Source organism: Streptomyces sp. NPDC059696 (assembly GCF_042733745.1).
Taxonomy (GTDB): Bacteria; Actinomycetota; Actinomycetes; order Streptomycetales; family Streptomycetaceae; genus Streptomyces.
Genome location: NZ_JBHWFG010000019.1, coordinates 1 through 114,385, shown reverse-complemented (window position 1 = coordinate 114,385; position 114,385 = coordinate 1). Strand labels below are relative to the sequence as shown.

General features: G+C 71.9%; 98 protein-coding genes and 1 tRNA gene (1 of these 99 cut by a window edge). 55 read left to right on the top strand and 44 right to left on the bottom strand.

Translation table 11 applies throughout. The annotated features are described in order from the left end of the window. The 7 genes from ACFV20_RS21805 to lgt all read left to right on the top strand — a co-directional run. A protein-coding gene (locus ACFV20_RS21805) for a DUF2752 domain-containing protein (protein WP_385658828.1) crosses the window boundary here: on the top strand, window positions 1-78 show its end. 357 nt of this gene lie to the left of the window's left edge; only the last 78 of its 435 coding nucleotides appear in the window; the start codon falls outside the window, past its left edge; it ends in the stop codon at window positions 76-78. 185 nt (window positions 79-263) lie between these two features. Next, window positions 264-1,073: an indole-3-glycerol phosphate synthase TrpC gene (gene trpC, locus ACFV20_RS21800; protein ID WP_385658827.1), complete on the top strand. Its 810-nt coding sequence runs from the start codon at window positions 264-266 to the stop codon at window positions 1,071-1,073. Window positions 1,074-1,094: 21 nt separating this feature from the next. Then, a complete protein-coding gene (gene trpM / locus ACFV20_RS21795; protein WP_385658825.1) occupies window positions 1,095-1,295 on the top strand; it encodes a tryptophan biosynthesis modulator TrpM in 201 nt (66 codons plus the stop codon). A 79-nt stretch (window positions 1,296-1,374) separates the two neighbouring features. Continuing rightward, the gene (trpB, locus tag ACFV20_RS21790; protein ID WP_385658823.1) at window positions 1,375-2,658 is read left to right on the top strand and encodes a tryptophan synthase subunit beta; all 1,284 of its coding nucleotides are present in this window, start codon (window positions 1,375-1,377) and stop codon (window positions 2,656-2,658) included. After that, window positions 2,655-3,473 carry a tryptophan synthase subunit alpha gene (trpA, locus tag ACFV20_RS21785; RefSeq protein ID WP_385658821.1) on the top strand — a complete coding sequence of 273 codons (819 nt, stop codon included), beginning with the start codon at window positions 2,655-2,657 and terminating at the stop codon, window positions 3,471-3,473. Before trpB ends, trpA begins: the two co-directional genes overlap by 4 nt. Window positions 3,474-3,559: 86 nt before the next feature. Beyond that, window positions 3,560-4,336: a DsbA family protein gene (locus tag ACFV20_RS21780; protein WP_385658819.1), complete on the top strand. Its 777-nt coding sequence runs from the start codon at window positions 3,560-3,562 to the stop codon at window positions 4,334-4,336. Window positions 4,337-4,421: 85 nt separating this feature from the next. Beyond that, window positions 4,422-5,402 carry a prolipoprotein diacylglyceryl transferase gene (lgt, locus tag ACFV20_RS21775; protein ID WP_385658817.1) on the top strand — a complete coding sequence of 327 codons (981 nt, stop codon included), beginning with the start codon at window positions 4,422-4,424 and terminating at the stop codon, window positions 5,400-5,402. Between the two features lie 77 nt (window positions 5,403-5,479). Here lgt and ACFV20_RS21770 read toward each other — a convergent pair whose 3' ends face one another. The 6 genes from ACFV20_RS21770 to ACFV20_RS21745 are packed head-to-tail and all read right to left on the bottom strand — an operon-like array spanning window position 5,480 to window position 12,247. Beyond that, complete coding sequence (locus ACFV20_RS21770) at window positions 5,480-6,295, bottom strand: HpcH/HpaI aldolase/citrate lyase family protein (protein WP_385658815.1); 816 nt, start codon at window positions 6,293-6,295, stop codon at window positions 5,480-5,482. Continuing rightward, window positions 6,292-7,503: a CaiB/BaiF CoA transferase family protein gene (locus ACFV20_RS21765; protein ID WP_385658814.1), complete on the bottom strand. Its 1,212-nt coding sequence runs from the start codon at window positions 7,501-7,503 to the stop codon at window positions 6,292-6,294. Before ACFV20_RS21765 ends, ACFV20_RS21770 begins: the two co-directional genes overlap by 4 nt. Next, window positions 7,500-8,861 carry an ADP-ribosylglycohydrolase family protein gene (locus ACFV20_RS21760; protein WP_385658813.1) on the bottom strand — a complete coding sequence of 454 codons (1,362 nt, stop codon included), beginning with the start codon at window positions 8,859-8,861 and terminating at the stop codon, window positions 7,500-7,502. Before ACFV20_RS21760 ends, ACFV20_RS21765 begins: the two co-directional genes overlap by 4 nt. Further along, the gene (locus ACFV20_RS21755; RefSeq protein WP_385658811.1) at window positions 8,849-10,036 is read right to left on the bottom strand and encodes an ADP-ribosylglycohydrolase family protein; all 1,188 of its coding nucleotides are present in this window, start codon (window positions 10,034-10,036) and stop codon (window positions 8,849-8,851) included. Before ACFV20_RS21755 ends, ACFV20_RS21760 begins: the two co-directional genes overlap by 13 nt. A gap of 7 nt (window positions 10,037-10,043) precedes the next feature. After that, window positions 10,044-11,282, bottom strand: a complete 1,239-nt coding sequence (locus ACFV20_RS21750) for an ADP-ribosylglycohydrolase family protein (RefSeq protein ID WP_385658809.1) — start codon at window positions 11,280-11,282, stop codon at window positions 10,044-10,046. After that, a complete protein-coding gene (locus ACFV20_RS21745; RefSeq protein ID WP_385658807.1) occupies window positions 11,279-12,247 on the bottom strand; it encodes an ADP-ribosylglycohydrolase family protein in 969 nt (322 codons plus the stop codon). Before ACFV20_RS21745 ends, ACFV20_RS21750 begins: the two co-directional genes overlap by 4 nt. A 229-nt stretch (window positions 12,248-12,476) precedes the next feature. Here ACFV20_RS21745 and ACFV20_RS21740 point away from each other — a divergent pair, with 229 nt between their 5' ends. The 5 genes from ACFV20_RS21740 (at window position 12,477) to ACFV20_RS21720 (ending at window position 22,447) form a co-directional block, all read left to right on the top strand. Continuing rightward, complete coding sequence (locus ACFV20_RS21740; RefSeq protein ID WP_385658806.1) at window positions 12,477-13,208, top strand: VIT1/CCC1 transporter family protein; 732 nt, start codon at window positions 12,477-12,479, stop codon at window positions 13,206-13,208. 382 nt (window positions 13,209-13,590) lie between these two features. Then, window positions 13,591-18,189, top strand: coding sequence for a glutamate synthase large subunit (gene gltB, locus ACFV20_RS21735; RefSeq protein WP_385658894.1), 4,599 nt, complete (start codon window positions 13,591-13,593; stop codon window positions 18,187-18,189). After that, the gene (locus tag ACFV20_RS21730) at window positions 18,182-19,645 is read left to right on the top strand and encodes a glutamate synthase subunit beta (protein WP_385658804.1); all 1,464 of its coding nucleotides are present in this window, start codon (window positions 18,182-18,184) and stop codon (window positions 19,643-19,645) included. Before gltB ends, ACFV20_RS21730 begins: the two co-directional genes overlap by 8 nt. A gap of 280 nt (window positions 19,646-19,925) precedes the next feature. Next, window positions 19,926-20,660, top strand: a complete 735-nt coding sequence (locus tag ACFV20_RS21725; RefSeq protein ID WP_385658802.1) for a vWA domain-containing protein — start codon at window positions 19,926-19,928, stop codon at window positions 20,658-20,660. Between the two features lie 110 nt (window positions 20,661-20,770). After that, a complete protein-coding gene (locus ACFV20_RS21720) occupies window positions 20,771-22,447 on the top strand; it encodes a cytochrome bc complex cytochrome b subunit (RefSeq protein ID WP_385658800.1) in 1,677 nt (558 codons plus the stop codon). Window positions 22,448-22,477: 30 nt separating this feature from the next. On the opposite strand, the gene ACFV20_RS21715 is transcribed toward ACFV20_RS21720, so the two are convergent. Next, the gene (locus ACFV20_RS21715; protein WP_385658798.1) at window positions 22,478-23,365 is read right to left on the bottom strand and encodes a hypothetical protein; all 888 of its coding nucleotides are present in this window, start codon (window positions 23,363-23,365) and stop codon (window positions 22,478-22,480) included. 124 nt (window positions 23,366-23,489) lie between these two features. On the opposite strand from ACFV20_RS21715, the gene ACFV20_RS21710 reads away from it, so the two are divergent. The 6 genes from ACFV20_RS21710 (at window position 23,490) to ACFV20_RS21685 (ending at window position 31,039) form a co-directional block, all read left to right on the top strand. Then, on the top strand, window positions 23,490-23,963 hold the full coding sequence (locus ACFV20_RS21710; protein ID WP_385658796.1) for a GNAT family N-acetyltransferase: 474 nt from the start codon (window positions 23,490-23,492) through the stop codon (window positions 23,961-23,963). 20 nt (window positions 23,964-23,983) lie between these two features. Then, window positions 23,984-24,334, top strand: a complete 351-nt coding sequence (locus ACFV20_RS21705) for a chorismate mutase (protein ID WP_385658794.1) — start codon at window positions 23,984-23,986, stop codon at window positions 24,332-24,334. A gap of 137 nt (window positions 24,335-24,471) precedes the next feature. After that, window positions 24,472-25,023, top strand: a complete 552-nt coding sequence (locus tag ACFV20_RS21700; RefSeq protein WP_385658793.1) for a two-component system response regulator — start codon at window positions 24,472-24,474, stop codon at window positions 25,021-25,023. 67 nt (window positions 25,024-25,090) lie between these two features. Next, window positions 25,091-27,583, top strand: coding sequence for an aminopeptidase N (gene pepN / locus ACFV20_RS21695; protein WP_385658791.1), 2,493 nt, complete (start codon window positions 25,091-25,093; stop codon window positions 27,581-27,583). A gap of 664 nt (window positions 27,584-28,247) precedes the next feature. Beyond that, window positions 28,248-29,630 (top strand): pyridoxal phosphate-dependent decarboxylase family protein, encoded by a 1,383-nt coding sequence (locus ACFV20_RS21690; RefSeq protein WP_385658789.1) that lies wholly within the window; start codon window positions 28,248-28,250, stop codon window positions 29,628-29,630. Beyond that, window positions 29,627-31,039 (top strand): lysine N(6)-hydroxylase/L-ornithine N(5)-oxygenase family protein, encoded by a 1,413-nt coding sequence (locus ACFV20_RS21685; protein WP_385658787.1) that lies wholly within the window; start codon window positions 29,627-29,629, stop codon window positions 31,037-31,039. Before ACFV20_RS21690 ends, ACFV20_RS21685 begins: the two co-directional genes overlap by 4 nt. Before the next feature lie 13 nt (window positions 31,040-31,052). Here the strand turns inward: ACFV20_RS21685 and ACFV20_RS21680 are convergent, their stop codons facing one another. Beyond that, window positions 31,053-32,855 carry a bifunctional metallophosphatase/5'-nucleotidase gene (locus ACFV20_RS21680; RefSeq protein WP_385658786.1) on the bottom strand — a complete coding sequence of 601 codons (1,803 nt, stop codon included), beginning with the start codon at window positions 32,853-32,855 and terminating at the stop codon, window positions 31,053-31,055. A gap of 163 nt (window positions 32,856-33,018) precedes the next feature. Here ACFV20_RS21680 and ACFV20_RS21675 point away from each other — a divergent pair, with 163 nt between their 5' ends. Beyond that, window positions 33,019-33,738, top strand: a complete 720-nt coding sequence (locus ACFV20_RS21675) for an SIMPL domain-containing protein (RefSeq protein ID WP_385658784.1) — start codon at window positions 33,019-33,021, stop codon at window positions 33,736-33,738. A 239-nt stretch (window positions 33,739-33,977) separates the two neighbouring features. After that, window positions 33,978-35,414, top strand: coding sequence for a pyruvate kinase (gene pyk, locus ACFV20_RS21670; protein ID WP_385658782.1), 1,437 nt, complete (start codon window positions 33,978-33,980; stop codon window positions 35,412-35,414). A gap of 5 nt (window positions 35,415-35,419) precedes the next feature. On the opposite strand, the gene ACFV20_RS21665 is transcribed toward pyk, so the two are convergent. Further along, window positions 35,420-36,208, bottom strand: a complete 789-nt coding sequence (locus ACFV20_RS21665; protein WP_385658781.1) for a helix-turn-helix domain-containing protein — start codon at window positions 36,206-36,208, stop codon at window positions 35,420-35,422. Between the two features lie 88 nt (window positions 36,209-36,296). After that, window positions 36,297-36,380, bottom strand: a tRNA-Leu gene (locus ACFV20_RS21660). A 102-nt stretch (window positions 36,381-36,482) separates the two neighbouring features. Here ACFV20_RS21660 and ACFV20_RS21655 point away from each other — a divergent pair. After that, window positions 36,483-37,139 carry an ANTAR domain-containing response regulator gene (locus tag ACFV20_RS21655; protein ID WP_385658780.1) on the top strand — a complete coding sequence of 219 codons (657 nt, stop codon included), beginning with the start codon at window positions 36,483-36,485 and terminating at the stop codon, window positions 37,137-37,139. A 73-nt stretch (window positions 37,140-37,212) separates the two neighbouring features. Here the strand turns inward: ACFV20_RS21655 and ACFV20_RS21650 are convergent, their stop codons facing one another. The 8 genes from ACFV20_RS21650 to ACFV20_RS21615 all read right to left on the bottom strand — a co-directional run bounded on the left by ACFV20_RS21650 (window position 37,213) and on the right by ACFV20_RS21615 (window position 47,438). Continuing rightward, window positions 37,213-37,929: an ABC transporter ATP-binding protein gene (locus ACFV20_RS21650; RefSeq protein WP_385658778.1), complete on the bottom strand. Its 717-nt coding sequence runs from the start codon at window positions 37,927-37,929 to the stop codon at window positions 37,213-37,215. Next, window positions 37,926-38,789: an ABC transporter ATP-binding protein gene (locus tag ACFV20_RS21645; RefSeq protein ID WP_385658776.1), complete on the bottom strand. Its 864-nt coding sequence runs from the start codon at window positions 38,787-38,789 to the stop codon at window positions 37,926-37,928. Before ACFV20_RS21645 ends, ACFV20_RS21650 begins: the two co-directional genes overlap by 4 nt. A 5-nt stretch (window positions 38,790-38,794) precedes the next feature. Next, a complete protein-coding gene (locus tag ACFV20_RS21640) occupies window positions 38,795-40,609 on the bottom strand; it encodes a branched-chain amino acid ABC transporter permease (protein ID WP_385658774.1) in 1,815 nt (604 codons plus the stop codon). Window positions 40,610-40,613: 4 nt separating this feature from the next. Continuing rightward, window positions 40,614-41,543, bottom strand: coding sequence for a branched-chain amino acid ABC transporter permease (locus ACFV20_RS21635; protein ID WP_190200413.1), 930 nt, complete (start codon window positions 41,541-41,543; stop codon window positions 40,614-40,616). Between the two features lie 137 nt (window positions 41,544-41,680). Continuing rightward, window positions 41,681-42,910: a branched-chain amino acid ABC transporter substrate-binding protein gene (locus tag ACFV20_RS21630; RefSeq protein ID WP_385658772.1), complete on the bottom strand. Its 1,230-nt coding sequence runs from the start codon at window positions 42,908-42,910 to the stop codon at window positions 41,681-41,683. A 712-nt stretch (window positions 42,911-43,622) separates the two neighbouring features. Continuing rightward, a complete protein-coding gene (locus ACFV20_RS21625) occupies window positions 43,623-44,495 on the bottom strand; it encodes a trypsin-like serine protease (protein WP_385658770.1) in 873 nt (290 codons plus the stop codon). Window positions 44,496-44,614: 119 nt separating this feature from the next. Next, entirely contained in the window at window positions 44,615-45,103 is a 489-nt protein-coding gene (locus ACFV20_RS21620; protein ID WP_385658769.1) for a PaaI family thioesterase, read from the bottom strand. Window positions 45,104-45,158: 55 nt separating this feature from the next. Next, on the bottom strand, window positions 45,159-47,438 hold the full coding sequence (locus ACFV20_RS21615; RefSeq protein ID WP_385658767.1) for an FdhF/YdeP family oxidoreductase: 2,280 nt from the start codon (window positions 47,436-47,438) through the stop codon (window positions 45,159-45,161). A gap of 190 nt (window positions 47,439-47,628) precedes the next feature. Here ACFV20_RS21615 and polA point away from each other — a divergent pair, with 190 nt between their 5' ends. Continuing rightward, complete coding sequence (gene polA, locus ACFV20_RS21610; RefSeq protein WP_385658765.1) at window positions 47,629-50,355, top strand: DNA polymerase I; 2,727 nt, start codon at window positions 47,629-47,631, stop codon at window positions 50,353-50,355. Window positions 50,356-50,879: 524 nt separating this feature from the next. Further along, window positions 50,880-51,611, top strand: a complete 732-nt coding sequence (locus ACFV20_RS21605) for a hypothetical protein (protein ID WP_385658764.1) — start codon at window positions 50,880-50,882, stop codon at window positions 51,609-51,611. Here ACFV20_RS21605 and ACFV20_RS21600 read toward each other — a convergent pair. Next, entirely contained in the window at window positions 51,529-52,386 is an 858-nt protein-coding gene (locus ACFV20_RS21600; protein WP_385658763.1) for a DUF4184 family protein, read from the bottom strand. The genes ACFV20_RS21605 and ACFV20_RS21600 overlap by 83 nt on opposite strands. A gap of 341 nt (window positions 52,387-52,727) precedes the next feature. Here ACFV20_RS21600 and ACFV20_RS21595 point away from each other — a divergent pair, with 341 nt between their 5' ends. The 3 genes from ACFV20_RS21595 (at window position 52,728) to ACFV20_RS21585 (ending at window position 55,806) form a co-directional block, all read left to right on the top strand. Further along, window positions 52,728-54,482 carry a lytic transglycosylase domain-containing protein gene (locus tag ACFV20_RS21595; protein WP_385658762.1) on the top strand — a complete coding sequence of 585 codons (1,755 nt, stop codon included), beginning with the start codon at window positions 52,728-52,730 and terminating at the stop codon, window positions 54,480-54,482. Between the two features lie 170 nt (window positions 54,483-54,652). Further along, window positions 54,653-54,787, top strand: a complete 135-nt coding sequence (locus ACFV20_RS21590; protein WP_010039541.1) for an SPW_0924 family protein — start codon at window positions 54,653-54,655, stop codon at window positions 54,785-54,787. A 26-nt stretch (window positions 54,788-54,813) separates the two neighbouring features. Then, on the top strand, window positions 54,814-55,806 hold the full coding sequence (locus ACFV20_RS21585) for a DUF3068 domain-containing protein (RefSeq protein WP_385658761.1): 993 nt from the start codon (window positions 54,814-54,816) through the stop codon (window positions 55,804-55,806). Between the two features lie 127 nt (window positions 55,807-55,933). Here the strand turns inward: ACFV20_RS21585 and hrpB are convergent, their stop codons facing one another. Both hrpB and ACFV20_RS21575 read right to left on the bottom strand, forming a co-directional pair. Further along, window positions 55,934-58,474: an ATP-dependent helicase HrpB gene (hrpB, locus tag ACFV20_RS21580; RefSeq protein WP_385658759.1), complete on the bottom strand. Its 2,541-nt coding sequence runs from the start codon at window positions 58,472-58,474 to the stop codon at window positions 55,934-55,936. 156 nt (window positions 58,475-58,630) lie between these two features. Further along, window positions 58,631-59,512, bottom strand: coding sequence for a class I SAM-dependent methyltransferase (locus ACFV20_RS21575; RefSeq protein WP_385658892.1), 882 nt, complete (start codon window positions 59,510-59,512; stop codon window positions 58,631-58,633). 335 nt (window positions 59,513-59,847) lie between these two features. On the opposite strand from ACFV20_RS21575, the gene rpsA reads away from it, so the two are divergent. The 4 genes from rpsA to ACFV20_RS21555 all read left to right on the top strand — a co-directional run bounded on the left by rpsA (window position 59,848) and on the right by ACFV20_RS21555 (window position 63,874). Then, window positions 59,848-61,344, top strand: a complete 1,497-nt coding sequence (rpsA, locus tag ACFV20_RS21570; protein ID WP_161368364.1) for a 30S ribosomal protein S1 — start codon at window positions 59,848-59,850, stop codon at window positions 61,342-61,344. 295 nt (window positions 61,345-61,639) lie between these two features. Next, window positions 61,640-62,578, top strand: a complete 939-nt coding sequence (locus ACFV20_RS21565) for a PAC2 family protein (protein ID WP_385658757.1) — start codon at window positions 61,640-61,642, stop codon at window positions 62,576-62,578. A gap of 244 nt (window positions 62,579-62,822) precedes the next feature. Then, window positions 62,823-63,443, top strand: a complete 621-nt coding sequence (gene coaE / locus ACFV20_RS21560; RefSeq protein ID WP_385658755.1) for a dephospho-CoA kinase — start codon at window positions 62,823-62,825, stop codon at window positions 63,441-63,443. 50 nt (window positions 63,444-63,493) lie between these two features. Then, window positions 63,494-63,874: a M48 family metallopeptidase gene (locus tag ACFV20_RS21555; RefSeq protein ID WP_104779441.1), complete on the top strand. Its 381-nt coding sequence runs from the start codon at window positions 63,494-63,496 to the stop codon at window positions 63,872-63,874. 126 nt (window positions 63,875-64,000) lie between these two features. Here the strand turns inward: ACFV20_RS21555 and ACFV20_RS21550 are convergent, their stop codons facing one another. Then, a complete protein-coding gene (locus ACFV20_RS21550; RefSeq protein ID WP_385658753.1) occupies window positions 64,001-64,306 on the bottom strand; it encodes a DUF6343 family protein in 306 nt (101 codons plus the stop codon). A 279-nt stretch (window positions 64,307-64,585) separates the two neighbouring features. On the opposite strand from ACFV20_RS21550, the gene ACFV20_RS21545 reads away from it, so the two are divergent. Then, complete coding sequence (locus tag ACFV20_RS21545) at window positions 64,586-65,311, top strand: class I SAM-dependent methyltransferase (RefSeq protein WP_385658751.1); 726 nt, start codon at window positions 64,586-64,588, stop codon at window positions 65,309-65,311. A gap of 146 nt (window positions 65,312-65,457) precedes the next feature. Further along, complete coding sequence (locus tag ACFV20_RS21540) at window positions 65,458-65,919, top strand: DoxX family protein (RefSeq protein ID WP_385658750.1); 462 nt, start codon at window positions 65,458-65,460, stop codon at window positions 65,917-65,919. 128 nt (window positions 65,920-66,047) lie between these two features. On the opposite strand, the gene ACFV20_RS21535 is transcribed toward ACFV20_RS21540, so the two are convergent. After that, a complete protein-coding gene (locus tag ACFV20_RS21535; RefSeq protein WP_385658749.1) occupies window positions 66,048-66,767 on the bottom strand; it encodes an RNA-binding S4 domain-containing protein in 720 nt (239 codons plus the stop codon). A 121-nt stretch (window positions 66,768-66,888) separates the two neighbouring features. Between ACFV20_RS21535 and ACFV20_RS21530 the strand changes: the two genes are divergently transcribed. From ACFV20_RS21530 to ACFV20_RS21520, 3 genes are read left to right on the top strand one after another with little or no spacing between them, the layout of a single operon-like run. Continuing rightward, window positions 66,889-67,506: an ArsR/SmtB family transcription factor gene (locus ACFV20_RS21530; RefSeq protein WP_385658748.1), complete on the top strand. Its 618-nt coding sequence runs from the start codon at window positions 66,889-66,891 to the stop codon at window positions 67,504-67,506. Continuing rightward, window positions 67,503-68,831: an MFS transporter gene (locus tag ACFV20_RS21525; protein WP_385658747.1), complete on the top strand. Its 1,329-nt coding sequence runs from the start codon at window positions 67,503-67,505 to the stop codon at window positions 68,829-68,831. Before ACFV20_RS21530 ends, ACFV20_RS21525 begins: the two co-directional genes overlap by 4 nt. A 53-nt stretch (window positions 68,832-68,884) precedes the next feature. After that, window positions 68,885-69,592: a uracil-DNA glycosylase gene (locus ACFV20_RS21520; RefSeq protein ID WP_385658745.1), complete on the top strand. Its 708-nt coding sequence runs from the start codon at window positions 68,885-68,887 to the stop codon at window positions 69,590-69,592. Between the two features lie 122 nt (window positions 69,593-69,714). Here the strand turns inward: ACFV20_RS21520 and ACFV20_RS21515 are convergent, their stop codons facing one another. Beyond that, on the bottom strand, window positions 69,715-70,116 hold the full coding sequence (locus ACFV20_RS21515) for a RidA family protein (RefSeq protein WP_385658743.1): 402 nt from the start codon (window positions 70,114-70,116) through the stop codon (window positions 69,715-69,717). 302 nt (window positions 70,117-70,418) lie between these two features. On the opposite strand from ACFV20_RS21515, the gene ACFV20_RS21510 reads away from it, so the two are divergent. Then, window positions 70,419-71,150 carry a nucleotidyltransferase domain-containing protein gene (locus ACFV20_RS21510; protein ID WP_385658890.1) on the top strand — a complete coding sequence of 244 codons (732 nt, stop codon included), beginning with the start codon at window positions 70,419-70,421 and terminating at the stop codon, window positions 71,148-71,150. Here ACFV20_RS21510 and ACFV20_RS21505 read toward each other — a convergent pair. Then, window positions 71,137-72,105: an expansin EXLX1 family cellulose-binding protein gene (locus ACFV20_RS21505; protein ID WP_385658741.1), complete on the bottom strand. Its 969-nt coding sequence runs from the start codon at window positions 72,103-72,105 to the stop codon at window positions 71,137-71,139. The genes ACFV20_RS21510 and ACFV20_RS21505 overlap by 14 nt on opposite strands. 288 nt (window positions 72,106-72,393) lie before the next feature. On the opposite strand from ACFV20_RS21505, the gene ACFV20_RS21500 reads away from it, so the two are divergent. Further along, complete coding sequence (locus tag ACFV20_RS21500) at window positions 72,394-74,514, top strand: FUSC family protein (protein ID WP_385658740.1); 2,121 nt, start codon at window positions 72,394-72,396, stop codon at window positions 74,512-74,514. Between the two features lie 104 nt (window positions 74,515-74,618). Here ACFV20_RS21500 and ACFV20_RS21495 read toward each other — a convergent pair whose 3' ends face one another. Beyond that, window positions 74,619-75,572: an endonuclease/exonuclease/phosphatase family protein gene (locus tag ACFV20_RS21495; RefSeq protein ID WP_385658738.1), complete on the bottom strand. Its 954-nt coding sequence runs from the start codon at window positions 75,570-75,572 to the stop codon at window positions 74,619-74,621. A 547-nt stretch (window positions 75,573-76,119) separates the two neighbouring features. On the opposite strand from ACFV20_RS21495, the gene ACFV20_RS21490 reads away from it, so the two are divergent. Continuing rightward, window positions 76,120-76,302: a hypothetical protein gene (locus ACFV20_RS21490; RefSeq protein WP_361116131.1), complete on the top strand. Its 183-nt coding sequence runs from the start codon at window positions 76,120-76,122 to the stop codon at window positions 76,300-76,302. Window positions 76,303-76,311: 9 nt separating this feature from the next. On the opposite strand, the gene ACFV20_RS21485 is transcribed toward ACFV20_RS21490, so the two are convergent. The 3 genes from ACFV20_RS21485 to ACFV20_RS21475 all read right to left on the bottom strand — a co-directional run bounded on the left by ACFV20_RS21485 (window position 76,312) and on the right by ACFV20_RS21475 (window position 79,636). Next, window positions 76,312-78,267 carry an ABC transporter ATP-binding protein gene (locus ACFV20_RS21485; RefSeq protein WP_385658737.1) on the bottom strand — a complete coding sequence of 652 codons (1,956 nt, stop codon included), beginning with the start codon at window positions 78,265-78,267 and terminating at the stop codon, window positions 76,312-76,314. Window positions 78,268-78,551: 284 nt separating this feature from the next. Next, window positions 78,552-78,986 carry a hypothetical protein gene (locus tag ACFV20_RS21480; protein ID WP_385658735.1) on the bottom strand — a complete coding sequence of 145 codons (435 nt, stop codon included), beginning with the start codon at window positions 78,984-78,986 and terminating at the stop codon, window positions 78,552-78,554. Then, the gene (locus ACFV20_RS21475; protein WP_385658733.1) at window positions 78,983-79,636 is read right to left on the bottom strand and encodes an ATP-binding protein; all 654 of its coding nucleotides are present in this window, start codon (window positions 79,634-79,636) and stop codon (window positions 78,983-78,985) included. The genes ACFV20_RS21480 and ACFV20_RS21475 overlap by 4 nt, the downstream gene beginning before the upstream one ends. A gap of 255 nt (window positions 79,637-79,891) precedes the next feature. Here ACFV20_RS21475 and ACFV20_RS21470 point away from each other — a divergent pair, with 255 nt between their 5' ends. The 3 genes from ACFV20_RS21470 (at window position 79,892) to ACFV20_RS21460 (ending at window position 81,931) form a co-directional block, all read left to right on the top strand. Continuing rightward, window positions 79,892-80,752, top strand: a complete 861-nt coding sequence (locus ACFV20_RS21470) for a helix-turn-helix transcriptional regulator (protein WP_385658732.1) — start codon at window positions 79,892-79,894, stop codon at window positions 80,750-80,752. Continuing rightward, complete coding sequence (locus ACFV20_RS21465) at window positions 80,753-81,007, top strand: DUF397 domain-containing protein (protein WP_234849799.1); 255 nt, start codon at window positions 80,753-80,755, stop codon at window positions 81,005-81,007. A 111-nt stretch (window positions 81,008-81,118) separates the two neighbouring features. Further along, the gene (locus ACFV20_RS21460) at window positions 81,119-81,931 is read left to right on the top strand and encodes an SAM-dependent methyltransferase (RefSeq protein ID WP_385658731.1); all 813 of its coding nucleotides are present in this window, start codon (window positions 81,119-81,121) and stop codon (window positions 81,929-81,931) included. A gap of 39 nt (window positions 81,932-81,970) precedes the next feature. Here ACFV20_RS21460 and ACFV20_RS21455 read toward each other — a convergent pair whose 3' ends face one another. Continuing rightward, window positions 81,971-83,383, bottom strand: coding sequence for a PLP-dependent aminotransferase family protein (locus ACFV20_RS21455; protein ID WP_385658729.1), 1,413 nt, complete (start codon window positions 83,381-83,383; stop codon window positions 81,971-81,973). A gap of 47 nt (window positions 83,384-83,430) precedes the next feature. Between ACFV20_RS21455 and ACFV20_RS21450 the strand changes: the two genes are divergently transcribed. Then, complete coding sequence (locus tag ACFV20_RS21450; protein ID WP_385658727.1) at window positions 83,431-83,916, top strand: carboxymuconolactone decarboxylase family protein; 486 nt, start codon at window positions 83,431-83,433, stop codon at window positions 83,914-83,916. Window positions 83,917-83,941: 25 nt separating this feature from the next. Here the strand turns inward: ACFV20_RS21450 and ACFV20_RS21445 are convergent, their stop codons facing one another. The 3 genes from ACFV20_RS21445 to ACFV20_RS21435 all read right to left on the bottom strand — a co-directional run bounded on the left by ACFV20_RS21445 (window position 83,942) and on the right by ACFV20_RS21435 (window position 86,995). Beyond that, the gene (locus ACFV20_RS21445) at window positions 83,942-85,432 is read right to left on the bottom strand and encodes a glutamate synthase subunit beta (protein WP_385658726.1); all 1,491 of its coding nucleotides are present in this window, start codon (window positions 85,430-85,432) and stop codon (window positions 83,942-83,944) included. Between the two features lie 102 nt (window positions 85,433-85,534). Continuing rightward, a complete protein-coding gene (locus tag ACFV20_RS21440) occupies window positions 85,535-86,014 on the bottom strand; it encodes a DUF1772 domain-containing protein (protein ID WP_385658724.1) in 480 nt (159 codons plus the stop codon). Between the two features lie 282 nt (window positions 86,015-86,296). Beyond that, complete coding sequence (locus ACFV20_RS21435; protein WP_385658722.1) at window positions 86,297-86,995, bottom strand: DUF2293 domain-containing protein; 699 nt, start codon at window positions 86,993-86,995, stop codon at window positions 86,297-86,299. A 282-nt stretch (window positions 86,996-87,277) separates the two neighbouring features. Between ACFV20_RS21435 and ACFV20_RS21430 the strand changes: the two genes are divergently transcribed. After that, entirely contained in the window at window positions 87,278-87,919 is a 642-nt protein-coding gene (locus tag ACFV20_RS21430) for a uridine kinase (RefSeq protein WP_385658721.1), read from the top strand. A gap of 138 nt (window positions 87,920-88,057) precedes the next feature. Next, a complete protein-coding gene (locus ACFV20_RS21425; RefSeq protein ID WP_385658720.1) occupies window positions 88,058-88,486 on the top strand; it encodes a CBS domain-containing protein in 429 nt (142 codons plus the stop codon). Between the two features lie 72 nt (window positions 88,487-88,558). Here the strand turns inward: ACFV20_RS21425 and ACFV20_RS21420 are convergent, their stop codons facing one another. Further along, window positions 88,559-89,686, bottom strand: coding sequence for a magnesium and cobalt transport protein CorA (locus ACFV20_RS21420; RefSeq protein ID WP_385658719.1), 1,128 nt, complete (start codon window positions 89,684-89,686; stop codon window positions 88,559-88,561). A 334-nt stretch (window positions 89,687-90,020) separates the two neighbouring features. Between ACFV20_RS21420 and ACFV20_RS21415 the strand changes: the two genes are divergently transcribed. Beyond that, on the top strand, window positions 90,021-90,812 hold the full coding sequence (locus tag ACFV20_RS21415) for a methyltransferase (protein ID WP_385658718.1): 792 nt from the start codon (window positions 90,021-90,023) through the stop codon (window positions 90,810-90,812). Between the two features lie 279 nt (window positions 90,813-91,091). On the opposite strand, the gene ACFV20_RS21410 is transcribed toward ACFV20_RS21415, so the two are convergent. Further along, the gene (locus ACFV20_RS21410; RefSeq protein ID WP_385658716.1) at window positions 91,092-92,045 is read right to left on the bottom strand and encodes a carbohydrate kinase family protein; all 954 of its coding nucleotides are present in this window, start codon (window positions 92,043-92,045) and stop codon (window positions 91,092-91,094) included. Further along, complete coding sequence (locus ACFV20_RS21405) at window positions 92,042-92,956, bottom strand: pseudouridine-5'-phosphate glycosidase (RefSeq protein WP_385658715.1); 915 nt, start codon at window positions 92,954-92,956, stop codon at window positions 92,042-92,044. Before ACFV20_RS21405 ends, ACFV20_RS21410 begins: the two co-directional genes overlap by 4 nt. A 105-nt stretch (window positions 92,957-93,061) precedes the next feature. On the opposite strand from ACFV20_RS21405, the gene ACFV20_RS21400 reads away from it, so the two are divergent. Beyond that, window positions 93,062-93,490 carry a VOC family protein gene (locus ACFV20_RS21400; RefSeq protein WP_385658713.1) on the top strand — a complete coding sequence of 143 codons (429 nt, stop codon included), beginning with the start codon at window positions 93,062-93,064 and terminating at the stop codon, window positions 93,488-93,490. A gap of 13 nt (window positions 93,491-93,503) precedes the next feature. Here the strand turns inward: ACFV20_RS21400 and ACFV20_RS21395 are convergent, their stop codons facing one another. Together ACFV20_RS21395 and ACFV20_RS21390 are read right to left on the bottom strand one after the other, a co-directional pair. Continuing rightward, window positions 93,504-94,058, bottom strand: coding sequence for a methylated-DNA--[protein]-cysteine S-methyltransferase (locus ACFV20_RS21395; RefSeq protein WP_385658712.1), 555 nt, complete (start codon window positions 94,056-94,058; stop codon window positions 93,504-93,506). Window positions 94,059-94,111: 53 nt separating this feature from the next. After that, window positions 94,112-94,984 carry a glycerophosphodiester phosphodiesterase gene (locus tag ACFV20_RS21390; RefSeq protein WP_385658710.1) on the bottom strand — a complete coding sequence of 291 codons (873 nt, stop codon included), beginning with the start codon at window positions 94,982-94,984 and terminating at the stop codon, window positions 94,112-94,114. 289 nt (window positions 94,985-95,273) lie between these two features. Here ACFV20_RS21390 and ACFV20_RS21385 point away from each other — a divergent pair, with 289 nt between their 5' ends. The 7 genes from ACFV20_RS21385 (at window position 95,274) to ACFV20_RS21355 (ending at window position 103,995) form a co-directional block, all read left to right on the top strand. Further along, window positions 95,274-96,140 carry an MHYT domain-containing protein gene (locus ACFV20_RS21385; protein WP_385658709.1) on the top strand — a complete coding sequence of 289 codons (867 nt, stop codon included), beginning with the start codon at window positions 95,274-95,276 and terminating at the stop codon, window positions 96,138-96,140. Between the two features lie 40 nt (window positions 96,141-96,180). Further along, window positions 96,181-98,325, top strand: coding sequence for an excinuclease ABC subunit UvrB (gene uvrB, locus ACFV20_RS21380; protein ID WP_385658707.1), 2,145 nt, complete (start codon window positions 96,181-96,183; stop codon window positions 98,323-98,325). 138 nt (window positions 98,326-98,463) lie between these two features. Further along, on the top strand, window positions 98,464-99,042 hold the full coding sequence (locus ACFV20_RS21375) for a TerD family protein (protein WP_234849816.1): 579 nt from the start codon (window positions 98,464-98,466) through the stop codon (window positions 99,040-99,042). Between the two features lie 76 nt (window positions 99,043-99,118). Next, window positions 99,119-101,158, top strand: a complete 2,040-nt coding sequence (locus tag ACFV20_RS21370; protein ID WP_385658706.1) for a TerD family protein — start codon at window positions 99,119-99,121, stop codon at window positions 101,156-101,158. Window positions 101,159-101,380: 222 nt separating this feature from the next. Next, window positions 101,381-102,382: a TerC family protein gene (locus ACFV20_RS21365; protein WP_385658704.1), complete on the top strand. Its 1,002-nt coding sequence runs from the start codon at window positions 101,381-101,383 to the stop codon at window positions 102,380-102,382. 130 nt (window positions 102,383-102,512) lie between these two features. Beyond that, complete coding sequence (locus ACFV20_RS21360) at window positions 102,513-102,815, top strand: hypothetical protein (protein ID WP_385658702.1); 303 nt, start codon at window positions 102,513-102,515, stop codon at window positions 102,813-102,815. Between the two features lie 79 nt (window positions 102,816-102,894). Continuing rightward, the gene (locus tag ACFV20_RS21355; protein ID WP_385658700.1) at window positions 102,895-103,995 is read left to right on the top strand and encodes a calcium:proton antiporter; all 1,101 of its coding nucleotides are present in this window, start codon (window positions 102,895-102,897) and stop codon (window positions 103,993-103,995) included. Between the two features lie 50 nt (window positions 103,996-104,045). Here the strand turns inward: ACFV20_RS21355 and ACFV20_RS21350 are convergent, their stop codons facing one another. Together ACFV20_RS21350 and ACFV20_RS21345 are read right to left on the bottom strand one after the other, a co-directional pair. Continuing rightward, window positions 104,046-105,320 carry an MFS transporter gene (locus tag ACFV20_RS21350; protein WP_385658698.1) on the bottom strand — a complete coding sequence of 425 codons (1,275 nt, stop codon included), beginning with the start codon at window positions 105,318-105,320 and terminating at the stop codon, window positions 104,046-104,048. A gap of 94 nt (window positions 105,321-105,414) precedes the next feature. Continuing rightward, window positions 105,415-106,461, bottom strand: a complete 1,047-nt coding sequence (locus tag ACFV20_RS21345; RefSeq protein WP_385658888.1) for a S66 peptidase family protein — start codon at window positions 106,459-106,461, stop codon at window positions 105,415-105,417. Between the two features lie 228 nt (window positions 106,462-106,689). Here ACFV20_RS21345 and aroQ point away from each other — a divergent pair, with 228 nt between their 5' ends. After that, window positions 106,690-107,163 carry a type II 3-dehydroquinate dehydratase gene (aroQ, locus tag ACFV20_RS21340; RefSeq protein ID WP_385658697.1) on the top strand — a complete coding sequence of 158 codons (474 nt, stop codon included), beginning with the start codon at window positions 106,690-106,692 and terminating at the stop codon, window positions 107,161-107,163. A 470-nt stretch (window positions 107,164-107,633) separates the two neighbouring features. Here aroQ and ACFV20_RS21335 read toward each other — a convergent pair whose 3' ends face one another. The 4 genes from ACFV20_RS21335 to ACFV20_RS21320 all read right to left on the bottom strand — a co-directional run bounded on the left by ACFV20_RS21335 (window position 107,634) and on the right by ACFV20_RS21320 (window position 111,055). Continuing rightward, window positions 107,634-108,470, bottom strand: a complete 837-nt coding sequence (locus ACFV20_RS21335) for an oxidoreductase (protein WP_385658696.1) — start codon at window positions 108,468-108,470, stop codon at window positions 107,634-107,636. A 27-nt stretch (window positions 108,471-108,497) separates the two neighbouring features. Continuing rightward, window positions 108,498-109,070 (bottom strand): TetR/AcrR family transcriptional regulator, encoded by a 573-nt coding sequence (locus ACFV20_RS21330; protein WP_385658695.1) that lies wholly within the window; start codon window positions 109,068-109,070, stop codon window positions 108,498-108,500. A 592-nt stretch (window positions 109,071-109,662) separates the two neighbouring features. After that, window positions 109,663-110,316 carry an MBL fold metallo-hydrolase gene (locus ACFV20_RS21325; protein ID WP_385658693.1) on the bottom strand — a complete coding sequence of 218 codons (654 nt, stop codon included), beginning with the start codon at window positions 110,314-110,316 and terminating at the stop codon, window positions 109,663-109,665. Window positions 110,317-110,362: 46 nt separating this feature from the next. Next, window positions 110,363-111,055 carry a maleylpyruvate isomerase family mycothiol-dependent enzyme gene (locus tag ACFV20_RS21320; RefSeq protein ID WP_385658692.1) on the bottom strand — a complete coding sequence of 231 codons (693 nt, stop codon included), beginning with the start codon at window positions 111,053-111,055 and terminating at the stop codon, window positions 110,363-110,365. Window positions 111,056-111,277: 222 nt separating this feature from the next. Here ACFV20_RS21320 and uvrA point away from each other — a divergent pair, with 222 nt between their 5' ends. Beyond that, the gene (gene uvrA, locus ACFV20_RS21315) at window positions 111,278-114,313 is read left to right on the top strand and encodes an excinuclease ABC subunit UvrA (protein ID WP_385658690.1); all 3,036 of its coding nucleotides are present in this window, start codon (window positions 111,278-111,280) and stop codon (window positions 114,311-114,313) included. The last annotated feature ends 72 nt before the right edge of the window (window positions 114,314-114,385 follow it).

Below are 114,385 nucleotides of genomic sequence, written 5' to 3'. Positions count from 1 at the left end.
GTGTGGAGCCTCGGGGCGTTGCTGCTGGTCTTCTCGGTTGTCCGGAACCTGCCCTTCGGTGGCTGGCTCCATCCTTGATCGTCGCAGGGAGGTCCCGTATGGGGGCAGCTCCCGCCCGAGCATGCGAAGCTGGTCCGAGGGTGGGGGAGGGACCGTCGTCAACCGGATGCGAGGCCTACGCCCCGCTGCGGATACCATCGCTATGACCATCGGTTTCCGATCGGTCGCTGGAACTGTCAAGAGTCTGGAAGGGGGCCGCTCGCGTGAGTGTGCTCGACGAGATCATCGACGGAGTCCGTGCCGACCTCGCGGAGCGGCAGGCGCGCGTCAGCCTCGACGAGCTCAAGGAGCGGGCGGCGAAGGCTCCCGCGGTGAAGGACGGCGCGGCCGCCCTGCGCGGCGACGGCGTCAAGGTCATCTGTGAGGTCAAGCGCTCCAGCCCCTCCAAGGGCGCGCTGGCCGCGATCGCCGACCCGGCCGGTCTCGCCGCGGACTACGAGGCGGGCGGCGCGGCCGTCATCTCCGTCCTGACCGAGGAGCGGCGCTTCGGCGGCTCGCTCGCCGACCTGGAGGCGGTCCGCGCCCGCGTGGACATCCCGGTCCTCCGCAAGGACTTCGTCGTCACCTCGTACCAGCTGTGGGAGGCCCGCGCCTACGGCGCCGACGTCGTGCTGCTGATCGTCGCCGCCCTCGAACAGCCCGCCCTGGAGTCCCTCATCGAGCGCGCCGAGTCCATCGGGCTCACCCCGCTCGTCGAGGTGCACGACGAGGACGAGGTCGAGCGCGCGGTCGACGCCGGTGCCCGTGTGATCGGCGTCAACGCGCGCAACCTGAAGACCCTGGAGGTCGACCGCGGCACCTTCGAGCGGGTGGCGCCGGAGATCCCCGACCACATCATCAAGATCGCCGAGTCGGGCGTCCGCGGCCCGCACGACCTCATCGCCTACGCCAACGCCGGCGCCGACGCGGTGCTGGTCGGCGAGTCCCTCGTCACCGGCAAGGACCCCAGAACGGCGGTCTCGGATCTGGTGGCGGCCGGCGAGCACCCCGCACTCCGGCACGGCCGGAGCTGATCTCCCGCTAGGCTTGCCCCGATGACTCCCACCATGACGACCGTGGACCGGTACGCCCGCCTCGCGCGCGGCTGCCGCCCCCGCGGCTGCCGCGCACCGGCCCGCCGGATCCACGGCCGCCGCGTGCGCTACGTCATCGGTGACGAACCCGGGCAGGTCAACGGCATGCGATGGCAGCAGCGCCCCGTAAGGGGCGCGGGGAACTGCGCGCCAAGCCACTGACGGCCCGCAGCCGACCATGGATCCCCGCCCCCACGGCGATTAGTGCATTCGACACACAACTCACCGTGAAGGTATCCGCATGCCCAGTCAGTTCTTCATCCCCGACCCCGAGGGTCAGACCCCCAGCCCCGAAGGCTACTTCGGGGCCTTCGGCGGCAAGTTCATCCCCGAGGCCCTCGTCGCCGCCGTCGACGAGGTCGCCGTCGAGTACGACAAGGCCAAGCACGACCCCGAGTTCGCCAGGGAGCTCGACGACCTGCTGGCCGACTACACCGGCCGCCCCTCGGCGCTGACCGAGGTCCCCCGCTTCGCCGCGGAAGCGGGCGGCGCCCGGATCTTCCTGAAGCGGGAAGACCTGAACCACACCGGCTCCCACAAGATCAACAACGTCCTCGGCCAGGCCCTGCTCACCAAGCGCATGGGCAAGACCCGCGTCATCGCCGAGACGGGCGCCGGCCAGCACGGCGTGGCCACCGCCACCGCCTGCGCGCTGTTCGGCCTCGACTGCACCATCTACATGGGCGAGATCGACACCCGGCGCCAGGCGCTCAACGTCGCCCGCATGCGCATGCTCGGCGCCGAGGTCATCGCCGTGAAGTCGGGGTCGCGCACCCTCAAGGACGCCATCAACGAGGCGTTCCGCGACTGGGTCGCCAACGTCGACCACACCCACTACCTCTTCGGCACCGTCGCCGGACCGCACCCCTTCCCCGCCATGGTCCGCGACTTCCACCGCGTCATCGGCGTCGAGGCCCGCCGCCAGCTGCTGGAACGCGCCGGACGCCTGCCCGACGCGGCCGTCGCCTGCGTCGGCGGCGGCTCCAACGCCATCGGCCTGTTCCACGCGTTCATCCCGGACGCCGGCGTCCGCCTCATCGGCTGCGAACCGGCCGGGCACGGCGTCGACACCGGTGAACACGCGGCCACCCTGACGGCGGGCGAGCCCGGCATCCTGCACGGCTCGCGCTCCTACGTCCTCCAGGACGACGAGGGACAGATCACCGAGCCGTACTCGATCTCGGCCGGTCTGGACTACCCGGGCATCGGCCCGGAGCACTCCTACCTGAAGGACTCCGGCCGCGGCGAGTACCGCGCGGTCACCGACGACGCGGCCATGCAGGCCCTGCGCCTGCTGTCGCGCACCGAGGGCATCATCCCGGCCATCGAGAGCGCCCACGCCCTCGCCGGAGCCCTGGAGGTCGGCAAGGAGCTCGGCAAGGACGGGCTGATCGTGGTCAACCTGTCCGGCCGCGGCGACAAGGACATGGACACCGCCGCCCGCTACTTCGGCCTGTACGACACCGACGCCGAGGTCGCCGAGGACGCCTCCGGCACCGCCGAGATCGAGGGGGACGCCAAGTGAGCGGGAACATGCAGCTGCTGTCCGACACCCTCGCCGCCGCCAAGGCGGAGGGCCGCTCCGCCCTCATCGCCTACCTCCCGGCCGGGTTCCCGACCGTGGACGGCGGCATCGAGGCGATCAAGGCCGTCATCGACGGCGGCGCCGACGTCGTCGAGGTGGGCCTGCCGCACAGCGACCCCGTCCTCGACGGCCCCGTCATCCAGACCGCCGACGACATCGCCCTGCGCGGCGGCGTGAAGATCGCCGACGTGATGCGCACGGTCCGCGAGGCCCACACCGCCACGGGCAAGCCGATCCTCGTCATGACGTACTGGAACCCCATCGACCGCTACGGCGTCGAGCGGTTCACCGCCGAGCTCGCCGAGGCGGGCGGCGCCGGGTGCATCCTGCCCGACCTGCCCGTCCAGGAGTCGGCGCTGTGGCGGGAGCACGCCGAGAAGCACGGTCTCGCCACCGTCTTCGTCGTCGCCCCCAGCAGCAAGGACCAGCGGCTCGCACAGATCACCGCGGCGGGCAGCGGCTTCGTCTACGCCGCCTCCCTCATGGGCGTCACCGGCACCCGCGCCAGCGTCAGCTCGCAGGCCGAGGGCCTCGTGGAACGCACCCGGGCCACGCGCGCCGACCTGCCCGTCTGCGTCGGGCTCGGCGTCTCCAACGCCGGCCAGGCCGCCGAGGTCGCGGCCTTCGCCGACGGGGTGATCGTCGGCTCGGCCTTCGTCAAGGCGATGCTGGACGCGCCGGACGAGGCGGCCGGACTGGAGGCCGTGCGGGCGCTCGCCGGTGACCTCGCCAAGGGCGTGCGCCGGCAGGTGTGACAAGCCGAAACGTCATACGGGTCCCTCGTACGGGTGGACCTGGGACCGGGGAGGCGCGGTGCGCCTCCCCGGTTCGTTTCCGGGGTGTGAGCGAGAAGAACCGTGAGGGAAAGCGCACCGCCCGGGAGAAGCTGGCGGTCGAGCGCGAGAAGCAGAAGTCCGCGGACAAGCGCCGGCGCGCGCTGATCGTCGGCGGCGCCGTCGTCGCCGTCCTGGGACTCGCGGCGGTGATCGGCGTCGTGGCGGCCAACGCCGGGAAGGACGACGGCAGCGAGGCCTCGGGCCCGGTCGTCGCGCCCTCCGGCGCCCAGGGCAAGGACAGCCTCGCGATCCCCGTCGGCAAGGACGGCGCCAAGTCCACGCTCACGGTCTGGGAGGACTTCCGCTGCCCCGCCTGCAAATCCTTCGAGACGGTCTACCGGCCCGTGATCCACGAGCTGACGGACGCCGGTGAGCTCAAGGTCGAGTACCACCTGGTCACCCTCATCGACGGCAACATGCGCGGCACCGGCTCCCGCAACGCGGCCAACGCGGCGGCCTGCGCCCAGGACGCCGGGAAGTTCCCCGCGTACCACGACGTGCTCTTCGACAACCAGCCCCCGGAGGTCGACGACGCCTACGCGGACAACGCCAAGCTGATCGAGCTGGCCGGCAAGGTCGACGGCCTGGACACCCCGGCGTTCCGCGCCTGCGTCGAGAAGGGCACGCACAACGGCTGGGTCGCCAAGTCCCACCAGGCCTTCGACAAGGGCGACTTCTCGGGCACGCCCACCGTGCTGTTCGACGGCAAGAACATCTACCAGGACCGGACGATGACCCCGGCCAAGCTGAAGCAGATGGTGCAGGAGGCGAACCAGGGGTGAACGAAAATTCTCACGCCCCCGTTATGGACCCGTAGCCGGGCCGCCCGTCGCGGCCCCCGTGCGGCACGGTAGCGTCGACCTTGCCATGGAACTTGCCTTCATTCCCAGCCCGTCGCGCGGGGTGCTGTACCTCGGTCCCATTCCGCTGCGAGGCTACGCGTTCTGCATCATCATCGGCGTCTTCGTTGCCGTCTGGCTCGGCAACAAGCGGTGGATCGCCCGGGGCGGGCGGGCCGGCACGGTGGCCGACATCGCTGTCTGGGCCGTGCCGTTCGGCCTGGTCGGCGGCCGGCTCTACCACGTGATCACGGACTACGAGCTGTACTTCAGCGAGGGCCGCGACTGGGTGGACGCCTTCAAGATCTGGGAGGGCGGCCTCGGCATCTGGGGCGCGATCGCACTCGGCGCGGTGGGCGCGTGGATCGGCTGCCGCCGCCGTGGCATCCCGATGCCCGCCTACGCCGACGCCGTCGCGCCGGGCATCGCCTTCGCCCAGGCGATCGGCCGCTGGGGCAACTGGTTCAACCAGGAGCTGTACGGCAAGCCCACCGATTTGCCCTGGGCCCTGGAGATCACCTCCTCGTCGGACGGGCGGGTGCCGGGCACGTACCACCCGACGTTCCTGTACGAGTCGCTGTGGTGCATCGGCGTGGCGTTCCTCGTCATCTGGGCGGACCGCCGCTTCCGGCTCGGGCACGGCCGGGCGTTCGCCCTGTACGTCGCCGCGTACTGCACGGGCCGGGCGTGGATCGAGTACATGCGCGTCGACGACGCCCACCACATCCTGGGCCTTCGGCTGAACGTCTGGACCGCGATCCTCGTGTTCCTGCTCGCCGTGACGTACCTGGTGGTGTCGTCGAAGAAGCGGCCCGGGCGGGAGGAGATCGTGGAGCCCGGCGCCGCGGCCTCCGGCGACGACTCCGAAGGCGCCGGGAAGTCCGAGGACACGGGCACGGCCGACAAGGTCACCGACAAGGACGAGAACGCCGGGACCGGGACCGAGGCCGAGTCGGACGACGCCGGGAACGCCGCCAAGAACGAGGCCGGGTCGGGGAAGAAGAGCTGACGGCCCGCCCTGCGTGACGAACCGAGAGCGCCCGGAGACCTGTCCCCGGGCGCTCTCGGCGTGTCAGCGGCGGCATGTCAGCGCCGCCGTGCCAGTGACAAGGTGCGCCGGGCGGCCGTCACCACCGCCGCGTCGATGAAACGGCCGCCGGGGAGGGCCTGCGCGCCCTGCTCCGCGGCAGCCGCCTTGAGGACCGTCTCCGCCTGTTCGATCTCCGCGTCGGTGGGCAGGTAGGCGCGCTCGATCACCGGGAGCTGGCGGGGGTGGATCGCGGCGCGGCCGAGGAACCCCAGGGCACGGCCGTGCGCGCAGGACGTGGCCAGCCCGTCCAGGTCGCGGATGTCCGGGTGGATGGACTGCGGCGGCGGAGGCAGACCGGCGGCCCGGGCCGCCACGATCACCCGGGAGCGCGACCAGTCGAGGCCGCTGTCGTCGCGAACGCCGAGGTCGGTCCGCAAGTCGACCTCTCCGAGCGCGATGCCGCGCAGGTCGGGGTGGGCGCCGGCGATGGCGTACGCCTGCTCCACGGCCAGGGCCGTCTCCAGGAGGGCGTACAGGCCGGCCCCGGCCGCTCGGCGGGCCACGCGGGTGACGTCGGCGGGTGAGGTGATCTTGGAGAGGCGGAGCCCCGACAGCCCGGGAGCCGGGGCCAGGGCCGCGATGTCGTTCTCGCCCCAGGGGCTGTCCGGGGCGTTGACGCGCACGTGGACCGGAACGGCCGGCGGGTCCGCCAGCAGGTCGGCGGTGGCGGCGCGGGCGTAGGCCTTGCGGTCCGGGGAGACCGCGTCCTCCAGGTCGACGACCACGACGTCGGCCCCGCGGGTGAGGGCCTTCGCGACCACCTCGGGGCGGTCACCGGGGGCGTAGAGCCAGGTGAGCGGGTACGCCGTCACAGGGCCCCCTCCGCGCGCAGCGCCGTGAGGTCGTCCGGGGTCAGGCCCAGTTCGGTGAGGACCTCCTCGGTGTCGGCGCCGTGCGGGCGGCCGGCCCAGCGGATCGCGCCGGGCGTGGCGGAGAGCCGGAAGAGGACGTTCTGCATGCGCAGCGGGCCGAGTTCGGGATCGTCGACGGTGGTGAGGGTGTCCAGGGCCTGGTACTGCGGGTCCGCCATCACGTCGCGGACGTCCTGGACCGGGGCCACCGCCGCCTCGGCCTTCTCGAAGGCGGCCAGGACGTCGTCGCGGGTGCGTGCGGCGATCCAGCCGCCGACCGCCTCGTCCAGGACGTCGGCGTGGCGGGCGCGGTCGGCGCCCGAGCCGAACCAGGGCTCGTCGATCAGTTCCGGGCGGCCGACCAGGTGCATCACGCGTTCCGCGACCGACTGGGCCGAGGTGGACACGGCGACCCAGGTGCCGTCCGCGGTGCGGTAGACACCGCGCGGGGCATTGTTCGGGGAGCGGTTGCCGGTGCGGGGCTGGACGTGGCCGAGCTGGTCGTACCAGAGGGGCTGGGGGCCGAGGGCGGCCAGGATCGGTTCGATCAGGGCCAGGTCGACGACCTGGCCCTCGCCGGTGCGTTCGCGGGCGGCGAGCGCCGTCATCACCGCGTACGCCGTCGTGAGGCCCGCGATGGAGTCGGCGAGGCCGAACGGCGGGAGGGTCGGGGGCGAGTCGGGTTCGCCGGTGATCGCGGCGAAGCCGCTCATCGCCTCGGCCAGGGTGCCGAAGCCGGGCCGGTGGGCGTAGGGGCCGAACTGGCCGAAGCCGGTGACGCGGGCCAGCACCAGACGGGGGTTGACCGCCGACAGCTCCGGCCAGCCGAGGTCCCACTTCTCCAGGGTGCCGGGGCGGAAGTTCTCGATGATCACGTCGGTGCGGGCGGCCAGACGCAGGAGGGTGGCGCGGCCGCCGGGCTTGGACAGATCGAGGGTCATGGTCCGCTTGTTGCGGCCGAGCATCTTCCACCACAGGCCCACGCCGTCCTTCGACGGGCCGTGGCCGCGGGACGGGTCCGGCTTCGCCGGATGCTCGATCTTGACGACGTCGGCGCCGAAGTCGCCGAGCAGGGTGGCGGCCATCGGGCCGGCGAAGAGAGTGGCGAGGTCGAGGACGCGCAGGCCGCTGAGGGGCGCGGACGTCGACGCGGTCGTGGGCGTGGTCATGGGCGGCGGGTCTCCCGGTGTGTGAGGTGGGCGAGGGCGTCGAAGCCGATGCCGTTGAAGTCGCCGATGGAGGTGGCCAGCCGGTTCTTCAGGGGGGCCGTCCAGCGGTCGGGGAGCGCCGCGGGGTGCCCGGCGAGCAGTCCGGCGAGGGAGCCGGCCGTGGCGCCGTTGGAGTCGGTGTCCCAACCGCCGCTGACGGCACGGCGGATCGAGCCCGTGAAGTCGCCGTCGGCGTGGGTGAGGGCGGCGGCGAGCAGAGCGGTGTTGGGGACGGCGTGCACCCAGTGGTGGGTGCTGCCGTGGGCGCGGTGGAGGGCGTCGACCACCGTGTCGAAGTCCTGGTGCCGGTGGGCGAGCCCGACGGCCTCGCGGACGGCCCGGGCGAGGCGGGAGCGGGGCGGCACGACGGTCAGGCCGGTGCGCAGGCAGGCGTGGACGTCGTGGTCGCCGGTCGCGGCCGTCGCGATGGCGGCCGCCGCGAACATCGCGGCGTACACGCCGTTGGCGGTGTGCGTGAGGGTGGCGTCCCGGTGGGCCTGCTCGGCCGCCGCGGCCGGGTCGCCGGGGTTGGTCCAGCCGTGCACGTCGGCGCGGATCAGGGCACCGATCCACTCGCGGAACGGGTTGCGGTGACGGGCGGTGCGCGGGGGCTCCACGCCGGTCAGCAGGTTGCGGTACGCGATCCGTTCGGCGGTGAACGTCCGCCCGGCGGGGAGTTCGTCGAGCCAGGTCCGGGCCAGGTCGGTGGGGGTGAAGGACCTGCCGTGCCGCTGGAGGAGCACGAGGTTGAGCAGGGGGTAGTCGAGGTCGTCGTCCTCGGGCATGCCGTCGATGTTCTCGGCGAGGGAGGTGGCTGCCGAGCGGCGGTTCCAGGGGTGCTGCCGCAGGAGGTCCTCGGGGACGCCCCGGGCGGTGAAGTAGGTGGTGAGGGGCCAGTTGCCGGTGGACCGGGCCAGTCGGCGGATCGCGTCGAGGGGGAGCTTCTCGACCGGTTTGCCGAGGAGGCATCCGGCGGCGCGGCCGAGCCAGGCGGCCTCCAGGGCATGGGGGGTGGTGGCCCTGCTGCCCCCCGGCTCCGGCCAGTCGGGGCAGGAAGCCCGGATCCTGCCCAGGTCCGTGGGTTCGTCGTCCGCCAACGCGCTCGGCAGGTCGGCCAGTTCGTCCAGGAGGTCTTCCGCCAGTTGACGGAGGTAGCGGGACGCCGGGGTGGGGGAGGCGCCCCCGGCGGCCGGGGCGTCGGGGCCGCCCGCCGCTCGCCAGCGGGCCGCGATCGCCTTCGGCTCGCGGCCGTCCAGGACCGCCTGGCGGATCTCGTGGCCGATCAGGTCCTCCGGCTGGACCCAGGTCAGTCGGAGCATTCCGCGCCTCCGAGGGACGCGAAGGCCTGCTCGTGGGCGCGGCGGCGGGACACGTCCCGGCCGAAGATCTCCCGGGCGACGGCGGTGAGGGTGGCTGCAGGCTCCCAGAGGTCCAGGCGGCTCGCCTCCGCGACCGTCTTGGCCCAGTCCTCCGGGGCCGGTGAGCCCAGGGCACCCGCCAGGGCGCCGGCCATCGTGGCGATGGAGTCGCAGTCGCGGCCGTAGTTCACCGCCCCGAGCACCGCGTGCCGGTAGTCGCCCCGTGCCACCACCACCATGCCCAGCGCGACGGGCAGTTCCTCGATCGCGTGCAGACGGGAAGGGCGGCGGGCGCCGAGTGAGGGGGAGCGGTAGTCGGGGCCCACCGTGTCGTAGGGGGCCACGGCCTCGCGCAGCGGGCGCAGGGCCGACTCGAAGTCCGTGTGGCGGGACGCCTCCTCGCAGACCCGCTCGATCGCGGCCCGGGTGCCGTCCTTCGCGAGGGAGAGGCACCGGGCGACGACCGAGTCCGGGGTGGCACCGGGGGTGCACGCCGCCGCCACGGCCGCGGCCAGGACGCCCGCCGCCTCACGGCCGTACGACGACTGGTGCGCGCCGGCGATGTCGAGTGCCTCGGCGTAGGCGGCGCGCGGGTCGGCCGCGTTGACCAGTCCGACGGGGGCCATGTACATCGCCGCCCCGCAGTTGACGATGTTGCCGGTGCCGGCCTCACGCGGGTCGGCGTGGCCGTAGTGGATCCGCGTCACCAGCCATTTCTCCGCCAGGAAGATCCGCTGGAGGGGGAGTGCCTCGGTCTCCAGTTCCGGGATCCAGCGGGGCTCGGTCATCAGGTCCGGGACCAGGTGGTCGGCGATGGCGTAGGCGTCGAGGTGGTCGCGGACCCGGGCGTAGACCCGGACCAGGGCGTGGGTCATCAGGGTGTCGTCGGTGACGTGACCGTCGCCCTTGTGGTAGGGGGCGAGGGGCCGGGCGGTGCGCCAGTCGTCGCCGTGCCAGGGGCCGACGACGCCGTGGACACGGCCGCCGTGGCGTTCGAGGATCTGCTCGGGCGAGTAGCCCTCGACGGGTCCGCCGAGCGCGTCGCCGACCGCGGCTCCGACCAGGGCACCGGTGATCCGCTCGTCCAGCGGGGTGTTTTGGTGGGCTTTGAGTTGCATGGGGGCTTTGGGCTGCATGGCCGCATCATCCACCCGGGCGGGCCGGTTGGACGGCTTCCAGGAGTCCGGCGAGTTCCACGAGGTCCGTGCCGGTCAGGCGGGGCAGGACGCAGCCGGAGAGGGTGCGGCAGGTCTCCCGCCAGGGCCCGGGGATCGACGCGCCGCCGCCCAGGGCGCCGGTGAGGGCGCCGGCCAGGGCCGGGGCGGAGTCCGCGACGCGGGACAGGCAGGCCGCCGCGGGGACGGCCTCCGCGATGCGGCCGCGGGCGGCGGTGGCCAGGGCGAGGGCGACCGGGACCGTCTCGGCGGCGGCGATGCCGTAGCTGTAGACGTGGTCGACGATCTGGTGCTCCAGGGGCGGGACCAGGGCGAACGCGCTGTCCGCGGCGGCGGCGAGCAGCAGGGCCTGCCGGGCGTTGCGGCCGATCTCCGTCTCCTCGGGGAGTTCGGCGAGGGCCGCGGTGACACAGGCGTCCACGGGGGCGCCGGCCAGAGCGAGGGCCAGGGCCGCCGCCATGGCGCGGGCGCCGTGGACGCCGTCGCCGTCCTGGGTGTAGCGGGCGTCGAACTCGGCGAGGTCGGCGGCGCCGCGGGGGTCGCCGGGGTGGGCCACGGCCAGGACGCAGGCGCGTACGCAGGCCGCGTCGTCGAAGTAGTGCGGGTTGTCGTGGCCGGTGGCGGGCGGGCGCAGGCCGGTGGCGAGGTTGCCGAGGCCGGCGCGGACGGAGATGCGGGCGCGCAGGGGGAGGACGGCGGACTCGATCTCGGGGGCGCGGTTCGCCGCGGCGGCGACCTCGGCGGCCAGGGCGTTCCAGGTGAGGTCGATGGCGGCCCGGGTGCGGCGTTCGCGGCTGAGGTCGTCCCGGACGGTGTCGTCGCCGGCGCGCAGGAGGGCTTCGGCGGCGAAGGCCGCCCACTCGGCGTCGTCGGAGGGGCCGAGGCGGAGGGGTTCGGGGGGCTGGTTGAGGGCGATGGGGACGGGGAGGGTGGTGGTGGCGTTCTGTTCGGCGAAGGTGTCGAGTTCGCGGGTGAGGCGGCGGGTCCAGTCGGGCATGCGGGCGGCTCTGTGGCGGGCGGCGGGCCAGCCGGCGGCGTCGCCGGCGGCGAGCCCGAGCAGAAGGCCTTCGGCGCGTCTTGGGGCCTCGGCTTCGTCTTCGGCCCTTTTGTCTCCCGCCCGCGCACGGCCCGTGATAGTCACCCGAGGGGGCCTGGTCTCCCGTGGGGCGGCTTCACCGTCGGCGACTTCCGCTTCGTACGTCGTCATGAGGGAACCTCCGCCGGTGTCAGCAGGTCCGCCACGTCCAGGACGTGGTGGCCGGCCATCGCCGGGAGGCACCTGCCGAGGACCGGGCCGATGGGGGCCGCCCAGGCCCGCGGGATCGCCGACTCGCCGCGGGTCGCACCCGCCAGGGCCCCCGCCACCGCCGCCGTCGTGTCCGCGTCGCGGCCCATGTTCACCGCCGTCAGGACCGACTGCTCGAAGTCGCCGTCGGCCGCCGCGTACGCGCCGAAGGCCAGGGCGACCGCCTCGGGGGCCAGGTCCGTCCAGGGGTAGCCGCCGATGACGACCGCGGTGCGGACCGCGCGTTCGCCGCGGTGGGCGACGGTCACCGCGCGGCGCAGGCTGCGGGCCGTCCAGGAGTCGTCGGGGACCACCGCGAGAGCCGCCGCCACGACCGCGTCCGGCGGCGCGCCGGCCATCGCCGCCGCGACGCCCGCGGCGACGGCCTGGCCGCCGTAGATGCCCTCCCCGTCGTGGCTCACCGAGCCGTCGATCGCGACCAGCCGGGCCGCCTCCGCCGGGCGGCCCGCCGCGAACACCCCGAAGGGTGCCGCCCGCATGGCCAGGCCGTCGCTCCAGGCGTGCCGGTGCTGGGCGGAGATCGGGGCTGCCAGGCCACGGCGGAGGTTCTCCAGGGTGCCGCGTTCGCTGAAACCGGCGCCGCGGAAGGGGCCCTCGTCGCGGTCGGCGATCCACTCGTGCCAGGCCGCTTCCACATGGGCGGGGGTGAGTGCGCCGCCGTGCCGGGCCAGCAGCAGGCCGGAGAAGATCGCGTACTCGGTGTCGTCCGTGCCCGCCGGCCTCTCGGCGACGTACCCCGTGATCCGGCCCCACCGCGCGCGGATCTCGGAGGGCTTCATGTTCTCGGCGGGGGCCCCGAGCGCGTCACCGACGGCCAGGCCCAGCAGTGCGCCCCGTGCCCGTGTGCGGAGCCCGATCGATGCCATGGGGCATGTGTCCCACTCCGGTGACTCCGCCGAGCCTCATGAGCCCCAGCATCACCCGGTCGACATCTGTGCGGGCTCATGATCAAGTGAGCGGAAGAGGGTAAACCCGCAGGTTAGCGCAGCCTTTCCTTGCTGGCGGCGAAGGAATCAAGAGCGTAGTTTCGGCGTTGTAAAACTCTGGAACTTGTCCAAGAGGGCATCCGGGACTGCGGGGAGTGGGGTTCTTTCCATGGCCATCATCGAGACCGAGGCGACGCTGCACGAGGCGCACCGGGACAATCACACGCACCGGGACGTGAACGGCGGCTGGCTGCGTCCCGCGGTGTTCGGCGCGATGGACGGCCTCGTCTCCAACCTCGCTCTGATGACCGGTGTCGCGGGCGGTGCGGTCAGTCAGCACACCGTGATCCTCAGCGGACTCGCGGGCCTGGCCGCCGGTGCCTTCTCCATGGCCGCCGGTGAGTACACCTCCGTCGCCTCCCAGCGCGAACTCGTCGAGGCCGAGCTGGACGTGGAGCGGCGCCAGCTGCGCAAGCACCCGAAGGACGAGGAGGCCGAGCTGGCCGCGCTCTACGAGTCGAGGGGCGTCGAGCCGGGGCTGGCCCGCGAGGTCGCCCGGCAGCTGTCGAAGGACCCCGAGCAGGCGCTGGAGATCCATGCCCGCGAGGAGCTGGGGATCGACCCCGGCGACCTGCCCTCGCCGACCGTGGCCGCGGTGTCGAGCTTCGGTTCCTTCGCGCTGGGCGCGCTGATTCCCGTCGCGCCCTATCTGCTGGGGGCGAGCAGCATGTGGCCGGCCGTGCTGCTGGCGCTGCTGGGGCTCTTCCTGTGCGGCGCGGTCGTGGCCAAGGTGACGGCCCGCAGCTGGTGGTACAGCGGGCTGCGGCAGCTCCTCCTGGGAGGTGCGGCGGCCGGTGTGACGTACGCCCTGGGCACCTTGTTCGGAACGGCCGTAGGATAGCGCGACTCGGACTTATGCAAGGGGCCGCATAAGTAGTCGTTACTCGTTGGTTTCGGGCGTGCGACGACCGGGCATGAGCCGTAAGCGCTGCGGGCAACGACGCCCGTCGCGCACCGCAGCGGGTCGGGCGAAGACGCCTGTCCCGCTCCCCGGGCCGGCGGAAGGCGATCTGACCCGATCGTTTCGTGCGGCCCCTCCATAGCTTCCACTGCTGGTCCGGTACCCCCGCCGTGAACCCGCAGTGTCCGCATGCTGGAACGGATTATCCCGGTTCCCGAGAACCGCTCCATCATGTAACCTGCACGAAATTTTGCGATCACGCGAGGGCCAACGTCGTCCCTCGGCACTTTGCATATGCCACATGACGACGACGGGAGAGCCGATGCGTACGCCGCGCCAGCCGTCCCAGCATTCCGCGAATGGCCAGAACTGGTCGTTCATGGATGCTCGCCCTGCTGCGCAGGGTATGTACGACCCCCGCAACGAGCACGACGCCTGTGGCGTCGGCTTCGTCGCCACCCTCACCGGCGAGGCGTCCCACACCCTGGTCGAGCAGGCTCTGACCGTCCTGCGCAACCTGGAACACCGCGGCGCCACCGGCTCCGAGCCCGACTCCGGTGACGGTGCCGGCATCCTGTCGCAGGTGCCGGACGCCTTCTTCCGCGAGGTGGCCGGATTCGAACTGCCCGGCGCCGGTTCCTACGCCGTCGGCATCGCCTTCCTGCCGGAGGACGCCACCGCCGACGCCGTCTCGCAGATCGAGACGATCGCCGCCGACGAGGGCCTCACCGTCCTCGGCTGGCGCGAGGTGCCGGTCGCTCCCCAGCTGCTGGGTGCCACCGCCCGGTCGACCATGCCGGTCTTCCGCCAGATCTTCGTCGGCGACGGCGTCTCGGAGGGCATCGCCCTCGACCGCAAGGCCTTCGTCCTGCGCAAGCGCGCCGAGCGCGAGGCCGGCGTCTACTTCCCGTCGCTGTCCGCGCGGACCATCGTCTACAAGGGCATGCTGACCACCGGCCAGCTGGAGCCCTTCTTCCCGGACCTGTCCGACCGCCGCTTCGCCTCCGCGATCGCGCTCGTGCACTCCCGGTTCTCGACGAACACGTTCCCGTCGTGGCCGCTGGCCCACCCCTACCGCTTCGTCGCGCACAACGGTGAGATCAACACCGTCAAGGGCAACCGCAACTGGATGGTGGCCCGCGAGTCGCAGCTCGTCTCGGACCTGTTCGGCGGCGACGACAAGGCCATCGACCGGATCTTCCCGGTCTGTACGCCCGACGCCTCCGACTCCGCCTCCTTCGACGAGGTCCTGGAGCTCCTGCACCTGGGCGGCCGCTCCCTGCCCCACTCGGTGCTGATGATGATCCCGGAGGCGTGGGAGAACCACGACTCCATGGACCCGGCCCGGCGTGCCTTCTACCAGTTCCACTCCACGATGATGGAGCCCTGGGACGGCCCGGCCTGCGTCACCTTCACCGACGGCACCCAGGTCGGCGCGGTCCTCGACCGCAACGGCCTGCGCCCCGGCCGCTACTGGGTCACCGACGACGGTCTCGTCGTCCTCGGCTCCGAGGTCGGCGTCCTGGACATCGACCCCTCCAAGGTCGTCCGCAAGGGCCGCCTCCAGCCCGGCCGCATGTTCCTCGTCGACACCGCCGAGCACCGCATCATCGAGGACGACGAGATCAAGGCCCAGCTCGCCGCCGAGAACCCCTACGCGGAGTGGCTCGAAGCCGGCGAGATCGAGCTCGAGGACCTGCCCGAGCGCGAGCACATCGTGCACACGCACGCCTCCGTCACCCGCCGCCAGCAGACCTTCGGCTACACCGAGGAGGAACTGCGCGTCATCCTCGCGCCGATGGCCAAGGCCGGTGCCGAGCCGATCGGTTCGATGGGCACCGACTCGCCGATCGCCGCCCTGTCGGACCGGCCGCGGCTGCTCTTCGACTACTTCACCCAGCTGTTCGCGCAGGTCACCAACCCGCCGCTGGACGCCATCCGCGAGGAACTGGTCACCTCCCTGCGCTCGTCGCTGGGCCCCCAGGGCAACCTCCTCGACCCGAACGCGGCCTCCTGCCGCAGCGTCCTGCTGCCCTTCCCGGTGATCGACAACGACGAGCTGGCCAAGCTCATCCACATCAACGCCGACGGCGACATGCCCGGCTTCAAGGCCGCGACGCTGTCCGGCCTGTACCGGGTGCACGGCGGCGGTGACGCCCTGGCCGCCCGGATCGAGGAGATCTGCGCCGAGGCCGACGCCGCCATCGACAACGGCGCCCGCCTGATCGTCCTGTCGGACCGCCACTCCGACGCCGAGCACGCGCCGATCCCGTCGCTGCTGCTCACCGCTGCCGTCCACCACCACCTCATCCGCACCAAGCAGCGCACCCAGGTGGGCCTGCTGGTCGAGGCCGGTGACGTCCGCGAGGTCCACCACGTCGCCCTGCTCATCGGCTACGGCGCCGCCGCCGTCAACCCGTACCTGGCGATGGAGTCCGTCGAGGACCTGGTCCGCGCCGGCACCTTCCTGCCCGGCATCGAGCCCGAGCAGGCCATCCGCAACCTCATCTACGCCCTCGGCAAGGGCGTGCTGAAGGTCATGTCGAAGATGGGCATCTCGACCGTCGCCTCCTACCGCGGCGCCCAGGTCTTCGAGGCCGTCGGTCTCGACGAGGCCTTCGTCGAGAAGTACTTCAACGGCACGGCCACCAAGATCGGCGGTGTCGGCATCGACGTCGTCGCCAAGGAGGTCGCCGCCCGGCACGCCAAGGCCTACCCGGCCTCCGGCATCGCCCCGGCGCACCGCGCGCTGGAGATAGGCGGCGAGTACCAGTGGCGCCGCGAGGGCGAGCCGCACCTGTTCGACCCCGAGACGGTCTTCCGCCTCCAGCACTCCACGCGCTCCGGCAAGTACGACATCTTCAAGAAGTACACCGAGCGGGTGAACGAGCAGTCCGAGCGGCTGATGACGCTGCGCGGCCTGTTCGGCTTCAAGTCGGACCGGCAGCCGATCTCCATCGACGAGGTCGAGCCCGTCTCCGAGATCGTCAAGCGCTTCTCCACGGGCGCCATGTCGTACGGCTCCATCTCCCAGGAGGCGCACGAGACCCTCGCCATCGCCATGAACCAGCTGGGCGGCAAGTCCAACACCGGTGAGGGCGGCGAGGACCCGGAGCGCCTGTACGACCCGGCGCGCCGGTCGTCCATCAAGCAGGTCGCCTCCGGCCGCTTCGGTGTGACCTCCGAGTACCTGGTCAACTCCGACGACATCCAGATCAAGATGGCCCAGGGCGCCAAGCCCGGCGAGGGCGGCCAGCTGCCCGGCCACAAGGTCTACCCGTGGGTCGCCAAGACGCGGCACTCGACGCCCGGCGTCGGCCTCATCTCGCCGCCCCCGCACCACGACATCTACTCCATCGAGGACCTCGCCCAGCTGATCCACGACCTGAAGAACGCGAACCCGCAGGCGCGGATTCACGTGAAGCTGGTCTCCGAGGTCGGCGTCGGCACCGTCGCCGCGGGTGTGTCCAAGGCCCACGCGGACGTCGTGCTCATCTCCGGCCACGACGGCGGCACGGGCGCCTCGCCGCTCACCTCGCTGAAGCACGCCGGTGGTCCCTGGGAGCTCGGCCTCGCCGAGACCCAGCAGACCCTGCTGCTCAACGGCCTGCGCGACCGCATCGTCGTCCAGACCGACGGCCAGCTGAAGACCGGCCGCGACGTGGTCATCGCCGCGCTGCTCGGCGCCGAGGAGTTCGGCTTCGCGACCGCTCCGCTCGTCGTCTCCGGCTGCGTCATGATGCGCGTCTGCCACCTGGACACCTGCCCGGTCGGCATCGCCACACAGAACCCGGTGCTGCGCGAGCGCTACTCCGGCAAGGCCGAGTACGTCGTGAACTTCTTCCAGTTCATCGCCGAAGAGGTCCGCGAGATCCTCGCCGAGCTGGGCTTCCGCTCCATCGAGGAGGCCGTCGGCCACGCCGAGACCCTCGACGTCACGCGGGCCGTCGACCACTGGAAGGCGCAGGGCCTGGACCTGGAGCCGCTGTTCCACGTGCCCGAGCTGCCCGAGGGCGCGGTCCGCCACCAGCTGATCGCCCAGGACCACGGCCTGGAGAAGGCGCTCGACAACCAGCTGATCAAGCTGGCCTCCGACGCGCTCTCCGCGGCCGGTGCCGCCGACGCCCAGCCGGTGCGCGCCCAGGTGGAGATCCGCAACATCAACCGCACGGTCGGCACCATGCTCGGCCACGAGGTGACGAAGAAGTTCGGCGGTGCGGGCCTGCCCGACGACACCATCGACATCACCTTCACCGGCTCCGCCGGCCAGTCCTTCGGCGCCTTCGTGCCGAGCGGTGTCACGCTCCGCCTGGAGGGCGACGCCAACGACTACGTCGGCAAGGGCCTGTCCGGCGGCCGGATCGTCGTCCGCCCGGACCGCGCGGCCGACCACCTCGCCGAGTACAGCGTCATCGCCGGCAACACCATCGGCTACGGCGCCACCGGCGGCGAGATGTTCCTGCGCGGCAAGGTCGGCGAGCGGTTCTGCGTCCGCAACTCCGGTGCCACGGTCGTCTCCGAGGGCGTGGGCGACCACGGCTGCGAGTACATGACCGGCGGTCACGCGGTGGTCCTCGGCGAGACGGGCCGCAACTTCGCGGCCGGCATGTCCGGCGGTATCGCGTACGTCATCGACCTGGACCGCGACAACGTCAACGTCGGCAACCTGGACGCCGTCGAGCCGCTGGACGACACCGACAAGCAGTGGCTGCACGACGTGGTCCGCCGCCACCAGGAGGAGACCGGCTCCACCGTCGCCGAGAAGCTCCTGGCCGAGTGGGACACCGCCGTCGAGCGGTTCAGCAGGATCATCCCCAGCACCTACAAGGCAGTGCTCGCCGCCAAGGACGCCGCCGAGCGAGCCGGTCTCTCCGAGACCGAGACCCACGAGAAGATGATGGAGGCGGCGATCAATGGCTGACCCGAAGGGCTTCCTGAACCACGGGCGCGAGCTCGCCAAGTCCCGCCCCGTCGAGGAGCGCGTCAAGGACTGGAACGAGGTCTACGTCCCCGGCTCGCTGCTGCCCATCATCAGCAAGCAGGCCAGCCGGTGCATGGACTGCGGCATCCCGTTCTGCCACAACGGCTGCCCGCTCGGGAACCTGATCCCCGAGTGGAACGACTACGCCTACCGCGAGGACTGGGCGGCGGCCTCGGAGCGTCTGCACGCGACGAACAACTTCCCGGAGTTCACCGGCCGCCTGTGCCCCGCTCCCTGTGAGTCGGCGTGTGTGCTCGGCATCAACCAGCCGCCGGTCACCATCAAGAACGTCGAGGTCTCGATCATCGACAAGGCGTGGGAGACCGGGGACGTCGCCCCGCAGATCCCCGAGCGCCTGTCCGGCAAGACCGTCGCCGTCGTCGGCTCGGGCCCGGCGGGTCTCGCCGCCGCCCAGCAGCTGACCCGCGCCGGCCACACCGTCGCCGTCTACGAGCGCGCGGACCGCATCGGAGGCCTCCTCCGCTACGGCATCCCCGAGTTCAAGATGGAGAAGCGGCACATCAACCGCCGCATCGAGCAGATGCGCGCGGAGGGCACCCGCTTCCGCACGGGCATCGAGATCGGCCGCGACCTGAAGGCCACGGACCTGAAGAAGCGCTACGACGCGGTCGTCCTGGCCGTCGGCGCCACCACGGCCCGCGACCTGCCGGTGCCCGGCCGCGAACTCAAGGGCATCTACCAGGCCATGGAGTACCTGCCGCTGGCCAACAAGGTGCAGGAGGGCGACTTCGTGGCGCCCCCCATCTCGGCCGAGGGCAAGCACGTCGTGGTCATCGGCGGCGGCGACACCGGCGCGGACTGCGTGGGCACCGCCCACCGCCAGGGCGCGGCCTCCGTCACGCAGCTGGAGATCATGCCCCGCCCGGGCGAGGAGCGGCACCCGGTCAACCAGCCCTGGCCGACCTTCCCCATGCTGTACAAGGTCACCTCGGCCCACGAGGAGGGCGGCGAGCGGGTCTACTCCGTCTCCACGACCCACTTCGAGGGCGACGAGGACGGCAACGTCCAGTGGCTGCACCTCACCGAGGTGGAGTTCATCGACGGCAAGCTGACCCCGAAGCCGGGCTCCGAGCGCAAGATCCCCGCCCAGCTGGTCACCCTCGCCATGGGCTTCACCGGCACCGACCGGGACAACGGCCTGGTCGAGCAGTTCGGCCTGGAGCTCGACGAGCGCGGCAACATCGCCCGCGACGCCGACTTCCGGACCAACGTGCCGGGCGTCTTCGTCGCCGGTGACGCCGGCCGCGGCCAGTCGCTCATCGTGTGGGCCATCGCCGAGGGCCGCTCGGCGGCGCGCGGAGTCGACCGTGCTCTCGCGGGCACGAGCGACCTGCCGGCACCGATCCGTCCGACGGACCGCGCGCTGATGGTCTGACGGTTCATCCCGAAAACGTCCCGTACAAAGGCGTACGGAACACTGACGGCGCCTGCCCCCCAGTCCCCGACCGGACGCCCGGGCAGGCGCCGTCGCACATCCTCGGCCGGTCCCGTCGCCGTGCGCGTCCGGCCCACCCCTGGATGCCGCGGGCCGTGGTCGGCGGCGAGGGCGTCGCGGCCCTGGCCGCCCTCCCACGATCCCCAACTGCTCGGCCCGGCCGACCTGGTGCGCGAACCGAGCGGCACAGGGGGCGTCGAGGAGTGAGATGATTCCGGCCATGGCCGCGATCAGTCTGAGCAAGGTCCAGGAGACCGCCCCCGCGCTGGTGAACCTCTACAAGCACGCCGGGGTGTCCCTCGCGAAGCACGGGCTGGACGGGCTGCGGGCCGCGGTCTACCTCGTCATCGACTACTCCGGGTCGATGAAGCCGTACTACAAGGACGGCAGTGTGCAGGCGCTGGCCGACCGGGTGCTCGGGCTGTCGGCGCACCTCGACGACGACGGCAGCGTGCCCGTGGTGTTCTTCTCCACCGACGTCGACGCCGAGACCGAGATCGCCCTGGCCGGGCACGAGGGGCGCGTCGAGCGGATCGCGGCCGGCCTCGGGCACATGGGGAAGACCAGCTACCACCTGGCGATGGACGCCGTGATCGACCACTACCTCGACAGCGGCGCCACGGCACCCGCCCTGGTGGTGTTCCAGACCGACGGCGGGCCGATCAACAAGCTCGCCGCCGAACGCTATCTGTGCAAGGCGGCCGGGCTGCCGCTGTTCTGGCAGTTCATCGGGTTCGGCGACCCCCACAGCAAGCAGTTCGACTTCCTGCGCAAGCTGGACGAACTGGCCGTGCCCGCCAAGCGGGTCGTCGACAACGCCGGGTTCTTCCACGCCGGGCAGGACCCGCGGAAGGTGCCGGACGCCGAGCTGTACGACCAGCTGGTGGGCGAGTTCCCGAAATGGCTCGTGGCCGCCCGGGCGCAGGGCATCGTCAGGGACCCCGGCCGCCGCTGACCGGCCTTCGCCCCCCTGGCCCAACCGGCCCGCCCCTTGGCCCACCCCCCGTTTGCAGGGCCGCGCCGCCGTGCCACGCTGGGAAGGATCCGACGGGGAGGCGACGACGTATGGGCGACGACGGCGCACGACGGGTGGACGGCGGCGCACGACGGGCCTACGGGACGGACTCCGCCCGGCGGAGGCCTCCCGCCGGCACGGGGGAGAAGCTCGCCGACTGGGCGGACGGGCGGCTCGGGCTCCTCACCCTGGCCAAGGCCAACATGCGCAAGGTCTTCCCGGACCACTGGTCCTTCATGCTGGGCGAGGTCACCCTCTACAGCTTCGTCGTGCTGATCCTCACCGGCGTCTACCTCACCCTGTTCTTCGAACCCAGCATGCAGGAGGTCGTCTACCACGGCTCCTACACGGACCTCAACGGCGTCCTCATGAGCAGGGCGTTCGAGTCCACGCTGGACATCAGCTTCGACGTGCGCGGCGGGCTGCTCATCCGGCAGATCCACCACTGGGCGGCGCTGGTCTTCATCACCGGCATGCTGGTGCACATGATGCGGGTGTTCTTCACCGGCGCCTTCCGCAAGCCCCGCGAGCTGAACTGGCTCTTCGGCTGGACCCTGCTGATGCTCGGCATCATCACCGGCCTCACCGGCTACTCCCTCCCCGACGACCTGCTGTCCGGCACCGGCATCCGCTTCGCCCAGGGCGCCATCCTGTCCATCCCGATCGTCGGGACGTACCTGTCGTTCTTCCTGTTCGGCGGTCAGTTCCCGGGCGACGACATCATCTCGCGGCTCTATCCCGTCCACATCCTGCTGCTGCCCGGGATCATGCTGGGCCTGGTCACCGCCCATCTGATCCTGGTCTTCTACCACAAACACACCCAGTTCCCGGGCCCCGGACGCGAGGAGCGGTCGGTCGTCGGCATGCCGTTCCTGCCGGTCTACATGGCCAAGGCCGGCGGCTTCTTCTTCCTCGTCTTCGGCGTGCTGGCGGTGATGGGCGCGGTCGCCCAGATCAACCCCGTGTGGGCCTTCGGCCCCTACCGCCCGGACCTGGTCACCACCGGCGCCCAGCCCGACTGGTACCTCGGCTTCTCCGAAGGCCTGATCCGGGTGATGCCGGGATGGGAGATCAACCTCTGGGGGCACACGCTCGTCCTCGGCGTGTTCATCCCCTTCTCGCTCTTCCCGCTGATCCTGCTCGCCCTCGGCCTCTACCCCTTCCTCGAAGCGTGGGTCACCGGCGACCGACGCGAGCACCACATCCTGGACCGGCCGCGCAACGCCCCCGTGCGCACCGGCCTCGGCGTGGCCTGGCTGACCCTGTACGCGGTGCTGCTGATCGGCGGCGGCAACGACATCGTCGCCACCCATCTGCACCTGTCCATCAACGTCATCACCTGGTTCGTGCGGATCGGCGTCTTCGTGCTGCCGGTCGCCGCATTCATCGTCACCAAGAAGATCTGCATGGGCCTGCAGCGCCGCGACCGCGCCAAAGTGCTGCACGGCAGGGAGACCGGCACCATCAAACGGCTGCCCACCGGCGAGTACGTCGAGGTCCACGAGCCCCTCACCCAGGCCGAACTGTTCACCCTCACCCAGCACGAACAGCTGCCGCCCCACGAGACCGGGCCCGAGGTCGACGCGGCGGGCGTCCGCCGCAGGATCAAACGGTCCGAACGGCTGCGCGCCCGGCTCGCGAAGGCCATGTACGGACCCGACGCCCGCATCGAGAAGCCGACCGTGGAGCAGTACCGGGAGATCACCAGCGGCGACCACCCCCACTGACAGCCGGGACCCGGCACGCGCCCCACAACGCTACGTGTCGCACTCCAGCACGCTCCGGCACAGCGCACACCGCGCCCGGACCCGCCCCCGCACCGGCACCCTGATCCGCTGGTGGCACGTGGGGCAGGGGAACGACACCCGCAGCCGCCCGCCCCCGTCGGGGGAGAACACGTACCGCACCCCCGGCTGCGGCGGATCCCCCGGCGCGTGCCGCCGGTCCCGGGCGTACCGCCGCCGCCCCGCCCACCCCGCCGCCGTCAGCGGAGGCTCCTGCCCGTCACGGCGGGCCAGCTCCCTGCCCTTCACATACGCCGAGTACGCCTGCGCGCTGGTGAACCACACCGAGGGATCCTCACCGAACAGCAGCGCCCGCTTGGCCAGCACGTACCCGAACTCCTCCGGCGTGAGATACCCCAGCTTCTGCGAGGACGCCCCGTCCTCCCGGAACGCGTCCAGCAGCAGCCACCCCGCCCCCAGATACGTCGTCGCGGTGTCCGTCAGGATCTCGTTGTCCCGCACACCCGGGAACGACAGGCCGAGCCGATGCAGGTACACGTGCGTCACCTCGTGCGCCAGGGCCGCGCCGATGTCCCGGCGGTGCGTACGGAACCGGTCGTTCAGCTCCACGAAGTACTCCGGCCCGGCCGTCAGCTCCACGTTCGCCGCGTACCGCATCTCCCGGAAGCTCACGATCAGCCGGGCGTCCGGCAGCCGGTAGTGCCGCACCAGCTCGTGCGCCACCCGCTGCGCCCCCAGATACAGGTCGTCGGTGTCGCAGAACGCCACGTCGACGGGGAGCACACTGGTCTCGAACGTCCGGACGGTGTCGTACGACAGACGCCTGTACAACGCCGTGATGGCCGCCCGCACCGTCTCCAGATGCGGGTACCCGTGCTCGACCGGCCCGTCGTTCGCCACGCCTCACCCCCAAGACGCCCCTGAACCCGGTTCCACTGTACGAGGACCCACCCCGTCGCGGACGGGCCCCGGCACCGCGAAAACCGGTCGCCGCCGCCCCCGCCGCTCCGGCACACTCCGGGCCGTGACCAGCGAACAGCACACCCCCGCCGGCACGCTCCGGGTCGGCGGCCGGGACGACGACCTCGAACAGCGGCTCGACGAGGAACTGACCGCCTTCAACACCGCCGCCGGCGGGGCCGCCACCGAGCCCCTCTCCGTCTCCGTCACCGACGACAACGGCGACCTGGTCGGCGGGCTCACCGCCTGGACCTGGGGCACCCTGTGCTCCGTGGACCTGCTGTGGGTGCGCGAGGACCGGCGGCACCGCGGCTGGGGCGGCCGCATCATGCGCGCGGCGCAGGACGAGGCCGCCCGGCGCGGCTGCACCGACATGATCGTCTCCACGTACAGCTTCCAGGCGCCCGGCTTCTACCCCCGGCTCGGCTTCCGCGAACGAGCCCGTATCGGGGGCGTCCCCGGCGGCCACCAGGACGTCTGCTTCCACCGGCAGCTCACCCCGCCGAAGGATGAGACGGCCCTCGGCGGCCCGGCGTGATCCCCGTAGGCTGACGCCCCATGACCACCAGCAACACCGGTTCCCCCGACGTCGACCCCGCCGTCCGCGCAGAGCTCAGCCGGCTGCGCGACAGCATCGACAACATCGACGCGGCCGTCGTCCACATGCTCGCCGAGCGCTTCAAGTGCACCCAGCAGGTCGGACACCTCAAGGCCCAGCACCAGCTGCCGCCCGCCGACCCGGCCCGCGAGGCCCGCCAGATCGCCCGGCTGCGCGCCCTCGCCGAGAACGCCAAACTCGACCCGGCCTTCGCCGAGAAGTTCCTGAACTTCATCGTCGCCGAAGTCATCCGCCACCACGAGCGCATCGCGGACGAGGCGCTCAACGGCGCCGCCCCAGGCGGCAACTGACCTCGCGCGCGCCCCGGGGGAGTGACACGGCGGCCCGCTCGGGGCATGCTGCGCTGTACACAGCATGTCAGCTGACGAGCACTGCGCGTCAGTGTCCCGGACTACTCTGGACCTCCACGAGGGAGGGGCGTCGGGCCATGCCGTCGGATACCAGGATCCTCATCGTCGACGACCACGAGGACACGCTGTACGCGCTCGAAAGCGCCCTGGCCCCGCTGGGCTACCTGCTCGGCCGGGCCACCAGCGGCGACGAGGCACTCAAACAGGTGCTGCGCGGCCAGGTCGGCCTGCTGCTGCTCGACGTGCGCATGCCCGGCGTCAGCGGCCTCGAGGTCGTGCGCTACATGCGGCGCGTGGAGCAGACCCAGCACATCCCCGTGATCCTGCTCACCGGCTTCGGAGCCGACCACGAACTGACCACCGCCGCCTTCCGGCTCGGCGTCGCCGACCTGGTCCTGAAACCCGTCGACCCCTGGGCCCTGCGCACCAAGGTCCGCTACCTCTACGACGCCCACCGGCGCCGGCTCGCCCTGGAGCGGGAGGTGCACCGCCTGCGCGCCCTCGTGGGAGAGCACACCGGGACCGCCGCACCCCCCGCGCGCCCCGCACTGCCGCACCCCGACGCGCGCGTGCCGACGCAGCGGCCCATGGGGGCGCACGCCGGGGAGCTCGAAAAGGACCGCACCTAGACCGGACATCGGGGACGTACCGATCCGCCTCTGTGCCTGCCCGACGGCATCAGGCAGCATGTCACGCATGTCCGTACTGACGCGCGACGAAGCGCAGACCCGAGCAGAGCTCCTCGACGTCCACCGCTACACGATCGAACTCGACCTGACCGGCGGAGACGAGACCTTCGACTCCCGCACCCTGATCAGGTTCGCTGCCCGCGTGGACGGGGACACCTTCGTCGAGCTCAAGCCCGCCGAGCTGCGCTCCGTCACCCTGGACGGACACCCCCTCGACCCCGAGGCCCTGGACGGCAACCGGCTCGCCCTGCCGCACCTGACCGCCGGCGAGCACGAACTGCGCGTGGACGCCCGGATGCGCTACTCCCGCACCGGTGAGGGCATGCACCGCTTCACCGACCCCACCGACGGCGAGACCTACGTCTACACCCAGCTGTTCATGGAGGACGTCCAGCGCGTCTTCGCCGCCTTCGACCAGCCCGACCTGAAGGCCGTCTTCGACCTGTCGGTGAAGGCCCCGCAGCACTGGACCGTCCTCGCCAACGGCATCACCGAACAGACCGACGGCGTATGGACGGCGGCCCCCACCCCGCTCATCTCCACCTACCTGGTCGCCGTCGCCGCGGGCCCCTGGCACTCCGTGCGCACCGAGCACCGCGGCCTGCCCTTCGGCCTGCACTGCCGCCGCTCCCTCGCCCCCTACCTGGACGCAGACGCCGACGAACTCCTCGACATCACCCGCGCCTGCTTCGACCGCTACCACGAGAAGTTCGACGAGCCCTACCCGTTCGACTCCTACGACCAGGCCTTCGTCCCCGAGTTCAACGCCGGCGCCATGGAGAACCCGGGCCTGGTCACGTTCCGCGACGAGTTCGTCTACCGCTCGGCCGTCACCGACACCGAACGCCAGACCCGCGCGATGGTCATCGCCCACGAGATGGCGCACATGTGGTTCGGCGACCTCGTCACCCTCAAGTGGTGGGACGACATCTGGCTGAACGAGTCCTTCGCCGAGTACATGGGCTACCAGACCCTCACCGAAGCCACCCGCTTCTCCGACACCTGGACCGACTTCGGCGTCACCCGCAAGTCCTGGGGCTACGACGCCGACCAGCGCCCCTCCACCCACCCCGTCGCCCCCGAGGCCGTCGACGACACCGCCTCCGCGCTGCTCAACTTCGACGGCATCTCCTACGCCAAGGGCGCCAGCGCGCTGCGCCAACTCGTCGCCTGGCTCGGCGAGAAGGACTTCCTCGCCGGCATCAACACCCACTTCGCCCGGCACAAGTTCTCCAACGCCACCCTCGCCGACTTCATCGACAACCTCGCCGACGCCACCGACCGGGACGTCCACGCCTGGGCCGACGCCTGGCTGCGCACCACCGGCGTCGACACCCTCACCCCGCGCGTCGCCCCCGGCGAGCACGGCACCTGCGCCCTCACCGTCGACCGCACCGGCAGCCGCCCCCACCGCATCGCGGTCGGCCTCTACGACCGGGACCTCGGCGACGACGGCGGCCAGCTCGTCCTGCGCGAACGCCGCCACCTCGACCTCCCGCAGAGCGACGCCCACCCCATCGGCAAGCGGCCCGCCCTGCTCCTCCTCAACGACGGCGACCTCACCTACGCCAAGGTCCGCTTCGACCCCGAGTCCTTCGAGACCGTCCGCAAGGACCTGTCCGGCCTGCCCGAGCCGCTGACCCGCGCCGTCGTCTGGAACGCCCTCCGGGACGCCGTCCGCGACGGCGAACTCGCCCCCCACGCCTACCTCGAGACCGCCCGCGCCCACCTCCCGCTGGAGACGGACCTCGCCATCGTCCAAGGCGTGCTCGCCTTCGCCACCACGTACGTCGCCGACCGCTACCTCGCCCCCGAGGAACGGCCCGCCGCCCTCGCGACCCTCTCCGACCTGTGCCGCGACCTCATCCGCCGCACCGAGGACGGCGACAACCCCGGGCTGCGCCTGATCGCCGTACGCCACCGCATCGACGTGGCCGCCCACCCCGACACCATCGCCGCCTGGCTCGCCGACGGCACCGTCCCCGGCGGCCCCGAACTCGACCCCGAGCTGCGCTGGCGCGTGCTCGCCCGGCTCGCCGCCCTCGGCGCGACCGACGAGACCGCCATCGCCGCCGAACTGGAACGCGACCCGAGCGCCACCGGCCAGGAGGGCGCCGCCCGCTGCCGGGCCGCGCTGCCCGACCCGGACGCCAAGACCCGCGCCTGGGAGGCCATGTTCGGCTCCGACGAGCTGTCCAACTACCTCTTCACCGCCACCGCACGCGGCTTCTGGCAGCCCGAGCAGGCCGACCTGGTGCGCGAGTACGTCGCCCGCTACTTCGCCGACGCGGTCGCCGTCGCCGACCGCCGCGGCCCGGCCATCGCCGACGCCGCGGGCCGCTGGGCCTTCCCCGCCCACGCCGTCGACGCCGACACCCTCCGCCTCGGCGAGGAATGCCTGCGCGACGCCGCCCCGATCCCGGCGCTGCGCCGCAAACTGGTGGACCAACTGGACGACCTCGCGAGGGCGTTGCGGGTACAGCGGGGTGACGCCGACTAGCCCCGGCGGGAAACCGGCCGACGCCGCCCTGGGATACCCGACCGGCGACTGACCGCCCCGTCCGGTCCCGTCCCGTCCCGTCCCGTCCGGTCCCGTCCTGTCCGGTCCCGTCCCGTCCCGTCCCGTCCGGTCCCGTCCTGTCCGGTCCCGTCCTGTCCGGTCCCGTCCTGTCCGGTCCCGCCCCGCCCCGTCCGGTCCCGTCCTGTCCGGTCCCGCCCCGCCCCGTCCCGCCCCGTCCGGTCCGGTCCGGTCCCGTCCGTTCCACCGCGCCCCGGCCCGAGCCGCACCGCCGACTCCGGCACCCGCGCGGCCGGGCCGGTCTCCGAATGGGCGGACGGGTAGATCGGCTCCGGCCGTTTCCGGGGCAGCGGTGCGGCGGGCGGGCGGATTCGGTCCGGCCGTTTCCGGGGTGGCGGACCGTGCGGGTCCGCCCCCTCTCCTGGGCAGCGGTGCGGCGGACATGCAGGCTCGCCTCTGTGGGGCAGCGGTGCGGCGGACGTGCGGGGCCGTCCCGGTTCCTGGTCGGCAGGCCTCCGGGTCGGCCCGTTCGGCGTGTCGTCGGCCCCCCTGGCGTCGGCCGGTTTCCCCGGGTGGAGATACCTCCAGCCGGGTCGGGTCGTTGAGCCGTGCGGGCGTATCGCCCCGCGCCCCGGAGGTCAGCCCCATGAGCACGCCGCCCCTCGCCTCAGGCCCCGAAGGGCCCCACGCCCTGCGGCCGTTGCTCGGCACCGTCCTCGACGCGCTGGACACCGGCACCCGGGCGCGCGGTGGGCCGCTGCCCGCGGGCGGGCCCGAGACAGTCGCCAGGCGCCTGCGGGAAGCGGTGGGGGAGATCCTCCCCGAGCAGGGCGACCCGCAGGCCCTGCACACCCTGGTCCGGGCCCTCGCGGAAGGCGCCGCCGACCCCGCCCACCCCCTGTGCGCGGCCCACCTGCACTGCCCACCCCTCGCCGTCGCCACCGCCGCCGACCTCGCCGCCTCGGCCCTCAACCCGTCCCTGGACTCCTGGGACCAGGCCCCGGCCGCCACCGAACTCGAGACGCTCGTCACCCGGACGCTCGCCCAGCAGGTTGGCGCCACCGACGCCCTCGTCACCACCGGCGGCACCGAATCCAACCAACTCGCCCTGCTCCTCGCCCGGGAGAGACACGGCGGATCCGTCCGGCTCGTGCACGGGGCCAACGCCCACCACTCGCTGCCCCGCGCCGCCTGGCTGCTCGGGCTGCCCGAACCCGTCGTCGTACCCGCCCCGGGCGGCACACTCAACCCCCAGGCCCTCGACGAGGCCCTCACCGGCCTACCCGGCCCGCTGCTCGTCGCCGCCACCGCCGGCACCACCGACGCCGGACGCATCGACCCGCTGCCCGAGATCGCCGCCCGCTGCGCCGCCCACGGCGCCCGGCTGCACGTGGACGCCGCCTACGGCGGAGGCCTCCTCTTCAGCGACCGGCACCGCGCCCGCCTCACCGGACTCGACGCCGCCGACACCGTCACCCTCGACCTGCACAAACTCGGCTGGCAACCGGTCGCCGCCGGACTCCTCACCGTCAGGGACGCCCGCGACCTCACCGCCCTGCGGCAGCACGCCGACTACCTCAACGCCCCCGACGACACCGAGGCCGGACTGCCCGACCTGCTCGGCCGCTCCCTGCGCACCACCCGCCGCCCCGACGTCCTCAAGATCGCCGTCACCCTCAAGACCCTGGGCCGCGGCGGCCTCGGCGCCCTCGTCGACCAGGTCTGCGACCACGCCCGGCAGTTCGCCGCCCTCGTCGACCGGCACCCCGACTTCGAGCTGCACGCCCCGCCCGTCATCAGCACGGTGCTGTTCCGGCCCACCGGCGCCCGCGACACCACCGTCGCCGCCGTGCGCCGCACCCTGCTCGGCGACGGCACCGCCGTCCTCGGCCGGGCCCGCCTCGACGGCCGGCTCTGGCTCAAAGCCACCCTCCTCAACCCCGCCACCGGGCCCGACGACCTGGCCGCCCTGCTGCACCTCGCGGCAGCGAGCCGAGCCACCCTCGTGGAAGGACACACCCCCCGATGAACCCCGCCCCGACCCCCGAACCCGACGCCCCCCGCGACCTCGTCGGCATCGGCATCGGCCCCGCCAACCTCTCCCTCGCCGCGCTCGCCCAGCCCCTCGCCGGCCTCGACACCGTCTTCTACGACCAGAACCCCGCCTTCGCCTGGCACCCCGGCCTGCTCATCGACGGCGCCACCATCCAGGTCCCCTTCCTCGCCGACCTGGTGTCCCTCGCCGACCCCACCAGCCCCTGGACCTTCCTCAACCACCTCAGGTCCCGCGAGCGGCTCTTCCCCTTCTACTTCGCCGAGCGCTTCCACATCCAGCGCGCCGAGTACGACGCCTACTGCCGCTGGGTCAGCGAGAACCTCCCCGGGCTCCACTTCGGGCACCAGGTCGACGCCGTCCGCTGGAACCCCGAACGCGACCTCTTCGAAGTCGACTTCACCCAGCTCGACGCGGACGGGGAAGCGGAAGCCCTCGGCCGGACCTACACCCGCGACGTCGTCCTCGGCATCGGCACCGAGCCCTACGTCCCCGACCCGCTCAAGCCCCTCGTCGACGCCCCCGGCGTGCCCGTGCTGCACGCCGCCGACTACCTCGACCACCGCGCCGCACTCCTCGCCGCCGAGCACGTCACCGTCGTGGGCATCGGACAGTCCGGCGCCGAGATCTTCCTCGACCTGCTCCGCAACAGGCCCGCCGGACGCGAGAGACTGCACTGGCTGGGCCGCACCGAGGCCTTCGCCCCCATGGAGTACTCCAAGCTCGGCCTGGAACACTTCACCCCCGACCACACCCGCTACTTCCACGCCCTGCCCGAATCCACCCGCGACCGGCTCGTCGAAGGCCAGTGGCAGCTGCACAAGGGCATCGACGCCGCCACCATCGCCGCCGTCCACGACGAGCTGTACCGCCGCACCCTGCACGGCGGCTGGCCCGACGCCGTCCTCACCCCCGGGGTACGCGTGCGCACCGCCGGCCGCGTCGCCACGACCAAGGTGGAACTCCACCTCGAACACGGCCCGCAGGACAGCCGCTCCCGCCTCACCACCGACGCCGTCGTCCTCGCCACCGGCTACCGCGAGCGCCCCCTCGACCGGATCCTCGCCGGCCTCGACCCCTACATGCGCCGCGACAACCGCGAACGCCCCCGCGTCGACGAGGACCACCGGCTCGTCCTCGACCCGTCCGTCACCGGCACGGTGTACGTCCAGAACGCCGAGACCCACACCCACGGCGTCGGCGCCCCCGACCTCGGCCTCGCCGCCTGGCGCAGCGCGATCATCCTCAACTCCGTGACGGGCGGGGAGGCCTACGCACTCCCCGCCCGCACCGCCTTCACCACCTTCGGCCTCACGCAGCGGACCCACGTCCCGCCGCCCCGCGAGGCGCCGGCCCTGACCCCGCTGGTCGACGACCGGAGGTGACGAGACCCGCGGCTCAGAACACGGGCGTGCCGTTACGGGTGAGCTTCCAGTCCACCCCCGCGAACGCGGCCGGGTCGATCGACCCCTTCGCCTTCACCCAGGCGATCATGGTGTTGCGGATCTCCTCCGAGTTCGACCACAGCACCGGGGCCGCGGCGACGTGCGGGAAGTTGCCGCCGCCGTTGGCCCGGTAGTTGTTCACCGCGAACACGAACGTCGCGTCGTCCGCGAGCGGCTGACCCCCGAAACGCACGTTCGTCACCCGCGACCCGGCCGGCTTCGCGATGTCGATCTCGTACGACAGACCGCTCACCACGTCGTAGTTGTAGTCCGGCGTGCCGTTCGCGTTCGTCAGCTTCGCCGGATCCACCGGGGCGTCCGCGCCGGTCTGCACGTAGTAGTTCGCCGAGAACTCCAGGTACGCCTTCATCTGCGCACCCGTCATCAGACGCGCCTCCAGCGTGTTCTCGAAGACGTACAGGCCCGCCACGTCCCGGATCGTCACCCGGCCCGCCGGGATCCGGGCGCTGCGCGAGAAGCACGCCGCCTGCGACAGCACCGGCAGCGCGGCGTGCTCCGTGCCCGCCAGCGCCTGCTTCACCGTGTCCGCCTGGATGTGGTTGATCAGGTCGATGATCGGCACGTCCTTGTACGGCGCCTCGGCCGACGTCATCTCCGCCGCGTTCGTGCCGATGACCTGGTTGACGTACGCCACGACCTTCTCGTGCTCGTCCGCCAGCAGCTTCGTGATCCTCGGGTCCTCCTCCACGGTGTTGGAGTTGAGGACCTTCGCACCGACCTTCTCGACCTTCCAGCAGCCCTTCTCCCAGACCAGCTCGAAGTCGAACAGGGTCAGCCGCTGGCCCCACTTCAGCGGCTCCGACAGCACGACCTTCTTGCCGGTCTTCTTGTTCGCGACGAAGTACTCCGGGATCTCCGTGTGCGCGTGCCCGACCAGGATCGCGTCGATGCCGGGCACCTGCTCGGCCACCAGGGCGGCCGCGTTCTCGATGTACGGCAGCTGGTCACCGTAGGACGACGTGCCCGACGAGCCGCTGTGCGCCGACACGATGACGACGTCCGCGCCCATCGACCGCAGCTTCGGCACCCACTTCGCCGCCTGCTCCTCCAGACCCGGGAACGTCATCCTGCCCTGCACGTTCGCCTTGTCCCAGATCGCGATGCCCGGGTTGGTCAGCCCCAGCACCGCCACCTTCACGTCCCGCCCGTGCGGCGTGCGCAGCCGGTGCATGCTGTACGGCGCGAACGCCGGCCGCAGCGTCTTCGCGTCCAGCGCGTTCGCACCCAGCAGCGGGAAGTCGCACTGCTGCTCGAACTTGCGCAGCACCGGAATGCCGTAGTTGAACTCGTGGTTGCCGAGCGCCGCGGCGTCGTAGTCCATCGCGTTCATCGCCTGCGCCATCGGGTGCACCGGTCCGCCCTCGGCGGTGATCGGGTCCACCTTGGCGTAGTAGTACGACAGCTGCGTGCCCTGGATGGTGTCGCCCGCGTCGATCAGCAGCGTGTTGCGGCGGCCCTTCTCCGCACGGACCCGGTTCACGAGCGTGGAGACCTTCGCCAGGCCCACGTCGTTGTGGTCCTTGTCGTCGAACTCCTTGTCCGTGAAGTAGTCCCAGTTGAAGACGTTGCCGTGCAGGTCCGTCGTGCCCATCACGGTGAACGCGTACCGCTTCGCGGGCCGTCCGCCACGCGCCTCGGCGGCCTGGGCGCCCGGCGCCGAGACCGCACCGGCCAGCGCCACCCCCGCTCCGGTCACAGCGGACTTCCCCAGGAACTTCCGGCGGTTCAACGGCATGTCTGGCTCCCCTAGCGGAATCTCTGAACGACGCGCGTAGATAACGCGCGTAGATTCTGACCCGCCCGCACCGGCCGCAACAGACCCGGCAGGTTGCGATCTGGTGACTCGGCCCTCCCCATCCCCGGCCGCCAACCGGCCCAGACATGACAGAGTGGGGCGTATGACCGCGGCCTCCACCCCAGACGCCTCCCAGCCCGCCGTCCCCTACGGCACGCCCGAGGCCCCCCGCATCGCCGTCCGCGGCGAAGCCCGCCTCGAAGTCGACCCCGAGATCGCCCGCATCGGCATCACCGTCGCCGCCCGCGGCCGCGACCGCCGCTCCGCCCTCGACGACCTCACCCGCCGCAACACCGGAGTCCTCGACCTCGTCAAGTCCTACGGCGACGCCGTCGAACGCCTGGAGACCGGCGCCTTCTCCATCACACCCGAACTCGCCCGGCACGGCCGCGGCGAACGCGTCCGCACCTACCACGGCAGCGTCCGCGTCACCGCCGAACTCACCGACTTCACCGCCCTCGGCGAACTCACCACCCGCCTCGCCGACCTCGACCTCACCCGCGTTGACGGCCCTTGGTGGGCCCTGCGTCCCGACTCGCCCGCCCACCGCGAAGCCCGCAAGAAGGCAGTGCGCGAAGCGGTCCAGCGCGCCCGTGAATACGCCGACGCCCTCGGCACCAGCCTCTCCGCCCTGGTCGAACTCGCCGATATCGGCGCCGAGAGCGCCCCGCCGGCCTACCCCCAGGCCCCCGGCCGCATGCGCTCGGCGGCCTTCGCCGGTGCCGCCGAGGACACCCCGGCCCCCCTCGACCTCGAACCCCAGCGCCAGCGCGTCCACGCCGCGATCAACGCCCGTTTCACCATGGTGCCGCCACGCCTGTGATCCCCGCGCCTGTGATCACCGCGCCTGCGATCCCCGCGCTTGTGATACCCGGCGGGGCAATCCCCGGCGGGGCAATCCCTTGCGGGGCAATCCTCGAAAACGCGACCGAATTCTTTCACGTGCTCATCAGAGCACCCGGCCGCACAATTCAACACTTGTCAATAACGCTTCACTGAAAGTCTGTTGAGTCGTCATGCCCGGCCAATTCACTACCAGTCGGTAACTCATAGGCTCGTTTCATGCGCCGAGCAAAAATCGTCTGCACCCTGGGACCCGCCACCGACTCGTACGACCGGATCAAAGACCTGGTCGACGCCGGAATGGACGTAGCCCGATTCAACCTCAGCCACGGCGGCCACGCCGAACACGAGGAGCGCTACCACCGGGTGCGGAAAGCAGCCGACGAGACCGGCCGCAGCGTCGGCCTCCTCGCCGACCTTCAAGGCCCGAAGATCAGGCTCGGCCGCTTCACCGAAGGCCCCGTACTCCTCGAACGCGGCGACACCTTCACCATCACCGTCGAGGACGGCGTCGAAGGCGACGGGCACATGTGCGGCACCACCTACGCCGGCCTCGCCGCCGACGTCACCACCGGCGAACGCATCCTCGTCGACGACGGCAAGGTCTGCCTCAAAGTGACCGCCGTCGACGGCCCCCGCGTCCACACCACCGTCCTCGAAGGCGGCGTGATCAGCGACCACAAGGGACTCAACCTCCCCGGCGTCGCCGTCTCGGTCCCCGCCCTCTCCAAGAAGGACGAGGACGACCTCCGCTGGGCCCTGCGCACCGGCTTCGACGTCATCGCCCTGTCCTTCGTCCGCTCCGGGCGCGACATCCAGGACGTCCACCGCATCATGGACGAGGAAGGCCGCCGCCTCCCCGTCATCGCCAAGGTCGAAAAGCCGCAGGCCGTCGAGAGCATCGACGACATCGTCGCCGCCTTCGACGGCATCATGGTGGCCCGCGGGGACCTCGGCGTCGAAATGCCACTGGAACAGGTCCCGATCGTCCAGAAGCGCGCCATCCAACTGGCCAAGCGCAACGCCAAGCCGGTCATCGTCGCCACCCAGATGCTCGACTCGATGATCGACAACGCCCGCCCGACCCGGGCCGAGGCCTCCGACGTCGCCAACGCGGTCATCGACGGCACCGACGCGGTGATGCTCTCCGGCGAGACGAGCGTCGGCAAGCACCCCGTCGAGACGGTCCGCACGATGGCGCGCATCGTCGAGGCGGCGGAGGAGGACATCCTGGCGAAGGGGCTCCCGCCCCTGACCGAACGCAACAAGCCCCGCACCCAGGGCGGTGCGGTCGCCCGAGCGGCGGCGGAGACGGGCGACTTCCTGGGCGCTCGCTTCCTGGTCGCCTTCACCCAGTCCGGCGACACCGCCCGCCGCCTCTCCCGCTACCGCTCGCCGATCCCCCTCCTGGCCTTCACCCCCGACCAGGCGACCCGCTCCCAGCTCAGCCTGACCTGGGGCGTCGAGACCTTCCTCGGCCCCTGCGTCGACTCCACGGACGCGATGGTCGACCAGGTCGACGAACTCCTCCTCCGCTACGGCCGCTGCCGCCGGGGCGACACGGTCATCATCACGTCCGGCTCCCCGCCCGGCGTCCCGGGCTCGACGAACATGCTCCGCGTCCACCACATCGGCGAGGACGACACCCCTCACTAGCACCGTCAGTACTTGGGCCCGACGTGGGCGTCCATGAGAGCCACGGAGGCTTTGCGGGCGACGGAGATGCTGAACGGGTCGCCGTCACGGGTGCAGAGCGTCCATTCGACGCCGAGCCTGTCCAGTGTGTCGGTGCAGAGCCGCCGGATGTCATCGGAGGCGTTCGTGAAGAAGTACCGGGGGTATTCGTAGCGCTTCCGCTCACCGGCGACCATGCGGGTCGTCCAGTTGGTGATCCGACACCCGTCGGAATGGATGAGGCCGCGGACGAACTGCCAGGGGTGGGCGTTGACGATTGCCTGTTGCCAGGGTTCGAGGGCGATGCGGCGTTCGTGCTTCTTGCCGGGTCCGTGCTGTGGGAAAAGGCAGTGCAGGTGCTTCGAGTAGACCTTCACGTTGCGGCAGCCCGTCTTGCGGACCCGGCAGACGGCATTGTCGGGGAAGACCGCACGCATGGCCTGCTCGCAGTCGTCCATGAGCCCTGGCCATGACTCCGTGCACGTGATCATGAGGTTGGGCACGCGGTGCTCTGAATAGTGGCTGATGTGGCCGTCACCGAGATACAGGCCCAGCAGGTAGGAGTAGGCGGGCTCGTCCAGATCCCGCCCGTCGCACCGGGGGCACTTCGGATCGTGGCGGCCGGGACACTCGCCGCCCTTCGCCCGGTCGAGGTGCTTCCAGTAGCCGACCGTCCCCAGGGGCACGTTGAGCGCACGGGCCACCTCCGCGTTCCTCGCGCCCCCGCGCAGGAGAGTGACGGCTTGCTGTCGCACGTCAGTGCCATGGAGGTTCATGCGTCCCACTGTGCGTCACTGACGGTGACGGTGGGCAGCAAAAAGCGGAGAACCACGCGAACGTGATCCTCCGCTTTTGATCTTGCGGTGCCCGGTGTGGGATTCGAACCCACATGCCCAAAGGGCACGGCATTTTGAGTGCCGCGAGTCTGACCAGTTCCTCCAACCGGGCATGTCAGGGGACCGATCAGCAGTGTACCGGTTCACCGTGGGCCCTTGCTGCTAGGTACGCTGCTGGGGAGCAGTACCGGCCTGCCCCTACCAAGGAGCCCACGTGAGTGCCCCCGAGTCGCCCCAGCCTGTTGACGTGCCTGAAGAGGACAAGTCGCACGTGCCCCCGATGACGACGCGGGTCGTCATCGCCGAGGACGAGGCGCTGATCCGGCTCGATCTCAAAGAGATGTTGGAGGAGGAGGGGTACACCGTCGTCGGTGAGGCCGGGGACGGGGAGCAGGCGGTGGAGCTGGCTCGTGAGCACCGGCCCGATCTCGTCATCCTCGATGTGAAGATGCCGAAGCTGGACGGTATCTCCGCGGCGGAGAAGATCGCGGAGGAGAGCATCGCGCCGGTGCTGATGCTGACCGCGTTCTCGCAGCGCGACCTGGTGGAGCGGGCCCGGGACGCCGGTGCGATGGCGTACCTCGTGAAGCCGTTCAGCAAGACCGACGTCGTGCCGGCGATCGAGATGGCCGTCTCGCGGTTCACGGAGCTGAAGGAGCTGGAGAAGGAGGTCGCCGACCTCACGCTCCGGCTGGAGACGCGCAAGCTGGTGGACCGGGCGAAGTCGATCCTGCAGACGGAGTACGGCCTGTCGGAGCCGGCCGCCTTCCGGTGGATCCAGAAGACGTCGATGGACCGGCGGATGTCGATGCAGCAGGTCGCGGAGGCGGTCATCCAGGACGCCGACGAGAAGAAGGCCAACAAGGCCTGACGGCCCGACGCGAGAGGCCCGTCCCCCTTCCGGTGCAGAAGGGGGACGGGCCTCTCGGCGTACGGGCGGGGCCTCAGTCCTCGCCCAGGTACGCCTTGCGCACCGACTCGTCGTGCAGCAGGTCCTGGCCCGTTCCGGACAGGACGATGTTGCCGACCTCCATGACGTGTCCCTGGTCGGCCAGGGACAGGGCCGCCTGGGCGTTCTGCTCGACGAGGAGGATCGTCGTGCCCTGGGACTTCAGCTCGGAGATGGTCGCCATGATCTTCTGCATCATGATCGGGGAGAGGCCCATGGAGGGCTCGTCGAGCATGAGCAGCTTCGGCTGGGACATCAGGGCGCGTCCCATGGCGAGCATCTGCTGCTCACCGCCCGAGAGGGTTCCGGCGGCCTGCTTGCGGCGTTCCCCGAGGATGGGGAAGAGGTCGTAGGCGCGCTGGATGTCCTTCTCGATGCCGTCCTTGTCCTTGCGGAGGAACGCTCCGAGCTGGAGGTTCTCGGCGATGGTGAGGCGGGGGAAGATGTGCCGGCCCTCGGGGGAGTGGGCGAGGCCGAGGGCGACGATCTTGTGGGCGGCGACGCCGCTCAGCGGCTTGCCGTCGAAGAGGATCTTCCCGGCGGTGGGCTTCAGCAGGCCCGACAGGGTGCGCAGGGTGGTCGTCTTGCCGGCGCCGTTGGTGCCGATGAGGGTGACGACCTGGCCGGCCTCGACGCTGAAGGAGATGCCTTTGACGGCTTCGATCTTGCCGTAGGAGACCCGGAGGTCCTCGACCTCGAGGAGTGCGGTCACTGGGCTTCTCCCTTGGTGCTGCTGGTGGTGCTGGTCGCGTCGGCGGCGGCTTCGGCGGCCGTGACCTCGGCGGCTTCGGCCTCGCCGGGGTCGCCTTCGAAGGGTTCGCCCAGGTAGGCGGCGACGACGCGCTCGTCGGCCTGGACGACTTCGGCGGTTCCCTCGACGAGCTTCTCGCCCTGGACGAGGACGGCGACGCGGTCGGAGAGGTTGAAGACGAAGCGCATGTCGTGCTCGATGAGGAGGACGGCGATGCCCTTGTCGCGGATGGCGAAGACGAGTTCCTCGGTGGCTCTGGTCTCCTGGGGGTTCATGCCGGCGGTGGGCTCGTCGAGGAGCAGCAGGCCGGGCTCGGAGGCCATGGCGCGGGCGATCTCGAGCTTGCGCTGTTCGCCGTAGGGGAGGTTGCGGGCGAGGTGGTCGCGCTTGTGGGCGAGGCCGATGAACTCCAGGAGTTCCATGGCGCGTTCCTCGCTGGCGCGTTCGGCCTTCTTGAAGCCGGGGCCGCGCAGGAGGGCCGACCAGAGGCCTTCCTTGGTGCGGGTGTGGCGTCCGACGAGCACGTTCTCCAGGACCGTCATGTTGGCGAACAGACGGATGTTCTGGAAGGTGCGGGCGATGCCGGCCTGGGTGACCAGGTGGGGCTTCGGGGGGAGGACGGTGCCCTTGTAGGAGACGGTGCCCTCGGTGGGGACGTACAGGCCGGTCAGGCAGTTGAAGAAGGTGGTCTTTCCGGCGCCGTTGGGGCCGATGAGTCCGACGATCTCGCCGGCGTTGACCGTGAAGTCGACGGAGCGTACGGCGGTGAGGCCGCCGAAGCGCATCGTGACGTCGCGTGCTTCGAGTACAGGTGTCGTCATGTTCGTTACGCCCCCGCCTTGGTGACGGCCGGTTCGTCGGTCAGCGTGGTCTGTTTGGGTACGTCGAGTTGGCCGGTCTCGTGGAATTCGAGCTGGCGCCGGCGGTTGGCGATGATGCCTTCGGGGCGGAAGCGCATCAGGAGGATGAGCGCGATGCCGAAGGCGAGGAGCGACTTGTCCTGGAGGAAGACCAGCTTCTCGGGGAGCAGGTAGAGCAGGGCCGCGCCGAGGAGCGGTCCGGCCACGGTGCCCATGCCGCCGAGGACGACCGCGGCCAGGAGGAACGCGGAGTTGGGCGGGGTGGAGCCGGCGAACTGGTACGGCGTGGGGACGACGCTGTAGGTGACGTGGGCGCTGACGGTGCCGGCGAGGCCGGCGAGGGAGGCGCCGAGGGCGAAGGCGACGAGCTTGACGCGGAAGCCGTTGATGCCCATGGCGGTGGCGGCGGTCTCGTCCTCGCGGATGGCGATCCAGGAGCGGCCGATGCGGGAGTCCGCGGCGCGTGTGTAGACCAGGACCACGATGGCCATGATGAGGACCATCAGCAGGTAGTAGTTGGCGAAGCGGCCGAGGGTGAATCCGCCGATGTCGTGGGCCTGGCCGAAGTTGAACCCGAAGAAGTTGAGGTCGGGGATGTTGGCGATGCCGTTCGGGCCGTTGGTGACGTCGGGTCCGGAGTCGCCGTCCATGTTGTTGACGGCGATGCGGAAGATCTCTCCGAAGCCGAGGGTGACGATGGCGAGGTAGTCGCCGCGCAGTCGCAGGGTCGGGGCGCCGATGAGGACGCCGAAGACGAGGGAGGCGGCGGCGCCGGCCAGGGCGGAGGCCCAGAAGGGCAGGTGGACGCCGGAGATCGTGGAGAACTCGGAGCCGGAGACGAGGGCGGCGGTGTAGGCGCCGACGCCGAGGAAGGCGACGTATCCGAGGTCGAGGAGTCCGGCGAGGCCGACGACGATGTTGAGGCCGAGGGCCACGGTCCCGAAGATCAGGATGTTGACGCCGATGTTGGCGTAGTGGTCGTCGGTCTGGGTGAAGGGGAAGGCGATGGCCGCGGCGAAGCCCATGGCGAGGGTGAAGCTGCGGTTGGCGGCGACGAGGGCCGAGAAGCGGTCCATGAGGCCGGCGGTGTGCAGGGCCCACATGGCGAAGGTGACGACGAAGAGGTAGCCGATGAAGAGTTCGCCGTACTCGGTGTCGATGCCGTAGGTGAAGACGCCGAGGCCGATGATGGTGACCACGGTGATGACGGCCCGCTGGATCCAGGGCGCGACGGCCTGGGCTGCGGGGATGTGGTCGGGCTTGGCGATGTAGGCCTTGATGGCTTCCTTGGTGCCGTCGGTGCCGGTGCGTTCCTGGGGGAGGGCGAAGGCGCCGATGACGGGCAGCAGGGAGGCGACGGCCGCGATCCAGCCACCGGGTTCGAGGTTGACGACACCGCCGAGCTTGGCGCTGATGGCGATGACGGTGAACCAGGTGACGGCGAAGCCGCCGAGCGCGTTGAGCACGAGGGGTGCGTTGTTGCGGGCGGGCAGCAGCCAGCCGAGGCCGCGGACGCCGTAGGAGGCGAGCGCGAACAGAGCGGTGAGGACGCCGGCGGTGAAGGTCAGCCACTGCAGGCCACCGGGGTAGCCGTTGTAGGTGAGGTCGCCGGGGAATTCGGCGGTCCAGGTCCAGGCGAGGTACGCGGAGGCGGCGGTGGCGATGCCGCCGCCGAGCAGCAGGGCGCGGGCGGCCGCTGCGGGCAGGGGGATGAGTCCACGCGGTGCGGGCGTCGGGGTGGGGACGGCGTCCGGCACTTCGGTCTTGGTCGTCTCGGTCATGTGATCACGCCCTGTCCGCGACGCGCTCGCCGAGCAGGCCCTGTGGCCTGAAGAGGAGCACGAGGATGAGGAGGCAGAAGGCCCAGACGTTGGCCCAGCTCTGACCGCCGAGCTGCTGCATGCCGGGGATCTCGTCGATGTAGGCGGAGGCGAGGGTTTCGGCGATGCCGAGCACGACACCGCCGAGCATGGCGCCGTAGATGTTGCCGATGCCGCCGAGGACGGCCGCGGTGAAGGCCTTGAGGCCCATCAGGAAGCCCATGCGGTAGTCGACGTTGCCGTACTTGAGTCCGTAGGCGACGGCGGCGACGGCCGCGAAGAAACCGCCGATGGCGAAGGCGATGACGATGATGCGGTTGGTGTCGATGCCCATCAGCTGCGCGGTGTCGGGGTCCTGCGCGGTGGCCTGCATGGCGCGGCCGGTGCGGCTGCGGCGCACGAAGAGGGCGAGGGCGGCCATGCAGATGACGGCGGCCAGGATGAGGAAGATGTCGGCGTCCTTGATGGTGACGGAGCCGATGTCGTGGGTGGCGTCGAGACCGGGGAAGGCGCGGGCGCGGTCGGCGCCGGGGTAGAAGTTGCGCACGACCTCCTGGAGGGCCAGGGACAGTCCGATGGCGGTGATGAGCGGTGCCAGGCGTGGTGCTCCGCGCAGTGGTCGGTAGGCGAACCGTTCCGCCCCTACGGCTATGAGGATGGCCACGAGGGCGCCGCCGAGGAGCATGAGCGGTACGGCGAGGGCCATCGAGGTGCCGTCGGGCAGGATGTAGAAGTAGACCGTGAGGGCGCCGAAGGCCCCGGTCATGAAGATCTCGCCGTGCGCGAAGTTGATGAGCTGGACGATGCCGTACACCATCGTGTAGCCGATGGCGATCAGCCCGTACATCGAGCCTAGAAGCAGCCCGTTGGCCAGCTGCTGCGGCAGGGTGTTCACCGCATGGCCTCCATGTCGCTGGTGGTCGTGTGCACTGGATGTGTGCGTGGTCGTGTGCTGTGTGGGGGTGTGGAAACGGGCCGCGCGGTCGGGGTCCCCTTCCGCGCGGCCCGTGGTGCGGCGTTGTGGCGGGCCGACTACTTCAGGTCGGCGGTGCCGGTCTCCACGTCCTTCCAGGCACCCTTCTCGACCTGGTAGACCGTCAGTTGCTTGTTGGTGGTGTCGCCGTACTGGTCGAAGGAGATCTTGCCGGTGAGGCCTTCGAAGTCGGACTTCTGGACACCGTCGACGACCTTGGAGCGCAGGTCGTTGATGTCGCTGGGCACCTTGCCGCCGTTGGCGTCGGCGGCGGCCTTGACGGCCTTGATGATGGCGGTGGTGGCGTCGTAGGCGTAGGCACCGTACGCGCCGTAGTCGCCCTTGTAACCCTTGTCCTTGTACGTCTGGATGAACGTCTTGGCCGCGGGCAGGGTGTCGGCGGGGACACCGATGGCGGTGGCGAGGTCGCCCTCGGAGGACTTGCCGGCGGCCTCGATGTAGGTCGAGGCGAACATGCCGTCGCCGCCGAACAGCGGGATCTTGACGCCGGCGTCCTTGAGCTGCTTGGTGATCAGCGCGGACTCGTCGTACTGGCCGCCGTAGTAGAGCAGGTCGGCGCCGGAGTTCTTGATCTTCGTGACGAGGGAGCCGAAGTCCTTGTCGCCGGTGTTGACGTGGTCGGTGCCGACGACCTTGCCGCCGAGCTTCTTGTACTGCTCGTTGAAGATCTTCGCGAGGCCGGCGCCGTAGGTCTGCTTGTCGTCGACGACGAAGGCCTTCTTCTTCTTGAGGCCGTTGTACGCGTAGCCGGCGGCGAAGCTGCCCTGCAGCTCGTCGGTGGTGGCGGTGCGGAAGTAGGTCTTGAACGGGCGCTTCTTGTCCGTCTGCCAGTTCTTGCCCTGGGTCAGCTCGGGCGCCGTGTTCGCGGGGGAGATCTGCACCATGTTCGCCGAGGCGAAGACCTGCTGCATCGTCTGGGCGACGCCGGAGTTCAGCGGGCCGACGGCGCCGACGGCGGTCTTGTCGCCGACGATGCTGGTGGCGTTGGACTGGCCGGTGGCGGGCTGCGCCTTGTCGTCCAGGGCCGTGAGCTTGAACTTCACGCCCGGGACCCAGTTGTTCTTGTTGGCGTCGTCGACGGCGATCTGGGCGCCGTACTGGATGCCGAGGCCGGTGGTGGAGTTCTCACCGGAGAGGGGGGCGTCGACGCCGATGGTCAGCGTCGTGCCGCTCCCGTTGTCTCCGCCCTTGTCACCGCTGTCGTCTCGGGAGCCGCAGGCGGTGAGAGTCAGAGCTCCGGTCGTGAGAACGGAGGTAAGAATCACCAAGGAACGCTGTCGCACAATCAGTCCTTTCACAGGCAGGCCCCGCCCTGGTCGGGGGGTGAGTGCCGCGCTGGTACCGAACTCCCGATGGAGGCGGTGACTGGCCGTGACTCTAAGCCCGGGGTAAGGGCATGGTCAGTGGTGCGGGCTCGCTTGTGACTTTCTTGTTATGACGGCGTGGATGACCGGTCTCGGCGGCGGGCCGTCTCGACGGGTTTGGTCGATTTTCGCCGAGGTCCGCATTCTGAGAACCCGCACTTCCGGTTGGCCCTGGCTGAGATCGTGTGCTGCTCCGGCCGCATGCGGCCCCGAAAGAGATCGAAAAGGCCCCGGGGCGTGGGCGCGACCGATGAGGAAACGGCGGTGCTGTATTGCGCGCGCGTTACGGAGCGTTACGCCGAGGAAAGGCGGGGGCGCGGTCCGGGGAATGCGCGGGCATTCGAAAACCGTGATCTTCGCGGTGTCGCGGCGGGTCCGGTCGGGCCCGTGGGGGAGCGACGCGGTGCGGCCCGGTGTGCGTCAACTTCCCTGCGTGGGTGTCGAGTTGACGGGCAGGGCGTGTGACGTCGCGGCGGGGGGCTGCCAGGTTGCGGTCAACGGACACTCAACTCCCTTATCGGTGAGCGGAGTTAATGGGTCGAGCGGGAAGAGGAGAAAGGCCCCGCCGCCTCGCGGGGGAGCGCGGGCGGCGGGGCGGGTGCTGCGGTGCTGAGGGCTACGGAAGCTTCACGAACGGCGCGAGGAAGGCCCGCGCGCCGGGGGTGTCCAGTCGGTAGGTGACGTTGGTCGCGTAGCAGGGTGTGTCGCCGGTGATGGTGGTGGCGGCGAGCACACGCCGGCCGCCGATCATGGCGAAGTTGGGGCCGCCGGAGTCGCCGTAGCAGGCGCCGCCGTTGCCCTGGGGGGCGGTCATGCCGAGCCGGGCCCAGGAGTCGTTGAGGGCGTTGAAGGTGACGGGTGCCTTCATCCGGACGCCCCCGCCGGGGTGGGTCTGGCCGCCGGGGCCGTTGACGGCCTCCTGGGTACCGTATCCGGCGACGACCCAGTCGGTGTCGTTCAGGCCCTGCGGGCCGAGTCTCCCCAGCTCGTTCGCGGTGGGCAGGGCGGCCGGGGTGAAGCTCCAGCGGGCCTTGACCTGGGCGGCCGGCAGCTGGATCACCGCGATGTCGTGGGTGTCGGAGGCGGGCCCGGGGTACGCGGGGTGCGTGTGCGCCGTGCCCGGGACGGCGACCGCGGCGGCCTGCGCGGCCGGGTCGCCCGGGTGCCTCTTCGCCGCCGCGTCCAGCCCGGACTGCACGTCCTGGTCGAGGGAGACGTGGAAGCGGACGTTGTCCGGCCAGTCCGAGGTGCAGTGCGCGGCGGTCAGGAAGGTGTCCGCGTCGACCATGGTGCCGGAGCAGACCCAGTCCACACGGTCGGGAGTCGCGGGGTCGCCGTCGTCGTCCCAGGTGGCCACGAGTGCGCCGACCTCGGTGCGCTCGGGGGCGGGCGTGGCGTTGTAGGAGTTGATGGCGGAGGACGGCAGCGCGGTGGCGAGCACGGCGGCGCACGCCGCCGCGGTCACGGTGAGGGCGCGTACGGAGGTCAAGAGAAACCCTTCTACGGGTGGGACGGGTCTTCTCCTGTGGGGGTGGAGCGCCAGTGAAAGGCCCGGGAGGCGGCCGCGACAAGACCGCGTCCGCCTCTCCAGGGTTTTCCCTACGTCCGTCAGCCCGCGGCCCGTATGTGCTCCTCGTCGCCCGGCCGCACGTCGCGCAGCATGCAGGTCAGCCGGGCGGTGCACACCCGCTTGTCGTTCTCGTCCGTGACGACGATCTCGTAGGTGGCGGTGGAGCGGCCCCGGTGCACGGGCGTGGCCACACCGGTGACCTGCCCGGAGCGCACTCCGCGGTGGTGGGTGCAGTTCAGGTCGACTCCCACGGCGATCTTGGAGCTGCCGCCGTGCAGCATCGACCCGATCGAGCCCAGGGTCTCGGCCAGGACCGCGGAGGCCCCGCCGTGGAGCAGTCCGTAGGGCTGGGTGTTGCCCTCGACCGGCATGGTGCCGACGACCCTCTCCGCCGACGCCTCGGAGATCTGGACGCCCATCCGGTTCCCCAGGTGGCCCGCGGAGAACAGGGCCAGCAGGTCCACGCCGAGCGCGGCGTACTCGTCGATGACCTCTTGCGGGAACTTCACATGCTGCTGCTCACCCATCGGGCCCGGCTCCGTTCGTCCTCGTCACTCGGCTGCTCTGCCACTGAGCGAACGCTCAGTCGGTCGCCGATTGTTCCAGACGCACCACGACGGACTTGCTGGCCGGGGTGTTACTGGTGTCCGCCGTGGCGTCCAGCGGCACCAGGACGTTGGTCTCCGGGTAGTACGCGGCCGCGCAGCCCCGGGCCGTCGGGTAGTGCACGACGCGGAAACCGGGGGCCCGGCGCTCCACACCGTCCTTCCACTCGCCGACCAGATCCACGTACGCACCGTCCGCCAGGTTCAGGGCCCGGGCGTCCTCGGGGTGGACCAGCACCACCCGGCGTCCGTTGCGGATGCCGCGGTAACGGTCGTCGAGGCCGTAGATCGTGGTGTTGTACTGGTCGTGCGAGCGCAGCGTCTGCAGCAGCAGGCGGCCCTCGGGAAGCCGCGGGTACTCCACGGGTGCCGCGGTGAAGTTGGCCTTGCCGGTGGCGGTGGGGAAGCGGCGCTCGTCGCGTGGTGCGTGCGGGAGGGCGAAGCCTCCGGGACGGGCCACCCGGGCGTTGAAGTCCTCGAAGCCCGGGACCACGCGCGCGATGCGGTCCCGGATCGTGGCGTAGTCCTTCTCGAACTCCTCCCACGGCGTACGGCTGTTCGCCCCGAGCACGCGGCGGGCGAGCCGGCTGACGATGGCCGGCTCCGACAGCAGGTGCCGGCTCGCGGGCTCCAGCCGGCCCCGGGAGGCGTGCACCATGCCCATCGAGTCCTCGACCGTCACGAACTGCTCACCGCCGCCCTGCAGATCGCGCTCGGTGCGGCCGAGCGTCGGGAGGATCAGCGCACGCGCGCCCGTGACCGTGTGCGAGCGGTTCAGCTTCGTCGACACGTGCACCGTCAGGCGGGCCCGCCGCATGGCCGCCTCGGTCACGTCCGTGTCGGGGGAGGCCGCCACGAAGTTGCCGCCCATCGCGAAGAAGACCTTCGCCTCGCCGTCGCGCAGGGCGCGGATGGCGCGCACGACGTCCATGCCGTGCTCGCGCGGGGGCGCGAAGCCGAACTCCTTCTCCAAGGCGTCCAGGAACGCCGGCGCGGGCCGCTCGAAGATGCCCATGGTGCGGTCGCCCTGCACGTTCGAATGCCCGCGCACCGGGCACACGCCGGCGCCCGGGCGGCCGATGTTGCCCCGCAGCAGGAGGAAGTTGACGATCTCCCGGATCGTGGGGACGGAGTGCTTGTGCTGGGTGAGGCCCATCGCCCAGCACACGATGGTGCGTTCGGAGGCCAGGACCATCCGCAGGGCCTTCTCGACGTCCTCCCGGGTCAGGCCGGTCGCGGTGAGCGTCTCGTCCCAGTCGGCGGCCCGGGCGGCCTCGGTGAACTCCTCGAAGCCGTGCGTGTGCTCCCGGACGAACGCCTCGTCGACCGCGCCGTCCGTCTCCAGGATGAGCTTGTTCAGCAGGCGGAACAGCGCCTGGTCGCCGCCGATGCGGATCTGCAGGAACAGATCGGTGAGGGCCGCGCCCTTGACCATGCCCTGCGGCGTCTGCGGGTTCTTGAAGCGCTCCAGGCCCGCTTCCGGCAGCGGGTTCACGCTGATGATCTTCGCGCCGTTGTCCTTGGCCTTCTCCAGCGCGGACAGCATGCGCGGGTGGTTCGTCCCCGGGTTCTGCCCCGCGACGATGATCAGGTCGGCCCGGTGGAGATCCTCCAGCAGGACGCTGCCCTTGCCGACGCCGATCGTCTCCGACAGGGCCGAACCGGACGACTCGTGGCACATGTTCGAGCAGTCGGGCAGGTTGTTCGTGCCGAGTTCACGCGCGAACAGCTGGTAGAGGAAGGCGGCCTCGTTGCTGGTGCGGCCAGAGGTGTAGAAGACGGCCTCGTCGGGGGAGGAGAGCGCGCCGATCTCCTCGCCGATGATGTCGAAGGCGCGCTCCCAGGTGACCGGCTCGTAGTGCGTGCCCCCCTCGGGGAGGTACATGGGGTGGGTGAGCCGGCCCTGCTGTCCCAGCCAGTAGCCGCTGCGGCCGGCCAGGTCGGCGACCGGGTGCGTGGCGAAGAACTCGGGAGTGACCCGGCGCAGGGTGGCCTCCTCGGCCACGGCCTTCGCGCCGTTCTCACAGAACTCCGCCTTGTGCCGCTGCTCCGGCTCGGGCCAGGCGCAGCCGGGGCAGTCGAAGCCGTCCTTCTGGTTCACGCTCAGCAGCGTCAGCGCGGTGCGCTTCACGCCCATCTGCCGCTGTGCGACCCGCAGCGTGTGCCCGATCGCCGGGAGCCCCGCAGCCGCGTGCTTCGGCCCGGCGACCTGCGGCGCGTCCTGGACCGGATCGCTCTTGGGCGGCTTCGACGCCATCGCACACTCCCCTTTGACTGTGCTGTGAGGTGGGTCTCTCAATCCTCGCACGCGGAGGTGACAGCGGTGGCGGCCGGGCCGGGAGGCGCCGGCGGCGGGGAGAGCGGGGTTCCCGAGGGCGTGCGCGATCCTGCACGGCACCCGCCGGGGGCGGGGCCGGGTGTCAGTGGGGCGTGGCAGGATCGGGGGCGTGGCAGAGACAGCATCGAAGACGACCGACCAGACCTCCGGCGGCAGCCGGCCGCGACTGATGCTCATGGACGGGCACTCGCTGGCCTACCGCGCGTTCTTCGCGCTGCCCGCGGAGAACTTCACCACCGCGACGGGCCAGCCGACGAACGCGATCTACGGCTTCGCGTCGATGCTGGCCAACACGCTGCGCGACGAGGCGCCCACGCACTTCGCGGTCGCCTTCGACGTCTCCCGCAAGACCTGGCGGTCCCAGGAGTTCACGGAGTACAAGGCGAACCGCTCCAAGACCCCGGACGAGTTCAAGGGCCAGGTCGAGCTGATCGGCGAGCTCCTGGACGCGATGGGCGCCCAGCGCTTCGCGGTGGACGGCTTCGAGGCCGACGACGTCATCGCCACGCTCGCCACCCAGGCCGAGGCCGAGGGTTTCGAGGTGCTGATCGTCACCGGCGACCGGGACTCCTTCCAGCTGGTCAGCGAGGACACCACGGTGCTGTACCCGACCAAGGGCGTCTCCGAGCTGACCCGCTTCACCCCGGAGAAGGTATTCGAGAAGTACGGGTTGACGCCCGCGCAGTACCCCGACTTCGCGGCCCTGCGCGGCGACCCCTCCGACAACCTCCCCGGCATCCCCGGCGTCGGTGAGAAGACCGCCGCGAAGTGGATCAATCAGTTCGGCTCGTTCGCGGAGCTCGTCGAGCGCGTCGAGGAGGTCAAGGGCAAGGCCGGCCAGAACCTGCGCGACCACCTGGAGTCCGTCAAGCTCAACCGCCGGCTCACCGAGCTGGAGCGCCGGGTGGAGCTGCCCAAGGGGGTCGCCGACCTGGAGCGCGCGGCCTACGACCGCAAGGCCGTCGCGATGATCCTGGACACCCTGGAGATCCGTAACCCGTCGCTGCGCGAGCGGCTCTTCGCCGTCGACCCCGGCGCCGAGGAAGCCGAGACCACCCCGATCAGCGCCGAGGGCGTGGAGCTGGACGGCACCGTGCTCGGCACCGGCGAGCTGCCCGCCTGGCTCACCGAGCACGGCACGCAGCCCCTCGGCATCGCCACGGTCGACACCTGGGCCCTCGGCACCGGCTCGGTCGCCGAGGTCGCCCTCGCCGCCCCCGAGGGCCCCGCCGCCTGGTTCGACCCCTCCCAGCTGGACGAGGCCGACGAGCAGGCCTTCGCGGCCTGGCTCGCCGACGCCGGGCGGCCCAAGATCCTCCACAACGCCAAGGGCGCCATGCGCGTCTTCGCCGAGCACGGCTGGAGCATCGAGGGCGTCACCATGGACACGGCTCTCGCCGCGTACCTGGTCAAGCCCGGCCGCCGCTCCTTCGACCTGGACGCGCTGTCCCTGGAGTACCTGCACCGCGAGCTGACCCCCGCCGCCGCGGCCGACGGCCAGCTCGCCTTCGGCGCGGACGAGGGCGCCGAGGCCGAGGCCCTGATGATCCAGGCCCGGGCCGTCCTCGACCTGGGCCAGGCCTTCGAGAGCCGGCTGGAGGAGGTCGGCGCCGCCGACCTGCTGCGCGACATGGAGCTGCCCACGTCCGCCCTGCTCGCCCGCATGGAGCGGCACGGCATCGCCGCCGACCGGTCCCACCTGGAGGCCATGGAGCAGATGTTCGCCGGGGCCGTCCAGCAGGCGGTCAAGGAGGCCCACGCCGCGGCCGGGCACGAGTTCAACCTGGGCTCGCCCAAGCAGCTCCAGGAGGTCCTCTTCGGCGAGCTGGCCCTGCCCAAGACCAAGCGCACCAAGACCGGCTACACCACGGACGCCGACGCCCTCGCCTGGCTCGCCACGCAGACGGACAACGAACTGCCGGTGATCATGCTCCGGCACCGCGAGCAGGCCAAGCTGCGCGTCACCGTCGAAGGCCTGATCAAGACGATCGCCGCGGACGGCCGCATCCACACCACGTTCAACCAGACCGTCGCCGCCACCGGCCGCCTCTCCTCGACCGACCCCAACCTGCAGAACATCCCGGTCCGCACCGACGAGGGCCGCGCCATCCGCCGTGGCTTCGTCGTCGGCGAGGGCTTCGAGTCCCTCATGACGGCCGACTACAGCCAGATCGAGCTGCGTGTGATGGCGCACCTCTCCGAGGACGAGGGCCTCATCGAGGCGTTCACCTCCGGCGAGGACCTGCACACCACGGCCGCCTCCCAGGTCTTCGCCGTCGAGCCGGACGCGGTGGACGCCGAGATGCGCCGCAAGATCAAGGCGATGTCGTACGGCCTGGCCTACGGGCTGTCCGCGTTCGGCCTCTCCCAGCAGCTGAACATCGAGGCGGCGGAGGCCCGCGCCCTGATGGACGCGTACTTCGAGCGGTTCGGCGGCGTACGGGACTATCTGCGCCGGGCGGTCGACGAGGCCCGGGCGACGGGCTACACGGCGACGCTCTTCGGCCGCCGCCGCTACCTCCCCGACCTCAACAGCGACAACCGCCAGCGCCGCGAGGCCGCCGAGCGGATGGCCCTTAACGCGCCGATCCAGGGCACGGCGGCCGACATCGTCAAGATCGCCATGCTGAAGGTCGACGCCGCCCTGAAGGACGCCGGCCTCGCCTCCCGCATGCTCCTCCAGGTCCACGACGAAATCGTGCTGGAGATCGCCCCCGGGGAGCGGTCCGCCGCCGAGGAACTGGTCCGCAGGGAGATGGCGAACGCCGTCGACCTCCGCGTCCCGCTGGGCGTCTCGGTGGGCTCGGGCCCGGACTGGGAGTCGGCAGCGCACTAGCGGAATCGCCCCACGGGGCGCATCGGGCGCGGTGACCCGGGCGGCTGCGCGCCGCCGGGCGCATCGGGGGCGGTGACCCGGGCGGCTGGGGGAGTTTCCCCTGACCCGGGTCCCGGCCCGTGGCCCGGGTCCCGGCCCGGCGAGGCGACGGGGGTCTTGGCGGGGTCGAGCCAAGGGATCACGCTTCAGTGACCGCACCGCACCGCACCGCACCGCCCGACCTGGCTACACCCGCGCTGCCTGGCTACACCCGCGCTGCCTCGGACACCGGGCCGGCTTCAGAAACCGAGCCGCTCCGGTCGCCCGCCCCGCCGCGTCGCCCGACCTGGCTACACCCGCCCCGCCGCGCCGCCCGACCTGGCTACACCCGCGCTGCCTCGGTCACCCGGCCGGCCTCAGGCACCCAGCCGCCCCGATCACTCGCCCCCGTCCCGGTAGCCGGCCCGCCCCGGCCCGACCGATCCGTCACTCGCGTGGCCCCCGAGAAGGCGCCTCCGCTCACGGTGCTCGCAAGGATGCGGGGCATGGGTATACGCACGTTCCTCAGCCGCACGGGCACCGGCATGGCACTGCCGCCGGTCCCGGCGTTCGAGGCCGCCGCGAGTACGGTTCGCGTCCCCGTCACCCTCACGTCGGCCCTGCGCCACGCGACGGTGGACCTCCGGCGGCGCCTGGCCCGCGGAGGGCGAGCCACCGGCTCCGCCGGCACCGGCGCCCCGGCCGCCGCGGCCCGTCCGAACGCGGGCGACCTGACCGCAGCTCCCGCCCTCACCGGCACCGAAGCCCTGGCTGCCCTGACCGCTCTCACCGGCACCGAAGCCCTGTCCGCCCTGACCGCTCTCGCGGACACCGAAGCCCTGGCTGCCCTCACCGGCCTCGCCGAAAATGAAGCTCTGGCCGCGCTCGCCGGCCTCACCGGCACCGACGCTCTGGCCGTCCTCGCCGGTGTCATCGACGCCGACAGCATGCTGACCGTTGCCGATCTGACCGCCGTCACCGGCGACGCCCCCGCCGGGGCCCGGCGTCCGCGCACGCCCGCACCCCCGGGCAAGCCCTGCCGCCCCTGGGCCCGGCTCGCCCGTGACTACCTGGCCTTCGTCCTCACCCTGCTCCCACGCCCCCGCCCCGCCCGCACCACCATCACCGTGTACATCACGACGAGCGACGGCTTCGTCAGCGAGCGGCCGGACGACTCGGCTCCGCATCGGTGGCCGGGGCAGGACCGATGGGGGCCGGAACCGGACGCCGCACCCTGACCACCACGGCGTAGAGCAGCAGCGCCGGGACGAGACCCGCGCCCGCGCCGAAGCACACCGTCGGAATGATCTCCCAGGGTTTCGCGGCCGAGCCCCAGTACGCCCACCACCGCGACGCCCGCTGCACCGCCCCCACCAGCGCGAAGCCGCAGATCACGGCAGCGGCCGCCCACCGGTCCCGTACCGCCAGCACCGGGACCCCCACCGGCTCGACCCGGGGCGCCCGCCGCAGCGCACGCGCCACGAACACGGCGATCACGACCCCGGCCACCGCCGAACCGCCGTACTGCAGGTACCAATACAGCGGCGAGCCCGCCACCTCCCGGCCCAGCACCGGAAACAGCCGCATCCCCCACCGGTCGAGATGCGTGAACGCGTCCCACACCACATGGGTCACCGCACCGAGCACGGCGGACACGTACCACCGCGCCACCAGCGCGGGCCGCACCCGCGCGCGGGGCGCACCGCACCGCAGCAGGGCCGCGGGCCGCCCCTGCCGGGCCCGCGGCAGCAACGCGACGAGCGGTTCACGCATCAGCAGCCACAGCCCCACCAGCGCCCAGGCGATGAGCACGTCGACCGTGAACACACCCGGGAACCCGTGCGTGACATCGCCGAACTCCATCGCCCCTGACAGGACACTCGCCGCGTAGTAGGTCATGTCGGGTGCGAAGGAACCCGCCACGAGCACGGCGGGGACCAGGGCGCCCCGGCCGGTGCCGTCGGTGCGGACGGCGGGCAGTACGGCTGCCGCATGGCTCAGCGTGAAGGGCAACTCGGCTCCTCGCGACGGTCGTTGCACCAGGCTGGAGTGCCCGGCGGCCAGGGGCCCAGTATGCGGGACGCCGCCCGGCCGGCCGTTTCAACGGCGCAGATGGCCAACTGGTGAAAAACGGTCACGAACGGGTGCCCGGGCAAAAGAAGTTGTCGTAGGGTCGCCAGAGTCGTCGCGCGGGGAACGCGTCGACCGTGTCAGCGCGGTGAAGAGCAGAGCACACACAAGAACAGAGTCGTGGCCGTCGGAGGGCAACCCCTCGGGCGGTTGGATCGTCACAACAGGGCGAACACTGCAGACGTAGACCGGGCGCTCGGGCGTCCACGGGAGGGGTTCACTCTATGGCGGCGCAATTCGGCAGGAGGCTGCGCAAGGGGGCGGCGACGACCGCCGTGGCCGCGGTGGCGGTCGCGGCCCTGTCCGCCTCCCAGGCTCCGGGCGTGAACGACCACGGAAGACAGACCGCCGCCGACGCCACGCCCTCACCCGAAACGAGTGCCTCCGACGGCAGCGCCACCGGCAACTCGCCCTACTACACGGACCTGCCGCCGCTGAAGAGCCCGAACCCGTCGCCGTCCACGGGTCCTGGCCCCGGCGGCACGGGCGCCACGGAATCCGGCATTCCCGCGACCGTCCTCGACGCCTACAAGAAGGCCGAGGCTTCGCTGCGCGAGTCCAAGCCCGGCTGCAACCTGCCCTGGCAACTCCTCGCGGCCATCGGCCGGGTCGAGTCCGGGCAGGCCCGCGGTGGCCGCGTCAACGCCGAGGGCACCACCCTCAAGCCGATCCTCGGCCCCCAGCTCGACGGCAACGGCTTCGCGCTCATCAAGGACACCGACGACGGCGCGTACGACGGCAACAGCTCCTACGACCAGGCCGTCGGCCCCATGCAGTTCATCCCCTCGACCTGGGCCTGGGCCGGCCGCGACGGCAACGGCGACGGCAAGAAGGACCCCAACAACATCTACGACGCCGCGCTCGCCGCCGGCCACTACCTGTGCCGCAACAACTGGGACCTGTCCCAGCAGAGCGAGCTCGACCGGGCGATCCTCAGCTACAACAACTCGCGGGACTACCTGAACCTCGTCATGAGGTGGCTGGACTACTACCGCAAGGGCGCGCACGAGGTCCCGGACGGCACCGGCACGCTGCCCGACAACCGCAGCGACGACGGCGCGGGCGCGAGCCCGACCCCCGTCGTCCCGGGCGCGACGCCCCCGGCCGGCTCGAGGCCCGGGTCCACGCCCGAGCCCAGGCCCGAGAAGCCCGGGACGCCGCAGAAGCCCGGCGGTGGCGGCGCGACGCCCTCGAAGCCGCCCGCCACACCGCCCGGCACGCCGTCCACGCCGCCCACCACACCTCCCACCCCCACCGACACGGTGGACCACCTGGAGGACGCCGGCACCGCGAAGCTCACCGCCATGGCCGGCGACGCGTTCGACCGGCGGATCAGCACCCGCGCCGAGACGGAGGCCGGTAAGTCCGTCGCCAAGGTCAGGGTCCGCTTCACGATCGTCGGCGACACGGACACCACCTTCACCGGCGGCGAGGACGTGGCCACGGTCGCCACCAACAGCTCCGGCGTGGCCGTGGCGCCCGCCCTGCAGGCGGGGGAGAAGACCGGGACCGTCACCGTCCGCGCCACGGTGGTGGGCCGCGCCGTCCCGGGCCTCGACTACAAGGCCACGGTCACCGAGCGGGCCGCCGACGCACTCGCCCGCACCGGTGACGCCGCGCTGACCTGTGTTCCGGGCGGCACGTTCGCGAACCAGGTCGAGGTGAAGGCCACGTACAAGGGCGCCGTCGCCGACGGTGTCGCGGCCACCGCCACGCTGATCAAGTCGGCGGACGACCCGGCCGTCACCGACAAGGGTCCCTACTTCAAGGACGCCGACGGCAAGACCGTCCGCACCCTCACGGGCCTGAAGACGGACGCCAAGGGCCTGCTGAAGCTGCCCGAGCTGTACGCGGACGACACGACCGGCACCTTCCTGCTCCGCATCACCACCGCGGGCGGGGCGACGCTCACGGTCGAACTGACCGTGGCCGCGGCCGAGACGTCCTCGCCGAGCCCGTCGACCGAACCGAGCGCGTAGCTCTCAGGTACGACAGACGACGCCCCTCTTGTACGGATCTTGTACGGATCTCGTACGGGGGGCGTCGTTGTGTGTGCAACGTGTTCTCATCTCCGCCGCGCGTTGCTACGGTGCCGAGAAAGCTGACGGTGTATCAGTTCTGGCTGTCACGCCCCATGGGGAGGCTCCGTATGCGCGCCCTCGTCGCCGCCGCCACCGGTCTCGCCGTCGCGTTCGCCGTGGTCCTGACGCTGACCGCCCTCGGCTCCCCCTCGGGCGGGACATCTCCGAAGCCGCTGCTGACGACCGTGCCCGCACACCCCTGACCGTCCCGCCCGGGAGGGAGGCCGAGATGCGCCGCAAGGCCGGCCTGGTCCTGCTCGCCCTCGCCGTGTTCTTCGCGGCCCTGTCCCCGCTCCTGCGCTGGTACGCCTTCCCGCGCCTCGCCAAGGTCCCCGCGAACCAGTACCAGGACATGGTCCTGGAGGCCAAGGACGCCACCCTCCTCGACTACGCCACCATGAAGGCCGAGAAGGTCTCCAAGGTCACCATCGTCCAGACCCTCAAGGGCAACGTGGAGGCCTCCGAGCGGATCGAGGAGTCGGCGGGCCGGGACGTGGTCGTCTGGGACGGCCTGTCCTACGTCGTCGGCCCCGACGGCGCGATGGTCTCCAGGATCCCGGAGCGCTACATCTTCGACGCCCACACCCAGGAGCCCGTCCACGCCACCGGCGAGATGGTCGACGGCGACCCGGTCCGCCGCCGGGGCATCGAGTTCAAGTGGCCCTTCCTGACCGAGAAACGGGACTACGAGTACTTCGACGCCCAGGCCCGCCTCACCGCGCCCATCACCTACGAGGGCACGCGTGACTTCCGAGGCCTGGAGGTCTACTACTTCGAGCAGACCATCCCCTGGACCAAGGTGAAGATCCCCAAGACCCTGCCCGTCAAGGGCCTCACAGCCGAGGCGGTGACGCGGACCGGCACGTCCCGCTGGTACACCACGGTCCGCAAGTTCTGGGTCGAACCCCTCACCGGCGCCCCCGTGTACGGCGAGGAGATCCACAAGGAGGAACTGCGCGGCGGCACCCTCCTCGGCGACCGCGACAAGGTGACCGCGTTCGCCGGCCACGTGAAGATGCGCGAGGACTACATCACGCACACGGTCGACCTGGTGAAGTCCCAGCGGCTGCTCGTCCTGCTGATGACGTCCTACCTGCCCTGGGGTCTCCCGGCCCTCGGCGTCCTCCTGCTGGCCCTCGCGCTGTACCTGGAGGCCCGGGCCCGCCGCTCCTCGGGGCCGTCCCGCACGGCGGCCGAGGAACCGTCGTCGGTCAGCGCCTGAGCCCGGCGTCGGTCGGCGCCTGAGCCTGGCGTCGGTCGGCGCCTGAGCCGGGCGTCGGTCGGCTCCGCAGCCCCGCGTCGGTCAGCGCTTGCGCCGGGCGTCGGTCAGCGCTCGGGTCGCGCGTCGGTCAGCGCTTGAGCCCGGCGTTGGTGTGCCGGGTCGGTTCGGCACCTGCCGGGTCCTCGGGCCAGGGGTGCTTCGGATACCGCCCCCGCAGCTCCGCCCGCACCCCCTTGTAGCCGTCCCGCCAGAACGAGGCCAGATCGGCGGTGACGGCGGCAGGCCGCCCGGCCGGGGACAGCAGATGCACGAGCAGCGGCACCCCGGCGACCCGGGGCGACTCCTGGAGCCCGAACATCTCCTGCAACTTCACCGCCAGCACGGGCTGTTCGGGGCGGGAGTAGTCGATCCGGACTCGCGACCCACTCGGCACCGTCCACCGCTCCGGGGCGAGCTCGTCCAGCCGCCCCGCCTGACCGGAGGCCCAGGGCAGCAGCCGGGCGAGCGCCTCCCCGGCGTCGATCCGCGCCAGATCGGCCCGCCGCCGTGCCCGGCCGAGCTCTGGCTCCAGCCACTCCTCCACGCGCGCGTGCAGCGCCTCGTCGGACACGTCCGGCCAGGGCTCCCCCAGATGCAGACGCAGGAACGCGAGCCGCTGCCGCAGCACACCGGCCTCGGCCGGCCACCGCAGCAGACCGAACCCCTCCCGCCGCAGCCCGTCGAGCAGCGCGGCGCGCACCAGGCCCGGATCGGCGTCCTTGAGCGCCCGCACCGTGAGCTCCACGGCCCCCAGCCGCTCCACCCGCCGCGCCACGACGTCCCCGCCGTCCCAGCGGACCTCGTCCCGCTCCTCCAGCAGGGCTCCCGCGGCGAACCGGGCCACGTCCTCGTCCACGACCGCCCCCGACTGCACGCGCGCGTGCCCCCGGCCGACGGGCCGGTCCGCCACGGCGACGGCCACCCACTCCGCACCCCGCAGCGCACTCCCCGCGCCGACCTCCGCCCGCGTCCCCGACACCATCAGGTGCGACCCGCCATCGGCCTTGGCCACCCGCTCGGGAAAAGCGAGAGCGGCGACGAGGCCCACTCGGCGATCCTCGGAGAGCTTCCCGAGAACCTCCGCCCCGGCCCCCGGGTGCCGGTCACCGACGGGTGGGCGCACGATCTCCTCCACGGCGGCCCGCAGCCGCCGCACCTCCCTCTGCCATCGCGAGGAGTAGGCGTCACCCCCACGCCGAGCACGACGCAACGCACCCGCGAGATCGTCGCCGTACTCCCGCGGAGCCTCCTCGCTCAACAGGGCGACGACCTCCGCGGCCCGCTCGGCCCCCACCAGCGGCACGGAGTCCACCAGGGCCCGCCCCAGACGGGGATGCACACCCACCCGCCCCAGGACGGCTCCCCGCTCCGTGGCCCGCCCGGCGGAGTCGACCGCCCCCACCGCCGCCAGGACCTCCCGAGCCGCCGCCATCGCCCCGCCCGGCGGCGCGTCCAGCAGCGCCAGTCCCGACGCGTCCGGATCCCCCCAGCACGCCACCTGCAGCGCGAACGCCGTCAGGTCGGCCACCTTGATCTCCGGCGAGGGATACCGCGGCAGACGCGCGTCCTCGGCCTCCGCCCAGCAGCGGTACACCGCCCCCGGAGCCTCACGCCCGGCACGCCCCGCCCGCTGCCGCCCGGCGGCCTGCGATGCCCGAACGGTCGTCAGCGCGCTCAACCCCCGCGCGTGGTCCACCCGCGGCTCGCGCGCCAGCCCCGCGTCCACGACCACCCGCACCCCGGGCACCGTCAGCGACGACTCCGCGACGGACGTGGCCAGCACCACCCGCCGCCGCTCCCCGGGCGCCAGCACCGCGTCCTGCACGGCCGCGGGCGCCCTCCCGTGCACCTGGAGCACCTCGACGTCCCCGAGCCCCCCGAGCTGCCCGGCGACCCGGGCGATCTCGCCCACGCCCGGCAGGAAACACAGCACGTCCCCGTCCCGCTCCGCCAGCGCACGCCGCACCACGGACGCCACGTGCGTCAGCAGCGCCGGGTCGACGCGCATCCCGTGCGGCGGGCGCACGGGCCGCGCCGGAGGCGCCCACACGGTCTCCACCGGGTGCGCGGTCCCCCGTGCCTCGACCACCGGCGCCCCGCCCAGCAGCTCCGCCCACCCCTGCGCGTCGGTCGTCGCCGAGGCGGCCACCAGCCGCAGGTCCGGCCGCAGCGTCTGCCGTACGTCCCACAGGAACGCCGCCGCCGTGTCCGCGTCCAGGTGCCGCTCGTGGCACTCGTCGAGCAGCACCACGTCCACACCGGCCAGCTCCTGGTCCCGTTGCAGACGCTGCACCAGCACACCGGTCGTGACGACCTCCACGCGCGTGTGCCGCCCGACGACCCGTTCCCCGCGCACGGTGTGGCCGACGCTCTCGCCGGGCTTCTCACCCAGCAGCCACGCCATGCGCCGGGCCGCGGCCCGGGCCGCGATCCGCCGCGGCTCGGCCACGACCACGCGCCGCGCGGGACCCTCCCCGAGCAGCCCCGCCAGCGCGAGCGGCACCAGGGTCGTCTTGCCGGTGCCGGGCGGCGCCACGAGGACGGCGGTGCCGTGCCCCTCCAGCGCCTCGGTCAGGGCGGGCAGGGCATCGCGGACGGGCAGGGACTCCAGGGCGTCGTAACGGATCACGCCCTCAGTGTCGTACGACAGGGAAGAGGTCCGACGCGCGCGTGCTACGACAAGGACGAGGTCCGACGCGCGCGTGCTACGACAAGGACGAGGTCCCACGCGCGCGCTACAACAGGGACGAGTCCCCCTGGCGCGTGCCCGGTCGGACCCGCGGCCTCAGGCCGGGGGCGCTGCCGTCTCGCTCCGCTCGCAGACGAAGATCGCCGTACCGGGGATCAGGTTCCCGCGCAGCGGCGACCAGCCGCCCCACTCCGAGGTGTTCCAGGCGGGCCACTCCGGCTCCACCAGGTCGACCAGCCGGAAGCCCGACGCGACGACGTCCCGGACCCGGTCGCCGAGCGTGCGGTGGTGCTCGACGTAGACCGCCCGGCCCTCGTCGTCCTGCTCGACATAAGGAGTGCGGTCGAAGTAGGAGCCCGACACCGACAGACCCTCCGGACCCGGCTCGTCCGGGAAGGCCCAGCGGATCGGGTGCGTCACCGAGAAGACGAGCCGTCCGCCGGGCCGGAGCACCCGGCGCACCTCGCGCAGGACCTGGCGCGGGTCGGCGACGAAGGGCAGCGCCCCGTACGCCGAGCAGGCCAGGTCGAACGAGCCGTCGGCGAAGGGCAGCGCACCCGCGTCGGCGCACACCAGCGGGAAGGAACCGCCGATGCGCAGCGCGTGCTGGAGCTGTCGGTGCGAGATGTCCAGGGCGACCGGGCGCGCGCCCTGCGCGGTCAGCCAGCGCGAGCACTGGGCGGCGCCGGCGCCGATCTCCAGGACGTCCCGGCCCTTCAGCTCCTCCGGCGGACCGAGCAGCTCCGCCTCCACCTCGTCCAGACCCTCGGGGCCCCACACGAAGCGGTCGTCGCCCAGGAACGTGCCGTGCTCGATCTGGTACTCGTCCGCGTTGCGGTCCCACCAGCCACGATTGGCCCGGGAACTCTCCGTGGCACCGGCATCGCGCCGGGTGGCCTCGGGCTCGGACGCTTCGAACTCTTGGATGATCGGCTCCCTCGTACTAGTCTGCGGCTCTTCCGTCAGGTCTTCCGTCAGGCCGGTCCGGGCGGGATCGCAAAGGGGGCGTCGCGCGCCACGCGTGGCCTCGGGCGACAGAATTTGTGCCGGGTATGCGGCGTTCGCCCCGCGTGGGCGGCTTCGCGCATTGACCCTGCCCGGCTGCCCCCGTATGCTACAAGTTGCGCTGCGGGCCTGCGCACCTCAGACGTAGCAGGCTGCGCTCGCATCTGTATGTATGTCCCCTCGGTTGTCGAGGCGCCACCGTTCTTGAGAGTGGCGCTTCCTTGGCTGTCCGGCTTCTGCAGAGCGAAACGGGCTCCCGGCGTAGCAGTACCTACGACTTCAATGTCCGTACCGGAGCCCTTTCCCACATGACGAGCAGCACCGAGACCACCGCCACCACCCCGCAGGTAGCGGTCAACGACATCGGTAACGAGGAAGCCTTCCTCGCCGCGATCGACGAGACGATCAAGTACTTCAACGACGGCGACATCGTCGACGGCGTCATCGTGAAGGTCGACCGGGACGAGGTCCTGCTCGACATCGGTTACAAGACCGAAGGTGTGATCCCGAGCCGCGAGCTCTCGATCAAGCACGACGTCGACCCCAACGAGGTCGTCGCCGTCGGTGACGAGATCGAGGCCCTCGTCCTCCAGAAGGAGGACAAGGAAGGCCGCCTGATCCTCTCGAAGAAGCGCGCCCAGTACGAGCGTGCCTGGGGCACCATCGAGAAGATCAAGGAAGAGGACGGGATCGTCACCGGTACCGTCATCGAGGTCGTCAAGGGTGGTCTCATCCTCGACATCGGCCTCCGTGGCTTCCTCCCGGCCTCCCTGGTCGAGATGCGCCGCGTCCGCGACCTCCAGCCCTACGTGGGCAAGGAGCTCGAGGCCAAGATCATCGAGCTGGACAAGAACCGCAACAACGTGGTCCTGTCCCGCCGTGCCTGGCTGGAGCAGACCCAGTCCGAGGTCCGCCAGACGTTCCTCACCACCCTCCAGAAGGGTCAGGTCCGTTCCGGCGTCGTCTCCTCGATCGTCAACTTCGGTGCCTTCGTGGACCTGGGTGGCGTCGACGGTCTGGTCCACGTCTCCGAGCTCTCCTGGAAGCACATCGACCACCCCTCCGAGGTTGTCGAGGTCGGCCAGGAAGTCACCGTCGAGGTCCTCGACGTCGACATGGACCGCGAGCGTGTCTCCCTGTCGCTGAAGGCGACCCAGGAAGACCCGTGGCAGCAGTTCGCCCGCACCCACCAGATCGGCCAGGTCGTGCCCGGCAAGGTCACGAAGCTGGTTCCGTTCGGTGCGTTCGTCCGCGTGGACGAGGGCATCGAGGGTCTGGTCCACATCTCCGAGCTGGCCGAGCGCCACGTGGAGATCCCGGAGCAGGTCGTCCAGGTCAACGACGAGATCTTCGTCAAGGTCATCGACATCGACCTCGAGCGTCGTCGCATCAGCCTCTCGCTGAAGCAGGCCAACGAGTCCTTCGGTGCCGACCCGGCCTCGGTCGAGTTCGACCCGACCCTGTACGGCATGGCCGCGTCCTACGACGACCAGGGCAACTACATCTACCCCGAGGGCTTCGACCCCGAGACCAACGACTGGCTCGAGGGCTACGAGACCCAGCGCGAGGCGTGGGAGACCCAGTACGCCGAGGCGCAGCAGCGCTTCGAGCAGCACCAGGCGCAGGTCATCAAGTCCCGCGAGGCGGACGAGAAGGCCGCTGCCGAGGGTGGCGAGGCTGCCGCTCCGGCCGCGTCCGGTGGTGGCGGTTCGTACTCCTCCGAGGGCCCGGACAACTCCGGTGCGCTGGCTTCGGACGAGGCGCTCGCCGCGCTGCGCGAGAAGCTGGCCGGCGGCCAGAGCTGAACGCTCGCCGCTGAGGCATAGCCGATAGCTGAGGGGCCGCACCTTTCGAGGTGCGGCCCTTTGGCGTGCCTGGACCTTGCTGTCGTGGTCATGGGCCGGCTGCGCGGTGTTCTTCGGCGCGCGCCGGGGATCACGGCCGTGACGCCGGGCTGCCCGGGCGGTGGGCTTTCTCGCTCGGTTCCCCGCGCCCCTGGAGGGGCGCTGCATCCTCGCCAAGATCATGAATCTCCTCCCGCGGGAATGCCCGTGCCCGCAACGGCGTTGTGGAGTGTGAACACGAGGAGGAGCGGTCACTGTGCTTGATCCGCAGGATTTGTACGCCTGGGAGCCGAAGGGACTGGCGGTCGTCGACATGGCGCTCGCCCAGGAGTCGGCCGGACTTGTCATGCTCTACCACTTCGACGGATACATCGACGCGGGCGCGACCGGCGACCAGATCGTCGACCGGGTGCTCGACTCCCTGCCCCACCAGGTCGTGGCCCGCTTCGACCACGACCGGCTCGTCGACTACCGTGCCCGCCGCCCGCTGCTGACGTTCAAGCGCGACCGCTGGACCGACTACGAGGACCCCGCTCTCGAGGTGCGGCTCGTGCAGGACGCCACCGGCGCGCCCTTCCTGCTGCTGTCCGGCCCCGAGCCGGACGTGGAGTGGGAGCGCTTCGCCGCCGCCGTGAAGCAGATCGTGGAGCGGCTGGGCGTGCGCCTCTCCGTGAACTTCCACGGCATCCCCATGGGCGTTCCGCACACCCGGCCCGTCGGCCTCACCCCGCACGGCAACCGCACCGACCTCGTCCCGGGTCACCGCAGCCCGTTCGAGGAGGCGCAGGTGCCCGGCAGTGCCGAGTCCCTCATCGAGTACCGCCTGCTCCAGGCCGGACACGACGTCCTCGGTGTCGCCGCCCACGTCCCGCACTACATCGCCCGCTCCCCCTACCCGGACGCGGCCCTGACGGTCCTGGAGGCCATCACGGCGGCCACCGGACTGGTCCTGCCCGGCATCGCCCACGCCCTGCGCTCGGACGCGCACCGCACGCAGACGGAGATCGACCGGCAGATCCGTGAGGGCGACGAGGACCTCACCGCGCTCATCGACGGCCTCGAGCACCAGTACGACGCCGTCGCGGGCGCCGAGACCCGGGGCAACATGCTCGCCGAGCCGATGGACATTCCGTCGGCGGACGAGATCGGCCAGGAGTTCGAGAAGTTCCTGGCGGAGCGAGAAGGCGACAACTGAGCCGGGCTGCCGGCCAGAGTCGGGCCCGTTGGCCAGAGCCAGGCCCGGGCTGTCGGCCTGGGTCGGGCTGTCGGCCTGGGTCGGGCTGTCGGCATGGGCAGGGCCGTCGGCATGGGCCGGGGTTCGGGCGAGGTGGCCCGGGCCCCGCGAGGTGGTCCCAGGCCCGGGCCCAATGCCCCGGCCCGGCGGGAGTCGTCCGGCCCGGGCGCAGGAGCTGTCGGTGGCAGGGCCTAAGCTGCGGACCATGCTGAAGGTGGGCCTGACCGGCGGGATCGGTGCCGGCAAGAGCGAGGTGTCACGGCTGCTCGTCGCGTGCGGGGCCGTGCTGATCGACGCGGACCGCATCGCGCGGGATGTCGTCGCCCCGGGGACGCCGGGGCTCGCCTCGGTCGTCGAGGCGTTCGGGGAGGAGATCCTCGCCGCCGACGGCAGCCTGGACCGGCCCCGCCTCGGCGCCATCGTCTTCGCCGACGCGGAGAGACTCGCCGTCCTGAACTCGATCGTGCACCCCTTGGTGGGCGCACGCTCGCGCGAGCTGGAGGAGGCGGCGGCCGAGGACGCGGTCGTCGTCCACGACGTCCCGCTCCTCACGGAGAACGGCCTGGCTCCGCTGTACGACCTGGTGATCGTCGTCGACGCGGCCCCCGAGACCCAGCTCGACCGGCTCGTACGTCTGCGCGGCATGACGGAGGAGGACGCCCGCGCGCGGATGGCCGCCCAGGCGTCGCGTGAGCAGCGCCGCGAGATCGCCGACATCGTGATCGACAACGACGTCCCGCTGGAGACGCTCGAGCAGCGCGTGAAGGACGTGTGGGCCGAGCTGGTGCGCAGGTCGCAGGCGTCGCGGCCGGCCGCTACGGAATAGCGGCAGCCCGCAGGGGCGTTGAACCGGTGCAGCGAGGGAAGGACTCAGCCGTGCCCGAGACCAGCGGTCCGACCGGACGTACCCCGGAGACGCATGTCATCGACTTCCGTGCCGCCGAGCAACTCCTCGCCGCGCGGGATCCCAGGGGTGCGGTGAAGCTGCTCGACGGCGTCATCGCCACGCACCCGGAGAACACCGCCGCGCGGCTGCTGCGGGCGCGTGCCTTCTTCGCGGCGGCGCAGCTGAGGCCGGCGGAGCTGGAGTTCCAGATCGTCCTGGAGCGGGAGCCGGACAACGCGTTCGCGCACTTCGCGCTCGCCCGTACGTATGAGCGCCAGGGCCGCCCCGACCAGGCGAAGCGCCACTTCCGCCTGGCGGCCGCGCTCGACCCCAATCCGGAGTTCCTGAAGGCCGCGCGCTTCGACTCGTGACGCCGGACGGGTGAGAGGCCGGGCCCGTACGCCTGGTGGGCGGGGGCAATGCTCCCCGCCGGCCGGTGAGGTGGTGCGGGTCTGAGGCGCCGTCGTCCGCCGGTGGCCGGTGAGGTGGTGCGGGTCTTAGGCGCCGTCGTCCGTCGGTGGCCGGTGGGGTGGTGCGCCTCGCGGATGTTCGTCCAGTGGCTGGTAGGGCGGGATGTCGGGGCCCGGCTGATAGTGCGGGCCCTGCCGGATGTGCCGAAGGACCACGACCAGATCCACGGTGACGATCAGCAGCAGCACCCCGCAGGCGATCGCCCACCCACTCCGCCCGACGAGGGCGAACGCCACCGTCCCGAAGAGCGCCCAGGCCAGCCCCCAGAGGCTCAGCCAGAAGCGGGCCCGCAGGGCACTGCGCGCGGTCCGCGGTTCGCTGCCTGTACGCATCGTCGATCACCACTCCTGTCTGCAACGTACTCTTCGCGGCGAGGGAGCACCAAGGCGGCCGGGGACGCCGGCCCCCGGGCCGAACGCTGCACCCACTGGCGAACGCCACACCCCGGGCCGAACGCTGCAGCCACTGCCGGGCACCGACCCGCTGCTCGGAACCCGGCCAACCCTGGGGACGGCTCGCTCCAAGCCGGGCCATTCGTGCTGCGTTCACTCGGTCGGGTGAAGGCGGCCGGCTGTGGGAACGGGCGTGCGGACGCCGTCCGTTGGGCGGGCATGGAGACGAAAATGCGTGAGGGGTACGAGGGGACGGGACCCGGGGCCATCACCCCGGACGGCTGCGCAGTGGAGCTTTACGCCCGACTGCCCGTCGCGGACGAGCCGGAGATCATCGCGGCGGCGGTCCCCGGCGACGCTCGCATTCTGGAGCTCGGCAGTGGCGTCGGACGCATGACACACCCGCTGCTGGAGCGCGGATTCACGGTCACGGCGGTGGACGAGTCCGCGCCGATGCTGGAGCGCGTGCGCGGCGCCCGGACGATATGCGGCCCGATCGAGGAACTGGATCTGGGAGAGACGTTCGACGTGGTGCTGCTGGCGTCCTTCCTCGTGCACGCGGGGGACGCCGACGTGCGACGCGGCCTGCTGCGCACCTGCGTGCGCCATGTCGCGGAGGACGGCTGTGTGCTGATCCAGAGAGAGGGCGAGGACTACCACGCGAACGTGCCGCGCGAGCGAAAGGACCCCAGTGGCCTCACCGTCCGGATCACGGCGTCGGAACCGGTCGGCGACGGTGTCAACTCCGTACGTGCGGAGTACGAGTTCCCGGACGCGGTGTGGACCCAGACGTTCCGATCACGGCCCCTGACCAAGGAGCAGTTCGAGGACGCACTGGAGGAGGCGGGACTGAGGGTCGACCGCTATCTGACAGAGGATCGGATATGGGTCCGCGCGATACCGACGACCCGGGCTGCCGAGGGGGAGAGGCTCGCGGGAAGTTGATGGCCGGTCCCAACTGCCGTGCGCATGAGGGGAATTGGGTCGAGAGGGATCTTTCGGCTTCTCATCCCTCCGCAGCGATGAGTTCCGGTGCGAGGGCCGGTCTACCTCTCCGACATCACGGCCGATCGCTTCACCAGGAGACCTTCATGTCCGAGATCACCGCTGCCGCTACCGCCGACTCCGCACCGGCCGGCGCCGTCATCGCCGAGTCCGCCACCGCTCGTGGTCGGCGCGCGCGGATCGCCCTGCGCGCTCTGCAGGTCCTGCTCGCCCTCTTCTACGCGATCGCGAGTGCCGTGCCCAAGCTGATCGGGCACGAGTCGGCTGCCGACTCGTTCGAACGGCTCGGCTGGGGGAGCGCCGGGATGTACACCATCGGCGTGCTCGAACTGGCCGGGGCGATCGCTCTGTTGGTTCCGGTGCTCCAGTCGGTGGCGGCGATGGCGCTGGGCGCGTTGATGGTGGGCGCGTTCATCGTGCAGATAGCCGTCTTCGACGGGCAGTACGCGGCGACGCCGTTGATCCTGATCGTGCCGCTCGCCCTCATCGCGTGGGCGCGGCGGGGGCACAACGCGGATCTGCTCAACCTGCTGCTGCGTCGGGCGTGAACCGGCACCGGCCGGAGTCCGGCTCGGGACGATCCCCAGGGTGGCGTCGCTCTCTCCGGCCTCGGCACGACCACCTGCCTGCAGCGGGCCGCTCGCGGCGGCATGTCATCAGCGCACGCCTGGACCACTCAGGGCCGCGGCTTGCCCGTACCCCCGCCGACGGGCCTGCCGGGGACAGGCCCGGGGCCGGAGACGCTGCCCGGGCCCGTCACCCCACGCAGACGTTCCATCTCGCGGCGGTCGCGCTTGGTGGGGCGGCCCGCTCCACGGTCACGGATGCCCGCGGGGGCGACGGCCTCGCGGGGCGGGGGAGGCGGGGAGTTGTCGACGTAGCACTGGGTGGCGACGGGAGCGCCGACCCGCTTGCGGATCAACCGCGTGACGACGACGATCCGTTCACGGCCTTCGTGCCGCAGACGCACCTCGTCACCGACACGGACGCCATGTGCGGGCTTCACGCGCTCGCCGTTCACGCGGACGTGGCCGCCCCGGCAGGCGGTGGCTCCCATGGACCGGGTCTTGACGAGGCGCACGGCCCAGATCCAGCTGTCCACGCGAACGGTCGAACCGGCCTGCGGGCCCGCGGCCTCCGCGGCGGCGATGGCCGCGGCGACCTTCGGGTCCAAGGGCTCCGCCTCGCCCTTCCCGCCGGTGCCCGCACCCGCACCCGTACCGGTGCCCGCGCCCGTACCGGTGCCCGCACCCGCACCCGTACCGGTGCCCGCGCCCGTACCGGTCTCCGCGCCCGCGCCGGTGCCCGCGCCCGCGTCGATGCCGACAGCTTCGGCGGTCTCCGCCGGTTCTCCGGCCCCGTCCGTCCTGTCGTACTCCGCTCCTTGAGAAGCCATGCCCCCGACCCTAGTCCTCCCGAGAGCTCCGCCGGACAGAACTGCGCCCCCGGCACATTCTGCAAAACAAATTCTGCAAAAACTCTTTTGCCAAGTGGGATCCGGTGCCTAACCTCCCGGCATGGACAGCGACGAGCATGCGCGTCGGCTCGACCCCGAGCACGACACCGCCGCCTTGAAGGCCCTCACCCACCCCCTGCGCATCCAGCTGCTCGGGCTGCTGCGGCAGGACGGTCCGGCGACGGCGAGTGAACTGGCCGCACGGACGGGGGAGTCGTCGGCGTCGACCAGTTACCACCTGCGGGTGCTGGCCAAGTACGCGTTCATCGGTGAGGCCGAGCATCGTGACGGGCGGGAGCGGCGCTGGCGGGCGCTGCACACCGTGACGTCCTGGAGCAACGCGTCGATGGAGTCCTCCGAGGCGGGCCGGGCCTTCGTCGGTCTGGCGCGGCGACGGCAGGTCGAGCACTTGGAGAGGTCCCTCGCCCGGCACGAGGCGGACCTGGCGGCGGGGCGCCTCGGCCAGGAGTGGGTGGAGCCGTCCGGGATCAGTGACCTCATGCCCCGGCTGACGGCCCAGTCGCTGACCGAGCTCTGGGACACCGTGGCCCGGAAGCTGGAGGAGCTGACGGCCCGGGACGCGGACGACCCGCACGCGGAGAACGTGCTGCTCCTCACCGCCGGACTGCCCCTCGCGGCGCACACCCCTGGGGACGCGGACCCGCAGGGCGCCTCATGACCGAGCTGCCGGGGGCATCGACGGCTCGCCGTCGTTACGCGACCGTGTGCGCGCTTCTGTGGCTGCCGTCGGGGCTCGGCCTGGCCTCGATGGTCCTGCTGCTCAGCGAACGCGGCATGTCCCTGGCCACGATCGCGGGGCTCTTCGCCGCCCAGTCGCTCACCGTGGCCGCGCTGGAGCTGCCCACGGGAGGGCTCTCCGACGTCCTGGGACGCCGCCCGGTACTGGCCGTGGCCGGTGTGTTCAACGGGGTCGCCGCCGTCCTGGTCGGCCTCGGCACCACCGCGTGTGTGCTCACCGCGGGCCTGGTGTTCATGGGCGTGGGCCGGGCCTTGTCCAGCGGCACCGCCGAGGCCTGGTACGTCGACACCGTCCAGGCATGTTCCGGCCCGGACGCCGAGCTGCGCACGGGGCTGGCCCGGGGCGGGTCGGCCACCTCCGCCGCGCTCGCGTCCGGCATGCTGCTCGGCGGTGCCCTGCCCTGGCTGCTGTCCCTGGGTCCCGGCCTCGGCGCCCGGCTCAGCGAGGCGACGCACGGTGTGGTGCTGCCCCTGTCCGTTCCCCTGCTGCTGGGAGCCGCCGTCAGGGTCGTTCTCGTCTGCTACGTGCTGGCGGTCCTGAAGGAGCCGCCGCGGCCGCCCGCCACCCTGGCTGCGGTGCTGCGCGGCGTCCCGGGCACGGTCCTGGGAGGACTGCGGCTGGGCGGCAGGGACGCACTGGTGCGCCGGATCCTGCTCACCGCCGCGGCCGTCGGAGGCGCCCTCGCCACCATCGAACTGCTCGTCCCGGGCCGGACCGTCGGGCTGACCGGAGCGCCCGGCTCCGGAGCGATGGCGTACGCCGTGCTCTCCTGCGCGGGATTCGCCTGCAACGGTGTGGGCAGTCACCTCGCGCCCCTCACCGCCAGGGTCGCGGGCGGTGGCGAGCGGGCCGTACTGGTCTGTCTCGGCACCGGGGCGGTCGGCCTGGTGCTGCTCGCCGTCACCGCGACCTCGGCACAGCCGCCCGCGACAGCCCTCGCGGTCGTCGGCTTCTGCCTGCTCTACCTCGGTGTCGGCGCCGCCTCCCCGAACCAGAACGCCCTCCTGCACCGCCGCGTCACGGCCGCGGGCCGCGCCACCGCCCTGTCCGTCCAGTCCCTCGCTCTGCAGCTGGCCGGGGCGCTCGTCGGCCTCGTCGCGGGGGCGTTGCGGCCGGGTCCGCTGCCGTGGCTGCTGGCCGGTGCGGTGCTGCTCACCGGGGCCCTGCTCTGGCTGCGCCGCGTCGGCGACCGGGCCGCGCCGGAGACCGCCGTCGCCTCGCGTGCGCGCGCCGGGAGGTCCTGAGCGTTCTGTCCCCCGGTGCGGGGGAGGGCGCCCGTCGCCTCTACGGTGGAGTGATGGACGCCAGCGGTCTCCCCCTCCTCGACCGGCGCATCGCGGACTGCCGGGCCTGCCCGCGGCTGGTCTCGTGGCGCGAGGAGACGGCCCGGGTCAAGAGAGCCGCCTTCGCGGACTGGACGTACTGGGGCCGGCCCGTGCCCGGTTTCGGGCCTGCGGACGCCCGGCTGCTGATCGTCGGACTCGCCCCCGCCGCGCACGGCGGCAACCGCACCGGACGGATGTTCACCGGCGACCGCTCCGGCGACGTGCTCTACGAGGCGCTGTACGACGTGGGCCTCGCCTCCCAGCCGACCGCCGTGCACGCCCATGACGGCCTGGAGCTGCACGGTGTGCGCGTCACCGCGCCCGTGCACTGCGCCCCGCCCGCCAACAAGCCCACCCCCGAGGAGCGGGACACCTGCCGCCCCTGGCTGGTGCAGGAACTGCGGCTGCTGCGCCCCACGCTGCGGGCCGTGGTCGTCCTGGGCGGTTTCGGCTGGCAGGCCGCGCTGCCCGCGTTCGCCGAGGCCGGCTGGTCCGTGCCCCGGCCGCGGCCCGCCTTCGCACACGGGGCGCGCGTCCCGCTGGACGGGCTGGAGCTGTTCGGCTGCTTCCACGTCAGCCAGCGCAACACCTTCACCGGCCGTCTGACCCCCACGATGCTGCGCGACGTCCTGCGCACGGCCGGGCACGCGGCACAGCTGCCCACCCGCGACGGCTCATGAGCGGCCTCTTCCCGGAGCCGCCGGCGCCGCGGAGGCCCCCGGGGCAGTGATCCGCGCGCGACCGTCCAGGGTGACGTCGTCGTGGACTGCCGAGAAGGCCGCCCGGCGGGCCCTGTCCTCGGCTACTCGGGAACGACGGCCGTCGCCGTGATCTCCACCAGCTGTCCCGTGTACCCGAGGCACGCCACGCCGATCAGCGTCGACGAGTGCGGGCCCGTACTGAGCCCGGACGCCTCGACCACGCTCCACACGGCGGACAGCACGGCCGGCTCGCTGCTCACCACGTACACGTCGGTCGCCACGACATGCGCCAGATCGCTCCCCACGGCGCCCAGTTGCTCCCGCAGGTTGGCGATGACCTGCTCCGCCTGCCGCGCCGGATCCCCGGGTCCGACGAGCGCGCCGTCGGGTCCCAGCGGTACGGACCCGGCGAGGAACGCCAGCCGTGTGCCGGCTTCCACCACGGACGCGTGGGAGTAGGACGGCGGCGGAAAGAGGCTCGGGACGGTGACGCGGCGGATCACGTGGGGTCTCCGATCTGCGGGCGGCGGCAGGAGCAACCCACTGATCATGCGGGCCCCGCAGCCGGGCGCGCACGCGTATTTCGGTACCCGGCGCCAGGGCCGCCCTCCTAGGCTGCCCGGGACTCGTCCTGCCCGGGCAGCATCCCCCCGGGGACCCGTCCGCCCCGGAGCCGTCCGCCGACCAGGAGCCCGCCGTGCCCACCTTCCCGGACCAGACCCTCCCGGACCAGACCCTCCCGGACCGCCCCCTCCCGGACCGCCCCCTCCCCGACCACACCTTCCTCGCCGCCACCGCCCACCGACTGGCCGCCCTGCCCGCCGTCGAGGCCGTCACGCTCGGCGGCTCCCGGGCCCAGGGCACCGAACGGCCCGACAGCGACTGGGACCTGGCGGTCTATTACCGCGGCGCCTTCGACCCGGCCGACCTCCGCGCGGTCGGCTGGGAGGGCGAGGTCAGCGAGATCGGTGCCTGGGGCGGCGGCGTCTTCAACGGAGGGGCCTGGCTGACGATCGAGGGCCGTCGCGTGGACGTCCACTACCGCGATCTGGAGGTCGTCGAGCACGAGGTGGCGGAAGCGGCGGCGGGTCGCTTCCGCGTCGAGCCCCTCATGTTCCACCTGGCGGGCATCCCGACGTACCTGCTCGTCGCCGAACTCGCGGTCAACAAGGTGCTGCGGGGCGAACTGCCGCGCCCGGACGCCTATCCGCAGGCCCTGCGCGAGAGCGCCCCGGCGCACTGGCACGGCATGGCCACGGCCACCCTCGCCTACGCCGGGGCCGGCCACGCCCCGAGGAACGCCGTCACCCAGGTCGCGGGCGCGATCGCCCTCGCCGCGACCCAGACGGCGCACGCGGTGCTGGCGGCGCGCGGGGAGTGGGTCACCAACGAGAAGGGGCTGGTGGCGCGGGCAGGGCTGGGGGAGGTGGACGCGGTGCTGCGCGGCCTCCCGGACGGCCCGGACGCGCTCGCCCGGGCCGTCGCCGACACGGAGACGCTCCTCGCCCGGGCCGTTGACGCCGTCACCGCCGGGTGAACTGGACTCGGGTCGGCTGGACGGTGTCCGGGCGGATCGCGATGCCGTCGACGGTGAGCTGTTCCCCGTAGATGTCGGTGAGCCTGAGGGGGCCGCCGCAGCCGGTGCCGCCGGGGGAGAGGAAGTAGTTGTAGTCGGTACGCGTCAGCCGGGTCCAGCCGCCGCCGGTCCTGACCTCCAGCCGGGCGAGCGGGTTGCGATGACTCAGTGCCTGGATGCCGCACCAGTGGCTGCTGGAGCCGGTCTTGTAGCGGATCGAGAGGGTCTGCGACAGGGCAGGGCTCTGCAGGCTCCAGGTGATCGGTATCCGGCCCGCGGAGAGCCCGGCGAGCTTCGCGAAGGCCTCCTTGCTGAGGTCGAGTTGACCGGGGGCGCAGGGCAGTGGGCACTCGTTGGTGATCCGGACCGTGACGGAGGCGCCGTTCGCCGCACGGACGAGGACGTACGCCCCGCACGCCCGGGACGTCTCGTAGTCGGCGTGGTTCATCGCCGCGACCATGAGGTCGGGGCTCGGGCCGTACAGGCAGGCGCCGTCACCGTCCCCGGCGTCGTAGTGGGTGGCGACGCCGTTGTAGGTGGTTCCGGGCTTGATCCGTCCCGCCAGGGGAGCCGCGCCGGACACCGGGCGGGGTGCGGACGGCCGGGTGGCGGCGGGCGCGGGCCGCGCCGAACGGGTGGGCGCGGCGGACGCCGGGGCCCGGGAGGCCTTGGAGGCTTCGGAGGGCTTGGGCGTCTTCGAGGGCTTCAGGGCCGGTGACGTCGCGTGCGTCGCCCGCGGGGCGGTCGGCCGGGCGCCGGTGGCGGGCTCGGCCGCGGTGCGCACCGTGTCCGCTCCGCCGCCGGGGAGCAGGGCGATCACGAGGGAGACGAGGAGACCCACGGCCGCCGCGGCGACCGTGAGGGTCAGGGCCGTGCGCCGCTTGCGGAGGGGACGGCGATGGGATCGGGATGCCACGGATGAGTCCTTCGGGTCCGTGCGTGGTTCGGGAGAACGCGCGCTCACGGCCCTTGGTGGCCGCCGGGTCCGTAAAGGTTGCCGCGGCTCCCGACCCGCCGGCGCGGCACCGGTTGCGTACATAAAGAACACGCGTCCCGATGCGCCCGACACATTCCGGAAACCTGTCCTCCGGAAACCCCGCCTACCGTGGTCGACCACACCCCACCACGCCCCACCCCCTCCCAACGCCCCGGCCGCCGTCGCCCGAAGGCCCACCCCTGCCCTCGCCGAGACGACAGGAGCACCGTGTCCCGCCGCACCGCCCCGACGCTTCCGCCCTGGCTCGCGCACGCCCTGCGTGCCCAGCGGGGGCCGGTCCCCTGGAACGCGGTGACGCGGGGCGCCCTGTCCGCGGGGCCCCTGCTGCTGGTGGCCGTGCAGGCCGGTCTCACCTCCCTCGGCGTGGTCGCCGCGATCGCCGCCATGCTCGCCGGGATCAACGACCGGCCCGGGAGCCGGCGCCACTCGGTCGAGCGGATCGGCGTGCCCGCCCTGGGCGGTGCGGCGGGGCTCGTGATCGGCACGTACGCCGGACAGCAGACCGGAGCGGTCGTCCTCACGGTGGTGCTCACGTTCGTGGGGCTCGTCGCCGGGGGGATGAGCGCCGTCGGGCCCGTCGCTTCCGCCGCCGGGACGCAGGTGCTGGTCGGCGCGGCGATCGGCGCCGGGATGCCTCTGCCGGAGCCCGGATGGGCGCGGGCACTCGCCTTCCTCGCCGGTGCGGGGTGGCTGCTGGCGCTGCGCCTCCTCCTGCCCACGCCCGGCTCGCTGGCCGGTGACTTCCGGTTCGACGGAGAGCGCACGGCCGTGGCCGGGGTGTACGAGGCGGTCGCCGAACTGCTCGACGCCGTCGGCGGTCCGGACGCCGTCCGCCGCCGGGCCGCGCTGACCGCCGCCCTCGACCACGCCCAGGACGCCCTCACCGGGCCCCGGCTGCGGAAGTACGCCTCCTCGTCCGCCGAACGGCGGCTGCACGCGCAGTACGCCGCGGCCTTGCCCCTGGCGGAAGCCGCCACCGCCCTCGCCTGGGCCGGGGAACCCGTCGCCGCGCGGGCCTCCGAGGGCCCCCGGCGCCTGGCCGCCGCCGTGCGCGGCAACACCCACACCGGGCCGCTGCCGGCCCCCGCCCGTTCCGCGCCCGCGCTGCGTGCCCTCGACGATGCCCTCCTGCACGCCGCCGAGGTGTTCGACCAGGGCCGGGGCGGCGACCTGCACACCCGGCCGCGCGGCGCCCGGGACCGGCTGCGCGCCGTCCTCGGCAGTGCCGGACGCGAGTACGGGCTGCGCGTCGCCCTCTGCTTCGGCGTCGGCTCGGCGGTCGCCCAGGCCCTGCACCGGAGCCAGTGGTACGGGCAGCACGATCACTGGTACTGGCTGCCCGCCACGGCCGTCTTCCTGGTCAAGCCCGACCTCGGGCCGCTCGCCTCGCGCGTGCTGAACCGGGCCGCAGGGACCGTCCTCGGGGCGCTGCTCTTCGGCGGGCTCGCCGCCGTCCTGCCCCACCCGGAAGGGCTGATCGCGCTCGTCGCCCTCAGCGGCGCGCTGATACCCGTGGCCACGCGGCACTTCGCCGCGCAGACCGCCGTCGTCACCGTCCTCGTCCTGGCGCTCGTCATGGTCGGCGGCGAGCCCCAGGCATCCGTCGGCCGGATCGGCGAGACGCTGCTGGCCTGCGCGATCGTGCTGGTCGTCGGGCACCTGCCGATGCCGGGCCAGCGCGGCGGGGGAGTGCGCGCCCGGCTCGCGGCAGCGCACGACGCCGCGTACGCCTACCTCACCCACGTGCTCGACGAGGCCGACGCCCCACGCATCGGGACCTCCGGCACCCCCTCGGCCCACGGCGCCACCCCCGCGAACCACGGCGCCACCCCCGCGAACCACGGCGCCACCCCCGCGAACCACGGCGCCACCCCCGCAAACCACGGAGTCACCCCCGCGAACCACGGCGCCACCCCCGCGAACCACGGCGCCACCCCCGCGAACCACGGCGCCACCCCCGCGAACCACGGCGCCACCCCCGCGAACCACGGCGCCACCCCCTCGGACCGCCGCGCGACCCGCTGGACCCTGCGCCGGGAGGCCTACCGCACCCTGGCCGAGGCCCGTTCGGCCATCTCGCTCGCCGCCCACGAACTGCCCGCCCTCGCCCGGCACACCGAGGGCGCGGACGAGGTGGCCGACCTCCTCGAGCGCCTCGTCGACACCACGACCGCCGGCGCCGTGCACCTCGACGACACCGGTCGGCTCGGGTCCCGCCACGAGGAGCGCCTCACGGCCGTCCTCGCCGAACTCGCCGAACTCGCCGAACTCGCCGGGCGGGGCGCCCGGGTGGGTCTGCGACCGCACGGGACACCCCTGGCCGGCTAGGGGTTTCCGGCTCGTGGCCGCCCTCGCGGACCCGCGCCCGCTCGCCGGCCGAGTCGCGGTCGGCGCACCTCCACGGCGTCGCGGCGCTCCGTGCGGTCAGGTGCTCAGCCGCCGACCCGCACCCACACCGGAGCGTGGTCCGACCCTGGCTCGCCCCGCCGTTCCGCGGGGTCCGGACCGACCGAGGGCAGAGCGGGCGGGCCCTCGCCGGGCAGGCCCGTGCCCGCCGCCGTCGCCCGCCGCACCAGTCGGTGGCTCAGCAGCACGTGGTCGATCAGCTCGTGCCGCCCGGAGTTCACCCGGGACCAGCGCTGCCCCGGCGGAATGAGCGGGGCCACGTCCCACAGCCGCATGGCGTCGCCCCGGTCGGGCCGGCCGTGGCCCGGTGTGCCGATCTCCGACCCCGGCGGGCCCAGCAGGAGCTGCGTGGTCGCCGCCTGCACCTCGTCGTTCAGGTCGCCCAGGACCGCCACGTCCCGCCCCTGCCCGTCCCGGGCCAGCAGCTCGTCGGCCAGGGCACGCAGAGCCGTCGCCTCGGCGGCCCGTCGGTACAGGGCGTAGGCGCCGTAGCGGGCGCGTTCGCCCTCGTCGTGCGGCTGGAAGCGGCCGTTCGGATACGACAGCAGCTTGGACTTCAGATGGCAGACGGCCAGCCGCAAGGGGCCGTCCCCGCCCTCGATCTCGACCGCCAGGACGCCCCGCCCCGCCTGCCCCGCCGTCAGCCCCGAGTCGTCCGCCTGCACCGGACGCACCTCCGCCGGGAGAGCCCGGGTGTCGGCCACCACCGTCATCGCCGTACGGCTGAGGAACCCTACCCGTATGCCCCGGTTGTCCGGGTGCTCGGACACGGCGACGTGCCAGTCGTCGTCGAGCATCCCGGCCAGGTCCTTCAGGGCCTCCGGGTCTCCGACCTCCTGCACGCCGAGCACGGTCGGATCGAGTTCCGTGATCACGGCGGCGAGGGCGGCGAGCTTCATCTCGTAACCGGCCTCGTCCCGCGGGCCGTACGGGCCGCCGGGGCGGTAGAGGTTCTCCAGGTTCCACGTGCCGAGGAGCATGCCGGGCTCCCTTCAGAAGCCGACAGTCGCGGTGGTGAGGCCAGGGTGCGCGCCCGGGCCGTTCCGCGACAGAGCCGTGACGGGATGTGCGGTTCGGCTCATGCCACCCCACGACACGGTCGTACGTCGGCGTGGTGACGCCTTCTGCCGCGGACTGTCCCGCCGAGCTCATCATCAGCGCATGTCCGGTCCTCGCGCACGACGATCAAGAGCGGTCGCGTGGTGCGGGTACGGCAGCGGAACCGGAGGAGGGGCAGCGGAACCGGAGGAGGGGCCGGCCGCGCTCGTCGACCGCGGTCGACGGCGCACGGAGCACCCGAGAGGCGCGCGTCGGCCGTGATGCGCCTGGGGAACGTGAGCACCTCTCGTATCACGAGACGTACGACGACTGATACGGAAAGTGAACACATGCGCCAAGAGGCTGAGAGGCTGGTCACACTAAGCGGTGAACGCGTGTCGAGTACGTCTCAGAACCGTCACTTCGCGAGCCGTTCACCCCATGGTTGGCGTTTAACTCTACGAGTACAGCGCGACATGGAGGTGCAGGGTGAACGGGCGAACGGTGCTCGAGCGCTTTCCCGCAGGTGGGCCGAGAGGCTCCTGGCCTGCGGAGGAGTTCGCGCAGGCGCGGCGCAGCGAGGGCCTGCCCGCCGAGGTGGTCATGGACCTCGCCTCGGACATGTTCCTGGTGATCGTGCGCAGCGGTGACGCGGCCGACGCCACGGCCTGACGCGCGCCGTCAGCCCGCCTTCGGCGCCGGCACCTTCCCGGCCGGCGCGGGCGACGAGGCGAACTGCTCCGCCTGGAGCGCGTACAGCTCGGCGTAGAGCCCGCCGGTCGCCAGCAGCTCGTCCGGCGTTCCCGACTCCACCAGCCGGCCCTGGTCCAGGACGTGCACCAGATCCGCGTGCCGTACGGACGCCAGCCGGTGCGTGATCAGTACGACGGTCTGGCCGCTGTCGGCCAGGGCCCGGATCCGCTCGAAGACCTCCAGTTCGGCCCGGGCGTCCAGGGCCGCCGTCGGCTCGTCCACGATCAGGATGCGGCCCCTGCGGTAGGCCGCCCGGGCGATGCCCAGCCGCTGCCACTGGCCGCCCGACAGCTCGTGCCCGCCGCTGAAGTTCCGGGCGAGCAGCGTGTCCAGCCCGCGCGGCAGGTCCGCGATCACCGCCTCCGCCCCGGCCTCGGCGACCGACGCGGCCAGCCGGTCCTCGCACACGGGCACCGAGGGCCGCCCCAGGGCGACGTTCACCCGGGCCGTGAACGGCCACCGCTTGAAGTCCTGCGCCACCATCGCGATCCGCTCGGCCAGCCGGTTCCGGTCGGCGGTCGCGGCGTCCACGTCGTCCCACAGGATCCGCCCCCGCTCCGGTGTGTAGAGCCCGGCGAGCAGCTTGACCAGGGTCGTCTTGCCGGAGCCGTTCTCACCGACCAGGGCCACGATCCGGCCCAGCGGCAGGGTGAGCGTCACATCGTCGAGGGCGGGACGGGCGGACTCTCCCGGGTAGCGGAAGGTGACGTTCTCGAAGCGGATCTCGCGCGGATCCTCCGGCAGCCGTGAGCCGCCCGCCGGGATCGCCCACTGCTCCGCCTCGGTGTAGAGCCGGTGCAGATCGCCGACGAACAGCGCCTCCTCGTGCAGCGCGTTGACCTCCACGACGAGCGTGTCGAGGCTCTGCGACCCGGTCCGGATCGCGATCACGGCCGTACCCGCCACCGACAGGGCCATCGCGCCCGCCAGCAGCAGTCCGCCCAGCGTCGCGTACGTCGCCACCGTGGCCAGGCCCGTCCACGCCGCCGCGATCAGACCGGTGCGCGCGGCGAGTCCGGCCAGGCGCGCCTGCTCGGCCTCGGCCGTCTCCGACATCGCGCGGAAGTGCCGCAGCAGGAACGACCCCACCCCGTGCACCCGGATCTCGGGTGCCGCCGCGGGCTCGATCAGCAGGCTGCCGAGCAGCCGGCCCGCACGGGCGTGCTGCACCCAGGCGTGGAAGGACTCGTAGCGCCGCCGGGCCACGGTCAGCGCGCTCCATGCGCTCGGCAGGGTCATCGTGACCAGCAGCGGCAGCAGGGCGGGGTGCAGCACGGTCAGCACGCCCGCCGCCGCGATCAGCGAGATCATCGCGTTGATCACGCGCGTGCCGTAGGAGATCATCCGGCTGGCGGAGGCGGCGCCGTACTGGGCGGTGTCCAGCAGTTTGTGGAAGGCGTGGTCCTCGATCGCGGCCAGCTCCACGGCCGCGGCCCGCTCCAGGTACCGCTCGGTGGCCACCCGTTCGACCTTGGGCTCCAGCCGGCCGGTGGCGTAGGTGCTCGCGGCCCGCAGCAGGGCGGCGAGGAACATCACGGCCGCCACTGTGACCAGGGCGGGGACGGCGCCGCGCAGACGGTCGTCGAGGGGGCCGCCGCCCATCAGCCGGGCCAGCACGCTGTTCACCGCGAGCAGGCTCACCGCCTGCGCGACGCCCCGGCCCGCCTCGGCGGCCAGCACGATCCGCGCGGCGTTGCGGTCCGCCTGCCGGGCGAGCCGGAGGCTGGCCGCGAGCAGGGACGGCAGCCGGGTGATCATGGCGCGGAAGTTCAGCTCCAGGAACGCGTCGGCGTGGCTGTTCCAGCCCATGTCGTAGCGCAGCGGCCCGCCGAAGAGCAGCCGCTCCGACTCGGACACCTCCGGCGCGGTCCGCTTCTTCCCCACGGTCGACCTACCTCCCCGCTCGGGCCCGTTGCTGAACGAACGGCCACTATCGCGGGGCGGCCACCGGCCCGGGCAGGGCGCAGCCCGGGGCGCCGGATGCGCGCGGGCGCACGACCGGACCGGGAGAGGTGCGGGGCGGCGCGGGGATGTGGGGTGGTGTGGGGACGGCGGGTCGGGGTGCGCTGGGGGATGCGACGGGGTGCGGGGTGCGCGCGCCGGTGTCGGGGATCAGGGTGCTCACGTGGTCCGAGCGGAGGCCGGCCTGATCGGGCCGTCGGCTTCGCCTACGCGCTGACCGGGCGCGACCAGGACGGTGCCGTCCCCGTCGCGCGGCACAGGGCCAGATAGAGGGGGATCGGCGGGGTGTACGGAAGGGTGCCGTCCGGGCGGTGGATCAGCTCCGGCAGCTCCGGCAGGTCCGGGACGACCGCGCCGGTGACGTAGCGCGCCGGGGCGGGCCACTCCAGGGCGTGGTCCGAGTCGGACGGCACCAGCCACCACCAGTGCGTCCCGTCGGCGTAGACGCAGCCCACACGGGGCAGCCGCGGCATGACCAGCGGGCCGAGGCGGGCCGGGACGGCGATGGCGTCGCAGCCGAGCGGGGCCGTCATGCCGTCGGGCACGGGCAGGCGCAGGACCGGGCCGGGTGCCCTCAGCCCGCGGCGGACGCGCAGCAGCGTGTCCAGGTTCAGCACGCGGCCTGCCGGTGCGGGGCTCATGCCGGCCCCCGCTCCCGGCGGCGCTCCTGCCGGGGCACCTCCGGTGCTCGCGGGTGGCGTGCCTGGTGGGTGGCGTCGTCGGAGTCGTCGGACGGGTCCCGCTGGGGGCGGGTGCCCCACCCCAGGTCGTCACGGGGCTCGGCCCGATCGAGCGGGAGCTCCGCCGTGCGCGGCAGCTCGGCCCAGACCAGCAGCCCGGGACCGTCCTCCTGGGCACCCCAGGACCGGCACAGGGCGTCGACGAGGAGCAATCCCCTCCCGTGCTCCTCCTCGGGCTGTGTCCGGCTGGCGGCGTGGGGCTGGCCGGGAGCGCAGCCTTCGTCGCGCACGGCTATCCGCACCAGGTCGCCGCCGTCGCGCAGCTCGCACACGATGTGGGTGCTCGCCGTGTGCACGATGGCGTTGGTGACCAGCTCGGACACCACCAGGGCCGCGCTGTCGCACGTGTCCTCGCACACCGACCAGCCCGTCAGCCGGGCCCGCGTCAGGCGTCTGGCCTGTGCGGGAGAACCCGGATGTGCGGCCAGCTCGAAACGGAACCGGCGCTCGGCAGCGGCCCCGAGGGGGACCTCTCCCGTGGCGGCGCCCAGCCCGAGAGGGGCTCGCGCGGCGTCTGTTCCTAAGGGCGCGGACGGAATCACGCTTGCCACTATCGCCGTGCCGTGAACACTTGGCAAGTGTCACTCTGAAAATTGCAGAGTGCTGTGTGACGGTCTGGATGGCCATGGCACACTGCTCGCAACAGCACCCCGCGCGGCGCCAGTTGAGATCGTCGAAGATTCGTTCGAAACGCTTGTTCGGATCAGCTCTTCGAAAGGTCCTCGAATGGCGCCGCCGGGCTGTCGGCGTTCTTTTCGTGACTCTTATCGTGACCGGCTCGTCAGAACTCTTCCTGGAGGTGGAGCGTGAGTGAACCGCGGTCCGCACCGACGGTCGGTCAGGTCGTCCTCGGCCGCCGCCTGTTGGACCTGAGGGAACGCGCCGGGATGAAGCGCGAGGAGGCCGCGCGCATTCTCCGCGTCGCCCCCGCCACGGTCCGCCGTATGGAGATGGCCGAGGTCGCGCTCAAAATCCCGTACCTGCAACTGCTCCTCAAGGCCTACGGAATCTCGGACGAGGAGGCCGAGGCCTTCGTCCGGCTGGCCGAGGACGCCAACCGGCCCGGCTGGTGGCAGCGTTTCCACGACATCCTGCCCGGCTGGTTCTCGATGTACGTGAGCCTGGAGGGAGCGGCCAGCGTCATCCGCAGCTACGAGCCCCATTTCGTCCCCGGGCTGCTGCAGACCGAGGACTACGCGCGCGCGGTGCTGCGGTCGGGCGCCATCGGCCAGACCCGGCCCGACGACATCGAGCGCCATGTCGCCCTGCGCATGCAGCGCCAGGACCTGCTCACCCGCGAGGACGCGCCCCGGCTGTGGGTCGTGATGGACGAGACCGCGCTGCGGCGCCCGGCCGGCGGCCCGGAGGTGATGCGGGCCCAGATCGACAAACTGCTCGACGCCACGCAGCTGCCCCACGTGACACTCCAGGTCGCCCCCTTCGCCAACGGGCCGCACCCGGGCACGTACGGGCCGTTCGTGCTGTTCCGGTTCGCCATGCCCGAACTGCCGGACATGGTCTACAGCGAGTACCTGACCGGCGCGGTCTATCTCGACGCGCGCGCCGAAGTGGCCACCCACCTCGAGGTCATGGACCGCATGGCGGCTCAGGCCGCTACGGCACATCGCACGAAGGAGATCCTCCGGGATCTCCGCAAGGAGCTGTGAATGGATCGCATCAAGCCGCGCAAACACGTCTACAACGGCATGCCCGCGCGTGACTTGGGCAGCGAAGGCTGGCACAAGCCGTGGAGCGGCGGGAACGGAGGCAACTGCCTGGAGGCGATGAAACTCGCCGACGGCCGGATCGCCCTGCGTCAGTCCACCGACCCGGACGGCCCGGCGCTGATCTACACCACCGACGAGATGACGGCCTTCATCGAGGGGGCGAAGTCGGGGCAGGCGGACTTCCTGCTGTCCTGACCGACCGCCGCTGTTCTCGCGGTCGCGTTGTTCCCGTCCAGCCGTCGATTCCGCTCAACTTCCTTACATTGGTGTTGCATTGACCGCCCCCTGTGCCTTACGGAGTGCCTCATGACCGGGCAGAACCCCATGCCGGCCGTCCAGATCGACACCACCAGACCCCATCCCGCGCGGATGTACGACTGGTACCTCGGCGGCAAGGACAACTACCCGGTCGACGAGGAGATGGGCCGGCAGATGCTCACCCTCGACCCCCGGGTGCCGGTGATGGCGCGGGTCAACCGCGCGTTCATGCACCGCGCCACACGCTGGCTGGCGCGCAACGGCGTACGGCAGTTCCTGGACATCGGCACCGGCATCCCGACCCAGCCCAACCTCCACCAGGTCGCCCAGGAGACCGCGCCCGGAGCCCGGGTCGTGTACTGCGACAACGACCCCATCGTCCTGGCCCACGCGGCGGCGCTGCTGCGCGGCGCGGACGAGGGCGCGACCGAGTACCTCCAGGCCGACGTGCGCGACCCGGACGCCATCCTGGAGGGCGCGAGGAAGATCCTGGACTTCGGCCACCCCGTCGCCCTGTCGCTGATCGCGCTGCTGCACTTCGTCTCCGACGAGGAGGGCGCCCACGACCTGGTCCGCCGGCTGCTCGCCGAACTGCCCTCCGGCAGCTACCTGGTGATGACCCACGCGACCGCCGACTTCACCCCCGAGGAGTCCGAGGCGGCCACCGAGAAACTGCGCGCCGCGGGCGTCACGCTGGCCCTGCGCTCCCGTGCGGAGTTCACCCGCTTCTTCGACGGCCTCGACCTCGTCGAGCCCGGCGTCGAGGTGCCCCACCGCTGGCACCCCGAGCTGGGCGAGCCCGTGCCCGGACAGGACGACGGGGTCATCCCCGGGTACGGGGCGATCGGGCGCAAGGCCTAGGCGCTGCGGAGGACTCCCAGGGGCCCCGCCTCGGGTCGGTCACGGCGGCGGCAGCGCACCGCACAGCGCCTCCAGGGCCGGCCCGTAGGCATGCTCGGAGGGGGTCGCGTACCCCACGACCAGCCCGTCGCCCGCCGGCATGTCCGTCTCCGGATGCCGGAACGCGGCGAGGCCGTCGAGGGCGACGCCCTGCCAGGCGGCGGCCTTGACCGCCGACGCCTCGGTGCCGGGCGGCAGCCGCAGCACCGCGTGCAGTCCGGCCGCGATGCCGGTGGCCACGACGTGCGGCGCGTGCTCGGCGAGCGCCGCGACGAGCCGGTCCCGGCGGCCGCGGTAGCGCTGCCGCATCCGCCGCACATGCCGGTCGTACGCCCCCGAGCCGATGAAGTCCGCCAGGCTCACCTGGTCGAGGACGCTCGCCCACGCCTCGCGCTCGCCCTTGACGTCCAGTACGGCACCGACGAACCGCTCCGGGAGCACCATCCAGCCCAGCCGCACCGCCGGCGACAGGCTCTTGCTCACCGAGCCGATGTGGATCACGTGCTCCGGGTCGAGCCCCTGGACGGCGCCGACCGGCCTGCGGTCGTAGCGGAACTCGCCGTCGTAGTCGTCCTCCAGGACCAGCCCGCCCCGCGCGCGTGCCCAGTCGATCACGGCGGCCCGGCGCACGGGGTGCAGCGGACCACCGGTCGGGAACTGGTGCGCCGGCGTGAGCAGGACCGCCCGCTCGCGCCCCAACCGGTCCACCCGGGCGCCGTGTTCGTCGAGGGGGAGCGGCACGGTCCGCACTCCGGCCGCGGTCAGGATCTCCCGGTGGAAACCCAGCCCGTACGCCTCCACCGCCAGCGGTCCGCGCAGGACGCCACCGCCGAACAGCAGCCGCAGCGCGTGCGCGAAACCGGAGCAGATCACGATCCGGTCCGGCGCGGTCCGCACGCCCCGGGCGCGTGCCAGGTACTCCGTGAGTGCCTCCCGCAGTTCGAGGCGCCCCGCGGGGTCGCCCGGCCCGAACACCTCGTGGGGCGCCTGCTGCAGGGCCCGCCGGTAGGAGGTCAGCCAGGCGGTGCGCGGGAAGGCCGAGGCGTCCGGGGTGCCCTGCGTCAGGTCGTGCCGGGGGCCACGCGCGCGTGCAGGGGCCTTCACGGGCACGCGGGCGGCCGGCCGCAACGGCTCCGCACGCTCCGCGACCCGCGTCCCCGAGCCCTGCCGTGCCGTCAGCCAACCCTCGGCGACGAGTTCCGCGTAGGCGTCCGCCACCGTGTTGCGGGCGACACCGAGGTCCGCCGCGAGCGAGCGGTACGGCGGCAGCCGGGTGCCCGGAGCGAGCCGCCCGCTGCGGACGGCCTCGCGCAGGGCCCGGATCAGCGCCGCCCGGCGGCCGCCCGGCCCGGTCAGCTCCAGATGCAGGTCGGACCCGATCCGCTCCGCCGCATTGACCCACGAATCCACCACGGAAATGCACCCTACAGCGGGTCTTTCCGGGCCGTAGGTTGAAGGACATGACGACGAACACGAGCACCGGCGGGACTCGAGCGGCCGCGAACCGGCTGAACTTCGGCACCTCGGCCCCCAAGGCCTTCCGGGCCCTCATCGCCTTCGACGCCGCCGCGCGCGAGGGAATCGACCACGCCCTCGTCGAACTGATCCAGATCCGCTCCTCGCACCTCAACCACTGTGCGTACTGCCTCCACATGCACACCGACGACGCCCGCAAGGCCGGCGAGAGCGAGGACCGGCTGCACATGGTCGCCGTGTGGCGCGAGGCCCGCCACTTCTTCAGCGAACGGGAGCAGGCGGCCCTCGCCCTCACGGACGCGCTGACCCTCGTCGCCGACGCCGGTGTCCCGGACGACGTCTACGCGCAGGCGGCCGCACGGTTCGACGAGCGGGAACTCGCCCAGGTCATCGCCCTGATCTGCACCATCAACACGTGGAACCGGGTGGCACTGTCGACGGCGAAAGTGGCGGGGACGGACGAGCGGTGAGGAGCCCTGCACGCGTCGCGGCGTCTCACACCGCCATGGGGCGGTCGTAGGGGCCGATCGGTGCCGGCAGTCTCGAACTGCCCGTCAGATGGCGGTCGACGGCAGCCGCCACCGCCCGTCCCTCGGCGATCGCCCACACGATGAGCGATTGCCCCCGGGCCGCGTCCCCCGCGGCGAACACCCCGGGCACGTTCGTGGCGAATCCGGAGTCCCGCGCGATCGTCCCACGGGGCTCCAGGGCCAGCCCCAGCTGGTCCACGAGCCCGTCCTCGCGGTCGGGCCCGGAGAAGCCGAGGGCGAGCAGCACGAGGTCGGCGGGGAGCGTCCGCCCGGTACCTTCCACCGGGCGGCGCCGCGCGTCCACCTCGACCAGGTGCAGCGACCGCACCCGCCCGTGCGCGTCACCGTCGAAGCGCAGCGTGGACGCCGCGAACAGCCGCGCGTCCGCGTGCGCGACCGGGGCGGTCCGCAGGTCCCGGGCCTCCTCATGGGCGGCGGACAGCCGGTAGACCCGCATCGGGTACGTCGGCCAGGGCTCGGCGTCCTCGTCGCGCTCCGCCTCCGGCAGCGCGTAGATGTCCAGCTGGGTCACCGACGCGGCACCCTCCCGGACCGCCGTCCCCAGGCAGTCCGCCCCGGTGTCGCCGCCGCCGACGATGACCACGTGCTTCCCCGCGGCCGACAGCGGAGACGTCTCCAGATCACCCTCGCGCACCCGGTTGGCCAGGGGCAGGTACTCCATCGCCTGGTGGATGCCCGTCAGCTCCCGCCCCGGCACGTGCAGTTCACGCCATGCGGTCGCCCCGGTCGCGAGCACCACGGCGTCGTACCGGGTCCGCAGTTCCTCGGCCCCGATGTCCCGTCCGATCGCGGTCGACGTCCTGAACTTCGTCCCCTCGGCCCGCATCTGCTCCAGCCGCCGCTCCAGATGGTGCTTCTCCATCTTGAACGCGGGGATGCCGTACCGCATCAGACCGCCGAGCCGGTCGTCCCTCTCGTACACGGCGACCGTGTGCCCGGCCCGCGTCAGCTGCTGGGCCGCAGCCAGCCCGGTCGGGCCCGAGCCGATCACCGCGACCGTCTTGCCGGACAGCCGTTCGGGCGGCCTCGGTGGTGCGAAACCCTCCTCCACGGCCCGGTCGGCGATCGCGCACTCGACGTTCTTGATGGTGACGGCCGGCTGGTTGATCGCCAGCACACACCCCGCCTCACACGGGGCCGGGCACAGGCGGCCGGTGAACTCCGGGAAGTTGTTCGTGGCGTGCAGCCGGTCCGAGGCCGCCCGCCAGTCCTCCCGGGAGACCAGGTCGTTCCACTCGGGGATCAGATTGCCCAGCGGACAGGCTTCGTGGCAGAAGGGGATGCCGCAGTCCATGCAACGGCCGGCCTGCTTGCTGATGATCGGCAGCAGCGCCCCGGGGACATAGACCTCGTCCCAGTCCCGCGCCCGTTCCTCGACCGGCCTGCGCGGCCAGTCCTGGCGCGGCGTGGTCATGAAACCCTTGGGATCGGCCATGGCCGTCTTCCTTGCGTGCGCGTGTGGCTTTTCGCCACGATACGTCCGCCTCCCGGCCGGTGCCCGTCGCGCGCGGGGCGGGCGGTGGCCCGGCCGCCGGGGTCAGGTGAGCGCCAGCACGTACGCCAGTGCCGCCCCGGCCGAGGCGGCCGTGCGGACGTGGTTCCACAGCGTCCATTCGCGCAGGTAGACCGGCCAGTACGCCGCCGCTTCCGGCGTGTCCGGATCGTGCCGGGCCAGCTCGTCGTTGCGCGGCACGTTCGCGACCATGGTCACCCCGAACGACCCGAACAGATACAGGGCGCTGCCCACCAGCAGCTCCACCGTCCCCTCGTCCGGCCACAGCACGAACGTCACCACCGCGATCACCGCGCACAGCGCGGCCGACCCGAGGAACACGGCCATGAACGGCGGAGTCACCGCGGCCACGTTGATCGCCTTCATCGCGGCGACCCCCTGCGCGGGCGGCAGCATGCCGAGGCCCCGCATGACGAAGGTCGAGAACCCGCAGAACACCCCGGCCACCAGGCCGGTCCCGAGCACACCCAGCACCGCCAGCACGAAGTACGGTCCGTCGATCATGTCCCTCTCCCACCCGTCGAGCCGGGATCTTGCCCGGCGCCCTTCCTCACCACAAGGGAAAGTCCGTACGAGCACCGTGACCATGGCCGAGCGGCGCGGCTCCATAAGCGGACGTCCAGGGCCCACAGGGCACCCGACCGTGTCCGGAGCCCAGCCCCCGCTGGTCGGCCGAACCGCTCACCCGTCGCCCGTCGCCCGTCGCCTGTTGCCTGTCGCCTGTCGCCCCTTTTCCGGAACGGTTGGGGCGGACGCGTGGCGGCGCCGCGCCCCGGGGACGTCACGTCACCCCGCGGAGCCGAGGCCCACCCCGGTCCATCCCCGCAGCACCGTCGTCACCGCCGCCGCGATCCGCCGCCGCGCCTCGTGTCGCGGCACGCCGCTCATCAGGAGCCGGTCGTACGGCGTGTCCAGGTGCCGTACGGACGCCACGACCGCCGAGGTCACCGCGCCCTCGGTCAGCGCACGCCCCGCCGCGCTGCGGCCCACCCGCCCGCTGCCCCGCTCCGAGGCGTGCAGGGCGATGGCCCGCGCCCGGTCGGCCGGGCACCCGGGGAAGAGCCGGAGTATCTCCGCGGTGAACGCCCGGGCGAACAGGGCGTCCTGAGCCGCCCGCCGCCGCGCGTCCCGCACCCGGCGCCGCCGTCTCGCCTCGGCGTCCGCGAGGCAGCGCTGCTCGGCGCGGGCCAGCGCCGCCTCCTCGACCAGGACGCCCTGCCGTTCGTAACGGCTCTTGCGCCGGTTGAACCGCACGACCACCGCCGACAGCCCGCTCTCCTCCCGCGATCTGCGCGTCAGCGCGGTGTCGCCGCTCGGCAGGAACACCAGATGGGCGAGGTCGGCGCAGTCGAGGCAGCGCGGGGCGCCGTCCTCGAGGACCAGCAGCGGCAGCGGCCCGCGTCGGCACTCGCCGCAGTGCCGCCGCTTGAGGGGCTGGAAGACGAGAAGCCCGGTGCGGGGCGGGAGCGAGGCGCGGGGGACCATGACCAGTTCATTCCCCGTGACGGCGGCGCGAAGTGCGCAGGAGGTGACGGATCCGGGCGATCCCGGCGCTTCGGGTGGTCCAGGCGGGTCCGAGTGGCACAGGCGATCCAAGTGATCCGTGCCGTCCGGGCACTCCAGCATGTCCGGCGATCCGAGGTGTCCGGCGGATCCGGGTGGTCCGGCGGTCCGAGGTGTCCGGCGGTTCGGGTGGTCCGGCGATCCGGGGTGTCGGCGGATCCGGGTGCTCTGGCGAAACACCTCCGGTCGCGGCCTTGACGCATCATGGGCCGTGTGCGACTCGAAGCGATCACCTGGGAACGGCTCGGCGACCGGCTCGCCGAGCGCCTGCTCGATCTGAAACCCGCCGACGGCAGCCCCTGGCCGCGCATCGCCTTCGACGGAGCCCCCGCCGCCCGCCCCGGGGACCTCGCCCACCGCGTCTCCGAGGCGCTGCGCATACGCGGCCGCTCCTCGCTCGTCGTGGGCACGGAGGGCTTTCTGCGCCCCGCCTCGGTGCGACTGGAGTACGGCCACCAGGACGTCGAGGCCTATTACAACGGCTGGTACGACACGGGCGCCCTGTGGCGCGAGGTGTTCGGCCCGCTCGAAGCCGAGGGCACCGGACGGGTGCTGCCCGACCTGTGGGACCCGGCCGCCGACCGCGCGACGCGCAGCCCCTACGTCGAACTCCCGCCCGGCGGAGTGCTGTTGCTGCACGGGCCCTTCCTCCTTCGGCACTGGTTCCCCTTCGATCTGAGCGTCCACGTCCTCCTCTCCCAGGGCGCCCTGCGCCGCCGCACACCCGAGGCCGAGCACTGGACCCTGACGGCCTTCGAGCGCTACCAGCACGAGACGGATCCGGTGGGGACGGCGGACGTCCTGGTGCGGGCCGACGATCCGCGCCATCCGGCGTGGGGCGGCTGAGGCGGGGCCGGTGCCCGACCGCCCTGTAAGGGCGCCACTTCCGTGTGCGGGCGTCCGGGGGCGCGGCGAGAATGAGGGGCGCCGGGACTCGCGGTGCGTCCAGCTCCGCGCCGGCCGTCCGGCACCGGGAGGTACCCCATGACCACCGCCGGAGACATCATGCACCGCGGTGCCCAGTGGATCCCCGCCCACGAGACACTCGACCGCGCCGCCCAGCTCATGCGCGAGCTGAACGTCGGAGCCCTGCCCATCAGCGACGAGAACGAGCGGCTCTGCGGCATCCTCACCGACCGCGACATCGTGGTCGGCTGCGTCGCCATGGGGCACGACCCCGCCACGATCACCGCGGGCGAGATGGCCAAGGGCACCCCCCGCTGGATCGACGCGGACGCCGATGTCGGCGAGGTGCTCCGCGAGATGCGCGAGCACCGGATCCGCCGGCTGCCCGTGATCCGGGACAAGCGACTGGTCGGCATGATCAGTGAGGCCGACCTCGCCCGGCATCTCGCGAAGGACCAGATCGCCTCCTGGGCGGAGAGCGTCTACTCCACCACCGCCATGCACTGAACGCCCCGCGACGCGCCGACCGCGCCGATCACCCCGCGGGCGGCCCGTGGTGCCGCACCGGCCCCGGCCGCGTCACAGCCAGCCGCTGCGCCGGAACCCCCGATACAGGGCGAGACAGGCGACGGATATGACGCCGATGACCATGCCGTAGCCGTACCGCCAGTGCAGCTCCGGCATGTGGTCGAAGTTCATGCCGTAGACCCCGCAGACCATCGTCGGCACGGCGACGATCGCGGCCCACGCGGTGATCTTCCGCATGTCCTCGTTCTGCGCGACCGTCACCTGCGCGAGGTGCGCCTGGAGGATCGAGTTGAGCAGTTCGTCGAAGGCGGCGATCTGCTCCTTCACCCGCAGCAGATGGTCCGAGACGTCGCGGAAGTACGCCTGTATCTCCGGATCGACCGCCCGGATCGGCCGAGTGGCGAGATCCTCCAGCGGCCGGCTGAGCGGCACCACCGCCCGCTTCAGTTCGAGCAGTTCACGCTTGAGCTGGTAGATGCGCCCCGGGTCGGTCCGCGCGCCGGACTCCGAGAAGACGTCCGTCTCGACCTGGTCGATGTCCGCCTGCACCGAGTCCGTGACCGTCAGGTAGTCGTCGACCACGTGGTCCGCGAGTGCGTGCAGGACCGCCGACGGGCCCTTGGAGAGCTGGCCGGGGTCGGACTCCAGCTCCTCGCGCAGCGGGCCCAGCGAGCCGTGCCGGCCGTGCCGCACCGTGATCACGAAGTCCGCGCCGACGAACACCATGATCTCGCCGGTGTTCACCACTTCGCTCGTGGCCGTCAGCTCCTCGTGCTCGACGTAACAGACCGTCTTGAACACGGCGAAGAGCGTCTCGCCGTAGCGCTCCAGCTTGGGGCGCTGGTGGGCCTCGATCGCGTCCTCGACGGCCAGCGGGTGCAGGTCGAAGAGCTCGGCGATGCCCGCGAACTCCTGGTCGGTGGGCTCGTGCAGACCGAGCCAGACGAAGCCCTCCCCGCTCTTGCGCACCCGCTGCACGGTGTCCACCAGATCGCCGCCCGCGGGGGTGCGGATGCCTTCCCGGTACGTCACGCAGTTCACCACGGAGGAGCCCAGCGGGGACCGGGCCGGGTGGCTCAGGTCGACGCGCGGGCGCCGCCGGGCCAGCCTGGCCACCTTGCGCAGGCCACCGACCCCGCCGAGGCTCGTGACCTTCCGCAGATTCCCTGCCATGGACATCCGGCTCTCCTTGCGTGGAACTTCTCGCGCCGTTCCTGCGCCTTGGCGCGACAGTCTGCCAGGACCGCGTGAGCTGCGGGTAAGCCTGTGGAAACGACTCGTTCCGCTTGGTTCCCGGCTGTGGACGAACCGCGCGCCGACGCCTCAGCTCCGCCGTTCTGCCCTATCGACGCACGCCCGGGCCGGGCCGGTTCTCCTTCAGGCCCGGGGATGGCGCTTCTCCGCCGCGGAAGCATCCCGCCGCGGTACTCAGCCGCCGGCCCGCCGCTGTTCCTGCTGCTGCGCCGGAGCGTCGACGAGCACGGATAAGTCGGACAACTGGGATGATCGCGGCATGACGCGAACCGACGGGCACCTCCTGGACAACCGGCAGACCGGGGCTGCGGAGCACTTCAGCGCCTTCGCCGCTCTCTTCGACCCCACGACGTTCCGGCACCTCGAAGCGCTCGGCATCGGATCCGGCTGGCGGTGCTGGGAGGTCGGCGCGGGCACCACCGTGGTGTCCTGGCTGGCCAAGAAGGTGGGGCCGACCGGCCGCGTCGTCGCGACCGACACCGACCCCTCGCGGCTCGCCGCCGCGGCCCGGCCCCCCGTCGAGGTGAGGGCCCACGACCTCGACGCGCAGGAGCCGCCGGGGGAGGGCTTCGACCTGGTGCACGCCCGCCTCGCCCTCGTCCACGTGACCGACCGGGAACGGGCGCTGCGATCCATGGTCAAGGCACTGCGTCCCGGCGGGCGCCTCCTCGTCGAGGACGCCGATCCCGCCCTGCAGCCCCTTCTCTGCCCCGACGAGTACGGGCCCGAGCAGCAGCTCGCGAACCGGTTGCGGCAGGGCTTCCGCCGACTGCTCGCCGACCACGGGACCGACCTGCCCTGCGGCCGCACCCTGCCGCGGCTGCTCCGGGACGCCGGGCTGACCGGGGTGCACGCCGACGCCTATTTCCCCCTCGCCTCCCCGGCCTGCGCGGCGCTGGAGTCCGTCACGATCCGCCAGATCCGCGACCAGCTCGTGACCGCCGGTCTCGCCACGGACCAGGACATCGACCGGCACCTGGAGAACGTCACGTCCGGTGCGCTCGACCTGACGACGGCACCGATGATCTCCGCGTGGGGGCGCAGGCAGTAGCCGCCGGTGCGCGATACCCGACGGCCTGAGGGGCCGCGCCTGCGTGCGGGGCGGCATCCCCGTGAGGCCGGGCAGTTGGGGCGGCGTGCATGTGAGCCGCTCGGACGGGGCGGCATCCCTGCCGGCGGGGCCGTCGGGGCGGCGTCCGTGCGAGCGGGGCGGTCAGGACGGCGTCCCTGTGAGCCGGGCGGTCGGGGCGGCGTCCGTCTGCCGGGCGCGGGCGCCCGAGCCCGGTCGGGTGACGTGCGGTCGGGTGAGGTGCGGTCTGTTGAGGTGCGGTCAGGTGAGGCGACCGGGCCGGTCCGGCCCGGTCGGTCTGCCGCCCACCCGCTCCACCGCTCGCGCGCCCGCCCGGCAGCCCTCCGCCGCGGCGTCCTCCGGCCCGGCACCCGCGAGCAGCGCGGCGAGGAACGCGCCGGTGAAGGCGTCACCGGCCCCCGTGGTGTCCCGAGGGGTCGCGGGCACGGCCGGAACGCGGGCGCTCACCTTCCCCTCACGAGCCACGAGTGCCCCCTCGTGACCCTGCTTGGCGACGACCAGCGGCACGCGCAGGCTCAGCTCGGCCGCCGCCTCGGCCGGGTCCGCCAGACCCGTCAGCAGGCAGGCCTCGTCCCGGCTCGGCAGCAGCACGTCCACTCCCTCGACGAGCGCCAGGAACCGCTTTGCACCCAGCTCCGCGAGGAAGCCGGCCGAAGCGGGGTCCATGCTCACCGGCACCCCACGCGCGCGTGCGGCGTCGAGGGCCACCGTCACCAGAGCCCGGCTCGGCTCGGAGAACAGCAGGTATCCCGAGAGGTGCAGCCGGGCCACGCCGTCGAGCAGCGCGTCCGACCAGTCGGTGGGTCCGAGCCGCACCGACGCACCGCCGTCGGTGAGGAACGTCCGCTCCGCCGAGGCGCCGCCGTCGACCATGCAGATCACCGTGCCGGTCGGCACCAGCGGGTCCACGACGAGCTGCGGACGCACCCCCTGGGCGACCAGCTCCCGTTCGTGCCAGGCCGCCGCATCCGTGCCGACCCGCCCGAGCAGCCGCACGTCCGCCGCTCCCTGCTGGGCCGCCCAGCACGCCACGTTGGCGCCCCCTCCGCCGGCCACGGTCCGGATCGAGGCGGCGGTGTCCGTACCGGGCGCGAGCGGCCCGGCGTGCCGCGCGACGACATCGGTGATGACGTCCCCGACGACCAGCAGCCCCCGCCGCACCGCCACGCCCGCGCCTCCCGGGGGCGTAATCATCCCCGGGCCCGGGCCCGGGCCGCCGCGATTCGTGCGGCCAGGCGTACGTTCCCCCGGACCGCGGCCAGGTTGGCGCTGAGGGAGGCACCGTCCGTGTGCCGCACCAGGTAGTCGAGCAGGAACGGTGTGACGGCCTGGCCGGTGACCCCCTCCTCCTCGCACGCGTGCAGCGCGTCCGCCAGCACGCGTGCGTGCAGCTGCGGATCGAGCTGCTCCTCCTCGGGGACGGGGTTGGCGACGATCAGCGCCGACTCCGGCCCGCCGAGTGCGTCCTGCGCCCGCATGACGGCCGCCACCTGCTCCGGCGTCTCCAGCGTCCAGTCCACCGGATGCCCGGAGTCGGAGAGATAGAAGCCGGGGAACCGGCCGGTGCCGTACCCGGCCACGGCGACCCCCAGCGTCTCCAGCCGCTGCAAGGTCGCCGGCACGTCCAGGATCGACTTCACCCCGGCGCACACCACCGTGATGCACGTACGCGCCAGCAGCCCCAGGTCGGCCGACTCGTCCTGCGTCACCGTCCACTCCCGGTGCACCCCGCCGAGCCCGCCCGTCGCGAAGACCCGCACACCCGCCAGCGCCGCCAGCAACGCCGTCGCCGACACCGTGGTCGCGCCGCTCGCCCCGGCCGCCACCGCGAGCGGCAGGTCACGGTGGCCGAGCTTGCGGATGCCGTCCTCGTTCGCGACCCGTTCCAGCTGCTCCTTGTCCAAGCCCACACAAGGACGCCCGTCCAGCACGGCGATCGTGGCGGGCACCGCGCCCTCCTGCCGGACGACCGCCTCCAGCTCCAGGGCCACCTGGAGGTTGCGCGGCCGGGGGAGACCGTGCGCGATGATCGTGGACTCCAGGGCGACGACGGGCCGGCCCGTGTCGATCGCCTCCCGCACTTCCTCGGACACCACCAGCACCACGCGCCTGCCTCCTGTCAGTCGGTCAGTCGTCTTCCCTCATCTCTGGCGAGCGGCGCACCGGGCCAAACCCTTGCGGGCCGCCGGAGTCGTCACGAGCCTGGGTACATGACGGATCACACTCCACGTCTCGACCACGTCGTCCTCTGGGTGAGCGACCCGCTCGCCGCCGCCGACTTCTACGAGAAGGCCGTCGGTATGGAGCCGGTCCGGCTCGCGGAATTCGCGGCGGGTGAGGCGCCGTTCCCCTCCGTGCGTGTCAACGGCGGGACCATCCTGGACCTCATGCCGCTGAGCCACGCGGAGCGCATGACGATGCTGCCCGGCTCCGCCGACAGCGCGGGGCACCCGGTCAACCACGTCTGCCTGTCCCTGCCCCGCGGGGACTTCGACGCCCTGCTCAGCCGTCTCCAGGAGCGCTCCGTGCCCGTGTCGGACCTCGCGCACGGCTCCTTCGGTGCACAGGGCCAGGCCACCCGCAGCTTCTACTTCCGGGACCCGGACGGCAACGTCTTCGAGGCCCGGCACTACGACTGACCCGGCCCGCCGCCTAGAAGAGCGGCTCCGGGAGCACGCCTTCGAGGGCGAGCAGCCTCCGCTTGGTCTCCAGCCCGCCGCCGAAGCCGCCGATCCCGCCGTCGCTCTCGACGACCCGGTGGCAGGGCACCACCACCGGCAGCGGATTGGAGCCCATCGCCATGCCCACGGCCTGGGCGGCGCCCGGTTGGCCCACCCGCCCGGCCAAATCGCCGTATCCGACGACCGTGCCGTACGGCACGCCCGAGGCCAGTTCGCGCAGGACCTCCCGGTTGAAGCCGGAGATCAGCGACCAGTCCAGCGGCAGGTCGAAGTCGCGCCGCTCTCCGGCGAAGTACGCCTCGAACTGGCGTATCGCCTCGGCCAGCAGCGGAGACCCGGGTGCCTCGACGGGCTCGCAGCCCAGCCGCGACGCCAGCCGCTCGACGGCCCGCTCCCGGACCGCGTCCGTGGCGTGGAACACGACGTTGACCAGGCCGTCCCGGCCGGCGGCCAGCAGCAACGGCCCGATCCCGCTCTCGACGACCGCCCACACGACCCGCGGCCCCGCCTGCTCTCGGCTGTCCATGCGCCCACAGTAGAACCCGCCACTGACAACGCCGTCCGAAGCCGGACCCCGGATCAGCCGCCCACGGCCTTGCGCACCACGTCCGGCTTGTTCGTGATGATCCCGTCGACCCCGTACCCGGCGACCCGCCGGGCCGTCCGCGCGTCGTCGACCGTCCAGGCGAAGACCTCCATCGGCTTGCCGTGCGGCCCGTCGAAGGCCTGCACGGAGGCCACGTACGCCGGGGAGAGCGAGCTGTACGAGGGGTTGATCTGGTCGGCGAACTCCGCGCACCAGAGCAGGTCCGACACCGGCGGCTTCCCCAGCAGGCCCGTCTTCACGCCGGGCTTCAGCTCGTGCACCGTGCGCACGCTGTCGGCGCTGAAGCTCTGCACGATCAGCCGGCCCGCCCGGTGCGGCCGGTCGAGCCAGCCCTCGTTGCTGAGGACCTTCAGCGTCTGCCGCTCGATGCCCGGGTACAGCTCCGGGTTCTTGATCTCCAGGAGCAGCTTCTGGCGGTGGCGGTCCAGACGGTGCACGAACTGCTCCAGCGTCGGCACGCGCGTGCCCGCGTAAGCGGGTGAGAACCAGCTGCCCGCGTCCAGCCGGGCGATCTCCGCCGCGGTGAAGTCCTTCACCTTCCAAGGGGCCCGGCCGGGGAAGACCTCCTCGGCATTCGTGGTGCGCCGCAGGTTGTCGTCGTGGATGACGACCAGCTCGCCGTCCCTGGTGCGCTGGACGTCGTTCTCCACCCAGCGGATGCCCAGCTCCGCCGCCCTGTCCACGGCGGCCAGGGTGTTCTCGGGCGCCTGGGCGGAGGCCCCGCGGTGCGCGATGACCAACGGCGACGTACTGCCTTCTGCGGCGCGGGCGGGGGAGAGGGGGAACAACAGGGCGGCGGTCCCCAGGAGTGCGGTGGTCGAGGCGGCAACAGCGCGCGCGTGCATGCGTACTCCTCGCGACGAACGAACGGCGACATCACAGACAGCACAACTGTGACAGCAGAGGGTCAACGCGAGAGGGGTGCAGGATGGCCACACGTTGAACGGAGTGCGCCCAACTCCGCTCACTGGTACCGCACAACTGCGGCAAGGCCGTGTTTCTTTGCCGGAAAGTCGTTCGACCATTCCGGTGGGGGTCATACTCTCTGCGTCAACCCTGACCGCTCGTGCGGTCCTGGGAGGGGGCGCACATCGGGGATTCCGGGACGTACGAGGGCGGAAAGGGCAGCCGCGCATGCAGGGCACGATCGACGGATTCAGCTACGGCCTGGTCACACCCCTGGTGGCCTACTTCATGGCCTGCCTGGGCGGCGCGCTGGGCCTGCGCTGCACCACGAGATCCATGCTCGTCGCCCAGTCCTGGCGCCCCGGCTGGCTCGCCCTCGGCTCCGCCGCCATCGGCTCCGGCATATGGACCATGCACTTCATCGCCATGATGGGGTTCACGGTCCGCGGCGTCCCGATCCACTACGACAAGGCGATGACCTTCGCGAGCCTCGCCGTCGCGATCATCATGGTGGGCGTCGGGATCTTCATCGTCGGCTACAAGGGTGCGCGCGGTACGGCCCTGTTCACCGGCGGCACCATCACCGGCCTGGGCATCGCGTCGATGCACTACCTCGGCATGGCCAGCATGAGCCTGGACGGAAAGCTGGAGTACAACACCGTCACCGTGGGCATCTCCGTCGCCATCGCCATGGGTGCCGCCACCGCCGCCCTGTGGGCCGCCGGCCAGGTCAGGGGCTTCCTGTGGAGCGTGGGCGCCAGCCTCGTCATGGGGCTCGCCGTCAGCGGGATGCACTACACCGGCATGGCCGCCCTCAGCGTCCATCTGCACGGCACGGGCGAACCCGCCACCGGGGACTCCCCCGCGACCCTGCTGGCGCCCATGCTGATCGGCCCGCTCGCCTTTCTGCTCCTGGCCGCGGTGGTGGTCATGTTCGACCCGCTGATGGTCATGGGGAAGCCCACGGTCGTCCCCGTCGAGCCCAAACCCGGCATCCCCGCCCACACCCACGTCCGCCACTCCGCCCGCCGCCTGCGGTTCCGCCCCCGCCGCACCGTGGAGCACCGGGGGTCCCGCACCCCGCAGAACCGCTGATCAGAGCCCATTGTCAGTGCGGGGTCGTACGGTGGAACCCATGCGGCCCGTTTCAAAGATCGAACGCACGGTGGCGCCCTTCGAGGTCGTCAGCCCCTACCAGCCGAACGGCGACCAGCCGACGGCCATCGCCGAGCTCGCCCGGCGCATCGAGGCGGGCGAGAAGGACGTCGTGCTGCTCGGCGCGACCGGCACCGGCAAGTCCGCCACCACCGCGTGGATGATCGAAAAGCTCCAGCGCCCCACGCTCGTCATGGCGCCGAACAAGACGCTGGCCGCCCAGCTGGCGAACGAGTTCCGCGAGCTGCTCCCGAACAACGCCGTCGAGTACTTCGTCTCGTACTACGACTACTACCAGCCCGAGGCGTACGTCCCGCAGTCGGACACCTACATCGAGAAGGACTCCTCGATCAACGAGGAGGTCGAGCGGCTGCGCCACTCCGCGACCAACTCGCTGCTCACCCGCCGGGACGTCGTCGTGGTCGCGTCCGTCTCCTGCATCTACGGCCTCGGCACCCCGCAGGAGTACGTGGACCGCATGGTCCCGCTCAAGGTGGGCGAGGAGATCGACCGCGACGAGCTGCTGCGCCGCTTCGTGGACATCCAGTACACGCGCAACGACCTGGCGTTCACCCGCGGCACCTTCCGTGTCCGCGGCGACACCATCGAGATCTTCCCGGTCTACGAGGAGCTGGCCGTCCGCATCGAGATGTTCGGCGACGAGATCGAGGCGCTGTCCACCCTGCACCCGGTCACCGGCGAGATCATCAGCGACGACCAGCATCTCTACGTCTTCCCGGCCTCCCACTACGTCGCGGGCCCCGAGCGCCTGGAGCGGGCGGTCAACGACATCGAGAAGGAACTGGCCGAGCGCCTGACCGAGCTGGAGAAGCAGGGCAAGCTGCTGGAGGCCCAGCGCCTGCGCATGCGGACCACCTACGACATCGAGATGCTGCGCCAGATCGGCAGCTGCTCCGGCGTGGAGAACTACTCGATGCACTTCGACGGCCGCTCGCCCGGCTCCCCGCCCAACACCCTGCTGGACTACTTCCCGGACGACTTCCTCCTCGTCATCGACGAGTCCCACGTCACCGTCCCGCAGATCGGCGCGATGTACGAGGGCGACGCCTCCCGCAAGCGCACCCTCGTCGAGCACGGCTTCCGGCTGCCCTCCGCCCTGGACAACCGCCCCCTGAAGTGGGAGGAGTTCCAGGAGCGCATCGGCCAGACGGTCTACCTCTCGGCCACCCCGGGCACCTACGAGATGTCCCGCTCGGACGGCTTCGTCGAGCAGATCATCCGCCCCACCGGCCTCGTCGACCCGGAGGTCGTCGTCAAGCCCACCGAGGGCCAGATCGACGACCTGGTGCACGAGATCCGGCAGCGCACGGAGAAGGACGAGCGCGTCCTGGTCACCACGCTCACCAAGAAGATGGCCGAGGACCTCACCGACTACTTCCTCGAACTGGGCATCCAGGTGCGCTACCTGCACAGCGACGTCGACACCCTGCGCCGCGTGGAGCTGCTGCGGGAACTGCGCGCCGGTGAGTACGACGTGCTCGTCGGCATCAACCTCCTGCGCGAGGGCCTCGACCTGCCCGAGGTCTCCCTGGTGGCGATCCTCGACGCCGACAAGGAGGGCTTCCTCCGTTCCGGCACCTCCCTGATCCAGACCATCGGCCGCGCCGCGCGCAACGTCTCCGGCCAGGTCCACATGTACGCCGACAAGATCACCCCGGCGATGGAGAAGGCCATCGAGGAGACCAACCGGCGCCGCGAGAAGCAGATCGCGTACAACACGGAGCGGGGCATCGACCCCCAGCCGCTGCGCAAGAAGATCAACGACATCGTCGCCCAGATCGCCCGCGAGGACATCGACACCGATCAGCTGCTCGGCTCCGGTTACCGCAAGGCGAAGAAGGACGGCGGGGGCACCAAGGCGCCCGTGCCCTCCCTCGGCAAGGGGGCCGGCGGTGCCACATCCGCCAAGGGCAAGGGCAAGGCCGCCGAGACCGTGCCGACCGACCGCCCCGCGGCCGAACTGGCCGGGCAGATCGAGGAGCTGACCGCGCGGATGCGGGCCGCCGCCGCCGAGCTCCAGTTCGAGATCGCGGCCCGGCTGCGCGACGAGGTCTCCGAGATGAAGAAGGAGCTGCGCCAGATGAAGGAGGCAGGCCTGGCCTGACAACCCGCCGCGTACGCGCAGTGTTGCAAGACCGACACAAAGTGCGGACCGGGGTACGTCACGGTCAGTGCCCCTGCGTAGGGTTCTGGTCAACCGCGACCACGCGGCAACAGGGGATTTCGAGAGGGGAATCAGCGCGTGACCGTCAACATGACCAAGGGTCAGGCCATCAGTCTGCAGAAGAACGACGGCGGCAGCCTGACTGCGGTTCGCATGGGTCTCGGCTGGCAGGCGGCTCCCCGGCGCGGCCTGTTCGGCTCGCGCACGCGGGAGATCGACCTCGACGCCTCCGCTGTCCTGTTCGCGGACAAGCAGCCGGTCGACGTCGTCTTCTTCCGCCACCTCGTGAGCGACGACGGCTCGGTGCGCCACACCGGTGACAACCTCGTCGGCGGTGTCGGCCAGGGCGGCGACGACGAGGCGATCCTCGTCGACCTCGCACGGGTCCCGGTCCACATCGACCAGATCGTCTTCACCGTGAACTCCTTCACGGGCCAGACCTTCCAGGAAGTGCAGAACGCGTTCTGCCGCCTGGTCGACGAGACCAACGGCCAGGAGCTCGCCCGCTACACGCTCGCCGGCGGCGGCCAGTACACGGCCCAGATCATGGCCAAGGTCCACCGCGCGGGCCAGGGCTGGACGATGACGGCCCTGGGCAACCCGGCCAACGGGCGCACCTTCCAGGACCTGATGCCGGCCATCCTGCCGGTGCTCTGAGCGCACCCGGGCCCCGGACCGGCGGGCCCGGCGAGCAGCACCCGATTCCACACAACGACACAGGGGGACGAAGGCGATGACGGCCGAGCTGGTGCGGGGGCAGAACCACCCGCTCTCCCAGGTCCGCCTAGAGGTCCGGATCTCGGCCGGCACGCCGCTCGTGGCCGCGGCGGCACTCGGTGACGAGAACGGCCGGATCCAGGGCGTGGAGTGGGTGGCCCACCCGGGCGCACCCACCCAGCCCGGCCTCGAAGTCTCCCGGCAGGCCGCCGCCGACCACCGCCTCGCGGTGGACCTGGACGCCATGCCGGAGACCGTCCACCGGGTCAGCGTGCTGCTCGCCCTGCCCGTCGGCGGGACGGGCCCGGTCTGCTTCGCCTCGGTGGCGGCCCCCTTCGTCGCGGTCACCGGCCTCGACGGCGAGGAGATCGCCAGCTACACCATCACCGGCCTGGAGGCCGAGTCGGCCGTCGTCGCCCTCGAGCTCTACCGCCGGCAGGGCGCCTGGAAGGTACGCGCCATCGGCCAGGGCTACGCGGGCGGCCTCGCCGAACTCCTCACCGACCAGGGCCTTGCGCAGGCCCACCAGCTCGCCGGCAGCATCAACGAGGCGGTGGCACAGGGCCTGGCCCGCTCGGTGCAGGCACCCCCGCCGCGCACGGCGGACGGCGACCGCTCCCGGCAGGGGGCGGCCCCCGCCCTCGGCCCGGACCAGGGCGGCACCACGCCCCAGACCGGCCCCGTACCGCCGCCGGTGTCCCCGTACGGAGGGCAGACGCCGGGCGGCCCCGGACAGCCCGGTGTTCCCGGGCAGCCCGCACCCCAGCAGCCGTCGTACCCCGCCGCCGCGCCGGATCCCGACGCCGTGACCCAGCCGTCCGCGCCGACGGCCGGCGGCCCGATCGACTACAGCCACCCGCGCCGGCAGAACGCCGCGCCGCCACCGCCCCCGCCGGCCGCGCCCCCGGCCGCACCCGGGCAGCCCGCCCAGCCCGTCGCGGGCGACGCGACCGGCTGGTCCATGGAGGAGCGGCTCTACAACCAGGTCTGGGGCATGTTCGAGGACCTGGCCCGCACCACCGCCGCCTACCGCAGTGCCGTCGACTTCGCCGAGTCGCGCATGGACAAGGAGCTGGAGCAGGTCCTCTCCGACCCGCGCAGCCGGATCGGCGGGCAGGGCGACGCCGCCCGCGAGGCGGCCCGCGCCCGGCACGCCGAGCTCGTCGCCCAGGCGCGCCAGGCGCTGGACCGGGACCTCGCGCAGCTCGCCGCCGAGGCCGACGTCGTAGAACCGGCCCTGCCGCCGGCGTACGCCCGCTGGGACAACCCGGTGTGGCACGGCTACCGGGTGCCGATGGAGATCCCCATGGCTCTGCGCCTGGGCGACCTCCACCTCCCGGAGGCCGACCGGGTCCGTATCCCGATGCTGGTCCGGCTGCCGCTGGAGCGGGGCCTGTGGATCGACAGCGGGGCGGCCGGATCGTCCGACGGTTCGTTCACCGATTCCCCCACCATGGCCCGTCTGGCCATGGAGACGGCGGTCGCGCACGCGGCCCGGCTGCTGGCCGTCTATCCGGCGGGCGAGTTCACCGTCCACGTCATCGACCCGGCCGGTTCGGGGGCGCAGGCGCTGGTGCCCCTCGTGCAGTCGGGTGTGCTCGCGGCCCCGCCCGCACTCGGCGCCGCCGGGGTGGCGGACGTGCTGGGCCGGCTCACCCAGCGGGTCGACCTGGTGCAGATGGCGGTCCGGGGCGGCGCCGCCGATTCCCTTCCGCCCGGCTTCGACACCTCCCAGCAGCTCCTGATCGTCAACGACTTCCCGCACGGTTTCGACGACCGTGCCGTGAACCAGCTGCGCTACCTCGCCGACGAGGGCCCCGCCTTCGGCGTCCACCTGATGATGGTGGCCGACCGGGAGCAGTCCTCCGGTTATGGGCCTTTGCTCGACCCGCTGTGGCGTTCGCTGCTGCGACTGACGCCGGTGGCCGACGATCACCTCGCCGACCCGTGGGTCGGTCATGCGTGGACGTACGAGCCGGCGCTGGTGCCGCCCGGCAGCCAGATCCTCCAGCAGGTGCTCCACCAGGTGGCCGCCGCCCGTACCAAGTTCACGTAAAGCTCTCCGACCTGGGGTTTTGGTCTTTCTTTTGCCAAGCGCTTTACCTGTTCTTGGCGATTGGGTACTGTGGACGGCACGGAGGGGAGTACTCCCTGTCTGCTGCGGCGTACCCGTCAATACGGATCAGGCCAGATCCCGGGGCGTCGGCCCATCCTTGGGTGGAAGAGACCTCCGGCAGCGACGACGCTGACATTTGCCGTGACGACTGCCGGAGGCGCAGTGGATGTTTCCGTGACCCTATGGGTCCTGACGATCGTGGGCCTCGCCGCCCTCATCGCGGTCGACTTCTTCATCGGCCGCAAGCCGCACGACGTGTCGATCAAGGAAGCCGGGATCTGGACGATCGTCTGGATCGTGCTGGCCGCACTCTTCGGATTCGGTCTGCTCCTCTTCGCCGGCGGCCAGCCCGCCGGTGAGTTCTTCGCCGGCTTCATCACCGAGAAGTCGCTCAGCGTCGACAACCTCTTCGTCTTCGTCCTGATCATGGCGAAGTTCGCGGTGCCGTCGCAGTACCAGCAGCGCGTCCTGCTGATCGGTGTCCTCATCGCCCTGGTCCTGCGGGCGATCTTCATCGCCGCGGGTGCGGCGATCCTCGCCAGCTTCGCGTGGGTGTTCTACATCTTCGGCGCCTTCCTCATCTGGACCGCCTGGAAGCTCATCCAGGAGGCCCGCGCCGACGAGGAGGACGAGGACTGGGAGGAGAACAAGCTGCTCAAGGCGGCCGAGCGCCGCTTCGGTGTGGCCGACCGCTACCACGGCACCAAGCTCTGGATCCGGGAGAACGGCAAGCGGGTCATGACCCCGATGCTGGTCGTGATGCTGGCCATCGGCACCACCGATGTGCTCTTCGCCCTCGACTCCATCCCCGCGATCTTCGGCCTGACGCAGGACCCGTACATCGTCTTCACGGCCAACGCGTTCGCCCTGATGGGTCTGCGCCAGCTGTACTTCCTGATCGGCGGTCTGCTGAAGAAGCTGGTCCACCTCAGCTACGGCCTGTCGATCATCCTGGGCTTCATCGGCGTGAAGCTGGTGCTGCACGCGCTGCACGAGTCCGGGGTGCATGTCCCCGAGATCAGCATCCCGGTCTCGCTGGGCGTGATCTGCGCCGTCCTGATCGTCACCACGATCACCAGCCTGCGAGCTTCCAAGAAGCAGGCGGCGGCCGAGGGGGCGCAGGGCAAGAGCGGAGGCGCTCCGAAGGACAGCATCGACGCCTGACCGCGTCGGTCGTAGCGACAACCCTCACCGGGACCGGTGCTCGGCGAATTGCCGACCGCCGGTCCCGGTGCTTGCTTGTTCCCTGAGAGCGTCCCCCCGCCAGGGAACGCCGCGGCCGGCTGGAGGCGTCATGAAGTTCGTGCAGATCATCGAGTTCGAGACCGAGCGCCTGGACGAGATGCAGCAGGTGCTCGAAGAGGCGGGACAGCGCAACGCCGGCCGCACGAACGGCCCCACCCACAGCACGCTGCTGAAGGACCGGGACAAGCCCGGCCGCTACCTGGCGCTGATCGAGTTCGACTCCTACGAGGAGGCCATGCGCAACAGCGACGACCCCGAGACCAGCGCGATGGCGCAGCGGCTGGACGCGCTCAGCACGGGCGAGCGCGTCTACACCAACTGCGACGTCCTGGACGCGCGGGACCTCACGTAGCGCCTCAGCCACGGGGAGCGTCCCCCCAAGCCCGGCGTACCGGAATGCCGGTCCCGAGCACGTCTGCGACGATCGCTGCATGATCGCTCGGAGCAGGCGGCTCGTGACGCAGTGGACGACCCTGGTGCCCCTGCTCGCGGTCGTCCTGCTGGTCCTCACCTGGGGGCGGGACCTGCCGGCGGCGGTCGTCGCCGTGGTGACCCTGGTCCTCGCCGGAGCCGTCCTGGCCGCCGTGCACCACGCCGAAGTGGTCGCCCACCGTGTCGGTGAGCCGTTCGGCTCCCTCGTCCTCGCCGTCGCCGTCACGATCATCGAGGTCGCCCTGATCGTCACCCTGATGGCCGATGGCGGGGACAAGAGCTCGACCCTGGCCCGGGACACCGTGTTCGCGGCCGTGATGATCACGTGCAACGGCATCGTCGGACTGTGCCTGCTCGTCGCCTCACTGCGGCACGGCACGGCCGTCTTCAATCCCGAGGGCACCGGCGCCGCACTCGCCACGGTCGCGACCCTGGCCACGCTCAGCCTGGTCCTGCCCACGTTCACCACCAGCAAGCCGGGGCCCGAGTTCTCCACCGTGCAGCTGACCTTCGCGGCGCTGTCCTCGCTCGTCCTGTACGGCTTGTTCGTCGCCACACAGACCGTGCGGCACCGGGACTACTTCCTGCCGATCACCCGGCACGGCGAGGTGATCACCACCGAGGAGCACGCCGGGGCGCCGACCGCCTCCACCGCCAGGATCAGCCTGGCCCTGCTGGGTCTGGCCCTGATCGGCGTGGTCGGCCTGGCCAAGGGGGTCTCGCCCACCATCGAGTCGGGCGTGGAGGCGGCCGGGCTCCATCAAGCCGTCGTCGGTGTGATCATCGCCCTGCTGGTGCTGCTCCCGGAGACCATCGCCGCGCTGCGTTCGGCCCGCCGGGACCGGGTGCAGACCAGCCTGAACCTCGCGCTGGGCTCGGCCATGGCCAGCATCGGCCTGACCATCCCCGCCGTCGCCCTCGCCTCCCTGTGGCTCTCCGGCCCGCTCGTCCTCGGTCTCGGCGCCACGCACATGGTGCTGCTCGCCCTGACCGTCGTGGTGGCCTCGCTGACGGTGGTGCCGGGCCGGGCCACGCCGCTCCAAGGTGGTGTCCACCTGGTGCTGTTCGCGGCGTACCTGGAGCTGGCGATCAACCCGTAGGCACACGCAGGCCCTGCGCCTGCGGCCGCATCCGCTCCGTTCCGTGCGGCTCACCCCGCCGCGGCCTCGGCAGCGCCGCCCACCGGCACCGGGCGCGTCTCCGGCAGCGCTGCGAAGCATCCCAGACTGATGAGCGCGATCGCCGTCAGATACGCGGCCACCCCCCACGGCACCCGCCCGCCCTGCTCGGCGAGGGCGGTCGCCACGATCGGTGTGAGCGCTCCGCCGAGAACCCCGCCGAGGTTGTAGCCGACGGCGGCGCCGGTGCAGCGCACCCGCGGCTCGTACAGCTCCGGCAGATACGCGGCGATCACGGCGAACATCGTGATGAACGCGAGCATCGCCCCGAGGAACCCCAGGAACATCGGCAGCGGAGCACCGGTGGCCAGGAGCGCGACCATCGGGAACATCCACAGGGCGGCGGCCGCGCACCCGGCCAGGCACAGTGGCCGTCGGCCGTAGTGGTCACCGAGCAGCGCCACCACCGGGGTGAGAGCCCCCTTCACCAGCACCGCGCCCATGACGCAGGTCAGCATGACGCCGCGGCTCACCCCGAGCCGCTCCGTGCCGTAGGCGAGGGACCAGGTCGTCACGGCGTAGAAGATCGCGTAGCCGATCGCGAGTCCGCCGCCGGTCAGCAGCAGGAGCCGCCAGTGATGGCGGACGACCTCGGCGAGCGGCACGCGCGCGTGGTCGTCGATCTCGAGGAAGCTCGGACTCTCCGCCAGGGAGGACCGTAGCCACAGCCCCGCGACGGCCAGCACCCCCGCCGCCCAGAACGGCACCCGCCACCCCCACGCGGCGAACTGCGCCTCGGTCAGCGCCGAGGACAGTCCCAGCACCACTCCGTTGGCGATCAGGAACCCCAGCGCGGGCCCGACCTGCGGGAAGCTCGACCACAGCACACGCCGCCGGGCCGGCGCGTGTTCCACGGCCAGCAGGACCGCCCCGCCCCACTCGCCGCCGAGCCCCAGTCCCTGGAGGAAGCGCAGGACCAGGAGGAGCAGGGGAGCGGCCACGCCGATCGAGTCGTACGTCGGTACGCAGCCGACGGCGACCGTGGAGGCCCCGGTCAGCAGCAGGGACGCGACCAGGACCGGGCGCCGTCCGCGCCGGTCCCCGATGTGCCCGAACAGGATCGAGCCGAGCGGCCGTGCCACGAAGCCCACACCGAACGTGGCGAAGGCGGCCAGTGTCCCGGCCATCGGGGAGAAGGTCGGGAAGAACAACGGCCCCAGGATCAGGGCCGCCGCGGTGCCGTAGACGAAGAAGTCGTAGAACTCGATGGCGGTGCCGGCGAGCGAGGCGGCCGCGAGGCGCGGCATGGAGGGTGTCCTTACGGTGCGTACGTCGTGCATGCCGCGTCAACTACCCACCGTGACTGCCGGTTACGGGGGCGCGTGGAGGGTCTCGGGGGCATCAGTAGGTCACCGTGATGCGCCGGGCGGGGCCGTCCACACGCACCGTGCCGCCGTACGGGATGACCAGTTGCGGATCGGTGTGCCCGAAGTCCACGTCGAAGACGATCGTGGCGTCGGGGGCGTACGTCCGCATGGCGCGCAGGACGGCCTCACGCTGGTCGGCCGCATAACGCGCCGCCTCCTCCGGGGTGGTGGGGTGATCGAAGGACCAGGTCTTGGGACGGCCCATCAGCAGGGCGGCGAAGCGTTCCAGCAGTCCGCGTTCGCCCATGCCGCGCAGGGTGTGGAAGACCTCCCTGGCGCTCGGCATGTCCTCCGAGGTCTCCAGGAGCAGCACGCCGCCGTCGTACGCGGACAGGTCCCGGGCGATCTCCCGGTCGGCCATCAGAAGCCACGCGAGGATCTCCAGGCAGCCGCCCCAACTGCGTCCCTCCACCACCGGGCCGGGGTTCACCCAGGTCCAGCCGGTACCGGGCCGGGTCTCCGGCTCCGCGTCGAAGGTCGCGGGATCCGCCCAGTCCCTGTCGATGTCGCGCCACCGCTCGGCGGGCCGCAACTCGTACGGTCCGGGGGTGAACAGGGCCGCGCGCAGGGACTCGGCGGTCTGCGGGTGCATGGCGCCGGGACGGCCCAGTTCGCACATGACGCTGCCGCCGTGGAACGCGACGACGCCGCAGGTGCGTAAGAACGCGAGCAGGTTGGTGTTGTCGCTCATCCCGAAGAACGGCTTCGGGTGGGCCCGGATCAACTCCCGGTCCAGGTACGGCAGCACGGTGATCTGGTCGTCGCCCCCGATCGACGCGATGACGGCCTTGATCTCCGGGTCGGCGAACGCGGCGTGGACGTCGTCGGCCCGTTGCCGTGGCGTGGAGCCCATGGTGCGGGTCGCCGGGTACTCCACCGGTTCCAGCCCGAACTCCTCGCGCAGTCGCTGAAGGCCGAGCTCGTAGGGCAGCGGGAAGAGTCCCGGCAGGCCGGAGGAGGGCGAGATCACGGCGATGCGGTCACCGGGGGAGGGCTTCGGGGGATAGGCGGGGCTGGTCAGGCTCGTCATGCCCGGCAGGCTACGACCCGGCGTGCGCCCCGCGCACCGAGATATGACCGGCCTTGCGCAGGGGGACGCGAGCGGTGTGCTCCCCCGATGTGATCAGCGTGCTCACCAGAGGTGGTCAGCGTGCTCAGCGGGGCGAGACCGGTGGGCGCTCCGTGATAGACCGGCTGTGAGCAGCGGTCCGCCCACGGGCCGCGCGACCACGAACGGACCGGAGGAACCGTGCCCCGCACCCTGGCCCACGCCCCGATCATGATCCTCAACGGCCCCAATCTGAACCTGCTGGGCCAGCGCCAGCCGGAGATCTACGGTTCCGACACCCTCGCCGACGTCGAGGCCCTGTGCGCCAAGGCGGCGGCCGCGCACGGCGGTACGGTCGACTTTCGCCAGTCCAACCACGAGGGTGAACTGGTCGACTGGATCCACGAGGCGCGACTGAACCACTGCGGCATCGTGATCAACCCCGGTGCCTACTCGCACACCTCTGTCGCCCTCCTGGACGCCCTGAACACCTGCGACGGCCTGCCGGTGCTGGAGGTCCACATCTCCAACATCCACCAGCGCGAGTCGTTCCGGCACCACTCCTACGTCTCGCTGCGTGCCGACGGGGTCATCGCGGGCTGCGGCGTGCAGGGGTACGTGTTCGGCGTGGAGCGGGTGGCGGCACTGGCGGGGGCGGGCACGGCGAACACCTGAGCCGTCACCGGTAAGCCCCGTCGGCCATGGCGAACGCCCCTTACACCTGCGTCGCGTGAGCGTGCGCCGGGGCCGCCGGCCGAGGGCGGGGAACGACAGGCCGGCGGCCCATCCGCCCAGGAGCCGTCATCCTGCGCGGGGCTGAGACCAGTTGACTGCGCAACGTCGCGTGGGGGGAGCGCATGTGCGACATCGGCGTGCGCGAACGATTCACACGGGGCGCGTGCGCGGCGCACCACTCACACCGAGCACGCTCCGCGAGCGCTCACGCCGAGTCCTCTCCTGCCGGACCGATTCGGACGCAGGCGACACCCCTCGCCCCGTCCGGCGCCGACTGCAGCAGATCACCCGCCTGGCCCCGCCCCAGGCGCGCCCGTAGCCAATGCGGGCAGGTTGGCACACCGCGAGCCCGGAACCCGCGTGGTCGTCGCCCGGACGGCGACAGCCGGGGCGAACAGACCGGCCCGCTGCTACGCGGCTGCCCGGAACTGCATGCGCACGTAGGCGTCGAAGACCCGGGCGCCCAGCAGGCGTCGGGTGTGGATCAGGGCCTTCGCCGCAGGGGTGACCACATAGCGGGCCTTGGGCCGGGCGGCGGTGATGGCCTTCTCTATCGCCAGGGCGACCCTCTCGGGAGGAGCGGACAGCGCCTTGGAACGGTAGGACTGCGCCATTTGCTGTTCGGCAGCCGTGTTCAACGCGGCGTACGGACCTGTCGGAGTGGCGGAACCGGCGAGGGTGTGGGCGGCGGTGTCGCCGAAGGCGGTGCGGATCAGACCCGGCTCGATCAGGCTGACCTTGACCCCGAAGGGCGCGGCCTCGACGCGCAGGGCATCGCTCAGGGCCTCCACCGCGTACTTGCTGGCGTGGTAGTAGCCACCCGCGGGGAAGACGAGACGCCCGCCCATCGAACCGACGTTGACGATCCGGCCCCCGCCCGCACGCCGCATGCCCGGCAGGACGAGCTGCGTCATCCGGGCGAGGCCGAAGACATTGGTCTCGAACTGGTGCCGCACGCCCTCCAGGCCGGTCTCTTCCACTGTGCCGTACGCCCCGTATCCGGCGTTGTTGACGAGGACCCCGACCGAGCCGTGCGCGGCCTCCACGGCCTCCACGGCCTCGACCATGGACGTCTCGTCGGTGACGTCCAGCGGAAGCACGCGGGCTCCCGCGTCGGCCAGGTCGGACAGTGCCTCAGGGCGGCGGGCGGTGGCGTAGACGGTCAACTCGGGACGGCGGGCCAGGCGCAGGGCGGTGGCGCGACCGATACCGGACGATGTTCCGGTGATCAATACGGCGTTGGTCATGAGGATTCCTTCTGAGGTGTGACCCGTTCACAGTGGGCGATCGTTCGTGTGGTCCAGGCCGGCAGTGAGCAGCGTGACTCCGTGACGCAGACGTCGGGTCGGAGCCTCGGGGTCGGAGAGGTCGGCCTCCAGCCCTCGGGTGAAGGCCAAGAGAAGTTCGGCCACCTCGACGGCATCCACGTCGGGGTGCTCGGCGGCGACGACAGTGGCGATCAGGTCGCGCATGGCGGTGTTGTAGCGCTCGATCTCATCCACCGACAGCCGGGCGTCGACACCCAGTAGTTCGGCCGCGTGCGCCGGGCTGTCGCGCCACAGGCGCAGCGCCAGCCCCAGCTTCGCCTCCAGGATCCCGGTCAGTCGGGCACACAAGTCTCCGCGGACGTCGACCGCCTCACGCGCGCCGTCGAGGGCCCCGTCGAGCAGGCGTACCGACAGGCGACGGAAGGCGTCCTCCTTGTTGCGGACGTACTGGTAGACCGCAGGGCGGGACATGCCCGCCTCACGTGCGATGTCGTCCATGGTCGTGCGCTTGACGCCGTGCCGCGTGAAGCACGTGTACGCCGCATCCAGGATCACCGTGACCCGTTCTTCCTCCAACATGCTGACAATTATTGCACAGGATGTCAGTTCGTTGGGAGGTGTCGCGCCCGGTTTGTGCGGCGAGTCCGTTTCCTGCTCTCGAAAGGGCCCATCTCATGCGCTACACCGTTCTCGAAACCGGCATCGTCGGACGGACCATTGCCGCCACATCGGTGTCCCTCGGTCACGAGGCCGTCGTGGGAGCCCGTGACCCCAAGACCACGCCGGCCCGCACCGAACCCCACGGCTACAACAATCCGCCCTTCGTGGAATGGCTGCGGGCACCGAGGGTCCGGCGGGAGACCTGGTCCGACGTGGCGGCCTCCAGCGAGAGAGTCGTCAAACCATCGCGGGCGCATGAGCCTGTAGGCCCTGGAGTCTGCGGGGGCCGCGAACCTTGCGGGGATGGTTCTCGTGGACCTCGCCGACCCGCTGGACTTCTCCCGCGGCATGCCGCCCTCGCTGAATCCGGTCGATACCGACAGCCTCGGCGAACAGATTCAGCGGACCTTCCCGGAGACCGGGGTCGTCAAGACGCTGAGCGGCATGAACCGCGGGGGCACACCCGCGCGGGTGTGCCCGCTGGCCGTGAGGAACCAGTCGTCGGTGACGGTTACCAGCCTCGTGCGCGCCACTCCGCGAGGTGGGGCCGCTCCGTGCCGATGGTGGTGTCGTTGCCGTGCCCGGGGTAGACCCAGGTCTCATCGGGCAGGACGTCGAACAGCTTGGTTTCCAGGCCGTCCATCAGGGAGTTGAACTCTTCCGGACGTGTCGTCCGGCCAGGACCGCCCGGGAACAGGCAGTCCCCGGTGAACACATGGGGATGCCCGTGCGGGTCGTCGTAGACCAGGGCGATCGAACCGGGCGTGTGCCCGACCAGGTGGCGCGCGGTGAGTTCCACGCGCCCGACCAGGATGGTGTCTCCGTCGTCGACCGGCACGTCGGTCCGTACGGGGATGCCCTCGACGTCCTCCCGGCCGGCGTAGGTGCGGGCGCCGGTCGCCGCCACGACCTCGGCGAGCGCCTGCCAGTGATCGCCGTGCCGGTGGGTGGTGACGACGGACGCGATGCCGTCGCCACCGATCATGCCGAGCAGCGTGTCCGCCTCGTTTGCGGCGTCGATCAGCAACTGCTCGTCCGTGGCCCGGCAGCGCAGCAGATAGGCGTTGTTGTTCATCGGACCCACCGCGATCTTGGTGATCATCAGGTCCTTGAGCTCGTGCACATCGGCCGGTCCGCCGACCGTCACCTCTCCGCTGTACGTCATGTCCGCCAGCCTATAGCGGCGGCAGTGCCGGAAGCGGTCCGCCGGCCTACAGCGGCGGCAGTGCCGGAAGCGGTCCGCCGGCCGACGACAGCGCGGCCCCGTCGCGGCGGCCCGCGAGCCAGCCCAGCAGGTCGGCCGGAGCACCCGTGACCGTCACCTCGGGCCCGTGCTCCCCGGGCTTCCGTCCGGTGCTCCACGCGCGCGTGCCGTCCGTGACGCGCGTGGCCGGCACGTCGGGGTGGCCGGTGAACCGGTCGGCCAGGAAGTCGATCTCCCGCTCGGTGAAGTCCGCGGGGAGGTCCTCCAGCTCGTAGCCGATCCCCAGGTCCACGTGGTGCAGCTCCACCTCGACCCACCGCCGGAACGGCACCCGGGAAGCGGAGTCCGTGACCCCGTTGCGCAGCTCCACCGTGCGCGTCCAGTCCGCCGGGGCGTCCCCGGCCTCCTGGAAGCGGGCCGCGCTCTCGCGCAGGTCGGCGAGCTGGACCTCGAGGGTCCGAGGGGCGTCCCGCTCGATGTCGGCGTCCCGGGCCTCGCCCGAGACGTACATGGGACGGCCCCGCAGGACGTTCACGAGGGCGTCCGCGTTGCGGGCGAGATGGGCCAGGACGTGGCCGCGGCTCCAGCCGGGCAGCCGTGACGGCTCCGTCACAGCCGCGTTGTCCAGTTTGCCGACTGCGGTCAGCAGCCGTTCCGTCGCGTCACGTACAGACGCCAGGTCATGAGCGTGATCAATCATGGTGCTGACCCTAGCCGCGCCACTCCTTCGGGTGAAGGTGGTGAAGGAGTGCCGTAATTCGAAAGCGCGTGCTATATGGTCGGACGTGGCGTCGGGCATGCTGGAGAGCCGGGGGTTGTTGGCAACCCGTGAATCCGACCGGCGTTGTCAGTGGCTCCCCCTAGTCTGAGAAAGACGGGGGCCCCGCCCCTGTCACTTCTCTCAAGAAAGGTGCGGACCGGCGTGGCCGACCGTCTCATCGTTCGTGGAGCGCGCGAGCACAACCTGAAGAACGTCTCGCTCGACCTCCCGCGCGACTCGCTCATCGTCTTCACGGGCCTGTCGGGGTCGGGCAAGTCCTCGCTGGCCTTCGACACCATCTTCGCCGAGGGACAGCGGCGCTACGTGGAGTCCCTCTCCTCCTACGCCCGGCAGTTCCTCGGCCAGATGGACAAGCCGGACGTCGACTTCATCGAGGGCCTCTCCCCGGCCGTCTCCATCGACCAGAAGTCGACCTCGCGCAACCCGCGCTCCACCGTGGGCACGATCACCGAGGTCTACGACTACCTGCGCCTGCTCTTCGCGCGCATCGGCAAGCCGCACTGCCCGGAGTGCCGCCGCCCGATCTCGCGCCAGTCGCCGCAGGCCATCGTCGACCGGGTCCTGGAGCTCCCCGAGGGCAGCCGCTTCCAGGTGCTGTCGCCGCTGGTGCGCGAGCGCAAGGGCGAGTTCGTCGACCTCTTCTCCGACCTCCAGACCAAGGGCTACTCCCGCGCGCGGGTGGACGGCGAGACCATCCAGCTGTCGAACCCGCCCACGCTGAAGAAGCAGGAGAAGCACACCATCGAGGTGGTCGTCGACCGCCTCACCGTCAAGGACGGCGCCAAGCGCCGCCTCACGGACTCCGTGGAGACCGCCCTCGGTCTTTCCGGCGGCATGGTCGTGCTCGACTTCGTCGACCTCCCCGAGGACGACCCCGAGCGCGAGCGCATGTTCTCGGAGCACCTGTACTGCCCGTACGACGACCTGTCCTTCGAGGAGCTCGAGCCCCGCTCCTTCTCCTTCAACTCGCCCTTCGGCGCCTGCCCGGACTGCACCGGCATCGGCACGCGCATGGAGGTCGACCCGGAGCTGATCGTCCCCGACCCGGACAAGAGCCTCGACGAAGGCGCCATCCACCCCTGGTCGCACGGCCACACCAAGGACTACTTCGGCCGCCTGATCGGCGCTCTCGCCGACGCGCTGGGCTTCCGCACGGACATCCCCTTCGGCGGCCTGCCGCAGCGCGCCAAGAAGGCCCTGCTGTACGGCCACAAGACGCAGGTCGAGGTCCGCTACCGCAACCGCTACGGACGTGAACGCCGGTACACCACGGCCTTCGAGGGCGCCGTCCCCTTCGTCAAGCGCCGGCACAGCGAGGCCGAGAGCGACTCCAGCCGTGAGCGCTTCGAGGGCTACATGCGCGAGGTGCCCTGCCCCACCTGTGAGGGCACGCGGCTGAAGCCGATCGTCCTCGCGGTCACGATCATGGACAAGTCCATCGCCGAGGTCTCCGCGATGTCGATCAGCGACTGCGCGGACTTCCTGGGCGAACTGAAGCTCACCGCCCGCGACAAGAAGATCGCCGAGCGCGTGCTGAAGGAGGTCAACGAGCGGCTGCGGTTCCTGGTCGACGTCGGCCTGGACTACCTCTCGCTCAACCGCGCGGCAGGCACCCTGTCCGGCGGCGAGGCCCAGCGCATCCGCCTGGCCACCCAGATCGGCTCCGGCCTGGTCGGCGTCCTCTACGTCCTCGACGAGCCGTCCATCGGCCTGCACCAGCGCGACAACCACCGGCTGATCGAGACCCTCGTCCGGCTGCGCGACATGGGCAACACCCTGATCGTCGTCGAGCACGACGAGGACACCATCAAGACCGCCGACTGGATCGTCGACATCGGCCCCGGCGCCGGCGAGCACGGCGGCAAGGTCGTGCACAGCGGCTCCCTGAAGGAGCTCCTCGCCAACGCGGAGTCGCAGACCGGTCAGTACCTGTCCGGCAAGAAGGCCATCCCGCTGCCCGACATCCGCCGCCCGCTGGACCCCTCCCGGCAGCTCACCGTGCACGGCGCCCGGGAGAACAACCTCCAGGACATCGACGTCTCCTTCCCCCTGGGCGTGTTCACCGCCGTCACCGGCGTCTCCGGCTCCGGCAAGTCGACGCTGGTCAACGACATCCTGTACACGCACCTGGCCCGCGAGCTGAACGGCGCCCGGAGCGTGCCCGGGCGGCACACGCGCGTGGACGGCGACGACCTCGTCGACAAGGTCGTCCACGTGGACCAGTCGCCCATCGGCCGCACCCCGCGCTCCAACCCGGCCACGTACACCGGCGTCTTCGACCACATCCGCAAGCTGTTCGCCGAGACCACCGAGGCGAAGGTCCGCGGCTACCTGCCGGGCCGCTTCTCGTTCAACGTCAAGGGCGGCCGCTGCGAGAACTGCGCGGGCGACGGCACCATCAAGATCGAGATGAACTTCCTGCCGGACGTCTACGTCCCGTGCGAGGTCTGCCACGGCGCCCGGTACAACCGGGAGACCCTGGAGGTCCACTACAAGGGCAAGTCCATCGCCGAGGTGCTGAACATGCCGATCGAGGAGGCCACCGCCTTCTTCGAGGCGGTCCCCTCGATCGCCCGGCACCTCAACACGCTCAAAGACGTCGGCCTCGGCTACGTCCGCCTCGGCCAGGCCGCGACCACCCTGTCCGGCGGCGAGGCGCAGCGCGTGAAGCTCGCCAGCGAACTGCAGAAGCGCTCCACCGGCCGCACGGTCTACGTCCTGGACGAGCCGACCACCGGTCTGCACTTCGAGGACATCAGCAAGCTGCTGACCGTCCTGTCCGGCCTGGTCGACAAGGGCAACACGGTCATCGTCATCGAGCACAACCTCGACGTGATCAAGACCGCCGACTGGATCGTGGACATGGGCCCCGAAGGCGGCGCCGGCGGCGGCCTGGTGGTAGCCGAGGGCACGCCCGAGCAGGTGGCCGGGGTCCCGGCCAGCCACACGGGCAAGTTCCTGCGGGAGGTCCTCGGCGCGGACCGCGTCAGCGACGCGTCCTCGGTGAAGGCGCCGCGCAAGACCACGGCCCGCAAGACGGTCGCGGCCAAGACGGCACCGGCACGCAAGACCGCCACCAAGACCGTCACCTCCGCCGCCACCAAGAAGACAGCGGCCAAGGCCACCAAGACGACCAAGGCCGCCGCGAAGAAGACGACCCGATCCAGCAAGGGCTGAGGTCACCCCGCCGACCGCGGCGGGCCCTCGACCGCATCGGCCTTCCGAACGCGCCGGGCCCCACGGGAAACC

Bases quoted from the DNA above. Each gene is read 5' to 3' on its own strand.
- trpM (WP_385658825.1), top strand. From the start codon at position 1,095: ATGACTCCCACCATGACGACCGTGGACCGGTACGCCCGCCTCGCGCGC.
- trpB (WP_385658823.1), top strand. From the start codon at position 1,375: ATGCCCAGTCAGTTCTTCATCCCCGACCCCGAGGGTCAGACCCCCAGC.
- lgt (WP_385658817.1), top strand. From the start codon at position 4,422: ATGGAACTTGCCTTCATTCCCAGCCCGTCGCGCGGGGTGCTGTACCTC.
- ACFV20_RS21765 (WP_385658814.1), bottom strand. From the start codon at position 7,503: ATGACCACGCCCACGACCGCGTCGACGTCCGCGCCCCTCAGCGGCCTG.
- ACFV20_RS21760 (WP_385658813.1), bottom strand. From the start codon at position 8,861: ATGCTCCGACTGACCTGGGTCCAGCCGGAGGACCTGATCGGCCACGAG.
- ACFV20_RS21755 (WP_385658811.1), bottom strand. From the start codon at position 10,036: ATGCAGCCCAAAGCCCCCATGCAACTCAAAGCCCACCAAAACACCCCG.
- ACFV20_RS21750 (WP_385658809.1), bottom strand. From the start codon at position 11,282: ATGACGACGTACGAAGCGGAAGTCGCCGACGGTGAAGCCGCCCCACGG.
- ACFV20_RS21745 (WP_385658807.1), bottom strand. From the start codon at position 12,247: ATGGCATCGATCGGGCTCCGCACACGGGCACGGGGCGCACTGCTGGGC.
- ACFV20_RS21740 (WP_385658806.1), top strand. From the start codon at position 12,477: ATGGCCATCATCGAGACCGAGGCGACGCTGCACGAGGCGCACCGGGAC.
- gltB (WP_385658894.1), top strand. From the start codon at position 13,591: ATGCGTACGCCGCGCCAGCCGTCCCAGCATTCCGCGAATGGCCAGAAC.
- ACFV20_RS21730 (WP_385658804.1), top strand. From the start codon at position 18,182: ATGGCTGACCCGAAGGGCTTCCTGAACCACGGGCGCGAGCTCGCCAAG.
- ACFV20_RS21725 (WP_385658802.1), top strand. From the start codon at position 19,926: ATGGCCGCGATCAGTCTGAGCAAGGTCCAGGAGACCGCCCCCGCGCTG.
- ACFV20_RS21720 (WP_385658800.1), top strand. From the start codon at position 20,771: ATGGGCGACGACGGCGCACGACGGGTGGACGGCGGCGCACGACGGGCC.
- ACFV20_RS21705 (WP_385658794.1), top strand. From the start codon at position 23,984: ATGACCACCAGCAACACCGGTTCCCCCGACGTCGACCCCGCCGTCCGC.
- ACFV20_RS21700 (WP_385658793.1), top strand. From the start codon at position 24,472: ATGCCGTCGGATACCAGGATCCTCATCGTCGACGACCACGAGGACACG.
- pepN (WP_385658791.1), top strand. From the start codon at position 25,091: ATGTCCGTACTGACGCGCGACGAAGCGCAGACCCGAGCAGAGCTCCTC.
- ACFV20_RS21690 (WP_385658789.1), top strand. From the start codon at position 28,248: ATGAGCACGCCGCCCCTCGCCTCAGGCCCCGAAGGGCCCCACGCCCTG.
- ACFV20_RS21685 (WP_385658787.1), top strand. From the start codon at position 29,627: ATGAACCCCGCCCCGACCCCCGAACCCGACGCCCCCCGCGACCTCGTC.
- ACFV20_RS21680 (WP_385658786.1), bottom strand. From the start codon at position 32,855: ATGCCGTTGAACCGCCGGAAGTTCCTGGGGAAGTCCGCTGTGACCGGA.
- ACFV20_RS21675 (WP_385658784.1), top strand. From the start codon at position 33,019: ATGACCGCGGCCTCCACCCCAGACGCCTCCCAGCCCGCCGTCCCCTAC.
- pyk (WP_385658782.1), top strand. From the start codon at position 33,978: ATGCGCCGAGCAAAAATCGTCTGCACCCTGGGACCCGCCACCGACTCG.
- ACFV20_RS21665 (WP_385658781.1), bottom strand. From the start codon at position 36,208: ATGAACCTCCATGGCACTGACGTGCGACAGCAAGCCGTCACTCTCCTG.
- ACFV20_RS21645 (WP_385658776.1), bottom strand. From the start codon at position 38,789: ATGACGACACCTGTACTCGAAGCACGCGACGTCACGATGCGCTTCGGC.
- ACFV20_RS21640 (WP_385658774.1), bottom strand. From the start codon at position 40,609: ATGACCGAGACGACCAAGACCGAAGTGCCGGACGCCGTCCCCACCCCG.
- ACFV20_RS21620 (WP_385658769.1), bottom strand. From the start codon at position 45,103: ATGGGTGAGCAGCAGCATGTGAAGTTCCCGCAAGAGGTCATCGACGAG.
- ACFV20_RS21615 (WP_385658767.1), bottom strand. From the start codon at position 47,438: ATGGCGTCGAAGCCGCCCAAGAGCGATCCGGTCCAGGACGCGCCGCAG.
- ACFV20_RS21605 (WP_385658764.1), top strand. From the start codon at position 50,880: ATGGGTATACGCACGTTCCTCAGCCGCACGGGCACCGGCATGGCACTG.
- ACFV20_RS21595 (WP_385658762.1), top strand. From the start codon at position 52,728: ATGGCGGCGCAATTCGGCAGGAGGCTGCGCAAGGGGGCGGCGACGACC.
- ACFV20_RS21590 (WP_010039541.1), top strand. From the start codon at position 54,653: ATGCGCGCCCTCGTCGCCGCCGCCACCGGTCTCGCCGTCGCGTTCGCC.
- ACFV20_RS21585 (WP_385658761.1), top strand. From the start codon at position 54,814: ATGCGCCGCAAGGCCGGCCTGGTCCTGCTCGCCCTCGCCGTGTTCTTC.
- rpsA (WP_161368364.1), top strand. From the start codon at position 59,848: ATGACGAGCAGCACCGAGACCACCGCCACCACCCCGCAGGTAGCGGTC.
- coaE (WP_385658755.1), top strand. From the start codon at position 62,823: ATGCTGAAGGTGGGCCTGACCGGCGGGATCGGTGCCGGCAAGAGCGAG.
- ACFV20_RS21550 (WP_385658753.1), bottom strand. From the start codon at position 64,306: ATGCGTACAGGCAGCGAACCGCGGACCGCGCGCAGTGCCCTGCGGGCC.
- ACFV20_RS21545 (WP_385658751.1), top strand. From the start codon at position 64,586: ATGGAGACGAAAATGCGTGAGGGGTACGAGGGGACGGGACCCGGGGCC.
- ACFV20_RS21540 (WP_385658750.1), top strand. From the start codon at position 65,458: ATGTCCGAGATCACCGCTGCCGCTACCGCCGACTCCGCACCGGCCGGC.
- ACFV20_RS21535 (WP_385658749.1), bottom strand. From the start codon at position 66,767: ATGGCTTCTCAAGGAGCGGAGTACGACAGGACGGACGGGGCCGGAGAA.
- ACFV20_RS21530 (WP_385658748.1), top strand. From the start codon at position 66,889: ATGGACAGCGACGAGCATGCGCGTCGGCTCGACCCCGAGCACGACACC.
- ACFV20_RS21525 (WP_385658747.1), top strand. From the start codon at position 67,503: ATGACCGAGCTGCCGGGGGCATCGACGGCTCGCCGTCGTTACGCGACC.
- ACFV20_RS21520 (WP_385658745.1), top strand. From the start codon at position 68,885: ATGGACGCCAGCGGTCTCCCCCTCCTCGACCGGCGCATCGCGGACTGC.
- ACFV20_RS21495 (WP_385658738.1), bottom strand. From the start codon at position 75,572: ATGCTCCTCGGCACGTGGAACCTGGAGAACCTCTACCGCCCCGGCGGC.
- ACFV20_RS21480 (WP_385658735.1), bottom strand. From the start codon at position 78,986: ATGAGCCCCGCACCGGCAGGCCGCGTGCTGAACCTGGACACGCTGCTG.
- ACFV20_RS21465 (WP_234849799.1), top strand. From the start codon at position 80,753: ATGGATCGCATCAAGCCGCGCAAACACGTCTACAACGGCATGCCCGCG.
- ACFV20_RS21460 (WP_385658731.1), top strand. From the start codon at position 81,119: ATGACCGGGCAGAACCCCATGCCGGCCGTCCAGATCGACACCACCAGA.
- ACFV20_RS21450 (WP_385658727.1), top strand. From the start codon at position 83,431: ATGACGACGAACACGAGCACCGGCGGGACTCGAGCGGCCGCGAACCGG.
- ACFV20_RS21445 (WP_385658726.1), bottom strand. From the start codon at position 85,432: ATGGCCGATCCCAAGGGTTTCATGACCACGCCGCGCCAGGACTGGCCG.
- ACFV20_RS21440 (WP_385658724.1), bottom strand. From the start codon at position 86,014: ATGATCGACGGACCGTACTTCGTGCTGGCGGTGCTGGGTGTGCTCGGG.
- ACFV20_RS21435 (WP_385658722.1), bottom strand. From the start codon at position 86,995: ATGGTCCCCCGCGCCTCGCTCCCGCCCCGCACCGGGCTTCTCGTCTTC.
- ACFV20_RS21430 (WP_385658721.1), top strand. From the start codon at position 87,278: ATGGGCCGTGTGCGACTCGAAGCGATCACCTGGGAACGGCTCGGCGAC.
- ACFV20_RS21425 (WP_385658720.1), top strand. From the start codon at position 88,058: ATGACCACCGCCGGAGACATCATGCACCGCGGTGCCCAGTGGATCCCC.
- ACFV20_RS21420 (WP_385658719.1), bottom strand. From the start codon at position 89,686: ATGTCCATGGCAGGGAATCTGCGGAAGGTCACGAGCCTCGGCGGGGTC.
- ACFV20_RS21415 (WP_385658718.1), top strand. From the start codon at position 90,021: ATGACGCGAACCGACGGGCACCTCCTGGACAACCGGCAGACCGGGGCT.
- ACFV20_RS21410 (WP_385658716.1), bottom strand. From the start codon at position 92,045: ATGATTACGCCCCCGGGAGGCGCGGGCGTGGCGGTGCGGCGGGGGCTG.
- ACFV20_RS21400 (WP_385658713.1), top strand. From the start codon at position 93,062: ATGACGGATCACACTCCACGTCTCGACCACGTCGTCCTCTGGGTGAGC.
- ACFV20_RS21395 (WP_385658712.1), bottom strand. From the start codon at position 94,058: ATGGACAGCCGAGAGCAGGCGGGGCCGCGGGTCGTGTGGGCGGTCGTC.
- ACFV20_RS21390 (WP_385658710.1), bottom strand. From the start codon at position 94,984: ATGCACGCGCGCGCTGTTGCCGCCTCGACCACCGCACTCCTGGGGACC.
- ACFV20_RS21385 (WP_385658709.1), top strand. From the start codon at position 95,274: ATGCAGGGCACGATCGACGGATTCAGCTACGGCCTGGTCACACCCCTG.
- uvrB (WP_385658707.1), top strand. From the start codon at position 96,181: ATGCGGCCCGTTTCAAAGATCGAACGCACGGTGGCGCCCTTCGAGGTC.
- ACFV20_RS21370 (WP_385658706.1), top strand. From the start codon at position 99,119: ATGACGGCCGAGCTGGTGCGGGGGCAGAACCACCCGCTCTCCCAGGTC.
- ACFV20_RS21360 (WP_385658702.1), top strand. From the start codon at position 102,513: ATGAAGTTCGTGCAGATCATCGAGTTCGAGACCGAGCGCCTGGACGAG.
- ACFV20_RS21355 (WP_385658700.1), top strand. From the start codon at position 102,895: ATGATCGCTCGGAGCAGGCGGCTCGTGACGCAGTGGACGACCCTGGTG.
- ACFV20_RS21350 (WP_385658698.1), bottom strand. From the start codon at position 105,320: ATGCCGCGCCTCGCGGCCGCCTCGCTCGCCGGCACCGCCATCGAGTTC.
- ACFV20_RS21335 (WP_385658696.1), bottom strand. From the start codon at position 108,470: ATGACCAACGCCGTATTGATCACCGGAACATCGTCCGGTATCGGTCGC.
- ACFV20_RS21330 (WP_385658695.1), bottom strand. From the start codon at position 109,070: ATGTTGGAGGAAGAACGGGTCACGGTGATCCTGGATGCGGCGTACACG.
- ACFV20_RS21325 (WP_385658693.1), bottom strand. From the start codon at position 110,316: ATGACGTACAGCGGAGAGGTGACGGTCGGCGGACCGGCCGATGTGCAC.
- ACFV20_RS21320 (WP_385658692.1), bottom strand. From the start codon at position 111,055: ATGATTGATCACGCTCATGACCTGGCGTCTGTACGTGACGCGACGGAA.